The 83,425-nt window shown below is 63.9% G+C and carries 90 protein-coding genes and 1 pseudogene (1 of these 91 only partly in view); 57 read left to right on the forward strand and 34 right to left on the reverse strand.

What is annotated here, in order from left to right; genetic code table 11:
• On the reverse strand, positions 1-262 hold the 5' portion of the coding sequence (locus tag QU595_RS25225; RefSeq protein WP_315927134.1) for a PACE efflux transporter. 185 nt of this gene lie to the left of the window's left edge; 262 of the gene's 447 nt are visible here — the first part of the coding sequence; its start codon is at positions 260-262; the stop codon falls past the left edge of the window.
• A 97-nt stretch (positions 263-359) separates the two neighbouring features.
• Between QU595_RS25225 and QU595_RS25230 the strand changes: the two genes are divergently transcribed.
• A complete protein-coding gene (locus QU595_RS25230; protein ID WP_315927136.1) occupies positions 360-1,259 on the forward strand; it encodes a LysR family transcriptional regulator in 900 nt (299 codons plus the stop codon).
• Positions 1,260-1,314: 55 nt separating this feature from the next.
• On the opposite strand, the gene QU595_RS25235 is transcribed toward QU595_RS25230, so the two are convergent.
• Positions 1,315-2,226 (reverse strand): LysR family transcriptional regulator, encoded by a 912-nt coding sequence (locus QU595_RS25235; RefSeq protein ID WP_315927137.1) that lies wholly within the window; start codon positions 2,224-2,226, stop codon positions 1,315-1,317.
• Positions 2,227-2,362: 136 nt separating this feature from the next.
• Between QU595_RS25235 and QU595_RS25240 the strand changes: the two genes are divergently transcribed.
• The 6 genes from QU595_RS25240 to QU595_RS25265 all read left to right on the forward strand — a co-directional run bounded on the left by QU595_RS25240 (position 2,363) and on the right by QU595_RS25265 (position 7,523).
• Positions 2,363-2,836: a RidA family protein gene (locus tag QU595_RS25240; protein ID WP_315927139.1), complete on the forward strand. Its 474-nt coding sequence runs from the start codon at positions 2,363-2,365 to the stop codon at positions 2,834-2,836.
• A 35-nt stretch (positions 2,837-2,871) separates the two neighbouring features.
• On the forward strand, positions 2,872-3,981 hold the full coding sequence (locus QU595_RS25245; protein WP_315927141.1) for a M20 family metallopeptidase: 1,110 nt from the start codon (positions 2,872-2,874) through the stop codon (positions 3,979-3,981).
• 341 nt (positions 3,982-4,322) lie between these two features.
• Complete coding sequence (locus QU595_RS25250) at positions 4,323-5,177, forward strand: transporter substrate-binding domain-containing protein (RefSeq protein WP_315927143.1); 855 nt, start codon at positions 4,323-4,325, stop codon at positions 5,175-5,177.
• Between the two features lie 110 nt (positions 5,178-5,287).
• Positions 5,288-5,941, forward strand: coding sequence for an amino acid ABC transporter permease (locus tag QU595_RS25255; RefSeq protein WP_315927145.1), 654 nt, complete (start codon positions 5,288-5,290; stop codon positions 5,939-5,941).
• A gap of 2 nt (positions 5,942-5,943) precedes the next feature.
• On the forward strand, positions 5,944-6,594 hold the full coding sequence (locus QU595_RS25260; RefSeq protein WP_315927147.1) for an amino acid ABC transporter permease: 651 nt from the start codon (positions 5,944-5,946) through the stop codon (positions 6,592-6,594).
• A 47-nt stretch (positions 6,595-6,641) separates the two neighbouring features.
• Complete coding sequence (locus QU595_RS25265; protein WP_315927148.1) at positions 6,642-7,523, forward strand: amino acid ABC transporter ATP-binding protein; 882 nt, start codon at positions 6,642-6,644, stop codon at positions 7,521-7,523.
• Between the two features lie 559 nt (positions 7,524-8,082).
• Here QU595_RS25265 and QU595_RS25270 read toward each other — a convergent pair.
• Positions 8,083-8,439, reverse strand: a complete 357-nt coding sequence (locus tag QU595_RS25270; RefSeq protein ID WP_315927150.1) for a cupin domain-containing protein — start codon at positions 8,437-8,439, stop codon at positions 8,083-8,085.
• Between the two features lie 430 nt (positions 8,440-8,869).
• On the opposite strand from QU595_RS25270, the gene QU595_RS25275 reads away from it, so the two are divergent.
• Genes QU595_RS25275 through QU595_RS25300 form a run of 6 tightly spaced genes read left to right on the forward strand, consistent with a single transcriptional unit; the run spans position 8,870 to position 12,196 of the window.
• Positions 8,870-9,187 carry a hypothetical protein gene (locus QU595_RS25275; protein ID WP_315927152.1) on the forward strand — a complete coding sequence of 106 codons (318 nt, stop codon included), beginning with the start codon at positions 8,870-8,872 and terminating at the stop codon, positions 9,185-9,187.
• Positions 9,188-9,196: 9 nt separating this feature from the next.
• Positions 9,197-9,592 carry a hypothetical protein gene (locus tag QU595_RS25280; protein WP_315927154.1) on the forward strand — a complete coding sequence of 132 codons (396 nt, stop codon included), beginning with the start codon at positions 9,197-9,199 and terminating at the stop codon, positions 9,590-9,592.
• Between the two features lie 2 nt (positions 9,593-9,594).
• On the forward strand, positions 9,595-9,762 hold the full coding sequence (locus QU595_RS25285) for a hypothetical protein (protein WP_315927323.1): 168 nt from the start codon (positions 9,595-9,597) through the stop codon (positions 9,760-9,762).
• Between the two features lie 12 nt (positions 9,763-9,774).
• Entirely contained in the window at positions 9,775-11,172 is a 1,398-nt protein-coding gene (locus QU595_RS25290) for an APC family permease (protein ID WP_315927156.1), read from the forward strand.
• 48 nt (positions 11,173-11,220) lie between these two features.
• Positions 11,221-11,922: a hypothetical protein gene (locus QU595_RS25295; RefSeq protein ID WP_315927158.1), complete on the forward strand. Its 702-nt coding sequence runs from the start codon at positions 11,221-11,223 to the stop codon at positions 11,920-11,922.
• Positions 11,909-12,196, forward strand: coding sequence for a hypothetical protein (locus QU595_RS25300; RefSeq protein ID WP_315927160.1), 288 nt, complete (start codon positions 11,909-11,911; stop codon positions 12,194-12,196). Before QU595_RS25295 ends, QU595_RS25300 begins: the two co-directional genes overlap by 14 nt.
• Before the next feature lie 4 nt (positions 12,197-12,200).
• Here the strand turns inward: QU595_RS25300 and doeB are convergent, their stop codons facing one another.
• The 10 genes from doeB to QU595_RS25350 all read right to left on the reverse strand — a co-directional run bounded on the left by doeB (position 12,201) and on the right by QU595_RS25350 (position 22,081).
• Positions 12,201-13,193: a N(2)-acetyl-L-2,4-diaminobutanoate deacetylase DoeB gene (gene doeB, locus QU595_RS25305; protein ID WP_315927162.1), complete on the reverse strand. Its 993-nt coding sequence runs from the start codon at positions 13,191-13,193 to the stop codon at positions 12,201-12,203.
• Positions 13,194-13,271: 78 nt separating this feature from the next.
• The gene (gene doeA / locus QU595_RS25310) at positions 13,272-14,450 is read right to left on the reverse strand and encodes an ectoine hydrolase DoeA (RefSeq protein WP_315927164.1); all 1,179 of its coding nucleotides are present in this window, start codon (positions 14,448-14,450) and stop codon (positions 13,272-13,274) included.
• Between the two features lie 36 nt (positions 14,451-14,486).
• On the reverse strand, positions 14,487-15,479 hold the full coding sequence (locus QU595_RS25315; protein WP_315927166.1) for a cyclodeaminase: 993 nt from the start codon (positions 15,477-15,479) through the stop codon (positions 14,487-14,489).
• Positions 15,476-16,498: a hydroxyectoine utilization dehydratase EutB gene (gene eutB, locus QU595_RS25320; protein WP_315927168.1), complete on the reverse strand. Its 1,023-nt coding sequence runs from the start codon at positions 16,496-16,498 to the stop codon at positions 15,476-15,478. Before eutB ends, QU595_RS25315 begins: the two co-directional genes overlap by 4 nt.
• 5 nt (positions 16,499-16,503) lie before the next feature.
• A complete protein-coding gene (gene eutA, locus QU595_RS25325; RefSeq protein ID WP_410000569.1) occupies positions 16,504-17,286 on the reverse strand; it encodes an ectoine utilization protein EutA in 783 nt (260 codons plus the stop codon).
• Positions 17,283-17,942, reverse strand: a complete 660-nt coding sequence (ehuD, locus tag QU595_RS25330; RefSeq protein ID WP_315927170.1) for an ectoine/hydroxyectoine ABC transporter permease subunit EhuD — start codon at positions 17,940-17,942, stop codon at positions 17,283-17,285. The genes eutA and ehuD overlap by 4 nt, the downstream gene beginning before the upstream one ends.
• A gap of 16 nt (positions 17,943-17,958) precedes the next feature.
• On the reverse strand, positions 17,959-18,618 hold the full coding sequence (ehuC, locus tag QU595_RS25335; protein WP_315927172.1) for an ectoine/hydroxyectoine ABC transporter permease subunit EhuC: 660 nt from the start codon (positions 18,616-18,618) through the stop codon (positions 17,959-17,961).
• A 245-nt stretch (positions 18,619-18,863) separates the two neighbouring features.
• A complete protein-coding gene (gene ehuB, locus QU595_RS25340) occupies positions 18,864-19,715 on the reverse strand; it encodes an ectoine/hydroxyectoine ABC transporter substrate-binding protein EhuB (RefSeq protein ID WP_315927174.1) in 852 nt (283 codons plus the stop codon).
• Between the two features lie 71 nt (positions 19,716-19,786).
• The gene (gene ehuA / locus QU595_RS25345) at positions 19,787-20,572 is read right to left on the reverse strand and encodes an ectoine/hydroxyectoine ABC transporter ATP-binding protein EhuA (RefSeq protein WP_315927176.1); all 786 of its coding nucleotides are present in this window, start codon (positions 20,570-20,572) and stop codon (positions 19,787-19,789) included.
• 123 nt (positions 20,573-20,695) lie between these two features.
• On the reverse strand, positions 20,696-22,081 hold the full coding sequence (locus QU595_RS25350; RefSeq protein WP_315927178.1) for a PLP-dependent aminotransferase family protein: 1,386 nt from the start codon (positions 22,079-22,081) through the stop codon (positions 20,696-20,698).
• Positions 22,082-22,165: 84 nt separating this feature from the next.
• Between QU595_RS25350 and QU595_RS25355 the strand changes: the two genes are divergently transcribed.
• The 4 genes from QU595_RS25355 (at position 22,166) to QU595_RS25370 (ending at position 26,904) form a co-directional block, all read left to right on the forward strand.
• Positions 22,166-22,654, forward strand: a complete 489-nt coding sequence (locus QU595_RS25355) for an Lrp/AsnC family transcriptional regulator (protein WP_315927180.1) — start codon at positions 22,166-22,168, stop codon at positions 22,652-22,654.
• 123 nt (positions 22,655-22,777) lie between these two features.
• Positions 22,778-24,277: an NAD-dependent succinate-semialdehyde dehydrogenase gene (locus tag QU595_RS25360; protein ID WP_315927182.1), complete on the forward strand. Its 1,500-nt coding sequence runs from the start codon at positions 22,778-22,780 to the stop codon at positions 24,275-24,277.
• A gap of 31 nt (positions 24,278-24,308) precedes the next feature.
• On the forward strand, positions 24,309-25,682 hold the full coding sequence (locus QU595_RS25365; protein ID WP_315927184.1) for an aspartate aminotransferase family protein: 1,374 nt from the start codon (positions 24,309-24,311) through the stop codon (positions 25,680-25,682).
• Between the two features lie 136 nt (positions 25,683-25,818).
• Positions 25,819-26,904, forward strand: coding sequence for an alcohol dehydrogenase family protein (locus QU595_RS25370; protein WP_315927186.1), 1,086 nt, complete (start codon positions 25,819-25,821; stop codon positions 26,902-26,904).
• 28 nt (positions 26,905-26,932) lie between these two features.
• On the opposite strand, the gene QU595_RS25375 is transcribed toward QU595_RS25370, so the two are convergent.
• Positions 26,933-28,915 (reverse strand): FAD-dependent oxidoreductase, encoded by a 1,983-nt coding sequence (locus tag QU595_RS25375; protein ID WP_315927188.1) that lies wholly within the window; start codon positions 28,913-28,915, stop codon positions 26,933-26,935.
• Positions 28,916-29,108: 193 nt separating this feature from the next.
• Here QU595_RS25375 and QU595_RS25380 point away from each other — a divergent pair, with 193 nt between their 5' ends.
• The 6 genes from QU595_RS25380 (at position 29,109) to QU595_RS25405 (ending at position 36,728) form a co-directional block, all read left to right on the forward strand.
• On the forward strand, positions 29,109-30,005 hold the full coding sequence (locus QU595_RS25380; RefSeq protein ID WP_315927190.1) for a LysR substrate-binding domain-containing protein: 897 nt from the start codon (positions 29,109-29,111) through the stop codon (positions 30,003-30,005).
• Positions 30,006-30,087: 82 nt separating this feature from the next.
• Complete coding sequence (locus QU595_RS25385; protein WP_315927192.1) at positions 30,088-31,644, forward strand: trimethylamine methyltransferase family protein; 1,557 nt, start codon at positions 30,088-30,090, stop codon at positions 31,642-31,644.
• Between the two features lie 141 nt (positions 31,645-31,785).
• The gene (locus QU595_RS25390; protein ID WP_315927202.1) at positions 31,786-33,435 is read left to right on the forward strand and encodes an ABC transporter substrate-binding protein; all 1,650 of its coding nucleotides are present in this window, start codon (positions 31,786-31,788) and stop codon (positions 33,433-33,435) included.
• Between the two features lie 316 nt (positions 33,436-33,751).
• Entirely contained in the window at positions 33,752-33,982 is a 231-nt protein-coding gene (locus QU595_RS25395; protein ID WP_315927204.1) for a WGR domain-containing protein, read from the forward strand.
• A 316-nt stretch (positions 33,983-34,298) separates the two neighbouring features.
• The gene (nspC, locus tag QU595_RS25400; RefSeq protein ID WP_315927206.1) at positions 34,299-35,402 is read left to right on the forward strand and encodes a carboxynorspermidine decarboxylase; all 1,104 of its coding nucleotides are present in this window, start codon (positions 34,299-34,301) and stop codon (positions 35,400-35,402) included.
• Between the two features lie 54 nt (positions 35,403-35,456).
• Positions 35,457-36,728, forward strand: a complete 1,272-nt coding sequence (locus QU595_RS25405) for a saccharopine dehydrogenase family protein (protein WP_315927208.1) — start codon at positions 35,457-35,459, stop codon at positions 36,726-36,728.
• A gap of 142 nt (positions 36,729-36,870) precedes the next feature.
• Here QU595_RS25405 and QU595_RS25410 read toward each other — a convergent pair whose 3' ends face one another.
• Positions 36,871-37,608 carry an SIS domain-containing protein gene (locus QU595_RS25410; RefSeq protein ID WP_315927210.1) on the reverse strand — a complete coding sequence of 246 codons (738 nt, stop codon included), beginning with the start codon at positions 37,606-37,608 and terminating at the stop codon, positions 36,871-36,873.
• 113 nt (positions 37,609-37,721) lie between these two features.
• On the reverse strand, positions 37,722-38,795 hold the full coding sequence (locus tag QU595_RS25415; RefSeq protein ID WP_315927212.1) for a substrate-binding domain-containing protein: 1,074 nt from the start codon (positions 38,793-38,795) through the stop codon (positions 37,722-37,724).
• A 224-nt stretch (positions 38,796-39,019) separates the two neighbouring features.
• On the opposite strand from QU595_RS25415, the gene QU595_RS25420 reads away from it, so the two are divergent.
• Positions 39,020-40,474, forward strand: coding sequence for an aldehyde dehydrogenase family protein (locus tag QU595_RS25420; protein ID WP_315927214.1), 1,455 nt, complete (start codon positions 39,020-39,022; stop codon positions 40,472-40,474).
• Positions 40,475-40,594: 120 nt separating this feature from the next.
• The gene (locus tag QU595_RS25425) at positions 40,595-41,560 is read left to right on the forward strand and encodes a methionyl-tRNA formyltransferase (protein ID WP_315927216.1); all 966 of its coding nucleotides are present in this window, start codon (positions 40,595-40,597) and stop codon (positions 41,558-41,560) included.
• 236 nt (positions 41,561-41,796) lie between these two features.
• Here QU595_RS25425 and QU595_RS25430 read toward each other — a convergent pair whose 3' ends face one another.
• Positions 41,797-43,587 (reverse strand): NAD(P)/FAD-dependent oxidoreductase, encoded by a 1,791-nt coding sequence (locus tag QU595_RS25430; protein WP_315927218.1) that lies wholly within the window; start codon positions 43,585-43,587, stop codon positions 41,797-41,799.
• A gap of 214 nt (positions 43,588-43,801) precedes the next feature.
• Here QU595_RS25430 and aguA point away from each other — a divergent pair, with 214 nt between their 5' ends.
• The gene (gene aguA, locus QU595_RS25435) at positions 43,802-44,914 is read left to right on the forward strand and encodes an agmatine deiminase (protein WP_315927220.1); all 1,113 of its coding nucleotides are present in this window, start codon (positions 43,802-43,804) and stop codon (positions 44,912-44,914) included.
• A gap of 76 nt (positions 44,915-44,990) precedes the next feature.
• Entirely contained in the window at positions 44,991-46,094 is a 1,104-nt protein-coding gene (locus tag QU595_RS25440; RefSeq protein WP_315927222.1) for a polyamine ABC transporter substrate-binding protein, read from the forward strand.
• A gap of 162 nt (positions 46,095-46,256) precedes the next feature.
• Here QU595_RS25440 and QU595_RS25445 read toward each other — a convergent pair whose 3' ends face one another.
• A complete protein-coding gene (locus QU595_RS25445; RefSeq protein WP_315927315.1) occupies positions 46,257-47,066 on the reverse strand; it encodes a helix-turn-helix transcriptional regulator in 810 nt (269 codons plus the stop codon).
• Between the two features lie 87 nt (positions 47,067-47,153).
• Here QU595_RS25445 and aguB point away from each other — a divergent pair, with 87 nt between their 5' ends.
• Complete coding sequence (gene aguB, locus QU595_RS25450; RefSeq protein ID WP_315927224.1) at positions 47,154-48,041, forward strand: N-carbamoylputrescine amidase; 888 nt, start codon at positions 47,154-47,156, stop codon at positions 48,039-48,041.
• A gap of 80 nt (positions 48,042-48,121) precedes the next feature.
• Here the strand turns inward: aguB and QU595_RS25455 are convergent, their stop codons facing one another.
• Positions 48,122-48,514, reverse strand: coding sequence for a GFA family protein (locus QU595_RS25455; RefSeq protein ID WP_315927226.1), 393 nt, complete (start codon positions 48,512-48,514; stop codon positions 48,122-48,124).
• A 163-nt stretch (positions 48,515-48,677) separates the two neighbouring features.
• Between QU595_RS25455 and QU595_RS25460 the strand changes: the two genes are divergently transcribed.
• The 12 genes from QU595_RS25460 (at position 48,678) to QU595_RS25515 (ending at position 57,285) form a co-directional block, all read left to right on the forward strand.
• The gene (locus tag QU595_RS25460) at positions 48,678-49,145 is read left to right on the forward strand and encodes an NUDIX domain-containing protein (RefSeq protein ID WP_315927228.1); all 468 of its coding nucleotides are present in this window, start codon (positions 48,678-48,680) and stop codon (positions 49,143-49,145) included.
• Between the two features lie 183 nt (positions 49,146-49,328).
• The gene (locus QU595_RS25465) at positions 49,329-50,267 is read left to right on the forward strand and encodes an amino acid ABC transporter permease (RefSeq protein ID WP_315927230.1); all 939 of its coding nucleotides are present in this window, start codon (positions 49,329-49,331) and stop codon (positions 50,265-50,267) included.
• Positions 50,264-51,031: an amino acid ABC transporter ATP-binding protein gene (locus QU595_RS25470; RefSeq protein WP_315927232.1), complete on the forward strand. Its 768-nt coding sequence runs from the start codon at positions 50,264-50,266 to the stop codon at positions 51,029-51,031. Before QU595_RS25465 ends, QU595_RS25470 begins: the two co-directional genes overlap by 4 nt.
• A 40-nt stretch (positions 51,032-51,071) precedes the next feature.
• Positions 51,072-51,968, forward strand: a complete 897-nt coding sequence (locus tag QU595_RS25475; RefSeq protein ID WP_315927234.1) for an ABC transporter substrate-binding protein — start codon at positions 51,072-51,074, stop codon at positions 51,966-51,968.
• A gap of 22 nt (positions 51,969-51,990) precedes the next feature.
• On the forward strand, positions 51,991-52,746 hold the full coding sequence (locus tag QU595_RS25480) for a GntR family transcriptional regulator (protein WP_315927236.1): 756 nt from the start codon (positions 51,991-51,993) through the stop codon (positions 52,744-52,746).
• 51 nt (positions 52,747-52,797) lie between these two features.
• Entirely contained in the window at positions 52,798-53,568 is a 771-nt protein-coding gene (locus tag QU595_RS25485; protein ID WP_315927238.1) for a BtpA/SgcQ family protein, read from the forward strand.
• Between the two features lie 3 nt (positions 53,569-53,571).
• Positions 53,572-54,087: an ureidoglycolate lyase gene (locus tag QU595_RS25490; RefSeq protein ID WP_315927240.1), complete on the forward strand. Its 516-nt coding sequence runs from the start codon at positions 53,572-53,574 to the stop codon at positions 54,085-54,087.
• Positions 54,080-55,018, forward strand: coding sequence for a carbohydrate kinase family protein (locus tag QU595_RS25495; RefSeq protein WP_315927242.1), 939 nt, complete (start codon positions 54,080-54,082; stop codon positions 55,016-55,018). Before QU595_RS25490 ends, QU595_RS25495 begins: the two co-directional genes overlap by 8 nt.
• 358 nt (positions 55,019-55,376) lie before the next feature.
• Positions 55,377-55,757 carry a DUF488 domain-containing protein gene (locus tag QU595_RS25500; RefSeq protein ID WP_315927244.1) on the forward strand — a complete coding sequence of 127 codons (381 nt, stop codon included), beginning with the start codon at positions 55,377-55,379 and terminating at the stop codon, positions 55,755-55,757.
• Between the two features lie 4 nt (positions 55,758-55,761).
• A complete protein-coding gene (locus QU595_RS25505; RefSeq protein WP_315927246.1) occupies positions 55,762-55,971 on the forward strand; it encodes a DUF2945 domain-containing protein in 210 nt (69 codons plus the stop codon).
• Between the two features lie 6 nt (positions 55,972-55,977).
• Complete coding sequence (locus QU595_RS25510; RefSeq protein ID WP_315927248.1) at positions 55,978-56,523, forward strand: DUF488 domain-containing protein; 546 nt, start codon at positions 55,978-55,980, stop codon at positions 56,521-56,523.
• Between the two features lie 570 nt (positions 56,524-57,093).
• Positions 57,094-57,285 (forward strand): hypothetical protein, encoded by a 192-nt coding sequence (locus tag QU595_RS25515; RefSeq protein ID WP_315927250.1) that lies wholly within the window; start codon positions 57,094-57,096, stop codon positions 57,283-57,285.
• Between the two features lie 673 nt (positions 57,286-57,958).
• Here QU595_RS25515 and QU595_RS25520 read toward each other — a convergent pair.
• The gene (locus tag QU595_RS25520; protein ID WP_315927252.1) at positions 57,959-58,456 is read right to left on the reverse strand and encodes a DUF421 domain-containing protein; all 498 of its coding nucleotides are present in this window, start codon (positions 58,454-58,456) and stop codon (positions 57,959-57,961) included.
• 112 nt (positions 58,457-58,568) lie between these two features.
• The gene (locus tag QU595_RS25525) at positions 58,569-59,873 is read right to left on the reverse strand and encodes a divalent metal cation transporter (RefSeq protein WP_315927254.1); all 1,305 of its coding nucleotides are present in this window, start codon (positions 59,871-59,873) and stop codon (positions 58,569-58,571) included.
• Between the two features lie 272 nt (positions 59,874-60,145).
• On the opposite strand from QU595_RS25525, the gene QU595_RS25530 reads away from it, so the two are divergent.
• Positions 60,146-61,450 (forward strand): glucoamylase family protein, encoded by a 1,305-nt coding sequence (locus tag QU595_RS25530; protein ID WP_315927255.1) that lies wholly within the window; start codon positions 60,146-60,148, stop codon positions 61,448-61,450.
• 147 nt (positions 61,451-61,597) lie between these two features.
• On the opposite strand, the gene QU595_RS25535 is transcribed toward QU595_RS25530, so the two are convergent.
• Positions 61,598-62,095, reverse strand: a complete 498-nt coding sequence (locus QU595_RS25535) for a hypothetical protein (RefSeq protein WP_315927257.1) — start codon at positions 62,093-62,095, stop codon at positions 61,598-61,600.
• A 42-nt stretch (positions 62,096-62,137) separates the two neighbouring features.
• Complete coding sequence (locus QU595_RS25540; RefSeq protein WP_315927260.1) at positions 62,138-63,220, reverse strand: phosphatase PAP2 family protein; 1,083 nt, start codon at positions 63,218-63,220, stop codon at positions 62,138-62,140.
• 187 nt (positions 63,221-63,407) lie between these two features.
• Between QU595_RS25540 and QU595_RS25545 the strand changes: the two genes are divergently transcribed.
• Positions 63,408-63,608, forward strand: coding sequence for a WGR domain-containing protein (locus tag QU595_RS25545; RefSeq protein WP_315927262.1), 201 nt, complete (start codon positions 63,408-63,410; stop codon positions 63,606-63,608).
• 93 nt (positions 63,609-63,701) lie between these two features.
• Here QU595_RS25545 and QU595_RS25550 read toward each other — a convergent pair whose 3' ends face one another.
• Entirely contained in the window at positions 63,702-64,976 is a 1,275-nt protein-coding gene (locus QU595_RS25550; protein WP_410000565.1) for a cytochrome-c peroxidase, read from the reverse strand.
• A gap of 28 nt (positions 64,977-65,004) precedes the next feature.
• On the opposite strand from QU595_RS25550, the gene QU595_RS25555 reads away from it, so the two are divergent.
• Both QU595_RS25555 and QU595_RS25560 read left to right on the forward strand, forming a co-directional pair.
• Positions 65,005-66,588, forward strand: coding sequence for an acid phosphatase (locus QU595_RS25555; RefSeq protein WP_315927263.1), 1,584 nt, complete (start codon positions 65,005-65,007; stop codon positions 66,586-66,588).
• Between the two features lie 136 nt (positions 66,589-66,724).
• Positions 66,725-66,937 carry a hypothetical protein gene (locus tag QU595_RS25560; protein ID WP_315927265.1) on the forward strand — a complete coding sequence of 71 codons (213 nt, stop codon included), beginning with the start codon at positions 66,725-66,727 and terminating at the stop codon, positions 66,935-66,937.
• Positions 66,938-67,787: 850 nt separating this feature from the next.
• On the opposite strand, the gene QU595_RS25565 is transcribed toward QU595_RS25560, so the two are convergent.
• Positions 67,788-68,882: a tyrosine-type recombinase/integrase gene (locus QU595_RS25565; protein ID WP_315927267.1), complete on the reverse strand. Its 1,095-nt coding sequence runs from the start codon at positions 68,880-68,882 to the stop codon at positions 67,788-67,790.
• 252 nt (positions 68,883-69,134) lie between these two features.
• On the opposite strand from QU595_RS25565, the gene QU595_RS25570 reads away from it, so the two are divergent.
• Entirely contained in the window at positions 69,135-69,956 is an 822-nt protein-coding gene (locus tag QU595_RS25570) for a DUF1403 family protein (protein WP_315927269.1), read from the forward strand.
• A gap of 5 nt (positions 69,957-69,961) precedes the next feature.
• Positions 69,962-70,669 (forward strand): SMC-Scp complex subunit ScpB, encoded by a 708-nt coding sequence (locus QU595_RS25575; RefSeq protein WP_315927271.1) that lies wholly within the window; start codon positions 69,962-69,964, stop codon positions 70,667-70,669.
• 750 nt (positions 70,670-71,419) lie between these two features.
• On the opposite strand, the gene QU595_RS25580 is transcribed toward QU595_RS25575, so the two are convergent.
• From QU595_RS25580 to QU595_RS25595, 4 genes are all read right to left on the reverse strand, one after another.
• Positions 71,420-72,016 (reverse strand): SMP-30/gluconolactonase/LRE family protein, encoded by a 597-nt coding sequence (locus QU595_RS25580; RefSeq protein ID WP_315927273.1) that lies wholly within the window; start codon positions 72,014-72,016, stop codon positions 71,420-71,422.
• A 2-nt stretch (positions 72,017-72,018) separates the two neighbouring features.
• Complete coding sequence (locus QU595_RS25585; RefSeq protein WP_315927275.1) at positions 72,019-72,462, reverse strand: cupin domain-containing protein; 444 nt, start codon at positions 72,460-72,462, stop codon at positions 72,019-72,021.
• Entirely contained in the window at positions 72,459-72,932 is a 474-nt protein-coding gene (locus QU595_RS25590; protein WP_315927277.1) for a DoxX family membrane protein, read from the reverse strand. Before QU595_RS25590 ends, QU595_RS25585 begins: the two co-directional genes overlap by 4 nt.
• A 76-nt stretch (positions 72,933-73,008) precedes the next feature.
• Positions 73,009-73,155 (reverse strand): hypothetical protein, encoded by a 147-nt coding sequence (locus QU595_RS25595; RefSeq protein WP_315927279.1) that lies wholly within the window; start codon positions 73,153-73,155, stop codon positions 73,009-73,011.
• Between the two features lie 24 nt (positions 73,156-73,179).
• On the opposite strand from QU595_RS25595, the gene QU595_RS25600 reads away from it, so the two are divergent.
• From QU595_RS25600 to QU595_RS25610, 3 genes are read left to right on the forward strand one after another with little or no spacing between them, the layout of a single operon-like run.
• Entirely contained in the window at positions 73,180-73,989 is an 810-nt protein-coding gene (locus QU595_RS25600) for an SDR family oxidoreductase (protein ID WP_315927282.1), read from the forward strand.
• 4 nt (positions 73,990-73,993) lie between these two features.
• Positions 73,994-75,556 carry a GMC family oxidoreductase gene (locus tag QU595_RS25605; protein WP_315927284.1) on the forward strand — a complete coding sequence of 521 codons (1,563 nt, stop codon included), beginning with the start codon at positions 73,994-73,996 and terminating at the stop codon, positions 75,554-75,556.
• Positions 75,553-76,989 (forward strand): GH39 family glycosyl hydrolase, encoded by a 1,437-nt coding sequence (locus tag QU595_RS25610; protein ID WP_315927286.1) that lies wholly within the window; start codon positions 75,553-75,555, stop codon positions 76,987-76,989. Before QU595_RS25605 ends, QU595_RS25610 begins: the two co-directional genes overlap by 4 nt.
• 5 nt (positions 76,990-76,994) lie before the next feature.
• Here the strand turns inward: QU595_RS25610 and QU595_RS25615 are convergent, their stop codons facing one another.
• Positions 76,995-77,270, reverse strand: coding sequence for a YetF domain-containing protein (locus tag QU595_RS25615; protein ID WP_315927287.1), 276 nt, complete (start codon positions 77,268-77,270; stop codon positions 76,995-76,997).
• Positions 77,271-77,275: 5 nt separating this feature from the next.
• Between QU595_RS25615 and QU595_RS25620 the strand changes: the two genes are divergently transcribed.
• Positions 77,276-77,677 carry an EAL domain-containing protein gene (locus QU595_RS25620; protein WP_315927319.1) on the forward strand — a complete coding sequence of 134 codons (402 nt, stop codon included), beginning with the start codon at positions 77,276-77,278 and terminating at the stop codon, positions 77,675-77,677.
• Between the two features lie 103 nt (positions 77,678-77,780).
• Here the strand turns inward: QU595_RS25620 and QU595_RS25625 are convergent, their stop codons facing one another.
• From QU595_RS25625 to QU595_RS25640, 3 genes are all read right to left on the reverse strand, one after another.
• Positions 77,781-78,533: a response regulator transcription factor gene (locus QU595_RS25625; protein WP_315927289.1), complete on the reverse strand. Its 753-nt coding sequence runs from the start codon at positions 78,531-78,533 to the stop codon at positions 77,781-77,783.
• A gap of 399 nt (positions 78,534-78,932) precedes the next feature.
• On the reverse strand, positions 78,933-79,232 hold the full coding sequence (locus tag QU595_RS30240) for a hypothetical protein (protein WP_410000570.1): 300 nt from the start codon (positions 79,230-79,232) through the stop codon (positions 78,933-78,935).
• Positions 79,233-79,423: 191 nt separating this feature from the next.
• Positions 79,424-79,711, reverse strand: coding sequence for a transposase (locus tag QU595_RS25640; RefSeq protein ID WP_315927291.1), 288 nt, complete (start codon positions 79,709-79,711; stop codon positions 79,424-79,426).
• A 387-nt stretch (positions 79,712-80,098) separates the two neighbouring features.
• On the opposite strand from QU595_RS25640, the gene QU595_RS25645 reads away from it, so the two are divergent.
• From QU595_RS25645 to QU595_RS25665, 5 genes are all read left to right on the forward strand, one after another.
• Positions 80,099-80,359 (forward strand): hypothetical protein, encoded by a 261-nt coding sequence (locus QU595_RS25645; RefSeq protein WP_315927293.1) that lies wholly within the window; start codon positions 80,099-80,101, stop codon positions 80,357-80,359.
• Complete coding sequence (locus tag QU595_RS25650; protein WP_315927295.1) at positions 80,356-80,724, forward strand: hypothetical protein; 369 nt, start codon at positions 80,356-80,358, stop codon at positions 80,722-80,724. Before QU595_RS25645 ends, QU595_RS25650 begins: the two co-directional genes overlap by 4 nt.
• A 98-nt stretch (positions 80,725-80,822) precedes the next feature.
• Positions 80,823-81,059, forward strand: a complete 237-nt coding sequence (locus QU595_RS25655) for a hypothetical protein (RefSeq protein ID WP_315927297.1) — start codon at positions 80,823-80,825, stop codon at positions 81,057-81,059.
• A 2-nt stretch (positions 81,060-81,061) separates the two neighbouring features.
• A complete protein-coding gene (locus QU595_RS25660) occupies positions 81,062-81,388 on the forward strand; it encodes a hypothetical protein (RefSeq protein ID WP_315927299.1) in 327 nt (108 codons plus the stop codon).
• Positions 81,385-81,660, forward strand: coding sequence for a DUF1488 domain-containing protein (locus QU595_RS25665; protein WP_315927301.1), 276 nt, complete (start codon positions 81,385-81,387; stop codon positions 81,658-81,660). Before QU595_RS25660 ends, QU595_RS25665 begins: the two co-directional genes overlap by 4 nt.
• Positions 81,661-82,065: 405 nt before the next feature.
• Here the strand turns inward: QU595_RS25665 and QU595_RS25670 are convergent.
• Positions 82,066-82,462, reverse strand: a pseudogene (locus tag QU595_RS25670) (NAD(P)-dependent oxidoreductase); the annotation flags it as partial.
• Between the two features lie 27 nt (positions 82,463-82,489).
• Here QU595_RS25670 and tnpA point away from each other — a divergent pair.
• Positions 82,490-82,753, forward strand: coding sequence for an IS66-like element accessory protein TnpA (tnpA, locus tag QU595_RS25675; RefSeq protein WP_315927303.1), 264 nt, complete (start codon positions 82,490-82,492; stop codon positions 82,751-82,753).
• 128 nt (positions 82,754-82,881) lie between these two features.
• Positions 82,882-83,100, forward strand: coding sequence for an IS66 family insertion sequence element accessory protein TnpB (gene tnpB, locus QU595_RS25680; RefSeq protein ID WP_315927305.1), 219 nt, complete (start codon positions 82,882-82,884; stop codon positions 83,098-83,100).
• Positions 83,101-83,425: the final 325 nt, after the last annotated feature.

An 83,425-nucleotide genomic window follows, 5' to 3' on the forward strand; every position in this document is an offset into this window, starting at 1 on the left:
CCTCGAACAGCACGGTATGAACGATGCGGACCTGGATGGACTTGGCCGTATGCCCGGTTACGCGCTGCATCACGTGGTCGAAGCCGAGATTGTAGAAGAAGTTCCACACGGTCGCGATCGTGGCGGCACCCACGCCGACCACACCCATGTCGAAAGCCGGCCGGTCGAAAAGATAGGCCGAGCCCGGAATGACGATCGCAAGCCCGACGAGCTCGAACAGCACAGCGTGGCGGACGCGGTCGCGGAAAGTGCGCATAGCCATGATGCGTACTCCTTATTGTTGTTTTCATTGACTTGAGGGCGAGTTCTATCTCAATTTACAGGCATTGAAAGTCAGTTGCTATCTGGTTTGGAGATAGATGGGCGTTTCGCTGGAACAGCTTGAAGCCTTCGTGGCGGCGGCCGAACGCGGTTCGTTTTCCGCAGCGGGCCGTGCCCTGCGCAAGGCCCAGTCGGCCGTCAGCACGCAGGTCTCGAATCTCGAGGACGATCTGGGCGTCATGCTGTTCAGCCGCGCCGGGCGCAATCCGGTTCTGACCGCGGCCGGAGAGCGGCTCTTGCCCGAAGCCAAAGTGATATTGGACCGCCGCGAACATTTGATCGGCGTGGCCTCCAGCTTCGAGGCCCATGTCGAGAAGCATCTGGTCGTCGCGATCGACGAACTCTATCCGGAACGCGCCCTCGCGGCGCTGTTCGCCGAGTTCGCGCAGAAGTTTCCCTATGTCGAGCTGGAGCTTCTGTTTCCAATGATGGAGGACGTCAGCCGGCTCGTGCTGGATGGCAAGGCGGATGTCGGGATAATGTGGCGGCAGGAGATATTGCCGACCGAACTGGCCTTCCACACGATCGGATGGGTGCCTCTCAAGCTGGTGGTCGGCAAGGATCATCCGCTGGCAGCCACGACGGTCGACTGGGAGGAACTGAAGCGGCACCGCCAGCTCATGGTCGCTGTTCGCAGCGAGGGGCCGGAAAAGCAGCGCCTGCGCACTGCGGCCGAGGTCTGGTGGGTCGAGAGCCACTGGATCATCCTGCAGATGGTCAAGCGCGGCATAGGATGGGCGCTGGTGCCGGATCACATCATCAGGAACTCACCGGTAGCGGGCGACCTTGTGACGCCCGCCCTGCAGTTCGACAATGCGGATTGGCCGGTCGCCCTCGAAATGGTCTGGCACAAGCAACGGCCGAGCGGTCCGGGCGCGCTGTGGCTGCGGGAACGCTTTGCATCGACGCGCATCGACAGCGCACCGGCGCAACGCTGACGGTCCTGTCTCGTCCTGGCCTGTCCTTGCCTGCCTGCCTGCGGGAAAGCTGGCTTCACGATGCGCCGGCATCCAGAACGCAACGGCGGGTCAGTTCGCGGATGAACAGGCGCTGGATGGCGGAAATCCTCTGGTCCAGCTTGGACACGATCACCAGCGGCGAGGCATAGCGCTCGGCCGGCGAGTTCAGACGCCGCATCTGACCGCTGTCTTCCCATTGCCGCGCGAAATGCTCGGGCAGATAGCCTATCACCCTGCCGCTCAGGATCAGGATCGCCTGCGCCTCCATGGTGGAGGATTGGATACGCACGCGCGCCTCCGGATAAAAATTGATCTCGGACTTGTTGGCATAGGACCGCACGATGAAATCGTGACGCGAAATCGTCTCGGGCGTCAGCGCCGCCTTGCTGGCCTGGAACAGCGGGTGTCGGTGACTGCAATAGAGCGAGTGCATTTCGTGGTAGAAAAGCTTTTCGCGGAAATCCGGCCCGATGCGCATGGGCGGCGTCAATGCGATATCGATGCCGTCCCGCGACAACTCGTCCACCAGCGCCTGCGGATGCGCGACCAGCAGTTCGATCTCGGCATCCTTCACCTGCTTCAGGCAGGCTTCCATGACCGCGTCGATGGGCAACTTGGGATCGCTGACGGTATTGGCTACCACGCCGACACGCAGCGTTCCGACGATTTCCTTCCGCAGTTCGCCGAGCCGGCTCTCGAAGCTCGATACGGCGGCGACGAGGCTCTTCGAGGCTTCGAACACTTCGCGGCCCTTTTCAGTGAGCTGAAAACCGCGCCGGCCGCGCCGGCACAATTCGAAGCCGACCCGCTCCTCCAGCGCCTTCAGATGGAAGGACAACGTCGATTGGCTCATGCCGAGAGCGAGCTGCGCGCCGGTGAAGCCCCCATTCTCGATGACCGAGCGGAACACGGCGAGCCCGCGCAGGTCCGACGGCGAGAACCGCATGCCCATTCTCCCAAGGTAGCCTTTGATACATCGATCTTATCGAAAGGTTATTAGAAAGAAAGGGGTTTATCCATACATCGTTCCAATTCCTAATGAGCCGGAGGCCTATTATTCAACGCGCCAAGGGAGAAGAAACTTGACCAGCCAGTTTACGCTCGACACCAGCCGCCAGCGCCTCTCGCCTCCTGGCCATTGGGACTGGCACATTCCCACGCCGTTCTCGCAAGGCTGGCGGATCGGTCCGATGGTGTTCGTGGGCGGCCAGCTTTCGGCCGACGAGCACGGCAATGTCGTGGGCAAGGACGACATCGAACTGCAGACGCAGAACGTATTCGAGAACATCACGCGCGTGCTGGCCAGCGCCGGCGCCACCTGGAAGGATGTCGTCAAGCTCAACACCTACTACGTCTTCGACGGCCGGGGCGACCAGATCCAGGAATTCTGGGAGAAGATGACTCGCGTGCGGTTGCGCTATATCGCCGATCCGGGGCCGGCGGCGACGGCGGTGCGGGTTGCCGGTCTGATGTACGAAGGCTTCCTGATCGAGGCCGAGGTCGTTGCCGTCGTTGGCGGGCAGGCCGCTGCCGCCGCGTTCATGAGCCAGGGATAGTGCAATCATCTCCCTGCGGATCGCGAGCAGTGACCATGAGCACCGACGCCCTTAAACTGACGCGGCAACTGCTTGCGATCGAGACCACCAATCCGCCGGGCAGGGAGGATGCCGCGATCGACCTGCTGGAAGCGATCCTGCGGCATGCGGGCTTCTCGCTGGAACGCCATCGCTTCGACGATGGCCGGTCCAATCTGGTGGCCCGCATTTCCGGGCGCCAGCCTGGTCCGGCGCTTGCCTTTACCGGCCATCTCGACACGGTGCCGCTGGGCGACACCGCCTGGACGCGCAACCCGCTGGGCGAGCTTGGCCAGGACGGCAGGATCTACGGCCGCGGCAGCAGCGACATGAAGGGCGGCGTCGCGGCTTTCGTCACCGCGGCCGTCCAGGCGGCGCGCGAGGGCGACATCGCGACCGATCTCGTCCTCGTGTTGACGGCGGGCGAGGAGCGTGGCTGCGAGGGCGTCGCGGCCATGCGCCGCGATGGCGTGCGGCTGCCCGAGATCGGCGCCTGGGTGGTAGCAGAACCGACTGCCAACCGCCTCAGCCTTGGCCACAAGGGCGCGCTGTTCCTGAAGCTCGAATTCGCAGGCCGCACCGCGCACTCCGCGATGCCGCAACTTGGCGACAATGCCGTCTATCGCGCGGCTCACGCCGTTCTGGACATTCGCGATCTCGATCTGCCGCATGAAGAGCACAAGGTGCTCGGCCGTGCGAACCGCAATGTCGGCCTGATCCAGGGTGGCCACGCGGTCAATGCGGTTCCCGACCGGGCGGAGTTGACGATGGACATACGCTCCGTGCCCGGCATGCGCCACGATGCGCTCATCGATGCCATCCGCGCGATTACCGGCGACCGGACAACAATATCCGTCCTCTACGATCTTCCGCCGGTGTGGACGGACGAGGCCGACACTTTCGTGGCGCGCTGCCGCGCCGCGCTGTGGGTGCACGGCCAGGATGACCTCGCGCCCATTGGCATGCCGTTCTTTACCGACGCTGCCATACTGGCCGAAATGGCGCCGGCCCCCGTCGTCATCATGGGACCGGGCGAGCCGGCGCAGGCGCACCGCACCGACGAATGGTGCTCCGTCGCCGAGATCGAGCGCTCGGCGGCCATTTATCGCACATTGATCTCGAGTTGATCCGTCACGGGCACCGTAAAGCGCGCTGCAGCGGTTCGGCTGCGTGCCATTTCCTGCATTGAGAGCGCTGACGAAGAACCCATGCACCGCATGCGTCGGCTGGTTCGCATCCGTTATTTTACTTCGAGATAATCGAAATAATCATCGATAAGATCGCGTTGATTAATATGAACGGCCTCGTAAACTGGTCAGACAGTCCGACGAGGCCGACGATCTGGGAGGATGCGCAGCCGGCCATGGACTGAAGGAATCCAGCCTGTTCGGTCACTGAGATCCGGCGAATTCGCGCCGGACCGAGACCTTTTGAGTCCGCAGGAAAACCATTCAACCGGGAGGGAACATTGAAATCCGCCATCCGCATGTGTGCCTCGGCACTTTTGACCGCGACCTTGTCGCTCGGAGCCATCGGCTTCGCCTGTGCGGCCGATCTGCTTGAGCAGGTCAAGCAAAAGGGCGAGATCGTGATCGGGACCGAGGCGCGCTATCCGCCCTTCGAGTTCGTCGAGAATGGTAAGATCGTCGGCTACAACATCGACCTGTTCGATGCCGTCATGAAGGGCCTGCCCGACGTGAAGGTGGAGCGGCTGGACCTTCCGTTCCAGGGACTGCTGCCCGGCCTTCAGGCGCTCAAGTTCGACGCCATCGTCACCTCCGTCGCTGTCAACAAGAAGCGTTATGAAACCTACCGGTTGTCGCTTCCCGTCGCCGATGCGACGCTGACCTTCGTCAAGCGCAAGGGCGACGACACGCTGCAGAAAGCGGAAGACCTGAGCGGCAGGACCATCGGTTCGCAGGCCGGGTCGGCGCAGCTGAAAGGTGCGCAGGACCTGTCGTCGGAACTGGAGGCGAAAGGGAAGGCTCCCATCAAGAGCATCCAGACCTATCTGGACTACAACGAAGCCTATGCCGACCTCGCGGCAGGCCGCATCGATGCGGTGGTGAACGCGCTGCCGAACCTGCTCTACCTGCAATCCCAGCGCGGAGACGTCTTTGAAACCGTGACCACCACCTTCGGGCCTGCCTCCTATTTCAGCTGGGCGTTCCGCAAGGACGAGGACAGCAAGCCTCTGGCGGACTTCATCGACAGCCGCATCCGGAGCCTCGCCGAAGACGGCACCGTCAAGAAGCTTCAGGAGAAGTGGTTCGGTTCCACCATCGCCTTGCCGACCGACGTACTGCCCGAGCCGCAGAGCTGAAACACCGCCTGGATCGGGGAGGGCGAAGCCTCTCCCCGGCCTCGCTCCGCCGGGCTTGCAGGGTTGGCTGCCTCCAGCGGAACAGCCGCCGCTTCACAAGGTGAAACCACATGGCAATGCTTTCCCTGATCTATGACAGCCTGCCGATGCTGCTGTGGGGCGCCGGAATCACGGTGCTCGTGTCGGGGGTCGCGATCATCCTCGGCATGCCGCTCGGCCTGCTACTGTGCTTCGGCCTGACCTCCTCGCGCCCTTGGGTGCGGCGCCTGTCCCTGGTCTATCAAAGCGCCTGGCGTGGCACGCCGATATTGGTGCAGTTGCTCATCATCTATTACCTGCTGCCCTTCCTCGGCCTCAACGTGCCGCCGATCCTGGCCGCCATCGTTGCGCTGACCCTGAACACGGTGGCGTTCCAGGCGGAAATCTTCCGCGGCGGGCTGCTGGCGATACATCGGGGCCAGATGGAAGCCGCGCGCATGGTCGGGATTCGCAAATGGAGGGTGCGCCGCCACATACTGGTGCCGCAGATCTTCCGGCTTGTCGTTCCCTCGCTGGTCAACGAGACCATCTGCATCCTCAAGAACTCGTCGCTGGTTTCCGTCATCGCCGTGACCGAACTGATGCGCGTGAGCCAGCAGATCGTGGCGACGACCTACCGTCCGTTCGAAATCTACATCGCCGCCGGACTTATCTACGTCGTCGTCAATTTCCTCCTGTCGCTGGCCGGCCGCGCCGCCGAGCAGCGCCTCGCGCACGGGGTCTGACAATGGGCGACATCCTCGAACTCTGGGGCCAGTACGGACCGCTGCTTCTCGAAGGGCTCGGCACGACGGCCTGGATCTGTGCGCTCGCCACCGCCATCGGTCTTGCCGTCGGGCTCGTTCTGGCCTGCCTGGAAGGAGCCGGCTCCGTCCTCGTGCGGCGCCTGGTGCGCGGCTATATCGAGATCATGCGGGGCCTGCCGATCCTGATCCTTTTGTTCGTGCTCTACTATGGCGGCCCGAGCTTCGGGCTCAGCCTCGGGGCTGAAACCGTGGGCGTGCTCGGCCTCGGCTTCTACGGCGCCGCCTATTTCGCGGAAATCTTCCGCGCGGGCTTCATGTCGATCCCGAAAGGCCAAGTCGAGGCCGCCCGCATGGCCGGCCTTTCCGGCAGCCAGATCGTGCGGCACATCAAGCTGCCGCAGATGCTGGTGATGATCACGCCGCCGATGGTCAACCAGATCATAATTCTGATCAAGGAATCGGCGGTGCTTTCCATCATCACGGTTGCCGAACTGACCAAGAACACGGCCCAGTTCGTCAACGAGACCTATGCCGTCGTCGGGCCCTATCTCGCCGCCGCGCTGCTCTACTGGCTGCTGGTCGAAGCGGTCGCCCTGCTGGGCAGAGCGTTCGAGCACAGGGTCAGGTTCTAGCCGACGACGCGGCTTTTCTAGCCTTCAGCAATGATCGGAAACGCAAGATGACCAACGATCCGGCCCAACCCATCATCAAGATCCGCAACCTGGTGAAGAGCTATGGCACGTTCACGGCCCTTTCCGGCATTACGCTGGACATAAACCCGTCGGAGGTCCTGTGCATCATCGGCCCGTCCGGTTCGGGAAAGAGCACGCTTCTGCGCTGCGCCGCTTTCCTCGAGGACTACACGGACGGTGAGATCGAGATCGAAGGCAGGCTTCTCGGTTACAAGAGAACACCGGCCGGCCTGGTGCGGGAAAGCGAGCGCAACATCGATGCCGTGCGACGCAATGTCGGCATGGTGTTCCAGCACTTCAACCTGTGGCCGCATATGACGATCCTGGACAATGTCACGCTGGGCCCCCGGCTCACCAAGGGCGTTCCCAGTGACAAGGCGCGTAGTCAGGGACGGATCGCGCTGGCGAAGGTCGGCCTGGCGGACTTTGCCGACCGCTATCCCTCGCAATTGTCCGGTGGCCAGCAGCAGCGTGTCGGCATCGCCCGGGCGCTGGCCATGGAGCCGCATGTCATCCTTTTCGACGAACCGACCTCGGCGCTCGATCCGCAGCTTGTCGGAGAAGTGCTGGACACGATGAAGGACCTCGCCAGCCAGGGCATCACCATGGTCGTGGTCACGCATGAAATGGGCTTCGCCGCGCGGGCTGCCGACCGGGTCGTGTTCATGGACCGGGGCAGGGTGGTTGAGCAAGGCTCGCCCGACAGGCTGTTCAATGCACCCGAAAGCGAACGCTTGCGCGAGTTCCTGGACACCTGGAGGCAGCGGAACCTTCTGTTCCGGTCGGACCGGCCGGAATCGCCGGAGGTCGCTTGCGGACAGGGTGCGACGCGCGAGGCGAGAACCGCTGCGAGCCAGCTTCACGCCTGACAAGCACTGGAGAACGGTGTTAGCTGTTTTGGAACGGACGCAAACGGTTGCCGGCCCGCTCGGCGAATTGCCGGCGGTGGAGGAAGGTTCGACGCCATGACCCTCCAGGAAGCATGAGATCGCCATCGAACTGACCAGCCGTTACGAATTGCGCGGCCTCTATCTGAGCGACATGCTGGAGGAGGACGCGTTCGCGTTCTGGAAGGTTGGGTAGGAACGTGCCTGGCCAAGGCGCGCGCCCTCATCGCGGAGGGAACCGGGCGCGGCGAATTCATCGCCGAAGCGCCGGGGCTGGTGGTGCAGCTTTTCGATGCAATGCTCATGCACATGGTGCGATTGAGCAGAAAACGGCCGGACGACGTCGATCCGGAGGCCGCCGCGACATTGCTAATGTGCGCGCCATCCTGACGCGCCCGCGGGACATGGCTGCGGTCCGAGCCCTGGCGGATCGCGCCGGAGGTGACGGCTGGCTGTGAACGCCTGCCGCCGGGGCTCACGGCCTCCGGCAGCGATACGTCAGGCGCGCGGCCATGGGATCACGGCCGCGCGGCCGGTGTGATTACGAACCCACGGCGACGACGAAATGCTTCGTCACCGGCTCGATGATTTTCCAGGTGCCCTTGAAATCGGCTTCCACGACGAAGGCATCGCCGGGTCCGACCTCGACCGACTCGCCCCCGTCCGGCGTGATGATGATGCGGCCCGAGATCATGTGGACGAATTCATAGTCCGAGTAGGTGGCGTGGTAGGTGCCGGGGGTCGCCTGCCAGGTTCCAGACAGCACCTTTCCGTCCTTGGTCGTGTGCTGGACTGCGGTCTTCATCGTCGGCTTGCCTTCGACGACCACCCATCCCGGCAGATTGTTGGAATCGGCATTCTCCACCTTGCCGAATTTGAGAACGGTCTTGCGCGTCATGATAAGGCTCTCCCATCCTTGTTCCGAGGCTACAATGCCCGTTCGTTCGATATCCGATACGCTAACGGCAGGCAACTTAGTTTCTACCAGGTAAAAACCAGCAACGGCAGCCGATCGATCAGGTCATCGCGCGACCGGGATCATTGGCCGGTCGGCCTGTTTCTGGTCCGCAGCCACTTTTTTGAGTCTCTGGTGCCGTGAGACCGGGAGCGATATGCAGGAGCGACGCCGGACGCTGCCCTGAAAGCCCAGTGTTCTCAGTGGCTTATTTCCGGCCGTACGGCGATTCTCATGAATTCGACGATTCTGTGATCCGCTGCGTCAAAAGCGCGCTGCGGCGTCTTGACAGCGGTTCTGCTTTGCCGGACATTACTCAGGGGAAAATAATTTCGCGGGGGTTAAAACTAGAAGCCGTCGTTTGGAGGAGCAAATGGAAACGGCAATTGCTGTTACGCAAGAGGAATCCGTCCTCGATCAGCGTATCGAGGCCATGCATGGGCGCGACCGGGCCGGTCTCGTCATCTTCATTCTGGTGCTGTGGGGCACCCTTTTGTTCGCATTGTTCAACGTCTGGCCGTATATCTCGGTCCCGGCCATCGGCATCATCCTGACTATAGCCTGCGCGCTCGTGCTGATCTTCAACACGGCGGCCATCGTGGCGATGCTGCGCCACTACCATGAAGACAAGCATTTCATCTACGGTCTCGACTTGAAGCATCTCGACGAGATGCGCCGCAGGCGCGGTTAGGAGGACGTCATGGCATATAACCCACCCAAGCAGAGTCTTGCCGGGCAGGTCTTCGACGTCATCACCCTGCTCGTGCTCACCATCGGCGCTCTCTACATCCCGCTCTATATGGGCCTGGCCGGCGCGGCGAAAGTGCCCAACCCGGTCGCGAACCCGACCTGGGAAACGCTGGGGCAGAACCCGGTGGAGCAGCAGCAATGGGCGGCGCTCGGCATTACCGATCCCGCCGCCGCGAACGACATCGTCACCGCGCGGTTCGACTACAGCTTCAGCTGGATGGCGCTCTTCGTCATGGCCGTGCTCGTCATCGGCTATTTCGTCATGGTCGTGCGCCTTTCCGACCGGGAATACCGCGAGGTCATCGAAGAGCGCTTCGGGCAGCCGAAACGCGGCCATGGAGGCTGACTTTGGATATCTGGAACATTCTGGAATATGCGGCCTGGGCTCTATCCGCGCTGTTCGCCGTGCTGATGCTCACCGATCTCGTCCGCATCGACACAACCTATGACAACGAGCTTCTGACCTCCTCGCGCGAAGGCGAGATCGAGGCCGCTGCCGAGCGCCATACGATCTAAGGAAACGCCAAAATGGCAAATGTGGATTCATCCGCGCCTGGAGGCGAACGCCTCCAGCTGCTGCGCGTGCTCGGCCCTGCCCATGTGTGGGCGCTCGGCGTCGGCATCGTGCTCGTCGGCGAATATATGGGCTGGAACTTCTCCGTCGGCAAAGGCGGCATGATCGCCGGCCTCATCGCCTGCTGGGTCGCCGGCCTGCTCTACACCTGCGTCGCCATGATCGACTCGGAGGTGACCTCGACGGTTGCGGCCGCCGGCGGCCAGTACGCCCAGGCCAAGCACATCGTCGGCCCGCTGATGGCCTTCAATGTCGGCCTGTTCCTGGTCATGGCCTACACGATGCTCGAGGCCGCGAACGCCATCACCGTCGGCTACCTGCTGGACACGGTGGCGGGCATGCTCGGTCATTCAGGTCTGCACGAGCAACCCTTCATCGTCCTCGCCATCCTGTTCCTGGCGTGGCTGAATTTTCGCGGCGTGCTGGCCACGCTTACCTTCAACCTGGTCATCACCGCCATCGCCTTCGTGGCCATCATCACGCTGTTCGTGTCGGTGCAGTTCGGTGCGTCGTCCACGCCGCTCGACTTCTCCGCGATCACGTCCGAGCCCCTGCCTTACGGCTGGATCGGCATCGTTGCGTCTCTGCATTTCGGCCTATGGTACTATCTCGGCATCGAAGGCACCTGCCAGGCAGCCGAAGAGGTACGCTCGCCGCCTCGTTCGCTGCCCTACGGCACCATGGCCGGCATCATGACGCTGCTGATCGCTGCGACCATGACCTGGTATGTCTGCTCGGGCCTCGTGCCGTGGGAATATCTCGGACAGGCGGGCACGCCGCTGTTCGACGCCGCCCGCGTGACCGGCAACAAGGGGCTGATGGTGCTTCTGTTCGTCGGCACCGCCTTCGCCACGCTGGCCTCTGCCAACGGCTGCATCAACGACGCCTCGCGCGCCTGGTTCTCGATGGGCCGCGACCGCTACCTGCCGAGCTGGTTCGGCGCGGTGCATCCGGTCTATCGCACGCCTTACCGGGCCATCGTGTTCCTGGTGCCGATCGCGCTCATCTTCGCGCTTGGCGCGCCGCTCGACCAGGTGGTCACCTTCTCGATCCTGTCGGGTCTGCTGGGTTATACTTTCATGACCTTCAATATGGTCATGTTCCGGAACAAGTGGCCGCTCGACACGATCAAGCGCGGCTATGTGCACCCGTTCCACCCGGTGCCGACGATCGTGCTGCTGCTGTTGTGCTCAACCGCCTATTTCGCCGTGTTCCTCGGCTACGGCACGCAGCTCAGCGCCATGATGTGCTTCTACATCATCGCCTCGCTGTGGTTCCACTTCCGTCGCTACAAATTCGTGCGCCGGGGCGACCAGTTCACCATGCCCTGGCCGCGGCCGCGCGGATATTGATCCGGCAGGGGCGGCGCCAGCCGCCGCCCCTGTCACAGGAGCATCCTGATGATCGGTTTTTTCACCCTGATTGCCTTCGCCGTCGCTGCCTGCGCCTTCATCGCGCTGCGCGCCTGGTGCGATCACAAGGCAGCTCTCGCGCAGCGGCGCGGCCTGCTGGACGAAGCCGCCCTGCTGTTCGACGATCCGCGCATCACCATCGCGCCGGACCGGTTTCCGGTCCTGGCAGCATCGCTCGAAGATGGCGCCAAGGTGCGGCTGGAAATCATATCGGACAGTTTGGTCACGCGGCGGCTGCCGCAATTGTGGCTGAGGCTCGTCCTTTCCGAACGGCGCGGGCGGCCCCGTCCGACCATCGGCGCGCTCGCTCGCCCGACGGGCGCCGAATATTATTCGCTGGTGCACGACATGCCCCACTGGCTGGAACCGCCGGACGTGGGCGTGCCGCTGCTGGTGCGTGGCGACGGTTCGGCGGGAGCGTCGCAGGTCGCCAGGCTGTCGGGGCTGTTCCGCACGTTTTTCTCCGATCCGACGCTTAAGGAGGCGGTCATCACCCCGCGCGCGACGAGCGTGATCCGGCAGGTCGCGCAAGGCGACCGCGGCGCGCATGTGCTGCTGCGCCAGGCGCATTTCAAACTTTCGGCCGTGCCGGCGGAACTGGTGCACCAGGCGCTCTCCGAGGCCCGGGCGCTCAGCGCGGCCCTGGCGCAAGACCCCCTGCAGGCGGAGCCCAGCTATGAAGCCGCATGAGGCTACGGCGAGGCCGATCGATCCCTATATCGTGCTGGCGCTGGCGATCCTGCTTCCCGGCGCGGGGCACGTCGCGGTGCGGCAGCCGTTGAGGGGGCTGACCTTTGCTTTCTTCGTCGTCCTGTTTTCGGTGCTGACCTATATGACGACCACGCCGGATCAATCCTTCGTCGGCCGCCACGCCGGAGGTCTTTTCGTGTGGGCGCTGTCGATCCCCGATGCCTATCGCCGGGCGCGCGTCCGCTCGGCGATGGCGCAAAGAGCTGAAGGCTGAAGCCTTACGCCAACTCTATCGCCAGAACCGACACGCAGTCGCCGGCCTTGACCAGGCCGGGGAAATGCCGTGCCGCGAGAAGGCCAGACATCTTGGCCCGGATCTCCTGCGGCGCCTGCCCGGTGCGGCCGGTCGGATAGATGCGGGCGATGACCGCCCCCTTTTCCACAGACTCGCCGAGATCGATCATGGTCTCGATCATGCCGTCCTCCTCGGCAAAGGAAAAACAGTCGCCGGAAGGCATGTCGAGCCAGCGAGTTCGTTCCTGCTCGACAGCACCGTTCACGATGCCCTCGTGGCACAGCACGTTCATGATGCCGCGCCTGGCGATGCGCACCGTCTCGGCGCGCGAGGTGCCGCCGCCGCCCAGTTCGGTGGTGACGAAGACCTTTCCCATCTCCTCGGCGGCGGTGTCGTACATGCCCACCGAATCGATCTCCAGCATCCTGACGGAATAGGGCGCCGAGAACGCTTCCACCGCCGCGAAGGCTTTTTTCTCCTGATCCTTGTCGGGTAGGATGTGGGCCGCGCAGAAGGGCACGAAATCCAGCGTCCGGCCGCCGGAATGGAAGTCGAAGACGATGTCGGCGCGCGGCAGTAATTCGCGCTGGAAATAGTCGGCGATCTTCTCCGTCACCGTGCCGTCCGGCCTGCCGGGAAAGGCGCGGTTCATGTTTCCCTTGTCGATGGGCGAAGTGCGCGTGCCGGCGCGGAACGCCGGATAGTTCATCGCCGGCACGATGATGACCGTGCCGGAAACATCTTTGGGATCGAGCGTGCGCGCGAGTTCGTACAGCGCCAGCGGCCCTTCATATTCGTCGCCGTGATTGGCGCCGGTCAGCAGCGCCGTCGGGCCCTTACCGTTACGGACGACGCAGATCGGGATCATCACCGAGCCCCAGGCAGAATCATCGCGGCTGTAAGGCAGACGCAGAAAGCCGTGCTGCACGCCGTCGCGGTCGAAATCGACGGTGGGAGAAACGGGAGAGGGTCTCATATTGCTTGGCTTCCTACATAGGTGTCTCTTCCCACCCTCCGGCTTGCCGGCCAGAGGGCTGGGAGGGGATGCGGCAGTTCAGTCCTTCACCACCAGCTTGCGCGGCACATTGGCGAGGCACTCCACGCCCTTGTCGGTGATGAGGATGGACTCGGTGATCTCCAGCCCCATCGTTTCCAGCCACAGGCCGGTCATGAAATGGAAGGTCATGCCGGGCTTGAGTTCCGTGCGGTCGCCGGGGCGCAGGCTCATGGTGCGCTCGCCCCAATCCGGCGGATAGGACAGTCCGATCGGATAGCCGGTGCGGTTGTCCTTGACGATGCCGTATTTCTTCAGCACCGCGAAGAAGGCGTTGGCGATGTCTTCGCAGGTGTTGCCGGGCTTCGCCGCCGCCAGCCCGGCCTCCATGCCCTCCAGCGTCGCCTTCTCGGCATCGAGGAAAGCCTGCGTGGGTTTTCCGAGGAATACCGTCCGCGAAAGCGGGCAATGGTAGCGGTTGTAGCAGCCGGCGATCTCGAAGAACGTGCCTTCGCCCGCCTTCATCGGCTTGTCGTCCCAGGTGAGATGCGGCGCGGAGGCGTCCTCGCCCGAAGGCAGCAGCGGCACGATGGCGGGATAGTCGCCGCCGAAACCGTCGACGCCGCGCGTGCCGGCATCGTAGATCTCCGCCACGAGATCGCATTTTCTCATGCCTACCTCGATCCTGTCGACGATGCGGGCATGCATCGCCTCCACGATGCGCGCGGCCTTCCGCATATAGTCGATCTCGGTCGGGCTCTTCACAGCGCGCTGCCAGTTGACCAGCGCGGTCGCGTCGACGAAGCGGGCATTGGGCAGGTGCTGCTGCAGCGAAGCGAACGCCTTGGCCGAGAACCAGTAATTATCCATCTCGACGCCGATTTTTTTGCTGCCCCAGCCGCGCTCGCTCAGCACCTGGGCCAAGAAATCCATCGGGTGGCGCTCGGTGGACTGAACGTAGTGGTCGGCATAGCCGATGATGTTGTCATGGGCGAGATAGGCGGTGCGCTTGGCGCCGTTCGCGTCCTGGCCGCGCCCGTACCAGATAGGTTCGCCCTCCGGCGGCACGATGACGGCCTGATGCACATAGAAGGACCAGCCGTCATACCCGGTCAGCCAGGCCATGTTGGACGGGTCGGAGCAGATCAGCAGATCGATGCCCCTGGTATCCATCGCCTTACGGGTCTTGGCGAGGCGGTCCGCATACTCCTCGCGGCTGAATTTGAGATTGGGCTGCATTCTTCCGGGTTCCTCGTTGTGGCCTCGCGGCCGGCATCAGCTTTCGAAAATGGTTCCAACTTCGGCCGCTCTGGCACGGTCACGCGCCAGCGTGGCGATGGCCGTGTCCTGCACGCCGGTGCCGGTCAGGTCGGCCAGCGTGATGTCGCTCGCCGTTCGTCGGCCTGGCCGCTGGCCGGCGATGATCTGGCCAAGCTCGGCAGTTTCCGCGTCTGCAGTCATCAGCCCCGCCTCGATGGCATGGTGCAGTTCGCCCAGCCGCCGCGTCTGTTTCGCGCTGTCGGCGACATAGAGATCGGCCATGCGGACGATCGCGGGCGCGATCTCGTTCTTGTGCTCGGCGTCGGAGCCCATGGCGGTGATATGTTGGCCCGGCGAGACAAAACCCGCATGGATCAGCGGCTCCGTCGAAGGCGTCGTGGTCACGATCACGTCGGCGTCGGCAGCCGCCTTTGCCGCATCGGGCTCGGCGCGCACATCGATGCCGAGACGCTCGCGCAAGTCGGTGGCCGTGGCCTCGGCTTTCCCCGGATCGCGTGCCCAGATGCGCGCCTGCCGGATCGGCCGTACCAGCTTCAGCGCTTCCAGTTGCAGCCTGGCCTGCATGCCCGCACCGAAGATGGCGGCGACGGTCGCATCCTCGCGCGCCAGGTATTTGGCTGCCACCGCTCCTGCGGCGGCGGTGCGGACATCGGTCAGATAACCATTGTCGAGCAGAAGAGCTTCGGTGAGGCCGGTGGCGGCGGAAAGCAACACCATCAGCCCGTTGGTGCTCGGCAGGCCAAGCTTCGGGTTGTCGAAAAAGCCGGGGCTGATCTTGATCGCGAAGCCGTCGATGCCCGGCACATAGGCGGTCTTGACGTCCACCTCGCCGCGATGCTCGGGAATGTCCAGCCTGAGGATCGGCGGCATCGCCACCTTCTGCGTGGCGAGCGCGCGAAAGGCATTTTCCACGCAGGCGACCGCGTCGAGGTCGAGTTTTACGATCCGGCGCAGATCAGCTTCGGTCAGGATGGTCATGCGGGTCATGGTTGCATCTCCCCATGTTCCGAATGGCGCTCGCCCCCCTCCTGCCTGTCCCACTTGCCGCAGACGATGTCGCGGTGCCGGTCCATGTCGATGTTGCGGCCGGAGAGCACCAGCACCGCCGGTCCGTCCACCTTGGCCTTGCCGGAAAGAAGCGCCGCGATGCCCACGGCGCCCGCGCCCTCGACGATCTCGCGCTCCTGTCGATAGGCATGCGCGATGCCGGCGGCTATCTCGTCTTCGGAAAGCAGCACAACCTCGTCCAGAAGACCGCGGCACATGGCGAAGGTCCACCGGTTGTCGAGGCCAATGCCACCGCCCAGCGAATCCGCCAGCGTCGGCACCTCCTGCACCTGCACCGGCATGCCGGCGTCGAGGCTGGCCTTCATCGCCGCACCGCGTTCCATCGAAACGCCGATGATTTTGGTGCCGGGCTTCACGCCTTGGACCGCCGCCGCGATGCCTGCCGCCAGCCCGCCGCCGGAAAGCGGCACCAGCACCGCCGCCATATCCGGAACGGCTTCCACCATTTCCAGCCCGAGCGTGCCTTGTCCCGCGATGACGGCCGGGTGGTCGAAAGGCGGCACCATGACCAGTCCTTCTTTCGCGACCAATCTGTCCACCTCGACTTGCGCATCGTCCTGGCTCCCGCCGACAATGCGGATTTCCGCACCGAGGCGGCGGATTTCCTCCACCTTGTTGGCCGGTACCAGCTTCGACATGCAGATGACGGCGCGCAGGCCCTCCAGCCTCGCTGCATAAGCAAGCGCGCGGCCGTGATTGCCGGTGGAGGCCGCGACCACGCCGCGCGCCTTTTCTTCTCGACCTAGCGAGGCGACGGCGTTGGACGCGCCCCGCAGCTTGAAGCTGCCGGTGGTCTGGCGATGCTCCAGCTTGAGATGCACCGGCACGCCGACATGTTCCGACAAGGCTATGGACGGCACGACCGGTGTCGGCACGATCTTGCCGGCGATACGCTCACGCGCGGCGCGGATATCGGAGAGGGTGACGACGCCAGCCATGTCGATCAATCGCGGGACAGGGGCATGGTCATCAGCCGGCCCCATTGCGGATGATGGGTGTCGTCGCCGCAGAGCCGCAGGCAGTTCCACGCCGTCGCCTGGTTCGAGGTGACGACCGGACGGCCGATGGCGTCCTCCATGCCCGGGGCGGCAAGTGCGGATCGCAGTGCGGTGCAGGACACGAACAGCGCCTCGGCTTCCGGATGCGTCGTCTCGCGTGCCAGTTCAACCAACGCGGCGGGCGGGATGCGGGCCATCTCGCGGTCGTCCTCGAAGCCGAGGCAGGTGAATGAGGCGATCTCGAAACCGTGCCTGACGAAGTAATCCGCCATCGGCCGGCTGGTCTCGACAGTGTAGGGCGTGAGCACGCTGATGCGCCGGGTGCCGAATGCACGCAGCCCCCGCATGGCGGCTTGCGGCGGCGTCACGACAGGTACGCCGGGTTTCGCGGCATGGATCGCCGCTTCGATCTCGTCGTCTCCGATCACCACCGAAGCCGACGTGCAGGAATAGGAGATGGCGTCGAGCTTCTCGTCGGGCAGGATCAGCGCCGCGGCTTCTGTCAGCGCCGGCTGCATTTTGCGCAAATTCTGTGGCGTTGTCGGGTTGGCATAGGCGATGCGCGCGACATAGACCCCGATGCGCTCGCTCGCCACCATGCGGCGGTAGTCCGGCTCCGTGGTGTGGTCGGTGGCGAGAATGATAAGGCCGACGCGCTTCTCCAGCGGACGGGCGTCGAGCAGGGGACGGTCGGGGTGCAGACGGATCTCGGGTGCGTTCACGATTATCCCTCCACCTTGCCGTAACGGCGTTCCAGCCAGCGCAGAACCACCACCGAGCACAGGCTGATGACGAGGAAGAAGGCGCCCACCAGCGTCATCGGCTCGACATAGCGGTAGTAGGTGTTGGCCACGCTCTTGGCCTGGTTCATCAGCTCCAGCACGGTGATGGCCGACAGCAGCGGCGTTTCCTTGAACATCGCGATGAAGTAGTTCGCCAGCGCCGGGATCATCGGCGGGATTGCCTGTGGCAGGATGATGTGCGTCCAGGTCTGGCGCGCGGTGAGATTGCAGGCCTTGGCGGCCTCCCACTGCCCGCGCGGCACATTGTCGATGCCGGCGCGGTAGACCTCGGCGGTATAGGTGCCATAGTGCAGGCCAAGACCGATCACGCCCGCCACCAGCGGCGGCAGCAGGATGCCGATGTCGGGCAGCACGTAGAAGATGAAGTAGAGCTGCACCAGGAGCGGCGTGCCGCGGATGAATTCGGCGAGGAAGCCGAACGTGCGGGAAACGGCGCGGTTCGGCGAGCGCCGCAACAGCGCGATGGCGAGTCCCACCACGGCCGCCAGCGCAGAACCAAGGATGGTCGCCAGAATGGTGATCTTCACGCCATCGATGAGCGTCGGCATGATCTGGCGGACGAAATCCCAATCCCAATCCATTACGGAGCCCAATCCATTACACGCGCACTCCGTCCAGGCCGCGCGCCAGGCGCCGCTCCAGGCTGCGCACGCCCACGGAAATCAGCATCGCCAGCACGAAATAGATGACCAGGATGGTGGTGAAAGGCATCAGCGTGCTGCCCGTCTGGGCGCGCACCACCTGCGCCTGGAAGGTGAGGTCGGCCAAGGAGATCAGCGAAACGACCGACGTGGCCTTCAGGAGTTCGATGGCGTTGTTGCCGAAAGTCGGCAGCATGACCAGGAAGGCCTGCGGCAGGATGACGTGGCGCATGCCTTGCCAGCGGCCGAGATTGAGCGCGACGCAGGCTTCATACTGCTCCTTGCCGACAGACTGCACCGCGCCGCGTACGACCTCCGCCGCATAGGCGCCGACATTGAGGCCCAGCGCCAGCACGCCGGCCTGAAGCGGCGTCAGTTCCAGCCCGATGAAAGGCAGCACGAAATAGGCCCAGAACAGTTGCACGAAGATCGAGGTGCCGCGGAAGAACTCGATATAGATGGTGGCCAGCGCCCGGATGGCGAAGAAGCGCGACAGCCGCCCGAGCCCGGCCAGCAAGGCCATGACGAGCGCCAGCACGGACCCCATCAGCGTCAGCTCGATGGTGACGACTGCACCTTGAAGGATCAGGTCGAGATATCCGGACCAGGCGGTCATGGCAGCGGGACCGCGTGTCGAAGGCTGAGGGCGGACCGGTTCGATCCGCCGACTTGTCGCCCTTTCGCCAGCACCGGCGATTGGCGAAAGCGGGTCCGCAACACATCTCCCCCTTGGAAGAGGAGATGGCCGGCAGGCCGGAGGAGAGTGCTGGAAGGCACGAGCATCTACAAACTACAGGTCATCTCGAACATTACCGACGCTGACCGCCAGCCCTCCCCGCGAGGGGGAGGGCTGGAGGAGCATCACTTCGCCGCGCAGAGCTTGTCGCGCGTGGTGGACATCGCCGCCTTGGCCGAGAAACCGTAGGGCTCGATGATCTTGGCGAATTCGCCCGACTTCTTCATCTTGGCCAGTTCGACGTCGAAAGCGTCGCGCAGGGCCGTGTCCTTCTTGTTGAAGGCGGCGCCGTCGCAATAGACCGGCGCGCCCTGCACCGGCGCGATGACCTCCAGGTTCGGGTCGTTGGCCTTCTTCATCAGGTCGTTGATGGACAGCACCGGCAGCGAATAGGCGTCGATGCGACCGTCCTGCACCATCTTCAGCCCGCTCTGCCCGTCCGGAACGACGATGACGCGCTCGCGCGGTACGCCGGCGTTGAGTGCAAGCTTCTCTTCCGTGCCGCCGCCCGGCGCGCCGATGGTGGCGCTGGTGTCCTTGGCGACATCCTCATAGCTCTTGAAGTGCTTGGGGTTGCCCTTCTTCACCAGCATGGCCTCGGCGTCGCACAGCACCGGCTCGGAATAGGCAACGGCCGCGCAGCGCTCAGGCTTCATGAACAGGCCGGCGGTGATGACGTCGAAGCGGCCTGCCTGCAGGCCGGGGATCATGGCGCCATATTCGGAGATCGAGGCCACCACGTCCGGCACGCCGAGGCGCTTGAATATCTCGCGCGCCACGTCGGGGGCGGCGCCGGAGACCTTTCCGTCGGCGGCGACGGCCGTATAGGGCGGCTCGTTGGCGATGGCCAGTCGCGCGAAGCCCTGCTTCTTCAGTTGGTCCAGCTTGGCGTCATCGGCGGAAGCGCCCGTTGCGGCGGCAAGCACGCTGCCCAGCGCCAGACCGGCGATGCCGGCCAGAAATGCGATCTTTTTCATATTCCCACTCCTTGGTTTTTCCAATCGTTTTTGCTTTCGTCCGGAGCGGCCGAGCCGCTCCGCGCACGCGGTCAGACGCGATGCCCGGCCGCGATGATCTTCTTCAGGAAGGTCTGCGTGCGCTCCTGCTTCGGATGGCGGAAAATCTCGTCCGGCTTGCCTTCTTCCACGATCCGGCCGCGATCGAAGAACAGCACCCGGTCGGCGAAATCGTGGGCAAAACCCATCTCGTGGGTGACGAGCAGCATCGTCATGTCCGTCTCGGCGGCGAGCTTGCGCATGACGTTCAACACCTCCTCGACCAGTTCCGGGTCGAGCGCCGACGTGACCTCGTCGAACAGCATGATTTTTGGCGAAAGCGCCAGCGCCCGGGCGATGGCCACGCGCTGCTTCTGGCCGCCGGAAAGCTGCGCGGGCATCGCCTTGGCCTTGTCGGCCATGCCGACCATGTCAAGCAGCTCCATCGCCCGCTTCTCGGCGGCGGCGCGCGGCGTGCCCTTGGTCAGCATCGGCGCCAGCGTGACGTTGTCGAGCACGCATTTGTGCGGGAACAGGTTGAAGAGCTGGAAGACCATCCCGATCTTCTGGCGCATCTTGGCCAGGTGCCGCTCATCGGCCGGCGCCAGACCGCCGTTGCGGGGCATATGGTAAAGTTGCTCGCCCTCGACTTCGATATGGCCGCCGTCGATGCGCTCAAGCGTCATGAGGATGCGCAGGATTGTCGTCTTGCCCGAGCCAGAGGGCCCGATCAGCGCCAGCTTCTCGCCGGGCATGACCTGCAACGACAGACCGTCCAGCACCTTGAAGGCGCCGAAGCTCTTGGTAATCGCGTCGATCTTGATGATGGGCGCCGCCATCCGTCTCCCCGCTGGAGAACTCCTGTTCCCCTAACGATGCGGAAGCGACAAAATCATGTCAATTGACAAAATAAAATCATGACAATTTTTCCGGATCTGCCGGTTCGAAGGCGAAGCCGGTCTCTAGATCGCCAGCAGCAGGTGTTCCGGATCGCCGAGCAGCAGCCGGGTGACGACGCCGAGGCCGGTACGCAGCTCGCTTTCCGTCGTGGAGCCCAGCGAGATCCGCACGGCTGGGCGCCAGGGCGCTTCGGAAATGCGGAAGGAGGAGCCAGGCGCGATCGCCACCCCCTGCAGCCGAGCCTGCGCGACGAAGCCTTCTTCGGCGCGGTCGTCCGGCAGCGGCAGCCACAGATGCAGTCCGTCGCGGTGGGCGCGGAACTGGACCTCGGACAGCGCCTCCGCGGCGATGTCGAGGCGGCGGCGTACTGCTTCCCGCTGCCAGCGCACCAGCTCCATCGCGGTGCCGTCCGCTACCCATTTGGTGGCGATCTCGGCCACTATGGGCGTGGCCATCCAGTTCGACACCAGATGCCGGTTGGCGACGGCGGCGACATAGCGGTCGGGCGCGACCAGATAGCCGATGCGCAGGCCGGGCACGGTGATCTTGGAGAAGGAGGTGACGTAGAGCGTGCGTTCCGGCGCGAAATGGGCCAGCGGCGGCGCGCGCTCCTCGACCAATGGGCCAAGCACGTCGTTCTCGATGATGGCGATGTCGTGCTTGCGCGCCACTTCGGCGATCTGGGAACGCCGCACCGACCCCATCAGCGTGGCGGTGGGGTTGATGACAGAGGGCTGCACGAACACCGCGCGGATGTCCGACAGCCGGCAGGCTTCGTCCAGCGCTTCGGGCAAGATGCCGTCGTCGTCGATGGGCAGACCCTCTAGGTTGAAGCCCAGATAACGTGCCAGCGGCACCAGCGTGTGATGGCCGATGGCTTCGGTGGCGACGGTGGAGCCGGGCGGGGCCACGCTCATCAGCGCCACCGTCATGCCGCCGGTGGCGCCGTTGGTCAGCGTGATGTTCTGCGGCGATGCCTCCAGCCCGCAGGCTTTCAGCCAGTCCGCCGCTACTGCGCGATGGCGGGGAAAAACCATGTTCGGCCGGAACGACAGCGCAGAGCTTGCCGGCAGCGCCTCGGCCAGCCAGCCGAGCGCCTGCTTCAACCGCTCCAGATGCATCGGCTCGCAGACCGGCTTCAGGATCGACAGGTCGATCACCTCGCCCGGCCGCTCAGGCAGATAGGGCGGATCGGGCTCGCGGCGCTGCGTCTGCACGAAGCTGCCGCGGCCGATCTCGCCCGCCACCAGCCCGCGCCGGATCAGTTCCTCATAGGCGCGGCTGACCGTCTGCACGGACAGTTTCAACTCGTCGGCCAGCGCCCTGTGCGTCGGCAGGCGTTCGCCGTTTGCCAGCCGGCCGTCATGGATGGCGCGGGCGAACTGGTCGGCCAGCGAAAGATAAGCAGGACGGCGGATAAGCGCCGGATCGGGACGCCACAATGTCATGACTTCATTAGAGATCGAAATCAGTGCAATTGACAATCGAAATCATGCGCCTTCATGGTGTCTGCGCAACGAAAAGCGGTAACAATGGCCGGACTGAAACTCGATCCCATCGACCTGAAGATCCTCGACGCCATCCAGCGTGACGGGCGCATCACCAAGCTGGCCCTGGCCGAGCAGGTCGGCCTGTCGCCGACGCCGTGCTGGATGAGGCTGGCGAAGCTGGAAAAGGTGGGCATCGTTTCCGGCTACCATGCCAAGGTGGCCGTGCGCGCCATAGCACCCATCGCCACCGTGCTGATGGAGGTGACGCTTGGCAACCACAGGCAGGCCGATTTCGACCGCTTCGAGCGCGCCATCCGCGACATTCCCGAGATCGTCGCCTGCTGGTCGGTGGGCGGCGGCGTGGACTACCTGCTCAAGGTGATGACGCGCGACATCGACGCCTATCAGAGGCTGGTAGATGCATTGCTGGAGCGCGAGCTCGGCATCGACCGCTATTTCACCTACATCGTCATCAAGACGGTGAAGGACGAGACCGTGCTGCCGGTGGCGGAACTCGTGGCGGATGATTGATCGCGCAGATTCTCTCCGCTAACCCTCCCGAATAGAGAAATTCTCTGCGTCCAGGGCCGCGAACGGTCTTTCTCTCGCAGGCAGGAGGCTAGACTCGGGGCCTTCCTCACAGAGGCGCAACCCATGTCTGCCCATGCCCATTTTGCCAGGCCCGAACGCCATGAGGCGCTCGACCGGCTGACCGACCGCCGGCTCTACCGCGAACTGGCCTATGTAGACGGCCACTGGACGGCCAGCGGCACGGCCGCAGGTTTCGAGGTCAACGATCCGGCGACCGGCGCGAACCTTGCCTGGGTTGCGGCGCTCGATGCCGCCCAGACCGGCAGCGCCGTCGATGCGGCTGCGCGCGCTTTCCCGGGCTGGAAAACCCTTCTGCCACAGCAGCGTTCGGCCAACTTGCGCAGATGGTTCGAACTGATCGTTGCCGCAAAGGACGATCTCGCGCTCCTCATGACGCTGGAGCAGGGCAAGCCGCTCAAGGAATCGCTGGGCGAGATCGATTATGCCGCCTCCTTCGTCGAGTGGTATGCCGAGGACGCAAAACGCCTCAATGTCGAGGGCGTGACCAGCCATCTGCCCGGCGCGGAAATGGCCGTGCGGCGCGAGCCGTTAGGCGTCGTCGGCGTGGTGACGCCGTGGAATTTTCCGTCCGCCATGCTGACGCGGAAGGCAGCGGCCGCGCTTGCAGCCGGCTGTACCGTCGTTGCACATCCATCCTCCCAGACGCCGCTGTCGGCATTGGCTTTGGCGGAACTCGGCGAACGTGCTGGCCTGCCTGCCGGCGTCTTCAACGTCGTCACCGGCGATGCCGCGACCATCGTCGGGCGGCTGTGCGAGGATGCCCGCGTGCGGGCCATGAGCTTTACGGGTTCGACCGAGATCGGCCGGCTGATCGCGGCGCAATGCGCCCCGACGATGAAGCGTCTTGTCATGGAACTGGGCGGCCATGCGCCGCTGATCGTCTTTGCCGATGCCGATCTCGACAAGGCCGTGCGTATCGCCATGGACGCGAAATTTGCGACATCCGGACAGGATTGCCTTGCCGCCAACCGCATCTATGTCGAGCGGCCAGTTTATGAGCGCTTCTGCGCCGCCTTCGCAGAACGGGTTTCGGCGCTGAAGGTCGGCAACGGCCTGGCGGACGGCACCGAGATCGGCCCGCTGATGCATGAGCGCGCGGTGGGCAAGGTCGAGGAGCAGGTTGCCGACGCTCTCCGGCGCGGCGCGCGGCGGCTTGCCGGCGGCGGCCGCCATGAAGCCGGTACGTTGTTCTACGAACCAACGCTGCTCGCCGACGTGCCGGACGACGCCCTCATCATGCGCGAGGAGACCTTCGGCCCGGTCGCGGCGGTGACGCCCTTCGACACGGAGGAGGAAGCCGTCTCCCGCGCCAACGCCACCGAATATGGGCTGGTCGCCTATGTCGTCACCGAAAACGGCGCGCGTCAGCGGCGCATGGCCAATGCGCTCGACTATGGCATGGTGGCGATCAACCGGGTGAAGATCACCGGCGCACCGATCCCGTTCGGCGGGGTCAAGCAGTCCGGCCTCGGTCGCGAGGGCTCCCGCCACGGCCTCGAAGCCTTCACCGACCTCAAATATGTCTGCCTCGACCTGGCGTGAGCCGGCCGGCGGAGCGAAGAAGGAGAAAACGATGCTCGATCAGTCCAACGAACTCAACGCCTGGGATCGCGACCACTTTTTCCATCCCTCGACCCATATGGGCATGCATGCGCGCGGCGAGATGCCGAACCGCATCATGGCCGGCGGCGAAGGCGTGACCGTCTGGGACACGACCGGCAGGAAGAGCATCGACGCCTTCGCCGGGCTCTATTGCGTCAATGTCGGCTATGGGCGCCAGAAAATTGCCGACGCGATCGCCGAGCAGGCCAGGAACCTGGCCTATTACCACGCCTATGTCGGTCACGGCACCGAAGCCTCGATCAAGCTCGCCAAGATGATCATCGACCGCGCGCCGAAGGGCATGTCGAGGGTGTATTTCGGCCTCTCCGGCTCGGACGCCAACGAGACCAACATCAAGCTGATCTGGTACTACAACAACGTTCGCGGCAAGCCCGAGAAGAAGAAGATCATCTCGCGCTGGCGCGGCTATCACGGCTCCGGCGTCATGACCGGCTCGCTGACAGGTCTGGCCGGCTTCCACAATGCCTTCGACCTGCCGCGCGCGCCGATCCTGCATACGGAAGCGCCCTACTATTATCGCCGCGCCGACCGTTCGATGTCGCAGGAGCAGTTCTCGCAACATTGCGCCGACGAGCTGGAGAAGCTGATCCTGGCGCAGGGACCGGAAACCATCGCGGCCTTCATCGGCGAACCGGTGCTGGGCACCGGCGGCATCGTGCCGCCGCCCGCCGGCTACTGGCAGAAGATCCAGGCTGTGCTGGCGAAGTACGATATCCTTCTCGTTGCAGACGAGGTGGTGACGGGCTTCGGCCGGCTCGGCACCATGTTCGGCTCCGACCATTACGGCATCAAGCCCGACCTCATCACCATCGCCAAGGGACTGACCTCGGCTTACGCGCCGCTGTCCGGCGTCATCGTCGGCGACAGGGTCTGGAAGGTGCTGGTCGAGGGCTCCGACAAGCTCGGCCCCATCGGGCATGGCTGGACCTATTCGGCGCACCCGATCTGCGTGGCGGCCGGCGTCGCCAACCTGGAGCTGATCGACGAGATGGGACTGGTGAAGAATGCCGGCGAGACCGGCGCCTATCTCAACCGGCAACTTTCCGAGGCGCTGGGCAGCCACAGGCATGTCGGTGAGGTGCGCGGGGAGGGCATGCTGGCGGCAGTCGAATTCGTGAAGGACCGCGACGATCGTGTCTTCTTCGACGCATCGGACAAGATCGGCCCGCAGGTGGCGGCCGCGTTGGCCGAGCGCGGCGTCATCGGCCGCGCCATGCCGCAAGGCGACATTCTCGGTTTCGCGCCGCCGCTCTGCCTGACGAAAGAAGAGGCCGACACAATCGTCGAGAAGACGGCGGACGCGGTGAAGAGCGTTCTGGGCTGAAGCTTGTCTTCAAATACTCACCTCAACCGTCTCGACGCTGCGCGCCGATCCTTCTCCCTTTTGTGGGAGAAGGTGGCCGAGCGGGACGAGGTCGGATGATGGGTAATTCCATTGCAAAAGAACGAGCATCGCTGAAATGACGACACCTTCTCTCCCCGACACCATGGCCGCCGTGCTTCTGACCGGCCACGGGGGCCTCGACAAACTCGTCTACCGCACCGACGTGCCTGTTCCGAGGCCCGCGCCCGGCGAGGTGCTGGTCAAGGTAACCGCCTGCGGCATGAACAACACCGACGTGTGGGTGCGGCAGGGTGCCTACGGCACCGAGGAAGACGCAGCGGCCGTCTCCACCTGGCGGCGGCAGGGCAACACGCTGACCTTCCCGCGCATACAGGGCACCGACACGGTGGGAACCATCGTCGCCGTCGGGGAAGGCGTTTCGCCGCGGCGCATCGGCGAGCGGGTGATGGTGGATTTCTCCATCTACAACCGCGACGACGATTCGCTGGCCGACATCGACTATATGGGGCATGGCCGCGACGGCGGTTACGCCGAATACCAGGCGCTGCCTGCCGAGAATGCGCATGTCGTCAACACCAGGCTGACCGACGTGGAGCTTGCCACGTTCTGCTGCGCCTATCTGACCGGCGAACAGATGCTGGAACGCGCGGCGCTGAAGGCGGGCGAGCGGGTGCTGGTGACGGGCGCGTCCGGCGGCGTCGGCTCCGGAATCGTACAGCTTGCGCGCGCCCGCGGCGCCATTCCCTATGCCGTGGTCGGCAAGGGCAAGGAACAGGCGCTGCTCGACATCGGCGCGGAAAAGGTGATTACACGCGGGGTGGACGACCTGCCCAAGGCGGTCGCGGATGCGACCGGCGGCAAGCCTATCGACGTGGTGGCCGATCTCGTCGGCGGGCCGATGTTCAACGACCTGCTGAGGATTTTGAGGCCCGAAGGCCGCTACACCACCGCCGGCGCCATTGCCGGACCGGTGGTGCAGCTCGACCTTCGGACCATGTATCTGAAGCAGCTCCAGCTCAACGGGTCTAGCCAGGGTACGCGCGGCGATTTCCGTCGCATCGTGCGCTATATCGAAGAAGGCAGGATCAAGCCGCTGGTCGGTGGCGTCTACCGTCTTTCCGACTTCCACAAGGCGCAGACGGATTTCATGGCCAAGGACTTCGTGGGCAAGCTGGTGGTCGTGCCTGATCGCGAAGGCTGATGCCGAGATGCGGATAAATCCAGATCGGCTATAGATCGAGCGCGGCTTTGCGCCCGTCGTGAATGGCGAAGGCTGCCTGTCGCGCCGCCGTGCAATCGCCGATCGCGACATGGCCAATTCCGCGCTCGCCAAGCTCGACCGAAAGGCTGTCCTGCGCCATGTTCGTACCGGCGAAAACGAGCGCGTCGGCCTCGACCTGCTGTTCGCTTCCATCGAGTAACGAAGCGATCCTTGCCGATTTGCCATCCCAGAAAACGATAGCGCTCTCGGTCATGAAGCGGACTCCCAACCGGGCGAGCGCACGGCGCAGGGGTGCGTCCGCAGCCATTCGCTGCAACTCCTTGCCGACCAGGGCGTCGGGCGTCACCAGCGTCACGTCATGGCCGTCTTCCGCAAGCCTCCAGGCGGTGCCGCAACCTTTCCAGTTGCCGCCGTCGTCGAGCAGCAGCACGCGTTTGCCGGGTCTCGCTTCCCGTGACATCACGGCTTCGGCCGAGAGGACCGGTCCTGCGCCCGGTATGTCGTCGAACTGTGGCAGGGCTCTCTGGAACGCGCCATCGGCAGGTAGCGAGCCGGTGGCCACGACGACGTGATCGGCGCCTTCGCGCTCAACGTCTTCCGCTTCGATGTATTGCCCGTACCGCACCTCCACCTGAAGCCGGTCGAGCTGGCGCTGATACCAGTCGATCAGGTCGAGGATCTGTGCGCGCCGCGGCTGAAGACCGGCAAGCCGGAATTGTCCGCCAAGACGCTCGGAGGCCTCTGCGAGAACCACGCGGTGCCCGCGCTCGGCCGCAACGCGCGCCGCCTCGAGGCCGGCCGGCCCGCCGCCCACGACCAGCACGCGCCCGGGCCTTGCGGCCGGCTTGAAGCGGTCGCCGCCCCATTCCCATTCCCGCCCGGCGGAGGGATTGATGACGCAACTTATCCAGTAATCGCGCGAGCGCCGGCCCCAGCACATCTGGTTGCAGGAGAGGCAGCCACGGATGTCCTGGGCGCGCCCGGCCGCGGCCTTGGCTGCGAGATGCGGATCGGCGATCTGCCCGCGCACGATGGAGATCAGGTCCGCGCGGCCTTCGCTGAGCACGCTCTCGGCGTTCTCAGGCGTGCGGATATGGCTTTCGGCCGTCACCAGCGCGTGGCGAACCGTGGATTTGAGCACCGCCGCGAGATCTGCCCCGAGCTTCTCCGGATACAGGAACGTCGGCATGATCTTGTAGAAGTCGAAATAGCTGCCGGAGCCGCAGGTCACGTAGTCCATCAATGCCGAGCGGTCGTGCAATTCGATGATTTCGGCCAATGCCTCGCGCTTAAGCGCAACTTCGACGTCGGGATCGTCATTGACCGCGAGGCCGACGATGAAGTCGTCGCCGCACTTGCGGCGAATGCGCGTCATCACCTCGCGGCTCATGCGGGTGCGGTTTTCCAGGCTTCCGCCCCAGCGGTCGTCTCGCCTGTTCGACCATGGCGTCCAGAACTGATCGAGCATGGAATGGTAGGCGGCCCAGACCTCGACGCCGTCGAAGCCCGCCTCGCGGCAGCGCCATGCCGCCTGGACGAAGCCGTCGATCGTTTCCTCGATCTCGGCCTCGGTCATCCGGTGCGAGCCGTCGGAATCGTGATAGCTCGGAAGTCCGGACGGCGACCAGCCGGCGTGAAAGGAATTGTCGGCGTCCGCGTGCTGGCCGACATGGTAGAGCTGCTGGATAGCCACGGCGCCGTTGGAGCGGATCGCCTCCGTGACCTTGCGAAAATGCGGGATGACGCTGTCGTCGGAGGGGCGGAAGTTGCCGCGCGTCAGCACGGCGGCCGCGTGGACTGGCATCGGCTCGACCACGATCATCCCGGCGCCGCCGATGGCGCGCTCGGCGTAATAGCCGACATGCCTCTCGGTCGGCAGCCCTTCCTCGGCCATGTTCGCCGTATGCGCGCCGAAGACGATCCGATTGCGAAGCGTCTTGCCGCGAAGCGTGACCGGCGTGAAAAGCCGCTTGAAGACCCGCTCCGACATTGCCACTCCCTCAAAGGCGCCGCGCCGGTGAGGCGGCGGCGCATTCCGGTGGAAACGGTCGACGATCCGACCGGCCGCGAAGGCCCTTTATCGAACGGTTATCCGCGACTAAAAGTCAAGTGAACGCAACGCGTCTTTTGCATGCGCCAGCGGCCTGACGCTGGCTGGAAATCACAGCACGATCGAAACGGCCATGGTTCACCGTTACTACAATCTGCCTTCGCTCAGCGCGCTCGCTGCCTTCGAGGCCGCCGCGCGCCATCTGAGCCTCACGAAGGCGTCGGAGGAGCTGAACGTCACGCCAGGCGCAATCTCGAAGCAGGTGCGGATGCTGGAGGACGACCTCGGCAAGCCGCTGTTCTTTCGCCGGCATCGCGCCCTCGAACTCACCCGGGAAGGCGAGATGATGGCGGCCGCCCTGCGCGAAGGGTTCGAGCGGATATCGTCAACGTTTCGCCAGGTGAAGACGTTCGGCGGCCAGTCCAGCGTCACCATCGGAAGCACGATGGCGATGGCGCATCTTTGGCTGATGCCGCGGATGGGGGCGTTCTGGAACCACCACCACAACATCGTGGTCGATCATGTGATTTCCGACCATCTACATGGCCTGGACAGGCCCGACATCGACCTGCGCATCCGTTACGGCGACGGGGAGTGGCCCGACGAAATATCGCAGAAGCTCTACGACGACCGGATCTTTCCGGTGGCTGGCCCGGGTTTTCATCGCGACCACCCGGTCAATTCGCTCGAAGATCTGGCGCAGTTGCAGCTTCTTTCGGTCGAGGGGATCGACTGGACCTGGACCACCTGGGCAAGCTTCCTGCGCGAAACGGGCGTCCCCGACAGACGGCTGAACGTGCGCCGGTTCAACAGTTACGTGATCGCCGTGGAGGCCGCGCGCAGCGATCAGGGCGTGGCACTGGGCTGGGCAAGCCTGGTCGCGCCGCTGATCGAGGCCGGGGACCTCGTGCGATTGACGGACGCAGAGATCGCCGCGCCGCAATCCTTCTTCGTGACCTGGAGCGCCCGCCGGCCTCTGAACCGTCAGGCCGAGATCCTGAAGGACTGGCTGCTGTCGCTTGACGGTTGAGTTGAACTCAATTGACCTCGGTTGTTTATTCGCTTGAACGTGCGTTTTCGCAGCGCTCTCTTTGTCGCAAGGGAGAACCGCAATGAACGCACCGGACACGATTCAGGAATCGGAACATGCAGCCCATCGCCGCGGCGGCGGCCGGCTGGGGCGCAAGGCCTTACGATCGGCGCCTGTCGCGTCGTTCCCGACGCTGGTTCGCAAGATACCGGTCTACGAGATCGTCCCCGACGAAGCGGTGGAACTGATCCACCAGGAATCGCTCGGCATACTCGAAGAGGTAGGATGCGAGTTCCGCGATGACGAAGCGATCGCCCTATGGAAGCAGGCCGGAGCGGACGTTTCCGGCACGCGGGTGCACATCGATCGCCACTTGCTGATGGACCTCGTGTCGAAGGTGCCCGAGGAGTTCACGCTGAATGCGCGAAATCCCGAGCGCTCGGTGAGGATCGGCGGCAAGAACTCCGTGTTCGTGCCGATGTACGGCGCACCCTATGTACGCGACCTTGACAACAACCGGCGTTACGGCACGCTGGCCGACCTGCAGAACTTCCACAAGCTCGCCTACATGGCGCCGGCATTGCATTCATCGAGTTCGATCATCTGTGAGCCGATGGAGATACCGGTTCCGAAACGTCACCTCCACATCATCCATTCGGCGCTGAAGCATTCCGACAAGCCCTTCATGGGCATCGTGACCTCCAGAGAGCGCGCGCAAGACACGATGGCTATGGCGGCCGTCGTGTTCGGCGAGGACTTCGTCCGCGACAATCCCGTCATGGTCTCGATCACGAACTGCAATTCACCGCTGGTATGGGATGCCACCATGCTGGACGCGATGAAGGTCTATGCGCGCAACAACCAGCCGCTGATCCTCGCGCCTTTCGCCCTGTGCGGTGCCTCGACGTCCGCGTCCGCCGTCGGCGCGGTCGCGCAGGTCAACGCGGAGGCGCTGGCGGGCGTCGCCTTCACGCAGCTCCTGCGGCCGGGCTCTCCGCAGATCTATGGGCAGTTCATGGTCACGGTGGACATGAAGACCGGCGCGCCCATGGGCGGCACGCCGGAAGCGGCGCAGATGATGTACTTGATGGGGGCGCTGGCGCGGAAATACCGGCTGCCATGGCGCACGTCCGGCTTCCATGTCGGCTCGAAGCTGAACGACGCCCAGGCCGGATACGAATCCAACATGCTGATGCATGCCGCGATCCTTTCGGGCGCCAACTATATCTGGCATGCCGCCGGTTGGCTGGAGGCGGGGCTGACCTGCAGCTATTCCAAATTCGCGATCGACTGCGAGCAACTCGTCGGCTGGTATAAATATGCAGGCGGTGTTTCGTTCGACGATTTCAAGGACGCGATGGCGGCAATCCGCGAAGTAGGTCCGGCAGGGCATTTCCTGGGCACCCAACATACGCTCGAACATTTCGAGTCGGCCTTCTTCATGCCCAGCATCATGGACTTCAACTCCTATGAGCAGTGGAACGCCGAAGGCGCCAAGGACCACGACACGCGCGGCCTCGAGAAGGCCCGCAACATGCTTTTTGACTATCAGGAGCCGAAGCTCGATGAAGGCGTGGCGGAGGGGCTTCGGGACTTGATCGCGCGTCGCGAGGAGAAGCTGCCGGATACCGTCACCTGAACGGCGCCGGCCAACGATGACGGCGACCTGAACTTGCGCGCACGGGCAATCTGTGCCGAGACTTAGTTTGCGATGGTAAGCGGAACCAGAAAAACCGAAATCGGCGACCATCGTCGGGAACACGAAAAAAGGGAGAAAGAAATGGCGTTCTATAGAAGCAACAGCAATCATGTCCCGCCGGCGATAGAAGCCATGGCGAAAGACGCCCGTGAAGGCCGGATGGACCGCCGGGAGTTTCTGGCGTTGGCCAGCACCTTCGGTGCTTCGACGGCTCTTGCATATAGCATGATCGGTCTTTCCATGCCGACGCCGGCCTTCGCCCAGGAAGCCAAGAAAGGTGGAACGCTGCGTGTCTCGATGCCGGTCAAGGCACAGAAGGACCCCAGGACATATGACTGGGTGGAGATGGCGAATATCACGCGTACCTGGCTCGAGCCGCTCGTGCGCTACACCCGCGAATTCACATTCGAACCGGTTCTGCTCGAAAGCTGGGATGTCAGCGACGATGCTACCGAATACACACTGCACGTGCGCAAGGATGTCACCTGGAACAATGGCGATGCCTTCAACGCCGACGACGTCCTCTACAATCTGAAGCGTTGGTGTGAGAAGAAAGCCGCCGGCAATTCGATGGCTGCACGCGTCGGCGCGCTGATCGACGACAAGACCGGACAGGCCAAGGAGGGGGCCATTTCCAAGGCCGATGACCATACCGTCAAGCTGAAGTTGAGCGAACCCGACATCTCGCTGATCGCCAATTTCACCGACTATCCCGCGCTGATCGTCCACCGCAATTTCGATGCCGACGGCGCCAATCCGATTTCCAAGCCCATCGGCACAGGCGCCTTCGAGATGGTGTCCTACGATGTGGGAGCGAAGGCGGTCGTGAAACGGCGCGAGAACGGGAAATGGTGGGGTGGCGAGGCGCTGCTCGACGGCGCGGAATTCATCGACTACGGCACCGATTTTTCGGCCACGGTGAATGCGTTCGATTCCGGCGAAGTCGACGCGAACCTCGAAACGCCTCCGGACTTCATCGACATCCTCGACAAGATGGACCTGATAAAGTCCGAGGTAGCGACGGCAACGACGCTGGTGGCGCGCACCCATGTCGAGAACAAGCCTTATGACGACCAGCGGGTACGCAACGCGCTGCAAATGGCGGTCGACAACAACGCCGTGCTTCAGCTCGGCTACAACGGACGGGGAACGGTCGGTGAGAACCACCATGTCAGCCCGATCCATCCCGAATATTATCCGCTGCCCAAGAAGACCCGCGACATGGAGGGGGCCAAGAAACTGATGGCCGAAGCCGGCCAGGCGGACTTCGAGCATGAACTGATCACCGTCGAGGACGACTGGCAGAAGAACACGGGCGATGCGATCGCCGCCCAGCTTCGCGAAGCCGGCATCAAAGTGAAGCGCACGGTTCTGCCCGGCTCGACCTTCTGGAACAACTGGACGAAATATCCCTACTCCATGACCATCTGGTACATGCGCCCGCTCGGTGTCCAGGTTTTGACGCTTGGCTATCGCACCGGCGGAGCCTGGAACGAGTCCGGCTATTCGAACCCGGATTTCGACGCCAAGCTCAAGCAGGCGCTCTCTATCAACGACGTGGAGAAGCGGAAGCAAGTCATGAAGGATCTCGAACAGATCCTCCAGGATTCGGGAGTGATCATCCAGCCTTACTGGCAGAAGGTGTTCAGCCATATGAACAAGAAGGTGAAAGGCTACGGAGTCCACCCGACTTTCGAGATGGATATCGAAAAAGTCTGGCTGGACGCCTGATCGAGCTTCCATCTGGCAGATCGTCAAACCGACTGGCGAAGGATCGGGGCGTTTCGGAAGCGCCCCGTTCTTGCTTGAAAATTCCGCTTCATTCGAAAAGCAGCCGGCGTTTCCGGCGATATCGGCAAGACCCGCTCGCGACCATTCGCCGGAATTCAGGCGACGGATTTGCGGAAGCATTCCGGCGAGGCGACTGACCGCCGTCCGCGCCTGCTGTTGCCGCCTCATTCACCCATCACAGGAATGAATCGGTCCATCGTGACCGATTCAAAACATGCGTTGGATCCGGCGCGGATGCACGGTGCAGAATCGCCCCATGACCGAGCGCATCCTCCACCGCATCGAACCCGCCCGCAACATGGCGCGCTTCTATCTGTTGTCCCTGCAACCGACCCTGTTCGGCGAGGTTTCCGTGGTGCGTGCCTGGGGTCGCATCGGCACCGCCGGACAGGCGAAGATCGAATCCTATGCGACCAGCGACGACGCGCGCGCCGCGCTCGGGAAACTGGAAGCGCGCAAGCGCCGCCGCGGCTACCGCGAGCCGTGAGGAAAACGCGCCCTGAGCGTGAATGGGACGTTTCCTCCCATGCCACCCGCCGTCTATCCTTGACTTGCGCGCCATGGCCTGTAGGTTGCCGCGCCATGATGAAGGAATGCGCCATCAGGCGGCTGGAACCCCGTTGTTCCAGACCGCATATCTGCGAGCCGCAGGCTTAAGCCGCGGACGTATCGCGCCACGTCGGGCAAGGCCCGGCGCTCTCTTCCGGAAGTCCGGCCGAAGGCCGAGAGAGCGGCGCAGCGGCAAAGCAACCTCATCGCGTCCCACGCGCCGACTTTATTTTCGAACGACTGGTTCCGACTGGATGTCCACGATCCCAACGCCCTATTACCTCATCGACAAGGCGAAGCTCCTGCGCAACATGGAAAAGATCGCCACGCTGCGGGAAAAATCCGGGGCGAAGGCGCTGCTGGCATTGAAATGCTTCGCCACATGGTCGGTGTTCGACCTGATGCGCGACTATATGGACGGCACCACCTCGTCCTCGCTCTACGAGGTGCGGCTCGGGCGCGAGAAGTTCGGCGGCGAGACGCATGCCTATTCGGTCGCCTATGCCGACGAGGAGATAGACGAGGTCGTCTCGCATGCCGACAAGATCATCTTCAACTCGATCGGCCAACTCGAGCGCTTCGAAGGCAGGGCCGGTAGTATCGCGCGGGGCCTCAGGCTCAATCCGGGCGTTTCCTCCTCCACCTTTGATCTTGCCGACCCCGCCCGTCCGTTCAGCCGCCTGGGCGATTGGGATGCGGCGCGGGTGGAAAGGGTGATGGACCGCATCAGCGGCTTCATGATCCATAACAATTGCGAGAACGCGGATTTTTCCCTGTTCGACCGCATGCTTTCGCAGATCGAGGAAAAGTTCGGCACGCTGCTGAAGCGGGCTGAGTGGGTGAGCCTCGGCGGCGGCATCCATTTCACCGGCGAGAACTATCCGGTGGAGGCCTTTTGCGAACGCCTCAAGGCGTTTTCCGGCCGCTTCGGCGTGCAGGTCTATCTGGAGCCGGGCGAAGCCTCGATCACGAAAAGCACGACATTGGAAGTCACCGTGCTCGACACGCTGGCCAACGGCAAGAACCTCGCCATCGTGGATTCCTCCATCGAAGCGCATATGCTGGACCTTCTGATCTATCGCGAAAGCGCCAAGGTCGCGCCGAACGAGGGGCCGCATCGCTACATGGTGTGCGGCAAGTCGTGCCTGGCCGGCGACGTGTTCGGCGAGTTCGACTTCCCGTCCGAGCTGAAGGTCGGCGACCGCATCTCCTTCCAGGACGCGGCCGGCTATACAATGGTCAAGAAGAACTGGTTCAACGGCGTGAAGATGCCGGCCATCGCGATCCGGGAAACCGACGGGTCGGTTCGGGTCGTGCGCGAATTCGGCTTTGCCGACTACGAGCGGAGCCTGTCCTGACCGAAACCGGCAGGCTCGTCCATCAACTCCAACCCAAAGGAAACATCCCCCGGAATGAAGAAGAACGTGCTCATCATCGGCGCCGGTGGCGTGGCGCAGGTCGTGGCGCATAAGTGCGCGCAGAACAACGATGTGCTCGGCGATATCCACATCGCCTCGCGCACCCTTGCGAAGTGCCAGAGGATGGCGGAATCCGTCCGGGAGAAGAACAGCCTGAAGGTCGCGGGCAAGGTCGAGGCCCATCAGCTTGACGCCATGGATGTGGCGGCCACGAAGGCGCTGATCGAAAGGACGGGTTGTGCGATCGTCATCAATGTCGGTTCGGCCTTCCTCAACATGTCGGTCATGTCGGCCTGCATCGAGACGGGAGCCGCCTATATCGACACCGCCATCCACGAGGATCCGGCCAAGGTGTGCGAGACGCCGCCATGGTACGCCAATTACGAGTGGAAACGCCGCGCCGAATGCGAGAAGGCAGGCGTCACCGCCATCCTCGGCGCCGGCTTCGATCCGGGCGTCGTGAACGCCTATGCGCGGCTGGCCGTGGACAGCTATTTCGACCGCGTCGACGAGATCGACATCATCGACATCAATGCCGGCAGCCATGGCCGCTACTTCGCCACCAATTTCGACCCGGAGATCAATTTCCGCGAGTTCACCGGCCGCGTCTGGTCATGGCAGGACAACAAGTGGACCCAGAACAAGATGTTCGAGGTCCGCAAGGACTGGGACCTGCCGGTGGTCGGCAAGAGCCAGAGCTACCTCACCGGCCATGACGAGGTGCATTCGCTGTCGCAGAACCTCGGCGTGCCGAACGTGCGATTCTGGATGGGCTTCGGCGACCACTACATCAACGTCTTCACCGTGCTGAACAGCCTCGGCCTGCTTTCCGAGCAGCCGGTGAAAACGGCCGAGGGGCAGGAGGTGGTGCCGCTCAAGGTGGTGAAGGCGGTGCTGCCCGACCCGTCCTCGCTGGCGCCGGACTACACCGGCAAGACCTGCATCGGCGATCTGGTGAAGGGCGAGAAGGACGGAAAGGCGCGCGAAGTGTTCATCTACAACGTCGCCGACCACAGGCAAGCCTATGAGGAAGTCGGCTCGCAGGGCATCTCCTACACGGCCGGCGTGCCGGCGGTGGCGGCCGCCATGCTGGTCGCTACCGGCGAATGGGACGTGAAGAAGATGGCCAATGTCGAGGATTTGCCGCCGCTGCCGTTCCTGGCGGTGCTGGATAGGATCGGGCTGCCGACGTGGGTGCGCGAGGGCGAGCGCGACGAGCGCCTGACCTTCCCGGAGCCGTCCGCCAAGGCGGCCCGCGTCGCCTGACAAGAGGCCGTGGCGCGGCCGGGGCCTGTTCCGGCCGAATGCCTTGACGATATGAGATGGAGCGGCCGGTGCCGGAATACGCGCCGGCCGCTTCGGTATTGGCGCCCGATGGTCATCGCGGGCGGCGCCTCGGCCGTAGCCGTCACAAATGCCGGTTGCGGGGCCGGTAGCGCGCAATCAACCGCTCGTTGATCTCCTTCGCGCCCGGCATGTTGGCGCTGCGATAGACCGGCGCCTCGCCGCCGGACGCCTGGAGCCGCATTGCGACTTCGGCGAACACCGCATTGATGAGCGCCGCGCCGATCGAGGTCGAGACGGGGCCGACGCGCAAGCCGGAGCCCGGCAGGTCGAGCACGGCGTCGCCGGGCGGCGCGCCATTGTCGAGCACGATGTCGGCCACATCCATGACGCGGGTGCGGCCGCCGGCGACCTGCGTCGAATACTCTACGGACGTGAGTGCGATCACGGTCGCGCCCTTCGCCTTGGCAAGCTGTGCCGCCTCGACCGTGGCGATGTTGACGCCGCTGTTCGACGGGATCACCAGCACGTCGTTCGGACCCAGCGGATAATGTTCGAACACGGTGGCGGCAACGCCCGGTATGCGCTCGAACGTGGTGCTGGACACCGCGCCCTCATGTACCATCAGCGGCGTGGACAGCACGGGCACCGCCAGCGCCAGACCGCCGGCACGATAGTGCGCCTCCTCGGCCAGCAGATGGCTGTGGCCGGTGCCGAAGATGTAGACCAGCCCGTCGGCGCGCGCCGCCCGCTCCACCGCGTCGGCGGCGGCCGCGATGGCTCCGGCATTGGCCTCCATCAGCCGGCCCATGCGGGCAGCGAGTTCGGCCAGATAGGCGACTGCGGTGGGCGTACTGCTCATGCTTGTCTTCCGGTTGTCGGTAAAATCCGTTTCCCGATATGCCTCCCGTCAAGCGGCGCTGTAAAGCGCCTGCGTGCGGAAGTAGACAGGGCGGGGAAGGAGCCAGAGCTGCCTTACTCCGACCTGAACACCTGGCCGATGGTCTTGATGACGCCGGGGTCTTTCACCCGATAGCCCGGCACCTGCGAGATGGCGGCGTGGAATTCCTGCCCCTGCATGATCTTGAGGATGCGCTTCACCGCGTCCAGTTCGAGTATGTCCTTGTGGCAGACGAAGAAATAGTCTTCCGACAGCAGCCGTACGAAATCGAGCTCGAACTGGCGCGCGGCGGCCTCCACGCCGAAGGCGACGTCGGCCATGCCTGAGGCCACGTAGGCGGCGACGGCGGCATGGGTGAACTCGCCATGCTCGTAGCCGTTGATCTGTGAGGCGTCGAGCCGGTGCTGCGCCAGCATCTGGTCGAACAGTAGCCGCGTGCCCGAATCCGGATCGCGGTTGACGAAGCGCACCTGCGGATCGAGCAGGCGCTCCACCGTGGTGATGCCGAGCGGGTTGCCGCGCGCCACGATCAATCCCACCTCGCGCGTGACGAAGCCGATGACGCGGTGGATGCCGGGCGTCAGCCAGCCCTTGCTGGCGGCGATGGCGCGCTTGCGCAGTTCGCCCTGCGGCAGGTGCATGCCGGCGAGGTCGCAGCCGTCATGCGCCAGCGACACCAGCGAATTCTGGTTGGAGACATAGCGGAAATCGACATCGAGCCCCGGCTCCTGCGCCAGCAGTTCGCGCAGCTTCGGCACGGCGAAGCCGTGGCTGGCATGCACGCGCAGCACCAGCGGGCCGTGCGGCAGCATCTGGTTGATCTCCGTCTCCAGCTCCTGCGACAGGTTCTGGAGCAGGGGCCTGAGCCGCGCCTCCAGCCGCTGGCCGGCCCACACCAGCTTGTCGCCAAAAGGGGTGAGGCTGGTGCCGCTGCCCTGTCGGCGCACCACCAGCGGCATGTCGAAGAACTCCGACCATTTCTCGATCAGGTTCCATGCGTGCCGGTAGGAGACATGCGCGCGGTCCGCGGCTGCGGTGATCTTTCCCGACGACCTGATCTCAGCCAGGAAGTCGAGCATGATCTGCATCGACTGCGCGTCCTCGCGCCGCCTGAAACGCCACACCGGCTCGATCTCGATCTCGATCATGAACTCCTCCGTTGCCGCTCGCGAGATATGAACTCAGTTTCATATTATTCCGGCAGTCACATATGTCCGCCGGTTCATATCTTCGCTGCGCCCTATAGGCAGAAGATTTCATATTCCCATGAATTTGCAAGGCATCTACGCTGTTTTCCATCTCGTATCGACCGGCGAGACGAACGAGCCGGTTACAGAGATATGAAATAGAATTCCTATTTGGAGGGCCCGTCGTGCTGAACCGCATCATCGACGACACCGAGAAGCTGCTGATCGACGGGCGCCGCGTTGCCGCAAGCTCGGGCCGCAGCTTCGAGACGCTCAATCCCGCGACCGGCGAGGTGCTGGCGAAGGTGGCGGAGGCCGATGCCAACGACGTCGATGCCGCCGTGCGCTCGTCCCGCGCCGCCTTCGAGGGACCGTGGAGCCACATGAAAGCGAGTGACCGGGGCGTGCTGCTGCTCAAGCTGGCCGACCTGATCCGCCGCGACGAAGAGGAGCTGGTTCGGCTCGAAAGCCTCGATTCCGGCAAACCGGTCTCTGCCATCCGCCGCCAGGACCTGCCGGCGGTGATCGACACGCTGACCTATTATGCGGGTATGGCCGACAAGATAAACGGCCAGGTCATCCCCGCGCGGCCGGATGCGCTCACCTATACGGTGCGCGAGCCGCTCGGCGTGGTGGGCGCCATCATCCCGTGGAACTTCCCGCTGATGATCGGAATGTGGAAGATCGCGCCGGCGCTGGCCTGCGGCTGCACCGTGGTGCTGAAGCCCGCCGAGATCACGCCGCTGACGGCGCTGAAGATCGGCGAACTGGCGCTAGAGGCCGGGTTCCCCGCCGGCGTGTTGAACGTCGTGCCGGGCTTCGGCAAGGTGGCCGGGCAGGCGCTGGTGGACCATCCCGACGTGGACAAGGTGACGTTCACCGGCTCTCCCGCGGTCGGCCGCCAGATTCTGCAGGGTGCTGCCGGCAACCTCAAGCGCGTGACGCTGGAACTGGGCGGCAAGTCGGCCAACATCATCTTCCCCGACGCCGATATCGACATGGCGGTGAAGGCGGCCGGCTCCGGCATCTTCTTCAACACCGGGCAAGTGTGTTCGGCCGGCTCGCGCATCCTCGTGCATGAAAGCATCCATGACGAGGTGGTGGAGCGGCTGGCGGCGCGTGCGCAATCGACGCGCATCGGCAATCCGCAGGAAGCTTCGACCGCCATGGGGCCATTGGTCTCCGAAGCCCAGATGAAGCGCGTGCTCGCCTATATCGAGATCGGCCGCAAAGAAGGCGCCAGGGTGGTGACCGGTGGCGGCAGGCACGGCGACAAGGGCTATTATGTCGAGCCAACCGTGTTTGCCGGCGTGCGCCACGACATGCGCATCTCGCAGGAAGAGATCTTCGGCCCGGTCGCAGCCGTCATCCCCTTCAAGCACGAGGAAGACGCCATTCGCATCGCCAATGGCACCGTCTACAGCCTGGCCGCCGGCGTGTGGACGAGCGACATCGCCCGGGCGCACCGTTTCACCCGGCGCCTGAAGGCGGGCACGGTGTGGGTCAACACCTATGGCCCCACCGATATCCGCCTGCCCTGGGGCGGCGCGCGCGACTCCGGCTTCGGCCGCGAGCACGGCGAGGCGGCGATCGAGAACTTCACCGAGGCCAAGGTCGTCTGGGTGAACACCGGGCGCTGAGCCGAGCGGATAACCTAATCTCCGGCCCGTCCATAGGGCCGGTTCCACCAGACCGAGCAACCGCCTGCCCGCGCCAGCGGGCGGGGCAGGGCAGTCTTTGCCAAATCGAGGAGGACCATCATGCGCATTGCAATCATCGGCCAGCAGGCGTTCGGAAAGGCCGTGCTGGAAGCGTTCCTGGCGCGCGGCGACGAGGTCGCGGCCGTATTCTGCGCTCCGGAAAAGCCGGGCGCGAGGCCTGACCCGCTGCGCGTCGCGGCGCAGGAGCAGGGGCTGAGGCTGTTCCAGCTTCCCAACCTGAAGGGCGAGGCGGCGGAAGCCGCGCTGCGCGAGCTGGATGTCGACCTCGGCGTCATGGCCTATGTGCTGCAGTTCGCGCCGCAATCCTTCGTCAACATCCCGAAGCACGGTATGATCCAGTACCACCCCTCCATGCTGCCGAAATATCGCGGCCCCAGCTCCATCAACTGGCCGATCATCAAGGGCGACACCGAGACGGGGCTGACCATCTTTCGCCCGACCGACGGACTGGACGAGGGCCCGGTGATCCTGCAGAAGACGGTTGCCATCGGCCCCGAGGACACGCTGGGCTCGGTCTATTTCGACCATCTGTTCCCGATCGGGGTGCAGGCCATGCTGGAAGCGGCCGGCCTCGTCGTCGCCGGCCGCCACTCGGAAGCGGTGCAGGACGAGGACGCAGCGTCCTATGAAGGCTGGTGCAAGGACGGCGAGGCCCGCATCAACTGGGGCGCCCATATCGACCAGATCCACAACCTGATCCGCGGCTGCGACCCGGCGCCGGGCGCATGGACCTTCGTGCTGGGCGAAAAGGTGCGCCTGTTCGATGCGCGCAAGCATCCGGTGCGCCGCTTCGGTGACGTGGCGGGCAAGCCCGGCGAGATCGCGGCCATCGGCGAGGAAAGCATCCGCGTGAGCGTACAGGGCGGATCGGTGGAGATTTCCAGGGTGCGCACCGAGTCCGGCCGCAAGTTCGCCGCCGCCGACTTCGCCCGCGCCCACGGCCTGAAGGTGGGTGAGAAGCTGGAATCGCAGGAAGCGCTAAGCTTCGCCGCCGCCGCGAGCTGACCGCCTCGCGGTCCTGGGACGGCGGGCCGCCACCGCCTGCTTACCATTCCCGTCCGAAAGACGGCATCCTCCCCAGGATGGGCGGACCCGGACAAGAACCCGGGTCCGCCGTTTTTCCGTCGTCTCGCACCGTTGTTTATCGTGCGCATTGTCATTGGCCCCCTCGTCAGGACAGCAGGGGAAAACCGGTCGCAAGCGGCACGCTCCACGCTCAGACCCATGAAGGTCGATTGTTCCTATCCGCGCGGTCCGTAGACGGGCGTCGGCAGCCTTTCCATGCGCGCCTTGATCTGCATGGCCACAAATTTCGAATAGAAACGCGACAGCGCCAGATTGCCGCCGTGGAACCACAGGCCCTCCTGCGCGGTCGGTTTCCACATGTTGCGCGGATCGCCCTTCCACGGGCCGGGATCGCCTTTCACGCCCGAGCCGAGGCCCCAGCAGGGGCCGACCCGGTCGGCGACCTCGCGCGAGACCAGTTCGGCGACGGTTTCGTGCATGGACTGGTAGCCGGTGCAGGCGATGATGGCGTCCGCCTCAATCTCGCGCCCGTCCTCGAAGACGATGCCGCCCGGCGTCAGCGTCTCGATGCCGGCGCCGCTGACCACCTCGATCTCGCCGTCGATGATGAGGTCGGACGCGCCGACGTCGATATAGTAGCCCGAGCCGGTGCGCAGCGCCTTCATCAGGAGGCCGGTTTCGTCCTCGCCGAAATCGATGGCGAAGCCCGAGCGCGCCAGCCGGTCGTAGAAATCGGCGTCACGGGCGCGGATGCGGTCGTAGAGCCGCTTCTGCCCTTCCGGCATCAGGGCGAACGGCACCGACGCCGAAAGCATGTCGGCGCGATCCACGTCGATGCCGCGCGCGAGTGCCGCTTCCGAATAGGTGTCGAAGCCCATTTCCATCAGCGTGTCGGACTTCACGACCGTGGTGGGCGAACGCTGGATCATCGTCACCTTGGCGCCGGCCTCCCAGAGGTCCACGCTGACGTCGTGGCCGGAACTGGCCGCGCCGATGACCGCGCAGGCCTTGCCGCGAAAGCGAGAGCCGTCGGCATAGCGGCTGGAATGCAGGATCTCTCCCTTGAACGTCTCGGCGCCAGGCAGGTCGATCATGCGCGGCGGGCCGTAGGCGCCGGTGGCGAAGACGAGCTGCTTCGGCCTCAAGGTCATGCGTTCGCCGTCGCGGTCCACCTCCACCGTCCACTCGCCCTTCGCATCGTCATAGGCGGCGGCCGTGCAGGCGCTGGAGGTCCAGTAATCCAGCTCCATCACCCTGGCATACATCTCCAGCCAGTCGCCCATCTTGTCCTTGGGCGTGAACACCGGCCAATGATCGGGGAAGGGGATGTATGGCAGATGGTCGTACCAGACCGGATCGTGCAGCACGAGCGAGCGGTAGCGGTTGCGCCAGGAATCGCCGGCGCGGGCGTTCTTCTCCAATATGATCGTCGGCACGCCGAGCTGTTTCAGCCGCGCGCCGAGCATGATGCCGCCCTGGCCGCCGCCGATGACGACACAATAGGGCTGCGTCGCGGTTCCGAGTTCCGACTGCTCGCGCCGCCGCGCCTCCGCCCAAGTCTCGCGGTCGCGGTCGGCCCTGTGCTTCACGCCGAGCGGCCGGCTCGGTCCCTTGCGCTCCTCGAACCCCTTCAGCTCTGAAACAGCGGTGAAGAAGGTGCGGCACTTGCCATCACGCAGCCTCAGGCAGCCTTCACCGCGCGCCGCCTGCGTTTCGAAGGTGAACCACGCCTCCACCGTGCCGTGTTCTGCGGTCGCTTCGCCCGAGAGCCGCCATGCGCGGGGGCACACGGTCTCGAGCGTGGCGGCCAGCATGTCGCGGATCGCCTCGCGCCCCTCCAGCGTGCGGATGTTCCAGGTGAAGGCGATGAGGTCGCGCCAGTAGCAATTCTCCCCGAACATGGAAGCGGCGGCATCGGCATCGCGCTGGTCCAGCGCCCTTGCGAAGCCCTCCAGCCAGGCATCGGCCTCGGCGGTGGCGGATTTGGCGGCTGCGGTGTCGAGCATCGGTCCTCCTGCCTTAAACGCTTGGCCATTGTCCTTGCCCATCTTGCACGGGCTTTCGGGCCGGGTGAAGCTCCCGGCCGGGTAATCCGATGTGCCACCCGGCAGCGTGTTCCAGGCGCATCCTTGGGCGGCATGTCCCAAATGGGACATTGACCTTGCAGCCTTGTCGCCGCCTCATCCGGTCCGGATTTTTCAGGCACCGGATTGCAGATAGATGTCACGCACGCTTGCCAGCACACCGAAACAGGACGGCTTTCGCGCGCCGGGCGAGTTCGAGCCCAAGGCAGGCTGCTGGCTGATCTGGCCGGAGCGGCCCGACACATGGCGGCTGGGCGCCAAGCCGGCGCAGAAGCTGTTCGTCAAGGTGGCGGCGGCGATCGCCGAGAGCGAGCCAGTCACCATCGTCGTGTCGCGCCGCCAGTGGCAGAACGCGCGCGCCATGCTGCCGGACCAAATTCGCCTCGTCGAGATGTCCACCAACGACAGCTGGCTGCGCGACAGCGGCCCGAATTTCGTCATCGACGACAAGGGCGAGGTGCGCGGCGTCGACTGGACCTTCAACGCCTATGGCGGCTTCGACGGCGGCCTCTATTCGCCCTGGGACCTGGACGATCTCGCCGCCCGCAAGGTGTTGGAGACGGAGCGCATGGACCGCTACCGTTCGCCGCTGATCGCCGAGGGCGGCGGGCTTCAATGCGACGGGCAGGGCACGTTGATCACCACCGAGCAGTGCCTGCTGAACCGCAACCGCAACGGCCATCTGGGCAAGGCGGAGGTGGAGCGGCTGCTCTGCGACTATCTCGGGCTCGATCAGGTGATCTGGCTGCCGTGCGGCTTCGCGTTCGACGAGACGGACGGCCATATCGACGATCTGTGCTGTTTCGTGAAGCCCGGCGTGGTGGCGCTGAGCTGGACCGAGGAGCGCGACGACCCGCAATACGAGATCGTGCGCGAGGCCGAGGACATTCTGCGCTCCGCGCGCGACGCGCGTGGCCGGCCGCTGGAGGTTCACCGCATCCGCCACCCGCTGCCCATCGAGATGACGGCGGCGGAGGCCGAAGGCGTGGACCGTGTCGATTCCACTTGGGCGCGGCCGGAGGGCAACCGCATCGCCGCCACCTACATCAACTATTATCCGGGCAACAGCGTCGTGGTTGTGCCGCAGTTCGACGACGAGAAGCTCGACCGCGAGGCCAGGGCGAAGCTCTCCGAGCTGTTCCCGCGCCACCGCGTCGTCGGCATCGACAATTCGCGCGAAATCCTGCTGGGCGGCGGCAACGTCGCCTGCATCACGCTGCCGGTCTATGCCGGGCAGAAACGGGCCTGAAGGCGGAAGCAGGCTTGAAGACGGGACGGGCACAGGCCATAGGGCTTCCATCTCAGGAACAAAAGGGAGGTATTACATGCGTGCTTCGATCGTCTCGGCACTCGCCGCCGCGCTCGTCTGCGGCGTCTTCACCGGCGTCGCGCGGGCCGACGAGGAAAAGGTCGTCAACGTCTACAACTGGTCGGACTATATCGCGCCCGACACGGCGGCCAAGTTCGAGAAGGAGACCGGCATCAAGGTCACCTATGACGTCTATGACGGCAACGAGGTGCTCGAGACCAAGCTTCTGACCGGCGGCTCGGGCTACGACGTGGTCTATCCGTCCGCCTTTCCGTTCCTGAAGAACCAGGTGGCGGCGGGCGCCTTCCAGCCGCTGGACAAGGCCAAGCTGACCAACCTTTCCAAGGTCGACCCGCAGGCGCTGAAGCTGATCTCCACCGCCGATCCGGACAACACGTTCGCGGTGCCCTACATGTCGGTGACCGACGGCGTCGGCTACAATGTCGAGGCGGTGAAGCAGCGCATGCCCGATGCGCCGGTCGATTCCTTCGACATGGTGTTCAACCCGGAGGTGGTAAACAAGTTCGCCGATTGCGGCGTGGCCATGATCGACGCGCCGGCCGAAATCATCCCCATGGCTATGAACTATCTGCATCTCGACCCGCACTCGACCAATCCCGACGACATCAACAAGGTCGAGGAACTGATGGCCAAGGTGCGGCCCTATATCCGCTATTTCCACTCCTCGAAATACATCAACGACCTCGCCAACGGCGACATCTGCGTGGTGCTGGGGTGGTCGGGCGATATCTTGCAGGCCAAGACGCGGGCGGCCGAATCCGCCAAGAAGCTGGAGATCGCCTATTCCATCCCGAAGGAAGGCACGCTCATCAACTTCGATACGATGGCGATTCCGAAGGACGCGCCGCATCCTGAGAACGGACTGGCCTGGATCAACTTCAACATGCGCCCGGATATCGCGGCGGCCAATTCCAGTTATGTGTCCTACGCCAACCCGATCCCGGAATCGCTGCCGCTGATGGACCAGGCCGTGGCCAAGGATCCGGGCGTGTTTCCGCCCGACGACGTCAAGGCCAAGCTGTTCGTGGTGCACACCGCCGACGCCAAGCTGCTGAGGCTCCAGAACCGGCTATGGACGCGAGTCGTCACCGGCCAGTGACGAAAAGCAGGCGACGGGACGGCCTGTGACCTGGCCGATCGCTTCCGATCATCCCCTCTGTCCGGCAGGGCCGAGGGGATGTGGAGCGCACATCAGCTAAAGCAGATCGGCATAGTCCCCGGCGCCTTCAATCCCGGATCTCCGATGCCTGCCGCCCCATCTTCACATCAGGAGGTCCCGGGCAGCGGCCATCAGCTCCACCTGCGAATGGATGCCGAGCTTGCGGTACACCTTCTTGATGTGGTTGCGAACCGTGCCGGACGAGATGGACAGGCTGCGCGAGATGGATTTGGCGCAGCCGCCATTGATGAGCAGGCCGGCGATCTGGCGCTCGCGTGCGGAAAGTCGCGACAGGCGCGGCGAGGGCAGGGGATCGTCGCAATGACATCCAGGTTTCCCGCAATGTTCCTGGATGCGGCCGCGCTCCCCGCTTCGTTCCTCGGCGCGCCATTGCCGCCACAGCCGCTCCAGCACAAGCCGTGTCGCGCCGCTGGCGGCTTCGGCCAGCGCGACGTCGGCCGGGTCGAAAGCGGGCGCGCCCTGCCGGCGCAGGAAAGTGACGTAGCCGGCCGTCGCGTTGTCGAGGTTGAACACGCCTGTGATCTCGTCGAAGCTTTCCGAAGGTTCGTAAAAGTCGCGGTAATAGGCGGTGCGGCGGAAGTCGCCGGCATCCAGCGCCGCAAGCGGCAGCAGGAAATCCCGCCGCGTCGAGGCGAACATGCGAAAGAACGGGTCCTGCCGGTAGATGCGCGCGTCGTAGTCGCGGTTCCAGCGGTCCGGCCCATGGTCGTCTATGGTCACGGAGCTGAAGTCGCGCAGATAAAGCCCGATATAGACGCGGTCGGAGGCCAGCAACTCACGTGCGGCGGTGGTGAAATTGGCCGAAATCTCCTGCGGCGAAGCCGCCGTCGCGGCCGCCGCCACGCCATGGCTCCAGCGGCCGAGCTGGTCGAGGGAAAGATCAGGTCGCATGTCGGTCACGATAGCCGACGCCGGCATGATTTCAAGTTGACGTCCGCACGCCGGTCGTGCCGTATCGGGCAGTAGAAGGAACCATCCATGCGCAACATCACCGTCGCCGCCACGCAGATGCCCTGCGTCTGGGACGAGAAGGCCAATATCGCGCGCGCGGAGGCGCTGGTGCGGCAGGCGAAGGCCAAGGGCGCCGACCTGGTGCTGATCCAGGAACTCTTTGCCACGCCCTATTTCTGCCAGGACCAGTTGCACGAGTTCTTCGACCTCGCCCACCCGTTCGAGGGCAACCCGCTGATCGCGCATTTCGCCGCGCTGGCGGCGGAACTGGGCGTGGTGCTGCCCGTCAGCTATTTCGAGCGGGCTGGCCAGTCCTATTTCAACAGTCTCGTCGTGATCGACGCCGACGGCAAGGTGCTCGGCAATTACCGCAAGAGCCACATACCGGACGGGCCGGGCTATACGGAAAAGTTCTATTTCTCGCCGGGCGACACTGGCTTCAGGGTGTGGAGGACCAGGGCCGGCACCATCGGCGTCGGCATCTGCTGGGACCAGTGGTTTCCGGAAGCCGCCCGCTCCATGGCGCTGATGGGTGCCGAGGTGCTGCTCTATCCAACCGCCATCGGCTCGGAGCCGCATGACGCGGGGCTGGATTCCAGCGCCCACTGGCAGCGCGTGATGCAGGGCCACGCCGGCGCCAACATCATGCCGCTGGTCGCGTCGAACCGCATCGGCACGGAACCCGGCCGCAACGGCACCAGCATCACCTTCTACGGCTCCTCCTTCATCGCCGACCCGACCGGCGCCAAGGTGGCGGAAGCCGACCGCGAAACCGAAACCGTGCTGACGGCAAGCTTCGACCTCGACGCCATCGCGCACCAGCGGCGGTCCTGGGGCGTGTTCCGCGACCGTCGGCCGGAATTGTATGGGCGGCTGGCGACACTGGACGGTCAGACGGTGTCGGGCCGCGACTGAGCAGATCCCCGGCCGGTGTGGCCGCGTTATCTCGCGCTGGCAGCGGCCGGACAATAGCGACGCGCCGGACCTGACGTCGCTTATTCCTCAAAACGGCTGGTCGGCTCGCGATCGCGCTCGTACCGTCTCTTGAGCGGGAACGGCGGCAGCCAGGACTGGCGGCGGACGGTCCAGAGCTCGTAGGTCGGCATCAGCTGGTCGGGAGCATCGAGCGCGCCTAGGCTCACTTCGATTTCGTCGGCGCTGCGCGAGAACACCGAAGAGCCGCAGCGAGAGCAGAAAAACCGTCCGGCATAGCCGCGTGGTTCGCCTTCGATCGACACGGCGGTTTGAGGAAATATCGCGGAGGCGTGAAAAAGCGCCCCGTGATGCTTGCGACAGTCGAGGCAATGGCAAAGGCCGACCCGGTACGGACGGCCCGTCGCCACGATCCGAACGCTGCCGCACAGGCAACCGCCCGTAAACCGGTCCATGCTGCACCTCCTCCAGATCGAGCGGCCATGTCTATAACGAACGCCGCGGAGCGTCCATGAACATCCGGCCCTGCATTTTTGGCGCGACTTCTGCTACAATGGCGCCCGGTCTTCCGCGTTCCCTGCGGAGACGGTCCGGAACATTCGGCCAGGGGGATACTCCATGAGCAAGAGCGCCGGCATCCTGATGTACAAGCGCGCGGCCGGCACGATCCTCGTGCTGCTGGTTCATCCCGGCGGCCCGTTCTGGAGCAAGCGCGACCAGGGCGCGTGGTCGATCCCGAAGGGCGAATATGACGGCGAGGACCCGCAGGAAGCGGCCCGCCGTGAATTCGCCGAGGAAACCGGCGAGGCGCCCGAACGCGACCTGCTGCCGCTGGGCGAGGTGCGCCAGAAGGGCGGCAAGCAGGTGGTCGCCTTCGCCTGCGAGGGCGACATGGACACGGCGCGCATGCACAGCAATGCCTTTGAGATGGAATGGCCGCCCGGCAGCGGGCGGCGGCAGTCCTTTCCGGAGGTGGACCGCTCCGGCTGGTTCTCGCTGGCGCAGGCGCGTGAGAAGATACTGGAAGGCCAGCGGCCTTTCCTGGATCGGCTGGAACGCTTCTGCGGTGGCTCCGACCTGGCCTGACCGCGGGGCTGGACCAAGGTCTCCGCCCAGCCACATAGTTTGCCTATAGGCCCCACTAAAACCCCTTCACGCGAAAAAAGACAGCTTTCCGGGCCCGCGCAGGTTGGCGCGCTTTTGTGTTGACTCGGATTTCGATCTGCCGCTAAGTTGTACACCTAACCATACAACTAATGGGAAGAGGTGATGGCTGTGGAGGCGGGAGCAGGTCCGCAGAGAGTCGAAGCGGAGGCTCTGCGGCAACGAAGCTACAGGATCGTGCGGCTGCGCCACCCCGGGCGCTGGCTGGCGGGCATCGTCGTTCTCGGCCTGCTGGCGCTGCTGGTGCAGGCTTTCGCCCATGGGCAGATCCAGTGGAACGTCGTCGCCGAGTTCCTGACCGCCGGCGTGATCGTCCGTGGCTTTGGCATCACGCTGCTCATCTCGGCCCTTGCGATGCTCCTTGGCATCAGCCTCGGCACGATCTTCGCCGTCATGCGGCTGTCGGCCAATCCGGTGACGCGCTTCGTGGCATGGCTCTATGTCTGGATATTTCGGGGCACGCCGGTGCTGCTCCAGCTCCTTATCTGGTTCAACATCGCGCTGGTCTTCCCGCGCATTGTCATTCCTGGCGTCTTCGAAGGCCGCACCGTGGATGTCGTCACGCCCTTCGTTGCCGCGCTGCTGGGCTTGGGCATCAATGAAGGCGCCTATATGACGGAGGTCGTGCGCGGCGGCATCAATTCGGTCGACCACGGCCAGACCGAGGCCGCCAACACGCTCGGCATGTCGCGCTTTCAGACGCTGCGGCGCATCATCCTGCCGCAGGCCATGCGGCTGATCGTGCCCGTTCTAGGCAACTCGGCCATCGGCATGTTGAAATTCTCGTCGCTCGCCGCCGCTATCTCCTGCACGGAAATGCTCAATGCCGCGCAGCAGGTCTACTTCGTCAACGGAGCGGTCATCGAGCTGCTGTTCGTCTGCGCCATCTGGTATCTGGCGGCCACCACGGTTCTCAGCATCGTCCAGTACTTCATCGAAAAGCATTACGGCAAAGGCGCCTCGCGCAAAAGCGTCTGGTCGTCCTTCAAGTTGCCCTTCGGTTTCGGCACGGCTGCCACGCCCGCGATGGAGAAGGCGCAATGACCGAAACCATCGTCAAGGCCATCAACATCCATAAGAAGTTCGCCGGCCGCGAGGTTCTGCGTGGCGTGGATCTGGAAGTCCGCAATGGCGAGGTGCTGTGCATCCTTGGTCCTTCCGGCAGCGGCAAGAGCACGCTTCTGCGTTGCCTCAACCATCTCGAGACCTTGGACGACGGGGTCGTGTGGATAGACGGCCAGATCATCGGCTACGAGTTGCGTAACGGCACGCTGAAGGAGCTTCCGGCTCGCAAGGTACGGCGTCAACAGCGCGAAATCGGGATGGTGTTCCAGCACTTCAACCTGTTCCCGCACATGACCGCCCTGGAAAACATCATCGAAGGGCCGGTGACGGTACGCAGGGAGCCTCGCGCGGCCGCGATCGCGCGCGCCGAAAAGTTGCTGGCTTCGGTGGGGCTCGCCGAGCGGCGGGACGCCTATCCGGCGCAGCTTTCCGGCGGCCAGAAGCAGCGCGTGGCGATTGCCCGCGCGCTCGCCATGAATCCCAAGGTGATGCTGTTCGACGAACCGACCTCCGCGCTCGACCCCGAATTGGTGGGCGAGGTGTTGGACGTGATGCGCGAACTGGCCGCCTCCGGCACCACCATGGTGGTCGTCACCCACGAAATCGGATTTGCCCGCGAGGTGGCCGACCGTGTCGCCGTCATGGTCGAAGGGGAAATCCGCGAAATGGGGCCGCCCGCCGACGTGCTGGCGAACCCGACCGATGCCCGCGTGCGCAGCTTCCTGGCACGCGTGCTGGCCTGATCCAGATCAACGCTCGATGAACATGAAAGAGGAGCATGTCATGAAATCCAGCAATACGTCCCGCCGCGCGGGTTTGTCGTTTGCCCGCCTGGCGGTGGCGACCGCACTTGCTTTCGGCGTTGCCGGCAGCTTCGCCGCCTCGGCGGCCGAGTCCGGCAAGTCCAACGAGCAGCTGCGCGAAATGCTGCCGGCAAGCGTGCGCGATGCGGGCACGATGAAGGTGGTCATCAGCCTGGCCTACCCGCCGATGGAATATTCGGACGCCGGTTCGACCGATCTCAAGGGCGCCGACATCGACCTCGCCAAGGAAGTGGCGGACCGCCTCGGCCTCAAGATCGACTTCCAGAATGTCGAGTTTCCCCAGCTCATCACCTCGGTGACCACCGGCCGCGCGGACATGATCTGGACGGCTTTTTCGGATCTGACCAAGCGCCAGGGACAGCTCGATTTCATCGATTATTTCAAGACGGGCAACAAGATCTTCGTGCCGGTCAGCTATCAGGACAACATCAAGGCGGTCAAAGATCTGTGCGGCAAGACCGTCTCGGTCGCGACCGGCACGAACTGGGTCGGCATCATGGAAGACCTCAGCAAGCAGACCTGCGACGCCTCCAACCAGGTGAACATCCTGCAGATCGGCACGCTGGGCGAACAGCTCATGCAGCTCAAGCAGGATCGCGCGCAGGCGGTTATGATGGGCTTCGAAGGCGTACTCGACCTGCAGAAGCAGCAACCCGACAAATTCTACACCATCGGCGACCTGTATGACCCGGGCAATTACGGCATCGGCTTCGCCAAGGGCTCGACCCAGCTGCGCGACGCCGTCCAGGCGACGCTTGAGGCCATGAAGGCCGATGGCGCGTATGAAAAGATCCTCGACCGTTATGGCCTGAAGGAAGCAGCCGTGGATAGCTTCACCGTCAACGCGGGGAAGTGATCCGAAAGGGGGACCGCATTCGATGACGACGGAATTCGCTCTCAACCCGCACGAGCCGACGCCGCTCTACGCGCAGCTCTACAGGATGCTGCGCGTGCGCATCCTCGACGGCGAATATGCCGAGGGTGAAGCGATTCCGTCCGAAACGGTGCTGCGGGACGCGCATGGCATCACGCGCAGCACCGTTCGCAACGCGGTGGCGCTGCTGGCCAAGGAGGGCCTTGTCCAGCAGATCCGCGGCAAGGGCACGATCGTCACCTACACCCCCATCAATCACAGCATCTGGAACTTCGGCGGTTTCACCGATTTTTCCCGTGCGCGCGGCCAGCGGCCGGTGACCTCGCTCCTGTCCCGCACGATCGAGGATGGGCCGCAAGGAAAGATCCTCCGGCTGGTGCGCGCGCGCGGCATCGCCATCGAAGACGTGCAGACCTTCCTCAACCTCGATACGTCGTGGCTGGACCTGCGGCGGTATCCTGGTTTGGAAAAATTCGATTTCGAGCAACTGTCGCTCTATCAGGTGATGCGCGAAAACTACGGCGTGGTGCCGACCCGCTCGGAACTGACGCTATCCATCGTCCCGCATTCGGACCTGACCCGGCAAGTGTTCGGCGCAACCGACTCGCCCGGCTTCATCTGCGCCAGCGGCGATGTCTACGACAGCACGGACCAACTGGTGGAGCGCACCTCGGTGATCTATTCGCCGACGCTCGAAATGAAGGTCGGAACGTCGTGGAACGGTGCACCGCGCGCATCCCGGCATCCAGCTACGCTCTAGCCTTTTCGCCGGCCTTCCGACCGGCGCGAACCCAGCAGATAGGACAGTACTTTGAACAATCGTTTCCGTGAAATCTTTGTCACTCCCAAGCCGATCCTGGGGATGCTGCACCTGACGGGTTCGTCCGCCGAAGAGCGATTGGAAATCGCCCGCAAGGAAACCGGGACGTTGATCGAAAACGGCGTGGACGGCGTGATCGTGGAAAACTACTTCGGCGACAAGGACGACGTGCGCCGCGTGCTGGAATGGCTGGAGACGCGCAATCCCGGAGTCTTGGTCGGCCTGAATGTGCTGCGCGACCATCGTCTCGCCTTCGAACTGGCGAAGCAGTTCAGGGTCGATTTCATCCAGATGGATTCGGTCGCCGGCCATTTGCCGCCGGAAGAAGACAAGGATTTTGCCGTCGAGCTTGCCGAATTGCGCGACGGAGTCTCGTCTGTGCTGCTCGGCGGGGTGCGCTTCAAGTACCAGCCGGTGAAATCCGGCCGTTCGGAACCCGAGGACCTCGCCCTCGGCAAGGAACGCTGCGACGCCATCGTGGTGACCAGCGACGCCACCGGCCAGGTCACCGACCTTGATAAAGTGCGCCGTTTCCGCGCCACGACCGGCAGCGATTTCCCGCTTCTCATCGGCGCCGGCCTCACCGCCGCCAATGCGCGCGAGCAGCTTCTGGAAGCGGATGGCGCGATCGTCGGCAGCTATTTCAAGGACACTTACGCCGATACCGGCATCGTTGACGGCGCGCATGTCGCAGAACTCATGAATGTCGTCGAGAACCTGCGCGGCGAAAGCGCGGCATCTGCCATGCGCGTGGAGGCTTGAACCATGCAGATCGAAGCCGTCAATGTGCTCGAAGGTGATTTCGCGCCCTATGGCCGTGTCTACGACATGAAGTCGGCGGAGCCCTCGAAGGATCCGGCCACCCGCACCATCCATTCGCAAGGTTCCGGCTGGGAGGACACCTACACCGCCAATCCGCTTATCGGCTCGAACGGCAGCCTCGGCTTCACGCTGGGCAGCGCATGTCCTTTCCATTCCGCCAAGATGGAGCGGCATCTGCTGACGGAAGAGGCGCTGTTCTGCGCTGCCGATCCGATCGTGCTGGCGGTCGCGGCGCCCACCGCTGAGGATTTTCCCAGTGCGGAAAACATCCGCGCCTTCGTCATCGAACCGAGCACCGTCGTCGTGCTCAACAAGGGCACCTGGCACGACGCCTGCCACGGCGTCGACCGGGAAGCCCGCTATTACTGGATGGCGACCTGCGGCCTTGGCGCCTCGCCCTGGGTCGAGGTCGAGGGCGGCCCTGTCCTGGTGACCGCGCCGGAGCGCGCGCATGGCTGACGGGCAGGAGACGGCGTTCTTCATCGGCGACGTCGCACTCGACGACTATTACACGGCCGGGCGCTGGCCGGGCCTCGCCGACAAGGCCTATATCCGCGAGAGCAAGAGCTATGTCGGAGGCATGATCGCGAACGCCGCAAGCGTCCATGCCGGTCTGGGCGGACGCACCGAATTCATCTCGTTGCTGAACCACAGCGATCTGTCGCGGCGGCTGTGCGACGAACTCAACCGGCTCGACGTCGCCACCACGCATATGCTGTACGATGCCGACACGGCCAATTCGCACAACATGATCTTCCTCGTCGGCGGCGAGCACGTGGTGCTGATCGGTGAAACCGGCAACGCGCCCATGCAGCTTCCCGCTCCCACGCTGGAAGCGCTGCGCAGGCCCGGCTACCTCTACACCACCATTTCCCGCTCCAAGCGCCTGCGCGGCGCCGGCCTTGCCGGGGCGGAGCTGTTGGCCGACCTGCGCGCGCACGGCCGCAAGCTGGTGTTCGATCTCGACGTCGACGGCTTCGCGCCGGCCGACGTGGCATATCTGCGCGGCGCCGACGTCGTCATCATGAACGAGATCGGTTTCGGCCTCGCCTTCGGCACGATCGAACTGTCGGCGATCAACGATTGGATGCGCGAGCACGAGGTTCGTGTCGTCATCCGCACCTTGGCCGCCGCAGGCGCCGAAACCTATGACGGCAGCGGTGTTGTAAAGGTGGCGGGCTACGACGTGCCGGTGGTGGACGTGACCGGCGCCGGCGACACGTTCGGCGGCGCCTTCGTCTATGCCATCGCGCGCGATGCCGACCTTGCCTCGGCGCTGGATTTCGCCGTCGCGGCGGCCTCGCGCGCCGTCATGTCGGAAGGGCCCCAGAGCGGTGTCGCGCCAAGAGCGGTCATCGAACAATTCCGCGCGGACAAGGCCGCTCGATAAAACACCCGCTTCGGTCCGGGTTATCAGGCAACGATCATCCGGCACCCGCACCCGGCCATCCGGGCCTCCCGCGCTGTTGCAGCAGCGGCGTGTCGGGGACGTCACCCCGACAGATTGAACTAAGGACCAATTGTGTTGAGCGGGCGGGAGCCGATCCTGCTTTTATCGGGAGATATGCAAACCGAGGCTTCAATTCAGGCCGGGCGTGATTTCATGAAAGTTGTCCGACATCGCGGAAGGCTGCATGATGAATGGCAATGTCCTTTTTGCGAGGTGGCAAGCGCTTTATCGTGGTGACTGTCGGGCGCGACCGGGCCAACCCTGGGGCGGAATTCGCGCTTAAGCAGGAGGAACCCGCATGACGATGGCTCCGTTACCTGTGTCACATCTGCGGTTGAAACGCGCCTACGAGCCGGCCGAGCCTGGCGACGGTCTACGGATTCTCATCGACCGGCTTTGGCCGCGCGGCGTGAGCAAGGCGAAAGCCGCTCTGGATGATTGGATGAAGGACATCGCGCCGAGCACGGATTTGCGGCAATGGTTCGGTCACGATCCGGCGCGCTGGGCGGAGTTCCAGCGAAGATACAGGGCCGAACTGCGGCAACATGGCGATGAACTCGATCGCATTCGCGATCTCGCACGGACGCACACGGTTACGCTCGTTTATGGCGCCCGTGACGAGGAACACAACGACGCGGTTGTGCTGAGAGACGTGCTTCTGGAAGAAAAGAAGAGCTAGCAAAATGACGAAGCGCTTCGTGATCGGCGATCATGTGACCTGGAACTCCGAAGCCGGCCGGGTGTCAGGAACCATTATTGCGATCCATACCAGCGACTTCGACTACAAGGGTCATACCCATCGCGCGACGGAAAGCGACCCTCAATACGAAATCAAGAGCGACAAGACCGACCATATCGCCGCTCACAAAGGCAGCGCCCTCGACTACGCGTGAAGGCGCATGGAGCTACCTTTCTTCACCATCGGTCATTCGAACAGGAGCATCGAGACATTCGCAGAGCTTCTGCGCGAAGCACGGGTGGAACTCCTCGTTGACATCAGGCGGATCCCGATGTCGCGGACCAATCCGCAATTCAATAAGGACAGGCTGCCGGATGCGATGGCGCCATTCCAGATTTCCTACCAACACATCGCCGCTCTCGGCGGTCTCCGCAGTAAGACCCCGACATTGCCCGCCGCGATCAACGGCTTCTGGACGAACAAGAGTTTCCACAATTACGCCGATTACGCGCTTTCGGAGGCGTTTCGCGGGGGTTTCGAGGAACTGCTGGAGTTGGGGCACCAGCGGCGTTCGGCCATCATGTGCTCGGAGGCGGTCTGGTGGCGATGCCATCGCCGCATCGTCGCAGACTATCTCATTGTCAGGGGCGAGACCGTTTTCCATATTTTGGATCGCGAGCACATCGAACCGGCCCATCTGACGCCCGGCGCGGCCGCGCAAGCCGACGGAAGCGTGGTTTACCCCATTGCATCTTCAGGCGGGTAGCTGCCGTTCCTGGTTGGCGATCTGCATCGACGTCCTATGCCCTTGCAGCGGCTTGCCGGGCTTGGCAGGCAGGTCGGCTTGACCCGAGGGAGCGCGACCTGGGCGATACAGGCTCGAACCATTTCATACAGAGTTTGCGCCGAGCGCCAAGGCGCCGGCCGGCTGATCCGAGCGGAAATGATACTTTAGTATAGACTCTACGCGATCATTCGCGCATGCTAATTCTCGGCAGCAAGATGTGGCACTAGCAAAGTTTGACGGAGGTTCGGCCCGCAGGTCAGGGGTCGGGCGCCGCGCTGCCACGTGCATTTTCTCGCGCCCGGAAGCGGCGGGATGAAAACACTTGATGTAGGCCGGGGCGCAGGCCCGGGCCGGGTTTCTGCGCAGACGTTTGAGCACTACCTGCACACTGAAAGGTCGGGCGACGCGGTTGGGAAATGTCCAAACGGCCAGCGGCGGCGCTTTGACAGAGTGAGACGGAAGGAAGTTCCAACGCATCGGGTCGTCAGCGTTCGCCACGGGATCGGCCCGTTTCCTGTTGCTATCTGAGTTCGGGTTTCGGAGGAGAAGATGGCCAATCTGCGTGAGGCAACGCTCGAAGAGCTCCTGATCGACCCAGTCATCGTGAAGGTGATGACGAGCGACGGCGTGCGCGCCGAGGATATCCGGCAACTGATTAGGCTGGTGAATTTCAGGACATTTCTCCGTCGCGACATAGGCCGTCCGGTCAACGTGACCGCGATTTCCTCCGCGTGTTCCTGAGGTTGTCGGCCCGAGGTCAATCACGCCTTCCTGCCTTGAGACGTACACAGGGGCGCCGCAAAGGCGGCCTCCGGGTGGAATGACCTCGCTCGGCTAGACGCGTTTGCAGATTGTCTGTGCGACAAGGACAGCGCGATCGCCCGCTCCGAAGTGGCAGCACGTTCACGGATCGTTGAAGCCCTGAGAGCAGCGGCGGAGTTTTCGCAGGAAACAATGCCGGGTTTCAGATGTTCGGCCGAGATTACCATCCATCTCCGGCCGTCAAGACCATGCCTGATACCCTCTCGATCGATCGCCCAGAAAACCATGTTTCAGCAAGGCCCATGGCCTTTTGGTGGGCCATGCCGGTGGGGCGGTGCGGGTGATGCTCGGCATATTCGTGGGAACCCGTGGACGACAATATGTCGTATCGGCACCTGATGGCCATCACTGCATGGAAACGGAGGTAGGCGACCAGGTGATGGCCTATATCTTGCCGAAATGAATGTCCGCGGATCCAGCGATGGTGGCGTGGAACGCGTCCTGTCCGCCGGACAAGGACGGAAGGCTATGGCAATCGAGAAGAGCAGCAGGCGCGGCCAGGGAAAATTGCGTTCGAACACATGTGCCGGCGCTGTCTTCATGACCGTCGCCCGCGCCCGGCCGAACGGTCGAGGCTGGCTTTTGCGAGCTGCTATCGTGAAGCCTTTACGATGCTGATCTTTCCGCTCGGCTCCAGCGTCATGGTCTCCACCTCCTCAATGCCGGAGAAGCCGTCGATACCCTCCTGCCGCAGGGCCTCCGAGAGATCGGACTCGGAAATCATCGCATCTTTCCTGGCCTTGTGGTTGACGCGGCCGCGTTCGACCAGAATGATGGGGCGACCTTCCACAAGTTGAGACAGCGAGCGTGAACGCGCGACCGCGATCGCGACCAGCACATGCAGGCCGACCATGACGGCTGCCGCCGCCATCGTTCCGGGAAGAGGCGCGTTGCCGGTAACGGCCCGGCCCAGAGCGGAACCGACGACGATCGATAGAACGATATCGAGAGCGGACCAGTGGCCGAAGGTCCGTTGTCCACTCAGCCGCAGCAGGATCAGGCCGTAGAAGAAGATCAGGAATGCGCGCGCGCATTCCTGCGGCAGCGATACGTGGTCCTTTACTCCGAACAATGCCGTCAGGATGTCCATGTTCAATCACCTCGCGCTCGTGGTCTGATCGGTCGCGCCGCCACCGGCGGAACGCTCCGGGACCAATCCACATTCCGGGATCGGGGTTCCGGTCGCTGAACGCCGATCGGTCCTAAAGAACGGCCGCCGCGAACATTCCCAGGACGACGGCCGCCATCGTGGCCGTGGCGAGCCAGCCCACCGCGCTCAAGCCGCGTCCGATCGCAAATTGCTGCATGACTTTCCTGTCGGCGGCCAGCAGCATGAGGATCACCATGACGGGTACGGCCACGACGCCGTTGATCACGGCACTCCAGACCAGCGCGCGCATCGGCTGGATCGGGGTGAAGTTCAGGCCGACGCCGATGAGCGTGGCGAGTGCGACCGTGAAATAGAAGGCTTTGGCTTCCCGCGGCTTGCGCGACAGACCTACCGGCCATCTGGCGACTTCGCCGACCGCGTAGGCGGCGGAGCCCGCCAGCACGGGCACCGCGAGCAGGCCCGTGCCGATGATGCCGGCGGCAAAGATGGTCTTCGCCAATGGTCCGGCTATCGGTTCGAGGGCAGTGGCCGCGTCGACCGAACTTCCAATGGTCGTTATGCCTGCCGGATGCAAGGTCGCGGCCGTGGTCGTCATGATGGCCAGGCCGATGATGTTCGACACAGCCATGCCGATCAACGTGTCGAGTTCAATCCTCGCGCGCGCCGGTCCGGCTTCGTCCGGAGCCTCGATGAGCGGCTCCTTGCGGGGTTTTTCCTTCAGGTCCTCCACCTCCTGCGAGGCCTGCCAGAAAAACAGATACGGACTGATCGTGGTGCCGAACACGGCCACGATGATGGAAAGATAGCTCGAACTCCATGTGAAACCGGGAAGAAGGAGGTTTCTCGCCAGCATGGCCCAATCCACCTTCGCCACGAACAAGGTCGCGACATAGGAAAGCAGCGCCAGCGACAGCCATTTGAGGACGGCGACATAGCGCTTGTAGACAAGCAGGACCTGCAGACCGATGCAAATGGCACCGAAGAGGATGACATAGGCGAGGGCGGCGCCGCCAAGGAGCAGTTTCAGCGCGTCGCCCATTGCACCGAGGTCCGCGCCGACATTGATGATGTTGGCCGCGAGAAGCGGCAGGGTGACTGCATAGGCGATCCAGGGCCGGTAGCTGCCGGCGATATTCCCGGCGAGGCCGCACCCGGTGGTGCGGCCGACGCGCGCGCTGATGACCTGGACGGCGACTATCAACGGATATGTCAGCACCAGCGACCAGCCGACCGCGTAGCCGAATTGCGCGCCCGCCTGGGAGTAGGTCGCGATGCCGCTCGGATCGTCGTCGGAGGCGCCCGTGACGAGACCGGGGCCCAACAGCTTCAGCAGTCGCGGCTTGCTGGGCTCAACGACAGGATCGCGTGCTGATCGCCGTGGTTGGAGCAGTGACATCTGATCATCGTGCCGGGACCGTGGAAACCCCGGCACGGCTCCTTTCGTTCGGCAAGAGATCACGACCGGTCAACGTGCCGGCGAAGCCAACCGCAATGAGGATTGCCGTGGCTGAAGATGCGGCTTTGGCGAAGGACGGCATGTTTCCTACTCGAAAACAGCGGAACCCAGACTAATTTCTCGTGGATGATTTTAGTTCCGGCTTGTCTGCAGCTTTCTGCATCGACGGAGGTTTGCTGTCCGTCACGACACCGGGCGCACGGGCCTCTTGGATGAAGGACGACACTAAACAGGCACCGCTTGGCGACGACTTTCTGGCATTGCTCCAGAGCAAGGCGTTTGACTATTTTCTCTATGAAGCCAATGAGGCGAACGGGCTCATCGCCGACCGGAGCAGGAAGGGTTCGCCCGCCAGCATCGCGGCGGTCGGTCTGGCGTTGACCGCTTATCCGATCGGCGTCGCGCGGGGGCTCATGACGCGCGAGCAAGCCGCCGCGAGGACGCTCGCCACCCTGCGTTTCTTTTGGAACAGCGCGCAGGGGACCGAACCCGAAGCCACGGGCTATAAGGGGTTCTACTACCATTTCATCGACATGAAGACCGGCCGACGCGTGTGGCAATGCGAACTGTCCACCATCGACACCGCGCTTCTGATCGCCGGCGTCCTGGCAGCCGGCGGTTACTTCCGTGAGGAAACGGAAGAGGAGAATGAAATCCGGACCCTGTCCGAAGCACTCTATGAGCGGGTGGACTGGGACTGGGCGCGCAACGGCGGCGCCACCGTCACACATGGCTGGACGCCCGAACACGGCTTCCTCGGCTACCGGTGGGAAGGCTATGACGAGGCCCTGATCCTCTATGTGCTCGCGCTCGGATCGCCGACGCATTGCATACCCCCCGAGAGCTATGCGGCCTGGTTGGCGTCCTACCGCTGGAAGAAGATCTACGGACAGGAATTCGTTTATGCCGGGCCGCTGTTCATCCACCAACTCTCGCATGTCTGGCTGGATTTCCGCGGCATCAGAGACGCCTTCATGCACGGGCATGACAGCGATTATTTCGAGAACAGCCGCCGGGCCACTTACGTCCAGCGCGACTATGCGATCCGCAATCCGCTGGAATTTGCCGGCTACGACGAGACGAGTTGGGGCGTAACAGCCAGCGATGGGCCGGGATGGATGACGCGCAGGATCGATGGCGTCGAAAGGCGGTTCTACGGCTATCGCGCGCGGGGCGTGCCGTTCGGGCCGGATGACGGTACACTGTCGCCTTGGGCGACGGCGGCATCGCTGCCTTTCGCCCCGGAAATCGTTTTGCCGGCGCTACGACACTTCCGCGACATCGATCTTCACCTCGACCATTCTTATGGTTTCAAGGCGAGTTTCAATCCGACGCTTGCTTCGGGCAGAGACCATCCCGCCGGCTGGGTTTCGCCAGACCATCTCGGCTTGAACCAGGGTCCGATCGTGCTGATGATCGAGAACTATCGATCCGATTTCCTCTGGAATTTGATGCGCAACTGCCAGCACGTCGTCCGCGGCTTGCGGCGGGCGGGCTTTTCCCAGGGATGGCTCTGATATCAGCATGCGGTCGCGCGCTATCGCCCGAAGCGGCGCCTTTGGCACTGCCGCCTCCGTAGCCAGCCATCGCCTTGTGACGGCGAGGTGGCTATACCAGCAGTGCCCGCCCGAGTTCAGTCGAGCGGGCTCCGTCTACGCCAGAGATTATTTGCAGGACGCCAACTCCTTCATGGCCTTCTCGGCGTTCGCCTTGCTGGTGTACATCTTTTTCCCTTCGTCCATCATTTTCGTGCCGTCAGGCTTTTTGTCGACTACTTCGCATTTCTTTGTAGTCGCATCTTTTGCCACCCAATATTCGGTCGCTGCAAAAGCAGGCACGCTAAAGACGGCCATTATCGAAGTTGCAATCAGGACTTTGCGGAACATGATCTCCTCCCGCATAACAGGTTTCGCCCCTACGTCCAGATTAACTAGTCCCGGGATGGGGAGTTGCAATAGACCGACTGATGTGGCGCCGGATTTTCCGACGGCGACAACGCTGCGTGCGCTTTCCTCGGAGCTTGCGGGAGGTGCTGGTTTACCCTGTTTGCCACTCTGCCGCGGAATGCCTCCGGCCGGGTGGACGGCGGCATCGAGATGGTGGTTACGCGGAAAAAGCAGGCCGAGCACCGCTAACAGTTGTTGGCGAACGAGATCGCGCATCCGGTAAGAACCTGCTGGCGGTCAGCACAATGGCTGGAAATCTTATCCAGTCACGCCGGCCGTCCCGGTATCTATCTGTCGCGAACGGCTTCGTGTCGTCATCCTGTCCGCAATAAACAAGCCAAAAAGCCAAGAGGCTATACCGACAACAATGCCAGCAATGCCGTCCACCGCGTAATGCCATCCCAAGTAAACCGAACCAATATAGATAAATGTCGCGAAGATCGCGAGTGCCCAACCTAGTGGCCGATTTCGGGAGAATCCGAACAAGGTGAACAGCGTTGCCGAAGCACAATGCATCGATGGGAAGGCCGAAAGTCTTGCACCTACCCCGTTGCTCTGGGTGACGAAGATATCCCAAAGCTGATCCTGGACGGCAACAGCCATCAGATCGTAGCCCTGAAGGGTCTCCATCAACTTTGAGAACCTTGGATCGCCCAGCAGGCGCTCATGGTAGCAAGGGCCAACTGAGGCAAAGGTAACGGCAATGAGGATCCCGCCAACCGCCCAACAGAAGGCGTACGCGAACAGATAGGCAACGCGGGATTGGTCATTGCTGGGCATGCCGGCTACCCAAAACCAAAGGCCGAACATCACAAAGAACCATAAATGATAGAACACATTGAATATTTTGGCCCACACGACCCCGGGAAAAGCATTATGGACAATTGTCCATGGGTCTCTTCCAAAGAACAGAGCCTTATCGATGTCCGCCAGCGTCGAATCCCATGAATATTCCGAGAAATCTTCAATATGAACCTTCAGCCCGCTATATGCCGACATGACGAGAAATAGATATATAAAAACGGGGACTCCCCGAAAAAGCATCTCTTTTGAAAATATAAATGCCAATGAGGCTTTCGCATAATTCAACGGCCTCTCTGGCTTGATCCAGATTAGCATGTGAAAGAACCACAAAACGGCAAGCACGAGAAAGAATGTGGGAATTAATAACCCCATCAGTGCGAAATATGACTTGAAGGAGTAATCGGCGTCTACGCCGATAGATTTTAGCGCGATTGATGAGATTGCTGCGAACGCAAGCGCGAATAGAAGGAGGAAAGAATTTTGAAGGGGAAAGAATCCGCCGATCGCCCTTCTAATGGAATTAGAAAACTCTAACATGATGATGCGCTAATCGATTCCGTCGAATATGATACTGACGATATATTGAACCAGTTAACGACGATTTTATCGCGGATAGAGTGCACCAAGAGCCTAAGCTGTTTTGTCCCGCTTGCGTCGGCTCGAAAACTGTCCGGTTATGTGATCCATCACGGCTCACAGCGTCGAGGTGACGAAAAGTCCGGACGTGGTTGCGCCAGATGCGCGCTTCTATCTGTTCACGCTGCAGCCGACCCTGTTCGGCGAAGTCTCGCTGGTGCGCGCCTGGGGCCGCATCGGCACCGCCGGACAGGCAAAGATCGAGTCCTACGCGACGGGCGACGACGCGCGCGCCGCGCTCGGGAAGCTGGAAGCGCGCAAGCGCCGCCGCGGCTATCGCGGGCCGTAGCCGCGGCCGGCGCAGTTGACAGCTGTCAACCGCCGCACAAGCCGAAGCGCGAAAACGCGCCGGGCAGGGCGGAACCGGGAGCCGCTTCCCGCGTCAGGGCGCCCGCCAGCCGTCGGTCAGCGTGTTCAGGAAGGCGACGATGTCGTCGATCTCCGCCTCGTCCAGCTTCGGGGCGTCGCCCGCCCTGCCGCCGAAGGGCGGGTCCATGTTGACGTTGTTCCGGTAGGAGGCCGGCAGGTCGTCATAGATATCGACGCCGCCGTCGGCGCGGCGCGAATACCAGCGGGCGGGGTCGCTGTCGCGGCTGGCGTAGAAGGCGACCGCCTGCTTCAGCGAATGGAACACGCCGTTGTGGAAGAAGGCCTTGCGGGTGGCCACGTTGCGCAGCGTCGGCGTGCGGAACAGGCCGCAATAATCGGCGCGGCCGGCGAAATCCGTCCGCAGCGGCCCGCACAGGCCGAGATCGTGATAGGCAGGGTCGGCATTGGCGGGGATGGCCGGGTTGCGCGGCACCGCCAGCGCGATCATGCCGTAGTCGGTGAACTGCGGCGGCGTCCCGTCCTTGCTCCGCGTGCTGACATGGCAGGACGCGCAATTGCCCTTAGCCGGGTCTTCGAACAGCGCGCGGCCGTGCTCCTCCTGCGGCGTCAGCTGCGCCTTGCCGGCCAGCCAGGCGTCGTATTTGCTGGAATAGGGATAGAAGGCCTGCCAGGACTGCTGGTAGACCTCCAGCGCCTTGAGCAGGGCCTCGAACACGGCGTCGCGGTCGGCGGGCAGGGGCCGGCCGTAAATGGCCGCCAGCTTCGGTCCATAGCCGGCTGCGAGCGCGCGCCGCACGACCTCGCCGGGGTCCGCATTTCCCATTTCGAAGGGCGAGAGCAGCGGGATGCGGGCCTGCGCGCCGCCGGTATCGGCGCGGCCGTCCCAAGTCAGGCCGCCGGTCGGGCCGTTGTCGACGCTCTCGTCGGCCTCATCCTCGGACTCGAAATAGTGCTCGGTGAACTGCGGCACCGCCTGGAGATATTCCAGCGACGGCACCGCGCGCAGGCCGGGTTCGCCCGCCGCGCGGCCGCCGGACTGCACGGCAAGCGCATTGGCGGGCGCGAAGGCGTGCGCGGGATCGTGGCAGGAGGCGCAGGCGGTTCTTCCCGACGCCGAAAGCCGCGGATCGGAAAACAGCGCCTCGCCGAGCGCGGACAGCATCTGCGCCCGCTGCCTCGCCTCGGCCCGCGACATCGGCTGCGCGAGCGCCGGCCTCGCCGCCGCCCACAGCAGCAGCGCGAGCATCGTTAGCCGCGCAACGATGCGGCCGCTCCGGCTTCCGGATCGGTTGCCGGTCTTGCCAAGTCGCGCCGGAGATGGTGTCATCTCGCCTTCGCAGTTGGGAGGCATCGCGATGCAGCGATCCTATGGGCCCGCCCGGTTTTCCTCAACTCTCGCCCGGTTTTCGCCCGCCTCGACATTGGGCGTCCTGACATTGTGCGCCGTTTCGGCGCCCGCCCTGGCGGCCGATCCCGGCGGCCCGCCGGCCGGCATCGACAAGATCGACACGGTCGTCGTCATCTTCGCCGAGAACCGCGCCTTCGACAATCTCTACGGCAGCTTCCCCGGCGCCGACGGCATCGACAAGGCCGGCAAGGAGAGCTTGCAACAGCGCGACCGCGACGGCTCGGCGCTCAAGGAACTGCCGCCGGTGTGGGACGGGCTAACCGCCAAGGGCGTCACCCCGCCGGTGACGCAGGCGATGAGCGAGCACCTGCCGAACGGGCCGTTCACGGTCAACGACCCGAAGGGCTTCGACGTGGCGCTCACCACCGTCACGCACGACCCGTGGCACCGCTACTACCAGAACCAGATGCAGATAAACGGCGGCAGGAACGACATGTTCGTCGCCTGGGGCGATTCCGGCGCCATGCCGATGAGCAACTGGGACGCCTCCAGGACCGCCATGTGGGCGGTGGCGCGGAAATACGTGCTGGCCGACCATTTCTTCATGGGCGGCTTCGGCGGCTCGTTCTTCAACCACCAATGGCTGATCTGCGCCTGCGCGCCCTATTATCCGGACGCCGACAAGAGCCCGGCCAAGCCGTCGATCTCGGTGACGGACGAGAGCGGCACGGCGCTCAAGATCGCCGGCAACTCGCCGAAATCGGCGATGGAGGGCATTCCGAAATTCGTCTCCGACGGCAATCTGACGCCGGACTTCCACGCCGTGAACACCATGCAGCCGCCCTACCAGCCGAGCGGCAACGACCCGGCGCCGGGCGGCGACCCGCGCTATGCCGACCCGGCCAAGGCGACGACGCTGCCGCCGCAGACCGAGCCGACCATCGGCGACATGCTGAGCCTCAGGCATGTGAGCTGGGCCTGGTATTCGGGCGCCTGGCAATACACGCTCGACCACGGCAACCACGAGCCGGTCCCGAACTTCCAGTACCATCACCAGCCGTTCAACTATTACGCCAATTTCGCCCCCGGCACCGAGGCGCGGCGCGAGCACATCCGCGACGCCGGGCTCGGCGGCGCAAGCTTCCTCCAGGCGATCGACGACGGCGCGCTGCCGCAGGTCGCCTTCTACAAGCCGCAGGGCAATCTCAACGAGCATTCCGGTTACGCCGACATCGAGGCCGGCGACCGCCACATCGCCGACGTGGTCGCCCATCTGGAGAAGAGCCCGCAATGGCCGCACATGCTGGTCGTGGTCACCTATGACGAGAACGGCGGCATCTGGGACCACGTCGCGCCGCCAAAGGGCGACCGCTGGGGGCCGGGCACGCGCATCCCCGCGATCGTGGTGTCGCCCTTCGCCCGGCGCGGCACCGTCGACCACACGCCCTACGACACGACCTCGATCCTGCGCTTCATCACCGAGCGCTTCGAACTGCCAGAGTTGCACGGCATCGTGGTGCGCGACAGGGCCGTGGCCGCGCATGGCGAGCCGCCGCTCGGCGACCTGACCGGCGCGCTTGACTTGGACTAGGCAAGGCCGCCGAAAGTGGAACCGGATTCGGGATCGGGACATGCGCAATACGGCAAGGCCTCGCGCGAACACGGCGGATCGCGACGGGGAGGGGCCGGGATGACCGTCTGGAACGGCGACCATAGGGATGACGACCATGGATGTTGACAAAATTATCGCTCTCGTCACCGCTGCCGGCATCGAGCTGACCGACCGCCGGCGCAACGCGGCCGCAGACGGCTGGTCGCTCGACTTCGCCAACGGCGCTTCGGTGGAAGTGGGGGACGACGGGTCCGCGCGCGTCGGCGGCAAGGGCGCCAGGACGGTGGCCGACCTGCTCGGCCTGCCGGCCGGACCGGGGAGCGGCTGATCGCGCGGGATTCGTTTCGGCAGCTCGAAGGGAAGGGGACGGGCGCGACCCGCCGCCGCGCCACGGAGCGGTCTTGCCTGCCAAGCTCGATCGGAACGCCCGGTTAAATGTCCTGCCTGCCGGATAGCCATGCGTCCTGCCAAGCGTCCGACAATGCCGTGGGCCGGCGCGGACATTGTCCAATCGCACGCGGGAGTTCGTTGCAACGGCCGGAAGGGAAGGAGGCGCGCACCTTGCGCATGTTCGGCGCCAGCGTCTTCGGAAGACGGCCCCACCGGCGACGTGCCCCCGAAATGCCTCGCGGGAGGCGAGGTGCGGGCATTGCCTGGCCCACGCGGGACGGCGGCGGAAGGAGAGGGGCGCGACCCGCCGCCGCGCCACGGAGCCGGTCTTGCCTGCCGATCTCGATCGGAACGCCACGGTAAAAGCCTTCCGCAGGCTAGCCATGCGTCCTGCCGAGCGTCCGACAATGCTGTGGGCCGGCGCGGACATTGTCCAATCGCACGCGGGAGTTCGTTGCAACGGCCGGAAGGGAGGGAGGCGCGCACCTTGCGCCTGTTCGGCGCCAGCATCTTCGAGAGACCGCCCACCGGCGACGCGCCCGCGAAATGCCTCGCGGGAGGCGAGGCGCGGGCATTGCCTGGCCCACGCGGGACGGGCGGTAGGAGGGGAGGGGCGCGACCCGCCGCCACGCCACGGAGCCGGTCTTGCCTGCCGACCTCGATCGGAACGCCACGGTAAAAGCCTTCCGCAGGATCGCCAAGCGTCCGACCACGCGCGGGACCGGCGGGCATTGCCTGCCCCGCGCGGGATTTCGTTTCGGCGGCGGGAAGGGGAGGGGGCCTTGCTCCTACAGCCCCGACGCCTTGGTCAGGTTGGTGCGGAAGCGGTCGCGCCGGCGCTGGTATTTGCGGGTCATCTCGGCCGAGGCATGGCCGAGCTGCTTCTGGACGTAGCGTTCCTCGATCTCGGCCGAGGAGGCGAGGCCGGAGCGCAGCGAGTGCCCGGCAAACAGCAGCGCGCGTTCGCCGTCCGGCAGGTCGGCGCGGATGCCGGCGGCGAGCGCGGTCTGCTTGACCAGGCGGGCGACGTGCCTGTCCGACAGCCGCTCGGCGCCGACCCTGCCGTTTTTCAGGATGCGTCGAAACAGCGGGCCGCGCGCGATGCGGCCGAGCCGCATCCACGTCTCCAGCGCCACGACCGGGCAGGACTGGTCGCTGGAGCCGCGGCCGATCTCGACCTCGCGCCAACCGGTCTTTCCCCGGAGCGTGACCAGCACGCCCGGCGCGAAGATCTCGATCCAGCCGCTGCCGCCGTCGGCACGGTCGTCGCGCGCGACGTCGAGGCCGACGATTTCGGAACGGCGCAGGCCGCCGGCGAAGCCGAGCAGCAGGATGGCGCGGTCGCGCAGGCCGCGCAGATCGTGGCCGAGCGTGGCGGTCATGGCCAGAACGTCGGCGCCGAGCAGCGCCTCCTTCTGCCTGGGCGGCCGGGCGTGCTTGCGGCGGATGCCGGCCAGCACGGTGGCGATGTGGCGGTCGGCGCGGTCGAGGGCAAAGCCGCGCCGGACAAAATTCCAGGCCAGGCCCGACAGCCGCCGCTCGATGGTGGCGACGGACAGGGCAGGGCGCCGCGCGTCGCCGGCGGCGCAGGCGCTGATGTAGAGCCCGATGGTGCCGGCGTCCGGCGGCAGCGGCTCGAAGCCGGTGCGGCGGCACCAGGACGAATAATGGGCCCAGTCCTTGGCGTAGGCGGCGCGGGTGTTTTGCGCGGTGGCGTTGCTGGCGTAGTCCCTGGCCGTCTCGACCAGCGCTTCGACATGTGCCGGCGGCCGTGCCGGCCGGCCCATGTCCAGCACGATGTCGACGATGTCGGGCAGGTCGTCGCCGTCGCCGGCGGCGGCGGGAAGCTGGTTTTGCGCTCTGTTCTGCGACGAATCGGCCATTTCGGCAGGCTGGCACGTCATGTCCGATAAGGCAACATTATCGGTCATTATTTTAAATCGACAGGCTGTGCGGATAAAGGTAGGAATACTCGCATAAATCGCACATCGCGTTTATACTGCTCGCGATGAATCGGCAGCCGCCACCCGCCCCACAAGTCTCTTTCCCGGTTCCCCGCGTGCCGGTGTGGGCGACGCCGCGCGCCCGTATCGAGGACTCGGCCGAGGCCGCGTTCATGGCCGGCAGCGCCTTGAATGCGCTGGACAATCCAGGCGGACCCCGAGTGGAGCGGTGCCTGGCGGCATCGGCTGGCGCTGAAGGCCGCAAGCGCCTGCATGACGCTGATCGGCCGCGGCGAGGACGAATCGGCATTGCGCGACGCCTGGTTGCTGCGCCAACCCGGCGACGACCCAGGTCCTGCCGGCAATGTGCTCGCCGCCTGGCGCCGGCTCGCCGGCCGCTCGCTGCCGCCCGGCAACGAGGAGGTGCAGACGGTCGCCGGTTTGCTCGGCGTCGGCAGGTCGGACGGTTTTGCCGCATTGCTCGACGTCACACGCGACGAGGTGCGCAGGGGCGCGCCCGCCCCCGCGGTCGCCGCGCGCGCCGCGGCTGCCGTCATGCGGGAAGACCCGAAAGCCGAACTCCTGGCCTGGTGGCTGGCTGACTGCGCGCTGTCCTGGCACATGGGCTGGCGCCACGCCGTGCCGATCCTTGGCGCCCAGATCCACGCGCCGCTGCTGCGGTTTGGACCGGACGGCCGGCGCGCGCGGCCGGGCGGCGAGGCGTTCGGGCAAGCCGTATTCATCGCCGCGGCGCTTGGCGCGGCCGAGGCCTGCCGGTTGGCGGCGGACATGGCGGCGCAGGTCGAACGGCTTCGGGCGGTCACACCAAAACTACGCTCCAAGGGAGCAGGGGACGTCATTACCCTGTTGCTGTCCGACGACGCCGTGTCGGGGGCGTTGACCACCAAAGCCCTGTCGCGCTGGGCCAGCCGGCGCCTGTTCGATCGGTTGGCGGAACTCGGCGCCGCGCGCGAATTGTCCGGCCGCCCAACCTTCCGCCTCTACGGGCTGTGACGACGATGGCGGAGGCAGGGCGCAGGCGAGGGGGGCGATCAGACGACCGTCGAGCAACTGACCAGCTGTTTGATCGGGAGCTGGATCACCTGCCGCCGGAGGTGCGCTGGCGCGAATGGATGAACCGCGTCGAGGCGACCATCTTCGCGGCCAGCGAGCCGGTGACGCGCGAGACGTTGGCGCGCATCGTCGGCAAGAGCTGCAGCATCGACCTGTTGATCGACGACATCCGCGAGGAGCTGCGCGGGCGGCCTTACGACCTGGTCGCGGTCGCCGGCGGCTGGAAGCACCTGACCCGTCCGGCCTATGCCGACGCCATCCGCGCGGCCATCGGCGGCGGTGAGCGTGCCGTCGACATTTCGCAGTCCGAGGTGTTCGTGTTGAATGCAATAGCCTATTTCCAGCCGATCACCCGCGCGGAACTGTCCTCCTTCTTCGGCAAAGAGATCAGCCGCGACCTGATCGGCAATCTGCGCTCCTTCGGATTCATCGCATCCGGCCCGCGCGCGCCGCAGCCGGGCGCGCCCTACACTTATGTCACTACGCAGGCATTCCTGCTGGAGTTCGGACTCGGCACTCTGCGCGATCTGCCTGACTTCGAGGCGCTTGAAGACGCGGGCCTGCTCAGCAAGGAAAAGCTGCTGGCTGGAGATATCATGCTGGAGTTCTCCGGAGGCGAAGCACAGGGCCTCGGAGGCGAAATCGAGGACTAGGCCGTCGGCAAAAGTCATAGGATCACTGAAACGGATGGAAAATTGACCGGCTGGGTCCGGGGCCCAAATGGCTAAGCAGCCGCTTTTGAAGTGGTTCTCTCGAAGGGGACTATGTTTCGTAAAAGTTCGCCGCGCCGTGCCGCGGCGAGAGGAATCGTCCGATCCGGCTGCCTGACCTGTAGTTGGCGCCGTCGCGAAAAACGACTGCCGGATCAGGGCGTAATATGCTCACCTCGCTGTCGAATACACGTGAGCCATACCCAGCGTGGTTCGGCCAGCATCTCCCAAAGCAACCGCCTGACGACCTGTCAGGGTCGATGGCAGCCGTCAAACTCGATCGACGCTGACGCCTCGATTGGAGCGCTGAAATGCGAAACGAGATGACAATCATCGGTGCAGGGTTGGGCAGCCTTGTGCTGGCGCGCGTCCTGCGTGTGAACGGCATCCCCACGACGGTCGATGAAACCGAAGCGGTGGCCGACGCGAGGACGCAAGGGAGGGCTGCGCCGCGACGCCGCGCTGATTTTGCTCCCGTGTGTGGACCTCAATTTCGAACTGCGCAGCCGGCCCTACGACCTGGTCAAAGGTCTCCGGTGGGTAGCAGGAACTGACCCGATCGGTTTTTGCGAAGCCAAGCTAGGCTTTGGTCAATGATTGCCCGATTAGACAGCAATCTTGCTCCTCCCCGGTGCATGAAGGTTGCGTGTTGATTTCCGCCGAGAACTGACCCGGGTCAGCTCTCAGCGGAAATCAACAGTCCGTCGTCTGGTCGCCCGTTTCGGATACGTAGAGGCGGCTTTCGTCCGGCGAAAACGCCAGACCGTTGGGACCGTCGAAATCGCCTGCGGCGATCGCGATGTCCCCCGTTTCCGGATCGAAACGATAGAGCGCGGGCGGCTGCTCGGAAACCTGCCGGCCGCCTTCGTAATCGTTCTGGATGCCGTAGAGCGGATCGGTGAACCAGACGGAACCATCGGACTTCACGACGACGTCGTTCGGCGCGTTGAGGCGCTTTCCGGCATGCCGGTCGACCAGCCGCGTCAGTGATCCGTCGAGTTCGGTGCGAAACAGGCAGCGCTCCCGATGCGAGCAGGAAATCAGCCGCCCCTGCCTGTCGCGCGCCTGCCCGTTGGCGTATCCCGACGGCGAGCGATAGACCGATACGCCGCCTTCCTCGATCCAGCGCATGGTTCGGTCGCGCGGCAGGTCCTGGAACAGCAGGCAGTCCGCGTCGCCCATCCACACCAGCCCCTCGATCCAGCGAAAGCCAGCGGCGAGCTCCTCGAGCGGGGCGTTCTCGAGGATGTAATGGGCAAACCGCCGGTCGACGATGTCGAAGCCTTCCATCGCTATCTGAACCCGCACGGCCGGGACGGCGCGGACGCGTCCTCCAGTTGAATGACCATCAACGCCGCGGGTTCGCCACCGACCGTCCCGGAGCGGTGGCCGCGCCTGCCGTCGACCTCGCGGCAATTATGGTCGCCGCCGAAGGCGAGTTCGCCCGGACCCATTTCCGCCCGCGCGCCGTCCATCGATTCCACGAACCAGCGCCCCGACAGCGGCACGATCCATTGCGGCTTCGGATTCTCGTGCCAGGCACCGACCCAGCCGACAGGCAGCACGGTGATGAGCGTCGTCATCCGTCCGCTCCTGCGCCAGCCCTGCCATTGGGGATCGGCCGGCGGGCTGATCGATCGCAGTTCGAATTCGGTCAGCGCGCATCGCGTCTGGCGGCTGATCCCGTCCGCATCGGTCCACAGATGCCAGTAGGGGACTGTCGGCGCCGTGGTCATTGCAGAACTCCTTGAACGGTTTGGTAGGGGTGCGAAGACGCAAGCGGGTGGCGCAGAAAGCGCTCGAATCCGGATGCGTTGGTCCCGAAAGCCAGCAGGAGAAAGCCGCCGGCCACAGCGAGGTTCTTGAGGAAGTCCCAGAACACCTCCCGGCCGTCGCTCTTGCCTTTGAGCCTGAAGTCCGGGCGGCGCCAGAATTGCTTCCACAGCAGCGCGGTGACGAGGCAGTAGCCGGCGAGCACCACCGCCGCCAGACGGTCGGCGACCCCTGTCAGGATCGCCAGCGACATGAAGACCTCGATACAGAATCCGCCCGCGATCAATGTTCCGGCTAGCGTTCGGCTCGATGCCGCTTGCGAGGCTTGTGCGACGGCTCCCTTGAAGTTCAGCACCTTGTCGAGCGCGCTGAACGGCAGGAACAGCGCGATCAACAGACAGCGCACGGCGAATGTGACCAGGACAGCGGGCATCAGGTTCGTTCTTCGGGCGGCGGCCCAAATTCGCGCAAGACGATCCTGCGCGCGGCCGGCGTTTGTCGCCCTGCCTTCATACGTTGCAGCGGGCGATTGGTTCACAACCCGCGATCACATTGATGTGCCCGCGCGTTACCGCATTGTAATGGGCAGGCCCGGAGCGTTTGGGCTTCGCACGCGTTTCGATGATGCCGTCGGTCGCGGCGATTTCAAGGTGCAATCATTCCTTCCGAACGAGTTTCCCATGTCCGATCACAAGCCTCTTGCGCGGCAGAAAGCCATCGTAACGGGGGCCAATTCCGGCATCGGCGAGGCTGTCGCGATCGCTCTCGGCCATGCGGGCGCCGACGTGGTCGTGAACTTTGTCGAGAACGAGGACGCAGCCGAGGCGGTCGCGAACCGGATTCGCCAGTCGGGCAGCAAGGCGATCGCCCACAAGGCCGACGTATCGATGGAGGACCAGGTCGGCGCGATGTTCGATCGTGCCGTGCGCGAGTTCGGCACGATCGACATCCTCGTCGCCAACGCCGGGCTTCAGCGCGATTCCGCCTTCGCGGAGATGCCGCTGGAGCAGTGGAACAAGGTACTCGGCGTCAACCTGACCGGCCAGTTCCTGTGCGCGCAGGCCGCCACGCGCGAGTTCCTGCGGCGCGGCGTGGTGCCGTCCGTCTCGTGTGCGGCCGGCAAGATCATCTGCATGAGTTCGGTGCACCAGGAGATACCGTGGGCCGGGCACGCGAACTACGCGACGTCGAAAGGCGGCATCAAGCTCTTGATGGAAAGCATGGCGCAGGAGCTTGCGCCGAAGCGCATTCGCGTCAACGGCATCGCGCCGGGCGCGATACGCACGCCCATCAACACCACCGCCTGGAACACGCCCGAAGCGCTGAAGAGCCTGCTGACGCTTATCCCTTACGGACGCATCGGCCTGCCCGAAGACATAGCCCGGGCGGCGGTGTGGCTGGCGTCGGACGAGTCCGACTACGTCGTCGGCACGACCCTCTTCGTCGACGGCGGCATGACGCTCTTTCCCGGCTTCTCGACCAACGGCTGACGGGATGGACAGGCACTACGACGTCATTGTCATAGGCAGCGGCCCCGGCGGCGCATCGCTGGCGCATCGTCTCGCCCCCACGGGCAAGCGCATCCTGCTCATCGAGCGCGGGGGCTACCTGCCGCGCTCGCGCGCCAACTGGGACTCGCAAACGGTGTTCGTGGACGGCGCCTATCAAGCGAAGGAAACCTGGTACGGCAGGAACAGCGAGAGTTTCCATCCGGGCCTGCATTACTATGTCGGCGGCAATTCCAAGGTCTATGGCGGCGCGCTCTTTCGCATGCGCGAGCGCGATTTCGGCGAAGTCCGCCACAAAGCCGGCGTCTCCCCGGCATGGCCGCTCGGATACGCGGCTTTCGAGCCTTACTACGCGGAGGCGGAGCGGCTGTTCCATGTCCACGGCCAGCGCGGCGAGGACCCGAACGAGCCGCCGGCGAGCGGTCCTTTTCCTCATCCGCCGGTGTCGCACGAGCCGCGCATCCAGGAACTTCACGACAGCCTCGCCGCGGACGGGCTCCATCCCTTCCACCTGCCGCTCGGAATCCTGCTCGACGAGAAGGACGGCAGGGCCACGCCGGCCAGCACCTGCATCCGCTGCGACGCCTACGACGGCTTTCCCTGCCTGTTGAACGGCAAGGCCGACGCGCAGGTGATCTGCGTCGATCCGGCGCTCAGAGCCCATCCCAACCTGTCGCTGCTGACCGGGGCCTACGTGACAAGGCTCGAAACGGACGGCTCGGGCAGGACAGTGACGGACGTGATCGTGCGGCGCGGCGGCGAGGAAGAGCGCTATCGCGGCGGCGTCGTGGTGGCGGCCTGCGGCGCGCTCTCGACCGCGCTGCTTCTGCTGCGCTCGGCCAGCGACCGGCATTCGGACGGGCTCGCCAACGGCTCCGGCCAGGTCGGCCGCAACTACATGCGCCACGACCAGTCCGTGCTGATGGCGCTGATGCGCGAGCCGAACGACACGGTCTTCCAGAAGACGCTCGCCGTCTCCGACTTCTACTTCGGATCGGACGACTGGGATTTTCCCCTCGGCCTGATCCAGATGTGCGCCACCTCGCACGGCGCGCAGATCAGGGGCGAGGTCTTGCCCCGATGGCTGAAATGGCTGCCGAAGGCGCCTTTCGCGGCGATGGCCCGCCGCTCGATGGATTTCTGGCTTTCGAGCGAGGACCTGCCCCACCCGGAAAACCGCATCCGCTACGACGGAAGCCGCGTCGTGCTGGAGATCGCCCGGAGCGATCTCGAAGCCCACCATCGTCTGAAAAGGAAGCTCAAGCAGATATTGAGCCGGGCCGGCTTCCGTCCCCTGCTGCTGGAACGACGCCTCTATTTCGGGCTCGACATTCCGATCGGCGGCACCGCGCACCAAGCCGGGACCGCTCGCTTCGGGACGGACCCTTCAACCTCGGTTCTCGACCTCGATTGCAGGGCCCATGAACTCGACAACCTTTATGTCGCGGATGCGAGCTTCTTTCCCTCCATCGCGGCGGTCAATCCCACGCTGACCATTATCGCCAACGCGCTGCGCGTGGCGGACAGGATCAAGGAGCGGTTGACATGACAGCGAGATTTTCGTGTGACCTGAACGGACCTGCGACGGAACTGCCGCATTTCTGGGAACATACGGTGGGCAGCGGCCATGCCACGCTCGCCCTGCGCGCTGACTGGCAGGCGCAATTGAAGCAGGCGCACGACGAACTCGGCATGCGCCATGTCCGCTTCCACGGCATATTGTGCGACGACGTCGGCACGCTGATCGGCGAAGGCGACGCGTTGTTCTATTCGTTCTTCAACGCCGACCTGATCTTCGATTTCCTGCGCTCCATCGGCATGCGGCCGTTCGTGGAACTGAGCTTCATGCCGGGCGTGCTGGCGTCGGGCGACAAGACCGTCTTCCACTACCGCGCCAACGTCACGCCGCCGAAGGACTACGCGCAATGGGCGGTGCTGATCCGCAAGCTGGTCAGCCACTGGGTGGAGCGCTACGGGCTGGACGAGGTCCGCCAATGGTTCTTCGAGGTCTGGAACGAGCCGAACCTGACGGCTTTCGGCAGCGGCAGACAAGAGGACTATTTCGAGCTTTACCGCTACACCGCCGAAGCCATCAAGGGCGTGGACAAGCAATTGCGCGTCGGCGGCCCGGCGACGGCCGACAACGCCTGGGTCGAGGATTTCCTGAACTTTTGCCGCGCAGCAAACCTGCCCGCCGATTTCGTCAGCACGCACCACTATCCGACCGACGATTTCGGCCAGCCGGGCGACGACACAGAAGCGCAGCTCGCGGCCAGCAAGCGGAGCGCCTTGCGCGGCGAGGCGCGCCAGGTCCGCGAGCAGGCCGGCGACGTGCCGCTCTACTATACCGAGTGGTGCACTTCGTCGAACCCGCGCGATCCCATGCACGACGAACCCTACGCCGCCGCCTTCATCGTCAAGACGGTGCTGGAGGCGAACGGACTTGTGCAGGGATACAGCTACTGGACCTTCTCGGATATTTTCGAGGAGAACTATTTTCCTTCGGTGCCTTTCCAGGGCGGGTTCGGGCTCATGAACATCCACGGCGTCGCCAAGCCCGCTTACCGCGCCTTCCAGTTGTTGCATGAACTGGGCACCGAACTGCTCCCGGTCGTAGGAAGCCATGAAACCGTGGACGCCTGGCTCGTACGCGGCGACCGGGACGTTACGCTCATGCTGACGAACTTCGCGTTGCCGCGTCATCCGATAGAAACTGAGCAGGTGTCTTTTACGCTCAAGTCCGAGTCGCCACTGGCGACTGCCTCCGTTCAACGGATCGATATCGATCACGCCAACGCAAAGCGTCACTGGGAAGAGAGGGGCAAGCCCGACTATCTGAACGCCGTGGCGGTTGACGAACTCAAGGCCGTGTCGGAACTCCGCAACGAGCCGCTGGCGGTCAGGAACGAGGCGGGACAGTCGAGCCTCGAGGTCACGCTGCCGCCGCTGTCGGTCGCCGCCGTCCGTCTGGCACACGCCTGATCCTGCTAATCGTACCGCTTCACGATGCTGATCTCGCCGCTAAGCTGCAGCTTCATGATCTTCACTTCCCCCATTCCGGCATTGCCGTCCTGGCGTAGGGCCTCCCGCAGGCCGGATTCCGAAATCATCGCGCGCTTGCGCGCCTCATGGACGATGCGGCCATTCTTGACCAGGACGATCGTGCTGCCTTCGACGAACTTGGCCCCAGGTTGGTGACCTAGGTCATCGTCGATGAGTTGCTCGCGGCGCTGCTGAGATTGGACACTCTGTTCGGCGGCCATGTCAGATACAGCGTGATGAACTCAAGGTTGACTGGTCTCTGATAACCTCAATTCATGGGCGACCACGCAGCCAGAGTATCCTGCGGGCCATCGAATCGTTGGGCAGCGCACTTAGGATTTCGGTAGTGGCGGAGGGCATCGAAACAACCGATGAGAATGCCTATCTAATCAACCAGACCCTCATCAAGATCGGGAAGGGATACCTGTTCCACAAGCCGCAACTCCTGCGTGCGCTGACAGAGAATACCCTCTCCCATCCGGAAGCCTTCCAACTTGCCGATCTCCAAGTTCGCGGCGCTAGCGACATGTTGAGCGAGCCAGAACCGGCACTTCTGGCCGGAGCGCGCAAACGATCCGCTAGAGCATCGAAAAAACCGCCCGTCGCGATCAGCCGCTCAGTCGCGTAGGCGTGGTGTCGGGTTTTGACGCGCGGTTGCGAAATTGCGCTGGAATTCTCGCTCTGGTCAGGCGGTCACGCCGACCTGCCGATGCCGTCTATAGTCGTCAATTTCATGACGCCTCTCGCCAGAATGAGGTGGAACCCAGCAGCAAGACGACTTCCGTCCGGTTCTGAACCCGCAGCTTGCGCATGATGTGCTGCAGGTGCATCTTCACCGTATTGCCGGACATATCGAGGCTTTCGGCAATCACCTTGTTCGAGTGGCCGCGTTGCAGTTCGGCCACTACATTGGCCTCGCGCCGTGTAAAGCCGGCACAGCGGTCATGCCGCGCCGCGCCATTCATTTGCACCTGGCCTTGATCCATGCGTGTGGCGCGCTCCATCGGCTCGGTCGCGGGCCCGTTTCCCGAGCCATATTGCAACTTTGCCAGTGGATGGGGACAAAACACGCCGCCGGCCAGAACCAATCTGACCCCGGCAAGCGCCACCTCGACAGGGAGCGAATTGGTGAAGTAACCGCGAATGCCCACCTCCAGCGCCCGCGACTCTGCCAGCACATCGTCCGTATTGGACAGAAGCGCGACCGCGGCCTTGGGAAAGTGCCTTTCGATCACTACCAGATCCCGGCGCAGGCTGGGGCTGTCAATGTCTCTGTCCGCCCTGTCCAGGGCGATCAGACAGACCTCACGGCCAAGCGCGCTTTCGAGATGTTCGGCCGAAGCCAAGTCGAGGAAGTCCCAGCCGGGCAGCTCATGTGTCAGGAACCGGACGATGCAGGTGCGCAACAGCGTCTGCCCGGCGACAACGACGATGGTCGGCGGATTGTGCAGCTTGCGCTTTCTGAGTTCAAAATCGTCGGACATCGCTCACTTCGGTCTCTTCTCGGCTTTAGGAATTTCAGACGCCCGATGCCGGCATCGTATCGCGATCTGGTTGCAATGTCATGGCAAATCGAGGGATGTTGCAATCTTCTGTTGTGAGACCGGCAGAGGCGAACCACCGGCAAGCCGCGTGCAACACCCATGACGGAAGTCCAGTAGGGTTTGGCCCCAGTGGCAGCCAAGAGTTCTATCCCGCAGCAAAAATCATGCTCAGCGCAGCGGCAATCGTAAATGCTCTCATTTTGCGCACAACGCGCAAGTTGTATTCAAAAAGCATGCCGCCAAGGCCAGCTTTGTCGACCCGCCAAAGCCAACTATCGCCTATTACATTCGTATTTCGTCACAACCTTTCCGGGTCTGTTGCACCCCTCGAGCGCCAATTTAGCGCTCGTGGACCAAAGGGTATCCATAATTTGACTGCCGCGATGGCAACGAATCCGAGATAGGATTCCTTGGTCTTGTCATATCGGGTCGCGACGCGCCGCCAGTTCTTGAGCTTGTTGAAGAGACGCTCGATCCGGTTTCGCCATTTATACTTGGCTTTGTCGTGTGGGATCGGATCGCGCCTGTTCTCTTTGCGGGGATGACGGTCTCGACATTGGCGCTGGCGATTTTCTCGCGAATGGCATCAGCGTCATACCCCTTGTCGGCGAGGAATGCGTCGATCTTGTCCTTGATCATCCGGAAGAGGAGCGTGAAGCTCTGCGTATCGTGGGTTTGGCCAGGCGTCAAAAACGAAGCCGAGCGGTCGATCTTTCACATCGCAGCGGGCATGGAGTTTTGTGGTGAAGCCGCCACGCGATCGGCCAAGCGCCTCGGTCTCCTGAGTCCCCTTTTTTATGCCGACCGCACAATGTGCCCGGACAACGGTGCTATCGATCATGCTCGACCAGTTCGGCCAGGATTTCGAGCATTGCTTCAAATACGCCGGCCTCTACCCAGCGCCGATAACGGCGGAAGACGCTTTTCCATTTGCCGAATTCGTCCGGCAGATGCCGCCATTGCGCCCCCGGGCGCGCCATCCACATCATGCCCTCGAAATAGCGCCGGCCGTCCTGAGCAGGACGACAGCCTCGGCCACGCTCAGCCGGCAAAAGCGGGCCGATCAGCGCCCATTCGTCATCAGTCAGAGCTATCCGTTCGCCGAAAGCTGCCTCCAAAATGGAAGCCTTGAATCAAAACCGGGTTCCCCGGTCAACCTTTGTCCACGAGCGCTAATTCTCGCGCATTTCAAAATATCTTCCTGATTACCTCGTATTATCAGAAATAAAAATTGCTCCGCGCCTTGTTCGCAACTTAATTTAAGCGCATATAAGTGGCTCGTTGATTTGGCCGATTTGGCTTTTGCGGTGTCAGAGACCCGCCATTCACCACCGAATTCTCGATAGCGGCTCCATTGCGCCAACTTGGCGCGTGTGCCGCTCCGTTCGAACCCTGGAATGAACGCCGGCGCTGACCACGGATGTACTGGCAGCATCGGCATCGTTCCGGTTCGAATGGGAATGATGCAGGAGGCGCCTCCGCGTGCTCCCGCGGAAATCGCAACCATGGCCAGCCGTACCACACAGACCGTCGTTCATTTCTCCGCGCCGTTCCGGCTGCCGGACTTCGATACGCTGCAGCCGGCCGGAGACTATCGCGTCGACCATGACGAGGAAGCGATCGATGGCGCCTTCTGGCTTGCTTGGCGACGTGTCGGGGCTTTCATCCACTTGCCCGGTATCGGGATGCGCGGACCAACGCAGCAGATGGTGCCGATCAATCCGGCGGACCTCGACGCCGCACTCGAAAAGGACAGACAACAATGACTTACACAAACGCCCGGCAATCCCGCAGCCATTCGTTCCGGGCCGCCTCCGCAACCCATCTTTTTGCGGTGGGCCAAGCCGTCCGCCTGCGCGGCAATTTCGGCACATTCCCGAAGACCTCGGAAGTCTACCGCATCACCAGCACGCTTCCGCCAAGGGGAGATTCGCCGCAGTACCGAATCCGCAACGATGACGAACGCCATGAGCGAGTGGCGACACAAGACAGCCTGGAACCGATCCGACCCTCGCGACCCGGCGAAGGCGCAACCCTCATCGAAAGGACGTTCGGCCATGGCCAAGGGACAGAAACGCAGCAATCGCGAGATCAGGAAGCCGAAGCAGGAAAAGGCGCTACCCAAGCCTGAAGGCGCTTTCGGCAACCCGATCAAGCTCGCCACAAGCAGCAACGCTTCGCGCGGCAAGGGCTGATGACCGCGATCGGCGAGACCGGTGGGCAGGAACGATGAAGATCGTGATCGAATTCTACAGGACCCGCGACGCGGACGATGCCCATGCCGTCATTGGTCGTGAAACCGTGGAACTCGACGATCTCGACGGCGCCATCGCAGCCGCGCGGCTGTTGGCGCGGACCCTCGACATGCCACAGCGTCCCGACTCCATGACGATCACCGACGCGAACGGCAGAATACACTACTGCGGCATCATCGGCTCGGAAGCGGTGGACGAAGGAAGGCAATGACCATGAATATGCAGCACCTCAAGGAGACTGAACGGAAGCGAATTGCAGCCGCGATCAGCGTCTGGGAAAACGAAGGCGGCGCGCCCGGTCAGGATTCCATGCACCGTCAATATGGCCGCCGTATCGAAGCCGACCGTTCCTGGACGATCTATCACGTCTTTACCGGCATTCCGGCGCGCTTCGGCGGCGATGCCATGACCGGCCTGAGCCGTCTGGATGCAACCAGCGGCATGTTGCGTCTCAACCTGCGCAACGCCGAGCGCCGCAGGGAACGCATTGAACTCTCGCCCTTCAGAACAATCCCGAAACCGGCGGAGCGCAGGTCATGACGCTGGCCTTCCCCAACCCAAGCCGCAGCTTCGACGAAGCGCGCAACGCCGTGCGCTTCATGGGCCACGACGGCATGTTCCAGATCCGCTTCTTTATCGAAGCGGGTGCGCTGACGAAGTCGGATGCTGCCAGACGCGAGGCGGGGACGCTGGAAGCCAAATGCCTGTCGGCTTTCGACGCGTTGCGTACAACCATCTACGATGTCGCGCGAAAAGCCTATTCCCACGGCCACCGCGATTCCTACACGCTGACCGCCGCGGATTTCCGCTAGGCGATTTTCCATGCTGATCCGCTATGGCTACGAGATCACGCTGACCTGCTAGGAGCCGACCGCGCTGGAACGGGTATAGGCGATGTGCGATTTCGTCCATAACCAGATCCACGGTTTCCATCCGAAAAAGAACGTCACGAGCGTCGGCTCCGGCGGGAGCAAATCGCGCAAACCTGGCGTCAGCATTTGGTGAACAGCACTGCTACGCTCAACGGCCGACATCGAGGCGCCTTGCCGTCCTTCGTGCGCCAAACAAAATACAGGATTGGATTGAGGGCGCCTCAAGGTCGCGTTCGATTAGCAAGGATTGTAGCAAGGATTGTCGCGAGCCGCCCTTGAATAAACTTGAGACGGTCGTTCGGCGCGGTAATGATGCGCTCGCCGCTCCGCTTCTTTGGAAATTTGTTATTGCGCTGCGGAGAGTCCTTCGTTCCTGTCGACGGGTTTTGAGCGCATGCGGAAAACCGTTTCACGCTCGGCCCGCTTGGACCGCATCGGGGGCGGACCCCGATCCATAAGTCCATGTCCTCCAGCACCATGTCGCCCATGCGCTGAAAGCGACGTCCAGCGCCCCGGCCCGGTGGGCGGAGCGTATGAAGCCAGGCAGTTTGCGCACTGTATGATCCCTTGCCAGCGGCTCTTGCGGGAACACGTCGCTGGCTCTAAGGATGTGCCCGCTTTTCACAACCGCCATCAATGCGTCGAAATCGACCACGTTGGCCCGCGACAGCAGGATCAAGGCCACGCCCTCGCGCATCCTGGCAAACGCTTCCGCGTCAAGGAAACCCTGGTTGTCCGAGGTCGGCGCTTTGAGGTGATCAACGGTGCGATGGGGCGTCGGCGCTGGAGCGCTGACGATCGGGCACAGATCCTTGAGGAGTCGCTTGCGCCTGGCGCGGTGGTTTCGGCGGTGGCCCGTCGACATGGGCTGACACCGCAGCAGTTGTTCACCTGGCGGCGTGAGGCGCGGAAGCGGGCAGAGCCCGAGACGCTATCCTTTGTTCCCGCAGTGGTCGCGCCAGAGCCGCTGGTTGCCAAGGAGCCGAAGAGGCCCCGTCCGGGTCGAAGCGGCATGCGCCGTAGCGCACGGTAGGGATCGAACTGGAGGCAGGCGGCGTCACGGTGAAGATCTGCAACGGCGCGTCGCCGGAAACGATCGCCGCAGTGATTGGCGCCTTGAGGGGCGCATCGTGATCGGTCCGACCGGGAACGGTCCGGGTCATGGTGGCGACGAAGCCGGTAGACTTCCGCAAGGGTGCGGAAGGTCTGGCGGCACAGGTGCGCGAGACGATGGGCACCGATCCGTTCTCGGGCGCGGTTTACGTGTTCCGGGCCAAGCGCGGCCAACTACCGGCATTCTGCATACGGTTTTCGATTTGCGACCGTTGTCCCAGCGGCTCGACACGCCTTTGGCGCTCGCTGCCTTGCGCTCCGCTCTGACAAGCAGGAAACCGCCATCAGGTTGCATTCGACACACCGACCGTGGGTGCCAATACGCGTCCGAGACGTTGCCGAGGTTCATCGAAGAGGTCTACAATTCGAAACGGCTGCATTCAGCCCTTGGCTATCGAACACCAAAGGAATTTGAAATCCAACTCGCCCGGAAGGCGGCTTAGTTCGATGGTCCTCGCGGTCCAGCCGGAGGGGTTCATATGTGGACGCCTCCTTGGCAAGACGACAATTGACACTATCCTCAGATCGGTCGGTGCAGTCATATGTTCGGCCTTTCGATGCGGTATGTTAAGCCGCTGGCCCTGATGAATCT

The sequence above is a fragment of the Mesorhizobium sp. SP-1A genome (genome assembly GCF_032460275.1).
In the GTDB taxonomy this organism is placed as follows: Bacteria; Pseudomonadota; Alphaproteobacteria; order Rhizobiales; family Rhizobiaceae; genus Mesorhizobium.

Bases quoted from the DNA above. Each gene is read 5' to 3' on its own strand.
- QU595_RS25230 (WP_315927136.1), top strand. From the start codon at position 360: ATGGGCGTTTCGCTGGAACAGCTTGAAGCCTTCGTGGCGGCGGCCGAA.
- QU595_RS25235 (WP_315927137.1), bottom strand. From the start codon at position 2,226: ATGCGGTTCTCGCCGTCGGACCTGCGCGGGCTCGCCGTGTTCCGCTCG.
- QU595_RS25245 (WP_315927141.1), top strand. From the start codon at position 2,872: ATGAGCACCGACGCCCTTAAACTGACGCGGCAACTGCTTGCGATCGAG.
- QU595_RS25255 (WP_315927145.1), top strand. From the start codon at position 5,288: ATGGCAATGCTTTCCCTGATCTATGACAGCCTGCCGATGCTGCTGTGG.
- QU595_RS25260 (WP_315927147.1), top strand. From the start codon at position 5,944: ATGGGCGACATCCTCGAACTCTGGGGCCAGTACGGACCGCTGCTTCTC.
- QU595_RS25265 (WP_315927148.1), top strand. From the start codon at position 6,642: ATGACCAACGATCCGGCCCAACCCATCATCAAGATCCGCAACCTGGTG.
- QU595_RS25270 (WP_315927150.1), bottom strand. From the start codon at position 8,439: ATGACGCGCAAGACCGTTCTCAAATTCGGCAAGGTGGAGAATGCCGAT.
- QU595_RS25275 (WP_315927152.1), top strand. From the start codon at position 8,870: ATGGAAACGGCAATTGCTGTTACGCAAGAGGAATCCGTCCTCGATCAG.
- QU595_RS25280 (WP_315927154.1), top strand. From the start codon at position 9,197: ATGGCATATAACCCACCCAAGCAGAGTCTTGCCGGGCAGGTCTTCGAC.
- QU595_RS25290 (WP_315927156.1), top strand. From the start codon at position 9,775: ATGGCAAATGTGGATTCATCCGCGCCTGGAGGCGAACGCCTCCAGCTG.
- QU595_RS25295 (WP_315927158.1), top strand. From the start codon at position 11,221: ATGATCGGTTTTTTCACCCTGATTGCCTTCGCCGTCGCTGCCTGCGCC.
- QU595_RS25300 (WP_315927160.1), top strand. From the start codon at position 11,909: ATGAAGCCGCATGAGGCTACGGCGAGGCCGATCGATCCCTATATCGTG.
- doeB (WP_315927162.1), bottom strand. From the start codon at position 13,193: ATGAGACCCTCTCCCGTTTCTCCCACCGTCGATTTCGACCGCGACGGC.
- doeA (WP_315927164.1), bottom strand. From the start codon at position 14,450: ATGCAGCCCAATCTCAAATTCAGCCGCGAGGAGTATGCGGACCGCCTC.
- QU595_RS25315 (WP_315927166.1), bottom strand. From the start codon at position 15,479: ATGACCCGCATGACCATCCTGACCGAAGCTGATCTGCGCCGGATCGTA.
- eutB (WP_315927168.1), bottom strand. From the start codon at position 16,498: ATGGCTGGCGTCGTCACCCTCTCCGATATCCGCGCCGCGCGTGAGCGT.
- ehuD (WP_315927170.1), bottom strand. From the start codon at position 17,942: ATGGATTGGGATTGGGATTTCGTCCGCCAGATCATGCCGACGCTCATC.
- ehuC (WP_315927172.1), bottom strand. From the start codon at position 18,618: ATGACCGCCTGGTCCGGATATCTCGACCTGATCCTTCAAGGTGCAGTC.
- ehuB (WP_315927174.1), bottom strand. From the start codon at position 19,715: ATGAAAAAGATCGCATTTCTGGCCGGCATCGCCGGTCTGGCGCTGGGC.
- ehuA (WP_315927176.1), bottom strand. From the start codon at position 20,572: ATGGCGGCGCCCATCATCAAGATCGACGCGATTACCAAGAGCTTCGGC.
- QU595_RS25350 (WP_315927178.1), bottom strand. From the start codon at position 22,081: ATGACATTGTGGCGTCCCGATCCGGCGCTTATCCGCCGTCCTGCTTAT.
- QU595_RS25355 (WP_315927180.1), top strand. From the start codon at position 22,166: ATGGCCGGACTGAAACTCGATCCCATCGACCTGAAGATCCTCGACGCC.
- QU595_RS25360 (WP_315927182.1), top strand. From the start codon at position 22,778: ATGTCTGCCCATGCCCATTTTGCCAGGCCCGAACGCCATGAGGCGCTC.
- QU595_RS25365 (WP_315927184.1), top strand. From the start codon at position 24,309: ATGCTCGATCAGTCCAACGAACTCAACGCCTGGGATCGCGACCACTTT.
- QU595_RS25370 (WP_315927186.1), top strand. From the start codon at position 25,819: ATGACGACACCTTCTCTCCCCGACACCATGGCCGCCGTGCTTCTGACC.
- QU595_RS25375 (WP_315927188.1), bottom strand. From the start codon at position 28,915: ATGTCGGAGCGGGTCTTCAAGCGGCTTTTCACGCCGGTCACGCTTCGC.
- QU595_RS25380 (WP_315927190.1), top strand. From the start codon at position 29,109: ATGGTTCACCGTTACTACAATCTGCCTTCGCTCAGCGCGCTCGCTGCC.
- QU595_RS25385 (WP_315927192.1), top strand. From the start codon at position 30,088: ATGAACGCACCGGACACGATTCAGGAATCGGAACATGCAGCCCATCGC.
- QU595_RS25390 (WP_315927202.1), top strand. From the start codon at position 31,786: ATGGCGTTCTATAGAAGCAACAGCAATCATGTCCCGCCGGCGATAGAA.
- QU595_RS25395 (WP_315927204.1), top strand. From the start codon at position 33,752: ATGACCGAGCGCATCCTCCACCGCATCGAACCCGCCCGCAACATGGCG.
- nspC (WP_315927206.1), top strand. From the start codon at position 34,299: ATGTCCACGATCCCAACGCCCTATTACCTCATCGACAAGGCGAAGCTC.
- QU595_RS25405 (WP_315927208.1), top strand. From the start codon at position 35,457: ATGAAGAAGAACGTGCTCATCATCGGCGCCGGTGGCGTGGCGCAGGTC.
- QU595_RS25410 (WP_315927210.1), bottom strand. From the start codon at position 37,608: ATGAGCAGTACGCCCACCGCAGTCGCCTATCTGGCCGAACTCGCTGCC.
- QU595_RS25415 (WP_315927212.1), bottom strand. From the start codon at position 38,795: ATGATCGAGATCGAGATCGAGCCGGTGTGGCGTTTCAGGCGGCGCGAG.
- QU595_RS25425 (WP_315927216.1), top strand. From the start codon at position 40,595: ATGCGCATTGCAATCATCGGCCAGCAGGCGTTCGGAAAGGCCGTGCTG.
- QU595_RS25430 (WP_315927218.1), bottom strand. From the start codon at position 43,587: ATGCTCGACACCGCAGCCGCCAAATCCGCCACCGCCGAGGCCGATGCC.
- aguA (WP_315927220.1), top strand. From the start codon at position 43,802: ATGTCACGCACGCTTGCCAGCACACCGAAACAGGACGGCTTTCGCGCG.
- QU595_RS25440 (WP_315927222.1), top strand. From the start codon at position 44,991: ATGCGTGCTTCGATCGTCTCGGCACTCGCCGCCGCGCTCGTCTGCGGC.
- QU595_RS25445 (WP_315927315.1), bottom strand. From the start codon at position 47,066: ATGCGACCTGATCTTTCCCTCGACCAGCTCGGCCGCTGGAGCCATGGC.
- aguB (WP_315927224.1), top strand. From the start codon at position 47,154: ATGCGCAACATCACCGTCGCCGCCACGCAGATGCCCTGCGTCTGGGAC.
- QU595_RS25455 (WP_315927226.1), bottom strand. From the start codon at position 48,514: ATGGACCGGTTTACGGGCGGTTGCCTGTGCGGCAGCGTTCGGATCGTG.
- QU595_RS25460 (WP_315927228.1), top strand. From the start codon at position 48,678: ATGAGCAAGAGCGCCGGCATCCTGATGTACAAGCGCGCGGCCGGCACG.
- QU595_RS25465 (WP_315927230.1), top strand. From the start codon at position 49,329: ATGGCTGTGGAGGCGGGAGCAGGTCCGCAGAGAGTCGAAGCGGAGGCT.
- QU595_RS25470 (WP_315927232.1), top strand. From the start codon at position 50,264: ATGACCGAAACCATCGTCAAGGCCATCAACATCCATAAGAAGTTCGCC.
- QU595_RS25475 (WP_315927234.1), top strand. From the start codon at position 51,072: ATGAAATCCAGCAATACGTCCCGCCGCGCGGGTTTGTCGTTTGCCCGC.
- QU595_RS25480 (WP_315927236.1), top strand. From the start codon at position 51,991: ATGACGACGGAATTCGCTCTCAACCCGCACGAGCCGACGCCGCTCTAC.
- QU595_RS25490 (WP_315927240.1), top strand. From the start codon at position 53,572: ATGCAGATCGAAGCCGTCAATGTGCTCGAAGGTGATTTCGCGCCCTAT.
- QU595_RS25495 (WP_315927242.1), top strand. From the start codon at position 54,080: ATGGCTGACGGGCAGGAGACGGCGTTCTTCATCGGCGACGTCGCACTC.
- QU595_RS25500 (WP_315927244.1), top strand. From the start codon at position 55,377: ATGACGATGGCTCCGTTACCTGTGTCACATCTGCGGTTGAAACGCGCC.
- QU595_RS25505 (WP_315927246.1), top strand. From the start codon at position 55,762: ATGACGAAGCGCTTCGTGATCGGCGATCATGTGACCTGGAACTCCGAA.
- QU595_RS25510 (WP_315927248.1), top strand. From the start codon at position 55,978: ATGGAGCTACCTTTCTTCACCATCGGTCATTCGAACAGGAGCATCGAG.
- QU595_RS25515 (WP_315927250.1), top strand. From the start codon at position 57,094: ATGGCCAATCTGCGTGAGGCAACGCTCGAAGAGCTCCTGATCGACCCA.
- QU595_RS25520 (WP_315927252.1), bottom strand. From the start codon at position 58,456: ATGGACATCCTGACGGCATTGTTCGGAGTAAAGGACCACGTATCGCTG.
- QU595_RS25525 (WP_315927254.1), bottom strand. From the start codon at position 59,873: ATGTCACTGCTCCAACCACGGCGATCAGCACGCGATCCTGTCGTTGAG.
- QU595_RS25530 (WP_315927255.1), top strand. From the start codon at position 60,146: ATGAAGGACGACACTAAACAGGCACCGCTTGGCGACGACTTTCTGGCA.
- QU595_RS25535 (WP_315927257.1), bottom strand. From the start codon at position 62,095: ATGCGCGATCTCGTTCGCCAACAACTGTTAGCGGTGCTCGGCCTGCTT.
- QU595_RS25540 (WP_315927260.1), bottom strand. From the start codon at position 63,220: ATGTTAGAGTTTTCTAATTCCATTAGAAGGGCGATCGGCGGATTCTTT.
- QU595_RS25550 (WP_410000565.1), bottom strand. From the start codon at position 64,976: ATGACACCATCTCCGGCGCGACTTGGCAAGACCGGCAACCGATCCGGA.
- QU595_RS25555 (WP_315927263.1), top strand. From the start codon at position 65,005: ATGCAGCGATCCTATGGGCCCGCCCGGTTTTCCTCAACTCTCGCCCGG.
- QU595_RS25560 (WP_315927265.1), top strand. From the start codon at position 66,725: ATGGATGTTGACAAAATTATCGCTCTCGTCACCGCTGCCGGCATCGAG.
- QU595_RS25565 (WP_315927267.1), bottom strand. From the start codon at position 68,882: ATGGCCGATTCGTCGCAGAACAGAGCGCAAAACCAGCTTCCCGCCGCC.
- QU595_RS25570 (WP_315927269.1), top strand. From the start codon at position 69,135: ATGCGCTGGACAATCCAGGCGGACCCCGAGTGGAGCGGTGCCTGGCGG.
- QU595_RS25575 (WP_315927271.1), top strand. From the start codon at position 69,962: ATGGCGGAGGCAGGGCGCAGGCGAGGGGGGCGATCAGACGACCGTCGA.
- QU595_RS25580 (WP_315927273.1), bottom strand. From the start codon at position 72,016: ATGGAAGGCTTCGACATCGTCGACCGGCGGTTTGCCCATTACATCCTC.
- QU595_RS25585 (WP_315927275.1), bottom strand. From the start codon at position 72,462: ATGACCACGGCGCCGACAGTCCCCTACTGGCATCTGTGGACCGATGCG.
- QU595_RS25590 (WP_315927277.1), bottom strand. From the start codon at position 72,932: ATGCCCGCTGTCCTGGTCACATTCGCCGTGCGCTGTCTGTTGATCGCG.
- QU595_RS25600 (WP_315927282.1), top strand. From the start codon at position 73,180: ATGTCCGATCACAAGCCTCTTGCGCGGCAGAAAGCCATCGTAACGGGG.
- QU595_RS25605 (WP_315927284.1), top strand. From the start codon at position 73,994: ATGGACAGGCACTACGACGTCATTGTCATAGGCAGCGGCCCCGGCGGC.
- QU595_RS25610 (WP_315927286.1), top strand. From the start codon at position 75,553: ATGACAGCGAGATTTTCGTGTGACCTGAACGGACCTGCGACGGAACTG.
- QU595_RS25615 (WP_315927287.1), bottom strand. From the start codon at position 77,270: ATGGCCGCCGAACAGAGTGTCCAATCTCAGCAGCGCCGCGAGCAACTC.
- QU595_RS25625 (WP_315927289.1), bottom strand. From the start codon at position 78,533: ATGTCCGACGATTTTGAACTCAGAAAGCGCAAGCTGCACAATCCGCCG.
- QU595_RS30240 (WP_410000570.1), bottom strand. From the start codon at position 79,232: ATGATCAAGGACAAGATCGACGCATTCCTCGCCGACAAGGGGTATGAC.
- QU595_RS25645 (WP_315927293.1), top strand. From the start codon at position 80,099: ATGGCCAGCCGTACCACACAGACCGTCGTTCATTTCTCCGCGCCGTTC.
- QU595_RS25650 (WP_315927295.1), top strand. From the start codon at position 80,356: ATGACTTACACAAACGCCCGGCAATCCCGCAGCCATTCGTTCCGGGCC.
- QU595_RS25655 (WP_315927297.1), top strand. From the start codon at position 80,823: ATGAAGATCGTGATCGAATTCTACAGGACCCGCGACGCGGACGATGCC.
- QU595_RS25660 (WP_315927299.1), top strand. From the start codon at position 81,062: ATGAATATGCAGCACCTCAAGGAGACTGAACGGAAGCGAATTGCAGCC.
- QU595_RS25665 (WP_315927301.1), top strand. From the start codon at position 81,385: ATGACGCTGGCCTTCCCCAACCCAAGCCGCAGCTTCGACGAAGCGCGC.
- tnpA (WP_315927303.1), top strand. From the start codon at position 82,490: ATGGGGCGTCGGCGCTGGAGCGCTGACGATCGGGCACAGATCCTTGAG.
- tnpB (WP_315927305.1), top strand. From the start codon at position 82,882: ATGGTGGCGACGAAGCCGGTAGACTTCCGCAAGGGTGCGGAAGGTCTG.